We start from the raw sequence: 112877 nt of genomic DNA, 5'->3' as shown, positions 1-112877 counted from the left end.
TTCCAGCCCATAGAGCGCGAGTCCTCCCAGCAGTAGCCACCATCCGCTGCGGGCCGACGGTTGCCACTGCTGCTGTCGCAAGCGGGCCCCCATTGCCACAAACAGCAGGGAGAAGAAGGGGCCGTTGCGGGTGAGCAATAGCCACTCCTCCCCCAGCAATGGCTTGGCATAGGAACCACCGAGCAGTGCCAGCAGGTAGAGCCCGGCACCCAGCAGGAGGGCGAATCCCGGCTTGCCAAGCCACTGGCAAAACGCCAGCAGGGTGACCGCCAGGATCAGTGCCGGCAGAAACCAGAGGTGGATCATGCCGCCGACCAGCCAGCGATTGACCGTATCTCCGAGCTGGAACTGCCACTGTGCGTTGAGGGAGTTCAGATAACCCTGTTCGATGGCATTCAGCGGATTGAAGGGCACCAGCAGGTAGACGAGGCTCCAGACCAGCCAGAGCTGGAACAGGGGGCGGCAGTAACGCCATGCCACGCTCATCGGTGCTCCAGCACTCAGCTTGGGTTGCAGAAAGTAGCCGGCACAGAGAAAAAACAGCGGTACGGCAAAGCGGCAGAGCTGGTTGATGATGCCGCTGAGCCAGAGGTAGCTCTCGCTACCCCACAGCGTGGGGTCGAAGGGGTGAGCGAAAGGGGATACGTGAATGGTCATCACGGCCAATATGGCGATTACCCGCCCACACTCGATACTGGATATGCGCATATTGCTGGCTCGAGGTTACAGGGTTGAGCCAGCACGCTAAAAGTGTGGTGTTTGATTTACAACTCATTGATTCCATTAATGTGAATCACGCTATTGAGCGGTTACATTTCGTAACGGGGTGGTGGAGAGGGTTACTTGGGGTGTGATCTGGCCCCCGTTTGCGGTGGCCATGGCCAGCATGAAAAAAGCGAGGCAGAAGCCTCGCTTTTTGAGTTTGCAGGATCGATTATTCGCGCAACATGGCGCTCTGGTTGGCTGCCAGGGTTGTTCTGCCAGAGCTCTCCAGCCAGGTTTTGATCCGCTTGGCATCGGCCACCCTGTCGTTGGTGGTTTCGGCGTTCAGCAGCACCATGATCACCGGCTCGTTGTTCACCCTGGTACCCAGCACCAGACAACGACCCGCTTCGCGGATATAGCCGGTTTTGGAGAGGGTAAATTCCCACTGACCCTCGCGAACCAGCCGGTTGGAGTTGCGATAGTGAAGCTGGCTCTTGTTGGTTCGCACATAGCTCTGATCGTCGGTGGAGTATTGGCGGATCAGCGGATAGGCAGCGGCGGCTGCCGCAAGTTTGGCCAAATCCTGGGCGGTAGAGACATTGCGCGGGTTGAGACCGGTGCTGTCGGCATAGTGGGTGTTCCACATCCCCAGCATGCGAGCCTTGGCATTCATCGCCTCGACGAAGGCGCGCAGACCGCCCGGGTAGTTGCGTCCCAGCGCTGAGGCGGCACGGTTTTCCGACGACATCAGGGCGATATGGAGCATCTCGGCCCGGCTCAGTTTCGAACCGATGGCCAGACGTGAACCTGTGCCCTTGATACGATCAACGTCCGCATTGGTGACGGTGAGGGTTTCATTGAGGCGCTGGTTGGCGTCCAGTACCACCAGCGCTGTCATCAGCTTGGTGAGAGAGGCGATGGGCATCACCCGATTGCCGTTGTGCTCGGAGAGCACTTCGCCGGTTCTGTGGTTGGCGACAACAAAAGCGGCCGAATTGAGGTTGGGAATATCCCTTCGCTCCAGAAAGCTGTGATTGCTGCTGGCGGAAAAGGGGTTGGCGTGGGCACTGTCCATAGCGGCCGGCAGCATTACTGCGCCAAGCAACAGGGGAAGAAGGGAACGCATCATCATGATCTGCTCTACCGGACAAAAACAGGGATATCTCGGTAAGTTATATGTCGTGAATTGGCGCTTCACAATGATTCTCACCTTGATATTGATAATTTGCTGCGTTGTAACCGTTAAGGCCCTGACTTGAGTATCCAAAAAGGTCTCTTTGAAGTCTTTTAACAGGCCGTTTTAGCTGATGTTAAAGGAAAAAACGGGGCCTGAAGGCCCCGCTGACGATCAGGATGAAATAGCCGATCAGTGGGCATCTTCCTGCTTGATTTTGAACCGCATGGCGATGATGACGAACAGTACCGGGCCTATGATGGTCCAGACGCCGGTCGAGATGTCACCGGAGATAAAGGGGGCGACCACGGTAAAGACGTTGCCGAATGCCACCAGGATCAGGCTGACAATGGTGGCCAGCAGTACCGAACCCGAACTCTTGAAGAAGATCAGATCCTTCTCCAGTGCAGGGTTGTGACGATAGCGATACCAGGCGTAGATGAGGAACATGTAGGGCAGGGTCATGCCGACGTTGGTCATGGTGATGATCAGTTCATAGAGGGCGGCAGCCCCTTCCGGGTTGATCAGAGTGAAGATGGATTTGGCCGCGATGAAGATGCAGACCACCCAGGCCTGAACCTTGAGGGCCTCGACGCGAACGCCATTTTGGTTCTCACGCTGGAAGCGCTCCGGCCAGAAGTAGCTGGGGGTGCCGGTGATAAACTGGCGCAGCGGTGCGTAGGAGAGGGCGATAAAGGCGCCCAGATAGCTCAGGAACATGCCAAGGCCGGCAAAGCGCATGAAGATCTGGCCCAGCCACTCGCCACCCAGATGACGACCCAGCTCCAGCATGATGATGAAGAGGGCTGAGAGGGAGGTGATCCCCTCGGCCGGGAAATCGCTCCAGCGCATGATGGAGCCGACCGCCAGAAAGCCGATGATGTAGCAGAGCACGATGAAGGCGCCGGAGAGGAAGATACCGCGCTTGAGGTCGCGCTCGGGATCTTCCAGTTCGTCAGCCACGCCGGCCATCGCTTCGACGCCGCCGTAGGCGAAGATGGCGAATACCATGAAGCCGAGGAAGGGGATGATGTCGTTGAAGGCGGCATTGGGAGAAGAGGTCAGCGATGCCTCGGTGAAGGGCTCCTGCAGGGTCATGCCGCTCACGGCGAAGGTCAGGACGCCGCCAACCAGCAACAGCACGTTGAGGGCTACGACGGAGAGGCCGCCGATGGCCGCTACCTTGGCAAAACGGGCGCTACCGAAGGTGATGAGTTTGGTCACAATGGCCACCAGTGCGATGGCGACGACGCCCAGAATGAAGGGGCCAAAGTCGATACCGGTGCCCAGGGTGATCGGGATAACGGTGATGTCGCGGCCAAACAGCATGAAGGAGAGGGGCACCCACATGGAGAGCGCCTTGCCGAACATCCAGATGACGTAGGAGGCGAACCACATGGTCAGTCCGATAAAGGCGTAACGGGTCGAGACCGAGTGGCGCATCCAGGTAAAGATGCCGCCAGCCTCTTTGCGAAAACCGGTACCGAACTCAATCATCATCAAGATGAAGGGGATGAAAAAGAACAGACCGCCGACCACGAACATCGGAATGGCGGCATATCCCATGCGGTAGAAACCGATCCCGATATTAGTAACGCCAAATACCGATGTGAGTATCATCAATATAAAGGCACCCAATTTCAGCTTTTTTGCTGACATATAAAACTCCCTGCTGGTGCAGCATTTTAAATAATCAAAAATTAAACATATCAAGCTGGATAGATTAATTATCCGGAGTGCATCAGCCTGTCGCGGTGCGACAGGCACAAACGTTCAGCCACGGATCGTGTGGTGGCCGCAAATCACTGTTTGACGAACCTGCATGGCGAATGCCATGGAGAGAGGGGGTGGTGCTGCCAAGCATTGAATGGGCGCGATTTTACCATTAACGGCATCGAATTGGTAAGTTAGCCATATGGTTCTCAATCAGTTCGAAATAGCAATGCCAGTTAATTCATACGTTGCGGATGTAATCATTTACGATTCTGGCTCATCTATTTTCCGCTCGATATCCGTGAATAGATAAATGCATAGTTTGTCGACAGATTTAAAAGCAAATGAAAATTGATTCCCTTATCCAAGACGAGTCAACAGCACGCCACCGGTAATAATGGCGGCTGCGGTCAGGCGGGCTCTCCCCAGCGGTTCTTTCAGCAGCCAGACCGAGAGCAGCATGGCAAACAACACGCTGCTTTCGCGTAGGGCGGCAACCACGCCGATGGGAGCCTGGGTCATGGCCCAGATGACGATGCCGTAGGCGATCAGGGACATGGCTCCTCCTGTCGCGCCTGCTGCAGCATGCCGGCGGATCTGGCGCCAGGTGTTGCGCTTCTGATGGGCGATCAGTACCAGCAACATCACCAGACCGGTGCAGGCGAACAACCAGAGGGTATAGCGCACCGGCTCGCCGCCAGCCCGGGCGCCGGCCCCATCCGAGAGGGTATAAGTCGCGGTAAACATGGCGGTGATCAGCGCCGCCCTGACCGCCTTGCTGCCAAGGCGTTGCTGCCCCCCTCGCCAGGCCATCAGCAAGACTCCCATGATCAGCACGCAGGCGCCGACGATGCCGCCGTAGCCCGGGTAGTCACCGAGCAGCATGGCACTTAATAGCATGGCGAGCAGCGGGGCGCTGCCGCGGGCGAGCGGATAGATCTGGCCAAAATCGCCCTGATTGTAGGCATGACTGAGAAAGAGGCAGTAACCGGTGTGAAGCAAAATCGAGAGGCCTAGCCAGGGCATTTCAGCCTGTGATGGCAACCCCATTGGCAGCAGGGCGACTGCGGCAATCAACCCGGAGAAGAGGGCGACCAGCGAAATGCCGACCAGTCGCTCCTCACCGATTTTGACAAGGGCATTCCAGCTGGCATGGAGCAGGGCTGCCAGCAGCACGGCAAAGAAGACGGTGGTACTCATGGGAGGCGCCTCGAATCCGGAAGCCGACATCATACCCGACCGGCACTTGCCGCGCCGGGATCTCCATCAAGGGATTGGTTGGGCGGGCTCTGTTATTGCCCGCTTTGGTGCAGTTTGCCGAGGGGACCCAGTACCAGCTTTGGGTTGGCATCGAACTTCAGAGCGATATCCTGCAGCGGGATGCCCTGCTGGTTGAGGTGGATGATGTCGGCGGCCATCTTGCCGAGCAGCTTGTAACTGCTGATGGTACCGACCGTGCAGCCGTGCTGGACGAAGAGCTCGGCGCTGCAGATGGTGGGGATACCCGCGTCGTTCAGGGTGCTCAGCAGACGGGGAGCGATGGAGAGCAGGTAGCTGTCTGCCGCCAGAAAGACGATGTCGTTGCTGGCATCCTGCTGCAATCGCTTCAGCTCGCCATCGAGCCGCTTGGGATCCGGGGCAATCCGCCAGGGGACCACCTGCCAGTCGTAGCGTCTGGCCTCGGAGATAAGCATGTCGGTGACGAGGCGGGTGTTCTGTTCCCGCGGGTTGAAGGGGACGAGGAGCCGCTTACCTGCGGGCAGGTACTTACTGGCATTGGCCAGCTGCAGCGCCATCGGCACCATGTTGCTGGTGCCTGCCACCATCTTGTTCAGGTTTTTATCCTTTGCCAGAAAACCGGCACCTGCCGGATCCGAGACCACGCTGAAGATGAGGGGCTTGCGATCGGCCAGCAGACTCTTTGTCATGGCGGTGGCAGTGGTGCCGAAGGTGTAGATGTAGTCGTAGCTGGCCAGCTTGGGTTCAATTTGCTGGCGCAGCATGGCCGCAAGCGTGGCGCGATCCTGCGCTGCATCGAAGGTAGTGAAGGTGGGTTGATAGCCAAGGCGCAGCAGCTCTTCGCGAAAACCGGCTTCGGCCGCAGTCTCGCCGCGCCAGAGCACCATGGCGATCGAGAGTGCATGTGCCGGCAGAGCCAACAAAAGCAGGAGTGCAGCAAGCTGTTTCAACATCATCCAGCCTCGTGTCGTACAAACATCACCTGTTGAGCCTAGGCCAGTTTGTCGCTACGTGAACAAAGCAAAAAGCGCGATGGCATGCCATCGCGCTTTTGGTATCCATCCTGACCCGATTAGAAGTCGTAACGGGCAGCCAGCTGGAAGTCATCCTTGTTGGCGGTCGCAGTACCGGCCACGCTGTCCAGATTGTTGATGCGGTACTCGCCGATAACGCGCAGGTTCTTGTTGAACTTGTACTGGGCGCCCAGGGTGTAGTAGTCCACGTTGTCCTTCTTGACGCCAGCCTTGTCCTGCTCCTGCTTGTTCCACAGGGCCATCAGGCCGAAGCCATTCTCGAAGTTGTAGCCCAGCGCGGCTTCCCAGCCGGTGTGGTCGGTGCCGGTGGCCAGGAAGTCGCTGCCGTCGGCGTAGCTCAGGGCGGCGTAGGCGGCCTTGTTGTCGTACTTGGCAGAGATGATCCACAGCTTGGCATCACTCTCGCCGCTCTTGTCGCGGATGCCGACGTTGTAGGCGGTACCCAGCGAGAGATTGAACGGGAAGGTATAGGCCACGGCAGCACCGTAGGCGGCATCGCTATCCTTGCTGGTAGTCTGTTCGGTGTCACCGCCGTCGAACTTGTAGCTGGTATCGAGCTGGAAGCCGTTGAACAGACCGGAGTATTTCAGCACGGAGCCAGCACGGTTGGTGGCGAAGGTATCGGTCTTGGCACCCAGCGCATCGTTGCCATAGCCATCGGAGAGGGCGACATCAGTCCAGTCAGCCAGGAAGCCGGGAGCCCCTTTCTGACGGCCGAAGGTGACGCTACCCCAGTCTGCGCCCACACCGGCAAAGGCCAGGCGGGTGCGCAGGTTGTCGGAGTTCTCGCTGATGGTCTTCTCGCTGTCGTTGATATACATCTGCACTTCGTACTGGGCCAGCGCTTTCAGACCGCTTTGGATCTGGGTCTCGGCTTTGGCGCCGAAGCGGACAAACTGGTTGGCACCCTGCTTGGCACTGTAGTCCTGAGTGCCGTTCGGGTGGGTGGCATCGACGTTTTCTTTCTTGTCACCGAAGAATTGACCGGCATAGATGCGGCCATAGAGATCCAGCAAAGAGGTGTCGTTTTTATACACTTCAACGGCTTGAGCCTGGAAGGCGGCAGTCAGCGCCAGTGCCACTACAGTCAGCTTTTTCATCTTAATCCCTTGTGTTGCAAGCTTTTGTTTGGAAGACGGGGCCATCCTAGGGAGGGCGGATGACAGCGGGGTGACAGTTGGATGAAGAGTCGATGGCAGTTGGATTGCAATTGGATGAATTGGCTACATTTATGCGCCTGTCAGCTACTTTTGTGCGCAAAGGTTTGCCCTTGTGGTAGAATGCCGCCCGTTTTCGAGCTCCATAGGTTGGATATGCGATGAGACGTGAACTGGCAATCGAGTTTTCCCGAGTGACGGAAGCGGCTGCACTGGCTGGCTACAAGTGGCTCGGACGTGGTGACAAGAATATCGCCGATGGGGCGGCCGTTGCGGCCATGCGCCACATTCTCAACCAGATCGAGATCGATGGTGAGATTGTGATCGGCGAAGGTGAAATTGATGAAGCGCCGATGCTCTACATCGGCGAGAAGGTCGGTACCGGGCATGGCGACGCGGTGGATATCGCGGTCGATCCCATCGAGGGTACCCGCATGACCGCCATGGGTCAGGCCAATGCGCTGGCCGTGCTGGCGGTGGGCGACAAGGGTTCCTTCCTGAAAGCGCCTGACATGTACATGGAAAAGCTGATCGTCGGGCCCAGAGCCAAAGGCGCCATCGACCTGAATCAAGCTCTCGAGCTGAACCTCAAGGCCGTGGCCAAGGCGCTGGGCAAGCCGCTCTCCCGTCTGACCGTCATTACCCTGGCCAAGCCGCGTCATGACAAGGCGATCAAGGAGATGCAGGGGCTGGGCGTGCGCGTTTTCGCCATTCCCGACGGCGACGTGGCCGCCTCAATACTCACCTGTCTGCCGGACAGCGAAGTGGACATGCTGTATGGCATCGGCGGTGCACCGGAAGGGGTGATCTCGGCGGCGGTGATCCGCGCGCTGGACGGCGACATGCAGGCCCGTCTGGTGCCGCGTCACCGGGTCAAGGGCGACAGCCCCGAGGTGATCGCGCTGGGTGAGCAGGAGATTGCCCGCTGCGAAGCGCTCGGCATCGACGTCAACAAGGTGCTAAAGCTGGAAGACATGGCGAAGAACGACAACGTCATCTTCTCCGCCACCGGCATCACCAAGGGTGATCTGCTGGACGGCATCACCAGCGATGGCGTGATGGCGACCACCGAGACCCTGCTGATCCGTGGCAAGTCGCGCACAATCCGCCGCATCAAGTCGATCCATTATCTGGAACGCAAAGACAGCGTGGTTCGCGACATCATCCTGTGATGATGGCTCTGCCCGCCCTGCGGTAGTGAATCAAGCCCGATCGCCTCGCGGTCGGGCTTTTTGCTGCCTGCCCTCTACGTTTGTCATCTGGCCTGGGCTATGGTGGCAGAAAGTCCGACAGTGCAGGTTGATCCTGTGACAGGAGTGGGTTGTATGGAGTGTCGTTCCGGTTGCGGTGCCTGTTGCATCGCTCCCAGTATCAGCAGTGCCATCCCCGGCATGCCCGATGGCAAACCGGCTGGCGTCCCCTGCATCCAGCTTGATGCGCGCCTTGGCTGCAAGATCTTCGGTCAGCCAGAACGGCCGGCGGTATGTGGCGGCTTTCGTCCGATGGCGGATGTGTGCGGTAGCCACCGCGCCGAGGCCATCTGGCTGATTGGCGAGCTGGAGCGGCTCACCACCTGACGGGAGCAGAACAAAGAGATAAAAAAGAGGCCGCATTGTGCGGCCTCTTCTCTTTTTGCTGTTTGCAGTTTCAGGATTAAATCCCCGCCAGTTCCAGCGCCTGACGGTAGTACTCGTTGGCCTTGTTGGTAAGGCGGCGCTTGTCCATCACCTGACCGAGCGCGTGGTAGACGGCGGCACTGGGCGCCTTCTCCACCTGCTGTTCCAGCAGCTTCTGGGCCTCGTCGAGCTGGCCGGCCAGCAGATAGAGCTGGGCCAGCGCGTTGTCTACCTCCGGCTGCCCCTGCTGTTTTTGCAGCAGCGCCAGCAGCGGCTGGTAGTTGTCGAGTTTCAGCTTGGGCAGACGGCTCAGCAGCTGCGGCATGGCCTGCTTGCGCAGCGCCTCCTGCCAGAGATTGGCCGCTTCGCTGTCGGCACCCAGCCCGCGCAGCAGATCGCCGTAGCTGGCCAGCAGCTCCGGCTCAAGCCGCAGTTTGCGCGGCAGCTCCTGCCACACCGCCTTGAGGGTTTCCAGCTTGCTTGCCGCCTGCTGCAGACGGCCATTCCACGCCTGTTGCAGCAGCTCCTCTTCCTGTTTCGGGGTCAGCTTGCCCACCTTGTGCAGGGTGGGGATAAGGTCGCACAGGGCCGCCCAGTCGTGGCGAGCCAGATGCACCTGACGCAGCTGATCCAGCACCATGGGATGGCGCGGGTTGAGGGCGTAGACCGACTCCAGCATCGCCAGCGCCGTATCGTACTGGCCCTGCTCGATCTGCAGCTGGGTCTGGGTCAGGGTAAGCGCCAGCTCGGCCTTGGGGTTCTCCTCCTGCGCTTTTTGCAGGTATTGATCCCGGCGGACATCGTCACCGCGCGCCTGGGCCGCCTTGGCGGCGCTCAGATAGTTGAGCAGCGGAGTGTCGCTGTTGCTGGCGCCCTTGAGCATCAGCTTTTCAGCTTGGCTGTAGTGGCCTTCGGCCATCGCCAAGGTTGCGGCCACGGTCTGCTGATTGGCCTTGCGGCGGCGACGGGAGCCGTACCAGCCGAGGGTCTTGCGGCGCAGACCGAACACCCGGCCCAGCAGCCACTCGACGATCAGCAGAGCGCCATAGAACAGCACGGCCAGGATCACCGCGCTGGTGACGGAAGATTCGATAGTGTAGTTGCCGAGCGCAATCAGGACATAGCCCTTGTTGCCTGATGCCTGCGGGCCAAAGATCAGCCCTGCGACCATGACGGCAACCAGAATGATAATGCGGATCATGGTGCCCCCTTAGCTGCTGGCCAGAATGCGTTGCAGGCGCTCGGTCAGCACCTGCTCCAGCATCGCCTGGGTCTTGAATTGCTCCGGATAGCTGATCTGGATCTGCTCGCCCTTGAGCTTGTCGAGCTCACCCTGCATGTAGTGGGTGGCGCTGTTGTCGGTATCGAAGTACTGGGTCAGCCAGCGCTGCGCCTTGTCGATGCTGTCCTCATAGAGGGACTGCTGTTCGCGATAGACGGCGAGTTGCGCCTGCAGCAGCTTGGTCTTGAGGTTTTCGCGCAGGAAAAATTCCTGCTGCGGCGAGAGCAGCGCCTCCACGGCGCCATCGCGGCGACGGATGGTGATGAAGTTTTCGGTGAACTTGACCCAGTTCTTCTTCAGGTTGCTCTCCCACTCGTCGGGATTTGTGCTGACTGCCTGATCCTGCTCTTGTTTGGCTTCCGGCATGTTGACGGCGGAGAGCGGGAGCAGCTCGATCTGGTCTTCGAGGGCGGCCAGCTTGAGGGTCAGTCCTTCGCGGTCGATGCGCGGCATCCCTTTGAGCTTGGTGATATCTTCGGCCAGCGCCTTGCGGATCGGCATCAGACTGGGGTCGTTGAGGGCGGCAATGCGCTCGTCGGCGTTGCCGAGCAGGGTGATGGCAGAGACAAGGTCATGCTCCAGCCACAGCTTGCGGCCCGCCATGCGCACCAGATACTCGGATTCCGCCAGCATCCAGTCGTTGGGGCGCTTGTCGTTGAGATCCAGTACCCGGTTCTGCAGCCCCTGCATCTCGCCCTGCAGCCGTTGCTGGGTCTGGCCCAGCGCGGCCAGTTGTTCGGCATCCTTGCTGTTGCTCTGGTCAATCTTGCTCATGGCGCTGGCCAGCTGCTGCTTGAGCTGGGCCAGTTCGGCCTGCTGGGCCATCGCATTCTTGTGACCGTGCAGATAGAGACCACCGGTCAGGCCAAGGGCCAGCAGGATGGCGACCCCTCCCAGAACGGCACTGGAGCGGCTCTTGCTGCCATTGACCACCGCGGTCGGCTGGGGTGTGACCTGGGATTCTTGTTGTGCTGTCATTCCATCTTCCTCAGTTCCAGTGCGGCCATCAGGGCCTGGTTGGATGCACCTTGGGCAATCGTGATATGGATAAAGCCCGCAGCGCTGGCCATCTCGGCCACGCGCGGACTGGGGACCACCAGCAGGCGGTCAAAAAGCCAGGGCTGCTGGCTGGTGGGAACCAGCTCCAGCAGGCGTTGCAACAGTTCACCACTGGTGACAAGCAGGCTGTCGAGCCCGGCTGCCTGCCAGTGGCTGGTCAATGCTTCCCCGTCAAACTCGGGGTAGTGGCGCTCGTAGGCGGCACAATAGTGCACCAGAGCACCGCGTGAGGCCAGCGTGCTGGCGATGAGATCCCGCCCGCCATTGCCGCGCAGGATCACCACCCGCTTGCCGCTCACCAGCTGCAGTTCGGGCAGGGCCAGCAGTCCCTCGCTGCGCGGGTCGTCCGGGCAGATCGCCCGCACGCCCACCTCGGCAAAGGCATCGGCACTCGCCTGACCCACTGCGAAGTACTCAATATGTGGCCAGGTCAGACCAGTTTGCAACAGAAAATCGTGTGCAAAATGAACGGCATGGATGCTGACGGCGATAACGATGTCGGCATCTTGCAGCATGTCGGCCAAGCGGGGGAGGTCGCTGCCCGCGACCGTTTCCAGCAGCGGGCAGCAGAGTGGTGCATGACCGTGCCGGCGCAGCAACTGCGCCAGCTCGGTGGCCGGGGCGGCCGGACGCACCACCAGCGGGATCATGCGCGGTAGACCTCGGCCAGGATTTCGTCGGCGCCAGCTGCCAGCAGGCGCTGTGCCAGCGTCTCTCCCAGCACTTCGCCTTCGCTCACCGGGCCGCGGATTTCGTCGCGGATGACGCGGGTGCCATCCGGGCTGCCCACCAGACCACGTAGCCAGATCTGTTCGCCGTCGACCAGTGCATAGGCACCGATAGGCACCTGACATCCCCCTTGCAGGGCGCGGTTCATGGCTCGCTCGGTCAATACCCGGGCGCGGGTCTCGGCGTGCTCCAGCGGCGCCAGCAGAGAGTGCAGCTCAACATCATCGAGGCGGCATTCGATGCCGACAGCCCCCTGACCGTTGGCCGGCAGGCTCTGCTCCGGCTCGATAAAGGCGGTGATGCGGTGCGCCATCTCCAGTCGTTTCAGACCGGCGGCTGCCAGAATGATGGCGTCATATTCACCGGCATCCAGCTTGGCAAGGCGAGTGTTGACGTTGCCGCGCAGATCCCGGATCACCAGGTCGGGGCGGGCTGCACGCAGCTGGCACTGGCGACGCAGGCTGGAGGTGCCGACCACGGCCCCTTGCGGCAGCTCGGCAATGGCCTTGAAGCGGTTGGAGACGAAGGCATCGCGCGGATCTTCCCGCACGCAGATGGTGTGCAGACCGAGCCCCTCGGGGAACTCCACCGGCACGTCTTTCATGGAGTGGACGGCGATATCGGCGCGTCCTTCCAGCATGGCGGTCTCCAGCTCCTTGACGAACAACCCCTTGCCGCCCACTTTGGCCAGCGGGGTATCGAGGATCTTGTCACCCTGAGTGCTCATCGGTACCAGTTCGACCTGCAACTCTGGATGCAGGGCTTCAAGCTGGTCTTTTACAAAGTTGGCCTGCCACAGGGCCAGCGGGCTCTTGCGAGTGGCAATTTTCAGGGTTCGGGCTGCCATATCAATCAGTTGTTTCATTTTTAGAAGGAAATCGATATTACCACCCTTTGCCCGGGCTTTCATGGCGGAGCCGGCAAAAGCGGGCTCAAGCTCAAAAATGGAGGCTGAAAATGATTTTCATTAAGTCAAGGTGATTGATTAATTCATTGAAATTATTGAAATTTAACCGTTTCCCCTGATACTTGTTGTGGTCGTACCAGAAATAATCCGGTGATTCGCTGTCGGCTTGTTTACCACTGCTGTTTGCATTGTTAACATGATCACACTTTTTTGACGTATCCCGCTTTTGGTGCGTCATTTTCACCTTGGTGATAGGCAGGGCATTGCTGGAAAAACTCGACACGCTGGTTGCGCGTTATGACGGGATTACCCGTCTCAAGACGCAACGGGCGCTGGGCCTCATGAGTCGCTACGGGCAGCAGGTATTTCAACTGCTGCCGGTCATGCTGCACTTCAATCATCCCCTGTTGCCTGGCTATGTTTCCGGTGATGTCCCTCATGGCATCTGGAGTTTCAGCACCACCCCGGAACAGCAAGCCTTCATCGACGACCTCTGCCAGAGTGCCAACTGCCTCAACGGGCTTGCCACCCATGACCGAGCCATTCAAGGGCTCTACTCCATGGGCAGCACCTCCTCCATCGGCCAGTGCTGTCACTCGGATCTCGATATCTGGGTCTGCCACGTGGCCGGCTTGTCGCAGACGCGGCTCGATCTGCTGGAGCAGAAGTGCCAGCAACTCTCCAAGTGGGCGGAACAGCGCGGGGTCGATCTCAACTTCTTCCTGATCCCGGAAGACAAGTTTCGCCAGACCAACGATGCCGAGATGCAGGGGGAGAGCTGTGGCAGCGCCCAGCATCTGCTGCTGCTCGACGAGTTCTACCGCAGCGCCATGCACATCGCCGGCAAGCGGCTCATCTGGTATCTGGTACCCGTCGAATATGACGACCACTACGACGAGTATGTGAACGGGCTGTTCGAGAGCGGTCAGCTCGATCAGGATGACTGGCTCGATCTTGGCAGTTTTAACCGGATCCCGGCCGAGGAGTATTTCGGCTCGGCACTGTGGCAGCTCTACAAGGGGATCGACTCTCCCTATAAAGCCGTGCTCAAGTCGGTACTGATGGAAGCCTACTCCCACGAGTACCCCAATACCCGCCTGCTCTCGATGATTGGTCGTGACTGGTTCCAGCACAACGAGGGGATGCACTACCGGCTCGACAACTACTGCCTGATGCTGGACAAGGTGACCAACTACCTCAAGTCCATCGGTGACATGGCGCGACTCGATCTGGTGCGCCGCTGCTTCTACCTCAAGGTGTGCGATGGCCTCAGCCATCCCAAGGACGATCACTCTCCCGAGTGGCGTCGCGAGCAGATGAGCCAGCTGGTCTCTTACTGGGGCTGGAGTCAGGAGAAGTTGTACCATCTCGATCACCGCCACGAGTGGAAGGTCGAGGAGGTGAAAATCGCCCATGCCGAGTTGCTGGAAGCTCTGATGCAGAGCTACCGCAACCTGATCCAGTTCGCCCGTCGCAACAACATCAGCGAGTCGATCAACCCGGAAGATATCGGTATCTTGTCGCGCAAGCTCTATGCTGCCTTCGAGAGCCTGCCGGGCAAGGTGCAGCGGGTGAACCTCAAGATAGCGCCTGACCTGAGCGAGCCGGATCTCAGCTTCGTGCAGGTGCCGCACGGTCGCCTCAATCGCGCCGGCTGGTATCTCTACAAGCATTCGCTGGAGCCGGTGGACATCATTGGCCGCGCGCCGCTCGAGTTCAATGGTTACATCAGCAAGCTGGTCTCCTGGGCATATTTCAACGATCTGCTGACGCCCCAGTCGCGGGTGCACCTCTTCAATCAGGGGTCGGATCTGCACATCGACAATCTGCACCAGTTCTGTCGCGATCTCTCCGGTTGCTTCCCCGAGAAGTATCCGCTCGCCACCAACCTGGCGCTCAGTCGGCCGTGCGAGATCCGCCAGCTATCCATCTTCCTCAACCTGGAGATGGATCCGACCAGCCACTGGGTCGGTCAGGTAATCGAGTTCGACGCCAATACCGTGGATGTCTTCTCGTTTGGTCGCAATCAGGAGTGTCTGGTCGGTTCGGTGGATCTGGTCTATCGCAACTCCTGGAGCGAAATCCGTACCCTGCACTTCCAGGGGGATGAGGCGGTGGTCGATGCCCTCACCACTATCCTCGGCAAGATGCATCAGGATGCTGCCGCCCCCGAGATGATCGAGGTGTTCTGCTATAGCCAGCACTTCCGCTCTCTGGTGCGCTCCCGCTTCCAGACGCTGGTGGCCGAGTGTATCGATCTGCGCCTGGCCCGTGACAAGCAGCAGCTGGTCAAGACCATGGCGCTCGGTAAGGAGAAGTACGGCATCTTCTTCGAGCGGCGCGGGGTGTCAGTGAAGAAGCTGGAGAACGCCATCGATTTTTACCGCCACATCTCCCACAACAAGCTGGATCACCTGCCGCTGCGGCTCGACAAGACCCACAGCCAGCATCTGCCGAGCATCGTCGATGCCTATGCCAGCGAAGGGTTGGTGCAGTTCTTCTTCGATACCCGGGATGCGGGCACCAACATCTATATCCTCGATGAGGCGAACCGGGTCGAGATCTACCAGCATTTTGCCGGCAACAAGGATGAGCTGGTCTCCGGCGTGAACCGCTTCTATACCTCGAATCACGAGCGCTTCAGCGATGACGGTCAGTTCATCAACTTCAACCTGCCCCAGTACTACGAGATAGTGCAGCACAATGGCGAGCTGGCGGTTATTCCCTACCGCAGCCAGGGGGCGGGGCGTGAACAGGTGCCGCCGACCCGCGATGTGGGTTAGCCGCTGCGGATACGCATCCTGAGAGCACAGCAATAAAAACGGCCTGCAGTTGCAGGCCGTTTGCGTTTGCGGTTGCTCAGGCGCCGAGGCGGGCCAGCAGCCAGCTGCGAATGTCGCCCAGCTGAGGGCGGCAGATCTCGTGGCGCATCGGGTACTCGTGCCACTCCGGGGAGAGCCCTATCTCTTCCAGCCGGTTCTTGGCATCCCAACCGAGCGACAGGCTCACCACATCGTCGTAGATGCCATGCATGTAGCAGATGGGCATGGAGCGAGCGGCCTCGCTCATTTCGTCTGCCAGCTTGTCGGGGGCGGCCAGGTAGGTGGACATGCAGAGCAGGCCCGCCAGCGTTGCCTGAGAGCGCAGCGCGGTGAAGGAGGCAATCACCCCGCCCTGAGAGAAACCGGCCAGCACGATATGCTCGGGGGCAAACCCTTCGGCGACCAGCTGATCCAGCAGGGCGCTGATCTGGCTGGCCGATTCACGGACATGGGACTCCACGGCCCGCTCGGCGGGATCCTCGAAGCTCTTGATGTCGTACCAGCCGCGCATCTTGTAGCCCATGTTGATGGTGATTGGGCGCTCCGGCGCATCCGGCAGCAGGTGACGCACCGGCAAGTCGGCGGGCAGATCCAGCGCATCCACCAGCGGGGCGAGGCCGGCGCCGGAATCACCCAATCCGTGCAGCCAGATCACCGCGTGACGGGCGCCCTGCGGGTGCAGGTCAATCATGGGAACACCACGGGTTCACCAGCCTGAGCGGTGCAGGACTTGCTCAGCAGAGCCTTGAGCTCATGGCCGAAACGGTTGTCGATCCAGGTTTCGCCTTGCAGATCGAAGTGGAAGCCGTTCTCGCGGGTGGCGACCCAAATCTGGTGCAGCGGCTCCTGCTTGTTGATGATGACCTTGGTCTTGTTCTCGAACACGAGGGTCAGGACACCCCCGTTGCGCTCGCAGTCGATATCCGGATACCCCTCGTCGAGCGTGTCCTCCACGTACTGGAAAAAGGCGTCGGTCAGGGCGTGATACTCGTGATCCTTCATCGGTTTATCCTGTTGCTTTTAACAATGTGAGTGCGATTATAGAGGGCCAAAATTTTTTTCGCAGCGAACCATTATGATTACCCAGTTCACCAAGTGTCTGCTTGCTACTCTTCTTTCCCTCGGGTTGGCCGCCTGCGGTCTGAAGGGGCCGCTTTATATGCCGCCTCCCGAGCAACCCCAGAGCCAGAGTACACCGCAAGCGGCACAGCCTGCGACCCCTGCGGCAACCAACGAGGCCGCGCCGCAATAATGCCGCACCCATTCTAGGAAGGAACCGCCCCTTTGGATCACTTTAACTACGATGCCGCTGGCCAGCTTCAGGCCGAGCAAACCTCGCTGCAACAGCTTGCCGAGCAGTACGGTACCCCGCTTTATGTCTACTCCCGTGCCACCCTCGAACGTCACTGGCACGCCTTTGACAAGGCCGCGGGCGATATTCCCCACCTGATCTGCTATGCGGTCAAGGCCAACTCCAACCTGGCGCTGCTCAACCTGCTGGCCCGACTGGGGTCAGGGTTTGACATTGTCTCCGGTGGCGAGTTGTCACGGGTGCTGGCGGCGGGTGGTGATCCGCGCAAAGTGGTCTTCTCCGGGGTGGCCAAGAGCGAGGCCGAGATGCGCCTCGCGCTGGATAAAGAGATCCTCTGCTTCAATCTGGAGTCGGAAGCCGAGCTGGAGCGCCTCAACCGGGTGGCGGGCAGCATGGGCAAGAAGGCACCGGTGTCGGTGCGGGTCAATCCGGATATCGATGCCGGTACCCATCCTTATATTTCCACTGGCCTCAAGCAGAACAAGTTCGGCATCCCCATCGAGCTGGCCCCCGCTATCTATCGCAAGGCGGCTGCGATGGAACATATCGAGATCGTCGGGGTGGATTGCCATATCGGCTCGCAACTCACTGAATTGAATCCCTTTATGGAGGCGGCGGACAAGCTGCTGCGGCTGATCGATGGGTTGGCAGTGGAAGGCATTCATATCCACCATCTGGATGTGGGTGGCGGCCTTGGGGTCAACTACGGTTCCGAGCAGCCACCGCACCCGACCGAGTATGCCGAAGCGCTCAAGCAGAAGCTGGCGGGCCGGGATCTGACCCTGCTGTTCGAACCGGGCCGCGCCATCGTCGCCAATGCCGGCGTGCTGTTGACCCGGGTCGAGTATCTGAAGCCGGGCGAGACCCGCAACTTCGCGCTGATCGATGCCGGCATGAACGACATGCTGCGCCCCTCACTCTATGGCGCCTGGATGAACATTATCGAGGTGGATAGCCGTGCCGGCCATACCCCAGCGCTCTATGACGTGGTGGGGCCGGTGTGCGAGACCGGTGACTTCCTCGGCAAGGAGCGCACCCTGGCCATCGCCGAGGGTTCGCTGCTGGCGGTGCGCTCGGCCGGTGCCTACGGCTTTACCATGTCATCCAACTACAACACCCGTCCCCGTGCCGCCGAAGTGCTGGTGGACGGTACGCAATCGTTCCTCATCAGAGAGCGCGAGCAGTTGACCGATCTCTGGCGCGGTGAGCACTTGCTGCCTTAAGCTGCCTTTAAAAGTGCCTTGAGCGCGCGCCCAAAAACAGGAACGCACGATGTTGATAGATTTTTCCAAGATGCACGGGCTGGGAAACGACTTCATGGTGGTGGACGGTGTCACCCAGAAGATCTTTTTCAGCAACGACGTCATCAAGAAGCTGGCTGATCGCCACTTCGGGGTCGGTTTTGACCAGCTGCTGCTGGTGGAGCCCCCCTATGACCCCGAGCTCGATTTTCACTACCGTATCTTCAATGCCGATGGCAGCGAGGTGGAGCAGTGCGGCAATGGCGCCCGCTGTTTCGCCCGCTTCGTGCGTCTCAAGGGGTTGATCAACCGCGATCGCATCGCGGTCAGCACGGCGCGCGGTCGCATCGTGTTGCAGCTGGAAGGGGAGAATCAGGTCACGGTCAACATGGGAGTGCCCCAGTTCGAGCCGGGCAAGATCCCGTTTCGGGCCCAGAAGGCAGAGAAGACCTATCTGCTGCGGGCGCAGGAACATACCGTGATGTGCGGTGCTGTCTCCATGGGCAACCCCCACTGCGTCATCGAGGTGCCGTCGGTGGCCGATGCGCCGGTGTCTACTCTGGGGCCCATCATGGAGCGTCACGAGCGTTTTCCCGAGCGGGTCAACGTCGGTTTCATGGAGATGGTCAACGCTACCGAGATCAAGCTGCGGGTGTTCGAGCGCGGGGTGGGGGAAACCCTCGCCTGCGGTACCGGCGCCTGCGCGGCGGCAGTCATTGGCATGAGTCAGGGTAAGCTCAAGGAGCGGGTCACTGTCAGCCTGCCGGGCGGCAAACTGACCATCGCCTGGAAAGGGCCGGGCCAGCCGGTCTACATGACCGGGCCGGCCGAGCATGTCTTTGACGGCCAGATCGACGTATAAAGCAGTTATTCCGATTGATAGCGGTTCGGCGGCAGGAGCCATGCTCCCGCAGCCCATGATGTCGGGGCCAGTCCCCTTTCTCTGATGGATCAACCAAGTTATGAGTGAACTCAAACGGCAGGAGCAACTGGTGGACGAAGCCGCCGTGCTGGAGTACCTGGCCCGTTACCCCGAGTTTTTCCAGCGCCACGGTGCCGTGCTGGACAGGATCCGCATTCCTCACGAGCGTAAAGGCTCGGTCTCGTTGGTCGAACGCCAGCTGGATCGCCAGCGCGAGCGGATCGAACAGCTGGAGCAGGAGATCACCGAACTGATGGGGATCGCCAGCGAGAACGAGCGGATCTTCCGGGTCTATGCCGATCTCTATGGCGAGCTCTATGGTTGCCAGACCCTGTTCGAGGTGAGCGCCGTGATGGGCAAGGCCTTCGTGCAGCGGCTGCGGCTGACCGGTCTGCGGCTCTGGCTCAATCCGAAAAAGTTTCAGTTAAGCGGCCCCGAGGCGCGCTTTCTGGCCGAGGGCAAACAGCTGGAGCAACTGCTGGGTCAACGTTTGCCGGGGCAGGATTACTACTTCGGCCGCCTGAACCAGAGCGAGAAGCAGGCGCTGTTCGGGCACGACGTGCTGGTCAACTCGGTTGCCCTGATGCGGCTTGGCGATCTCGGCGTGTTGGCCTTTGCCAGCTCGGATCCCAGCCACTTCACTCCGCACAACGACACCCTGTTGCTGGGCCAGCTGGGCCGACTGCTGCAACTGCGGCTGCCAGAGCTGGCGCATGGCTAGGGCGCCCGCCAAGGCGCCTCCTGTTGCCGAGCCACTGCCGTCCGGATTGGCTGACGATCTGGCGGCATTCATCGAATATCTGAGGGTCGAGCGCCAGCTCAGCCCTCACACCCGCAGCAACTATCAGGCCCATCTGGAGGCGATGACCGCCGCGCTGGTGAAGCTGGGGCTCGAAACGTGGAGCCGGCTTGAGGCGAGTCAGGTTCGGACTCTGGTGACCCGGATGCACAAAGAGGGGCTGGCGCCACGTTCGCTCGCTACCAAGGTATCCGCCCTGCGCAGCTTCTGTGACTGGCAGGTACGGCAGGGGCGGCTGGTGGCCAATCCGGCCCGCGGTATTGTGACCCCCAAGCAGGGGCGGCCGCTGCCAAAGAACCTCGATGTGGACGAGATGCACCAGCTGCTCAACATCACCGACGAGCAGGATCCGCTGGCGGTGCGGGATCGCGCCATCATGGAGCTGATGTACTCCTCAGGGCTGCGTCTGGCTGAGCTGGTGGGGATCAATCTGGTGGATCTGAAGCTCGACGACCGCCAGCTCAAGGTGACCGGCAAGGGCTCGCGGGAGCGGGTGCTGCCCATCGGCCGGATGGCGGTCGAGTGGCTGCAGAAGTGGCTCAAGGTGCGCCCGCTGCTGGCCGGGGACGAGAGCGAGGCGCTGTTTGTCTCCAGCCGCAAGCAGCGGCTGTCGGCGCGCTCGGTGCAGACCCGCCTCGATGGCTGGGGCAACAAGCAGGCGCTCAACGCCCATGTCCATCCCCACAAGCTGCGCCACAGCTTCGCCACCCATATGCTGGAGTCCTCCGGCGATCTGCGGGCGGTACAGGAGCTGCTGGGACATGCCGACCTCTCCACCACCCAGATCTATACCCACCTCGACTTCCAGCATCTGGCCAAGGTTTACGACAGCGCCCACCCAAGGGCCAAGCGTGACCCGGATGCGCAGGACGATGAATAACGGGCCCTGAGCCCCGTTGCAGAGGAGAGTCCATGCACTTCTATCGCCGCTGGCAGCCGGTTGCTGCCATCTCGTTTGACCTCGATGACACCCTCTATGACAACGGCCCTGCCATCGTGCGTGCCGAGCAGTGGATGTTGGGCCATCTGCGCAGCGAATATCTGGCCACCGCCATGCTCGACAAGCCGCGTTGGCTGGAGCTCAAACGCGCTGTGCTGCTGGCCCGGCCAGAGCTGCGCCACGATGTCAGTCTGGCGCGCCAGCAGACTATCTGTGCCGCCATGATGGAGGGTGGGATGCCGGCGGCGCAGGCCGGACGCGAGGCGGAAGAGGTATTTGCCGCCTTTCTGGCCGAGCGCTCGAAAATCGAGGTGAGCGATGCGACTCATGACCTGCTGGCCCGGCTGGCGGCCCGCTATCCGCTGGTGGTCATCACCAACGGCAATCTCGATTTGGTGCAGGCAGGGCTTGAACCCTATTTTACTCTGGTCTGCAAGGCGGGGATGAATGCCAGAATGAAGCCGGCCCCGGATATGTTTGAGCAGACCCGCAGCGCTCTCAAGCTGCCTGCGGAGCGGATCCTCCATGTGGGGGATCATCCCGAGACCGATGTACTGGGGGCTCGCCTCCACGGTTTTCGCGCCGCTTGGCTCAACGAGCGGCAGCAGCCATGGCAGCAGTTGCAGCAACTGCCGGATGTAGAGCTGAGTGCGTTGGGAGAGCTGGCCGAGCTGCTGTTGTGAAGGTTGCCGGGCTGGTGAGGTAATGAAGGGGAAGTAGTATGGCGGAGCTGTAGTAGCAACTCCGCCAGAGGTTGCCTTATCTGCCGCCAAACAGCTTCATCAGCTTGTCGAGCAGATCCAGCTGTTGTGGTGGATGCTTCATGGACTCCGCCTCGCGATCCAGCAGCGCTTGCTGCTCCTGCTGACGATCGCTCAGCACCCGATAAAGGGGCTCGACCAGCGATTCGCGTTGGGCAACCAGCGCCTGAAACATCGCCTGATTGATGCGATAGGTCTCCACCGTAGCGAGCGCCCGTACCGTAAAGGTGCTGGGCTCGCCGGTGAGCAGGCTCAGTTCGCCAAAGAAGTCACCGGCCCCGAGCGTGCCGAGTTTCAACTCTTTTCCATCCGCATTGACCAGCATCTCGGCCTCGCCCTTGACCAGCACGAAGAGCCAGCTTGATACCTCCCCCTGCTCCAGCATGACGTCACCGCTGACGAAGGGGGCGAATTTCACCTGATCGGCCAGCTGAAGCAGCTCGTTCTCCTGCAACATGGCAAACAGCGGCAGCTTGCGCAACGTGTCGGTACGCTCGGCGGTGTGGCGTTTGTGGCGTGCATCCAGATGTTGCTTCTCCTTGGCCATAAAGACGTTGAAGATCGGCGGAGTGAGGCGCCTGTCATTGCGACGCAGGGCGGCATCGATGAGGCTGCGTACCATGGAGTCGGTGGGATCGTCGCGGGCCAGATCGGTCAGCCAGTAGCGCACCGCATAGCGGGCGATCCCCCCTTCGACGTTCATCAGCAGACAGTCCGGTTGCGGGTGCTTGGCGACGCAGGGCAGCTTGGTCTCCCGCAGGGACTTCTCGATCAGAGCGATAATCTGGGTCGGCAGGGTATCCAGCGTCAGATCGAACCAGACCCAGCGTCGCCACTGGAGCGGTTCGCCACGGCGGCGGCCGAGTACAGTGAAACGCTGTTTGAGCAGGTGACTGTTGGGGATGACCACTGTCTCCCAGTTGCGGGTCTCGATGGTAGTGGCGCGCCAGTTGATCTCGACGACACGCCCCTGGGTGGTGTCCACCTGCAGCCAGTCACCGATGGAGATGGAGCTGTCGAGCTGGATCGATACGCCAGCCAGCAGGTTGCCGAGGGTGTCCTGCATGGCAAAGGCGATGACGGCGGTGATCACTGCCGAGGTGGTGACTATCTCCCCGAGCGCCATGCCGGAAGCGTAGAGGCGAAACAGCCCCCAGCCGATGTAGCCGATGGTGATGACGATGTCGGCGATGATCCGCGGGATCTTCACGTGACAGAGCGGCAGCAGGAATTCGAACAGCAGGATCCCCCAGATCTTCACCATCACCAGCCCTGCCAGCAGGGTGGAGATTTCAACCAGCAGATGGTGAGGGAGCGGCAGCTTGAACCAACCTCCTTCCAGCTGGATCAGGACGATGACCACTATGCTCATCATCACGAAACCAAGCTCGGAGAGGAGCTCCCGTCGTTCGCCGGGGCGGCGCCAGAAGTGCACCAGCATCAGCGACAGGGTGAGCAGGGTCCAGAACGGGTGTTCACCGATCCAGAGCAGGGTCGGTAGCGCAGTGAGATTATCGCCAAACATAGCAGCCCCTTGGCATTGTTTACCTCCAGCATAGCTGTTCCACGGCGGAGAAATGGTGCGCCGATGCGCCATTTTATTTATGCTGCACTCAATAGCTTCAGGGAGGGCTTCCAGTGCAATTTTCAAAGAAAATCATCTGCTTGATGGCGCTCTTGCCGTTGGCTGGCTGTGACCTGCTGGTGGATCGCTATCGGGTCGAGTTCAGGGATGGATCCTGGCGCGAGATTGCCATTACCCCCTTCTCCAGCGAGGCACGCTGGCGCGAGGGATGTGCGACTGGCGAGGTGCTGAGCGACATGACGGTACCCATCAAGCGTGGCGACAAGGTGAATGGCCGTGAGCAGCTGTTGATTGGAGGGGAGAAGTTCGAGCTGGATGACAACAATCTCTATCGCAGCAATGGCATGGTCTTCGGCCAGTCGCCGGATCATATCCAGCGCGGCTTGAAAGGACTGGATGCCTGTCGTGGCTTGCGCCTCGAGCGAGGGGGAATGCCCAAGCTCAAGGCGCGCGGGTTTGGTGAGTGATTAGGTCTTGCTGGTGACCGCCTGGCGCTTGCGGCAGGCATCGCCAAAAGCCTGGAAGATCTTGATGGAGTAGGGGTTTTCCCTCGCTTTCCACTCCGGATGCCACTGCACAGCCAGCAGGAAGGGGGAGATGACAGGGGCGTGGATCGCCTCGATCAGGCCATCCTCGGCGTGGGCCAGCGGTTCCAGCCCGCTGCCCAGCGTCTTGATCCCCTGTCCGTGCAACGAGTTGACCGCAATGCTCTCTTCGCCCATCAGGTCGGCAAACCAGCTGCCGGAGACCAGATTAATCTGGTGGCTCTCGCCATACTGCTCGTCTACCGGATCGTCCGAATCCTCCCGATGATCGTCATATCCCGGCTCGTTATAGACCTTCTGGTGGATATCTCCACCCAGCGCCACGTTGATCTCCTGCATGCCGCGGCAGATGCCGAGGATCGGTAGTCCGCGCGCCAGCGCCCCCTTGATGAGCGGCAGATCGAACAGATCGCGATCCCGATCCTGCTGCTTCTCCGGAGTGAGATTTGCCTGACCATAGAGGGCGGGGTCTATGTTGGAGCCCGCCCCGCTCAGGTAGACGCCATCCGCCAGATCCAGATACTGCTCCAGATCGGCGGTGCCACAGCAGGTGGGTACCAAGAGCGGGACGCAGTGGCTGATTTCCACCAGCGGCGTGATGTATTTGTGGGTCATCACCTGATAGGCGTGGCCGTTGCGGGGCTGGGCGCCCATGGTCATCAATACGACGGGTTTACGGTTGGGAGGGAGTGAAGGCGTTGGCATAGGGCACCTGAGTTATCCTTGGCGTTGAATTCGCATCCTGCGCCTTGGGCAGACCCTTGCACATAAACCGGACAAGGGCATGCCTCAAGGCATGGTCAAGGGATCCCGTGTCGGCCCGGGGGGCAGAATCGTCGGTCAGCCTCGGCAACGACAGCCTGGATCCTGCTTCCAGTCTGCCAAGGCCGTTCAATATGTCAAACAAAATGATGCAAAAATGTTAATGGTTGTGACTTTCATCTTCGCCAAACAGCCTGTTTGTGGCCATTCCAAGCCATCGCTTTGCATAAAACTGCTGCTTTGTGGTGGATATATTAAACAAGGTGATGTTGTGATGCGGGCGGGAGTAGCGGGGCGTGCATAAAAAAACGCCTCCCAAGGGGAGGCGCTTTCGGGGATCACAGCAGGTCTTCAATCTCGCCGCGCAGATACTGGTACATCTCGCGATAGGCGACCGGCGGCTTGTTCAGCTCCCGCTCCTTGTTGGCGCTGCGGATCAGCTGGCGCAGCTTCTGGCGATCCAGTTCGTGGAACTGGGACATCAGCTCGTTGAGGGCGCTGTCTCCCTCGCTGATCAGCCGCTCGCGCCACTGCTCCAGCCGGTGCAGGCGAGCATTCACGGTGGAGTGGCGGTTCTTGATGATGGAGAGCGCTTCGGCGATTGGCTCTACATCCCGGCTGCGCATCAGGCGGCCGATGAACTGCAGGTGACGGCGGAAGGACTCATCCTTCTTTGGCTTGAGCTTGCGGCCCAGCTCGACCGCTTCGGCCAGCTCTTCATCCAGCGGGATCTTCTCGAGCTCGCTGTGGCTGAGGGAGACAATCTCTTCCCCCATCTTCTGCAGGGCTTCGGCATCGCGCTTGAGCTGGCTCTTGCTGGGGCCCCAATCTTCCCACTCGTTGTCGTCTTGATGGTGACTCATCGGTCTCTTGATTCCTGTCATTCACATTTGGTGGATATGTTACCAGCTTCTCCCGCTGGGCGCAGGGGTCTGATATGCTTAGCCCCTTTCCTTCCTTCATACAGATGTGAGTTATGGATCAGCAAGACCAAATCCGCCAGGATCAAGCCCATCTCGAGGCCGTGGTTGCCGAGGCTCTGGATATTGCCAAAGGACTGGGCGCTTCGCTGGCCGAAGTCTCCATCAGCAAGCAGACCGGACTGTCGGTCAACACCCGCGGTTGTGAACTGGAAAGCATTGAATTCAACAAGGACGGCGCGCTCGGTATCGCCGTCTATCGCGATGGTTGCAAAGGATCCTCTTCCACTACCGACCTGAGCCGTCCCGCCATCCGTGCCGCCGTTGAAGCGGCGATGGAGATTGCCCGCCACACCTCACCGGATGCCTGTGCCGGTCTGGCGAATGCCGAACTGCTGGCCTGGGATGCGCCCGATCTGCAGCTGTGTCACCCGGTGGCGCTGGATCCCCAATACGGGATCGAGCTGGCTACCGAGTGCGAGCGCCTGGCGCTGGGGCGCGATGCCCGCATCAAGCACTCCGACGGGGCCGGCTTCTCCAGCCACCTCGGCATCAAGGTCTATGGCAACAGCCACGGCTTCGTCAAAGGCTATGCAGCCTCGCGCAACTCCCTCAGCTGCGTGCTGATTGGCGAGCAGGATGGCGACATGCAACGCGATTATGGCTACTCTTCCAGCCGAACTCTTGAAGGGATCTGGAGCCCGCAACGCATCGCCGATGAAGCGGTGGAGCGCACCCTATCTCGCCTTGGCGCCCGCAAGATTGCGACCTGTCAGGCTCCGGTCATGTTCCATCCCGATACCGCCTCCGGTCTGTGGGGTCATCTGGTGATGGCGATCAGCGGGGGCAACCTCTATCGCAAGTCGAGCTTCCTGCTGGACAAGCTGGGCAAGCAGATCCTGCCCGAGTGGCTCACCATCCAGGAGTTCCCCCACCTGCTGGGCGGTCTGGCCAGTACCCCGTTTGATGGCGAAGGGGTGCGTACCCGCGACATGGACATAGTGCGTAACGGCGAGCTGATGAGCTGGCTGCTCACCTCCTACTCCGCCCGCAAGCTGGGGCTGACCAGCACCGGCCACGCCGGTGGCATCCATAACTGGCAGGTCTCCAGCACAGGTCAGGACTTCAATGGCATGCTCAAGGAGATGGGTACCGGCTTGCTGGTGACCGAGCTGATGGGGCAGGGGGTCAACATCGTCAATGGCGACTACTCCCGCGGCGCCGCCGGCTTTTGGGTCGAGAATGGCGAGATCGCCTATCCGGTCGAGGAGATCACCATTGCCGGCAATCTGGCCGAGATGTTCAGCCACATAGTGGCGGTGGGTAGCGATGAAGATGAGCGCTCCAGCCTCAAGACCGGCTCGGTACTGGTAGAGAGCATGAAGCTGGCGGGTCACTGATCCCCCGGCCCTGCCGAGCAGAAAGAATGCAAAAGGCCCCTCGCAGTGCGAGGGGCCTTTTTGTTAGCCAGTGCTCAGGGGTGGCAATCAGCCCTTGATGCGCTCGATGCGGCCACCCAGACCTTGCAGCTTCTGCTCGATGTTCTCGTAGCCACGGTCGATGTGGTAGATGCGATCGACGATGGTGGAGCCTTCAGCGACGAAGCCAGCCAGTACCAGGCTGGCAGAGGCGCGCAGATCGGTCGCCATCACCTGGGCACCCTTGAGCTGAGCGGTGTCACGGCAGATGGCCACGTTGCCCTGCAACTCGATGTCGGCGCCCATCCGAACCAGCTCGGGAACATGCATGAAGCGGTTCTCGAAGATGGTCTCGGTGATCATGCCGGTGCCTTGGGCCACCGCGTTCAGCACGGTGAACTGGGCCTGCATGTCGGTCGGGAATGCCGGGTAGGGGGCAGTCTTGATGGTGACCGGCTTGAGCGTGCGGCCAGTCATGTCGAGGGTGATCCAGTCTTCACCCTTCTCAATCAGGGCACCAGCCTCTTCCAGCTTGACCAGTACCGCTTCCAGCAGGGTCGGGTCGGTGTTGCGGCAGGTGATCTTGCCGCCGGTAACCGCTGCGCCCACCAGGAAGGTACCGGTTTCGATACGGTCAGGCTGGACGCTATAGCTGCCGCCGTGCAGACGCTCGACGCCGTCGATGATCAGGGTGTCGGTGCCTGCGCCCTGGATCTTGGCACCCAGCGCGTTGAGGAAGTGGGCCAGATCGACCACTTCCGGCTCGCGCGCGGCGTTTTCGATCACGGTACGGCCTTCAGCCAGGGTGGCGGCCATCATCAGGTTTTCGGTACCGGTGACGGAGACCATATCCATCAGGATGTGGGCACCCTTCAGGCGACCGTCAACGCGGGCCTTGATGTAGCCATCCTCGATGGTGATCTTGGCGCCCATCAGTTCCAGACCGTGGACGTGCAGGTTGACCGGACGGGCACCGATGGCGCAGCCGCCGGGCAGGGAGACGTCGGCAGCACCGAAACGGGCGGCCAGCGGGCCCAGCGCCAGAATGGAGGCGCGCATGGTCTTCACCAGCTCGTAGGGGGCAACGTGGTTGTTCACGGCACCGGTCAGCACGGTCACATTGCCGTTGACCTTGGTGGTGGCGCCCAGCATCTCCAGCAGCTTGATGGTGGTGCCCACGTCTTTCAGGCGCGGCACGTTGGAGAGGTGAACCTCTTCATCACAGAGCAGGGTTGCGAACAGGATCGGCAGCGCGGCGTTTTTGGCGCCGGAGATGGTCACTTCGCCGTTGAGAGTACAACGACCATCGATTTTGAATTTGTCCATTTTCTACTTGGTTACCAAATCAGGAGGGCATTAGGAATTTACGTTCGCGTTTCCACTCGGCGTCGGTGAACGCCTTGATGGAGAGGGCGTGAATGGCGTTGCTGGCGATCTTGTCCATCAGCGGGGCATAGATGGCCTGTTGTTTCTTGACCCGGCTCATGCCGTCAAACATGTCACCAACGGCGATCACCTGATAGTGACTACCGTCCCCTTTGACATGGACTTCGGACAATGGCAGAGCCTCGAGGAGTATCGCTTCAATTTCAGAGACTTGCATTATGCGTCCTCAGTTGTGAGCGGAGTTGACTGAAACAAACCGGCCACCCCGTAGAGGTTGGCCAGGGTATAGAAATCACTGGAGGCGCCCACCAGTTGCGGTGTGGCGCCTCGTGCGAGTGCGGCTTTAGCCCATTTGACCAGCAGTGCCAGCCCGGCGGAGTCGAGGGTGGCGACCCCGCCCAGCTCGAGCCGGTCATCATGCCACCACTCGTCGCGGCGTTGCCACAGGTCCTTGACCTGTGGCGCTTGCAGATCACCGCTCAGGATCATTTTTTGAGTACCAGCGGCTTGGCATTGTGTTCGTTGAGCTGCTTGATCACGGCATCGATGCCATTCTGGCGGATGAGGCCGCCCAGCTCGCTCTGCTTGGCGGAGAGCAGGCTGATCCCCTCTGCCACCATGTCGAAAGCTTTCCACTCGCCGGTCTTGTTGTTCTTGCGCAGCTTGAACTCGAGGAAGATGTCCGGCTTGCCGGCTTCTTTCACACTGACGTTGACTGCGGTGATGTTGCTGGTGCCCGGCGCCTTGCCCGGCTCGACCTTGACGGTCTGCTTGTCGAAGTGGGCCAGCGCGTCGGCGTAGGAGCTCACCATGTACTCGGTAAAGGCGGCGACGAAGGCGTCACGCTGGGCCGGAGTGGTCTCCTTGATTTGGTTGCCCAGCACCTTGTAGGCAGCGAAGCGGTTGTCCACATAGGGCAGCAGCTCTTCGCGGATGATCACCCGCAGGTGATCCGGATTGCTTTTGACCTCAGCCTGATCGGCTTTCAGGCGGGCAAAGGTCTGTTTGGCCGCCTGATCTACCAGCGCGTAGGGATCGGTGGCATCAACCGCCTGAGCGGGCAGGGAAAAGAACATGCTGGTCACCAGACCCAGCAGCAGGGCAATTTTCTTGAACATGGTTACTCCTTCTTGCTGTCTGACTTGCTGTCGGAGGACTGGCTGCTATAGAGGAACTTGCCAATCAGATCTTCCAGCACGATGGCGGATTTGGTGTCTTCAATCAGGTCGCCATCCTTGAGCATGCTGGTCCCCATCTCCTCGTCGGTAAAGCCGGGGGCCAGACCGATGTACTGCTCGCCGAGCAGACCGGAAGTGAGGATGGAGAGGGTGCTGGTCTCGGAGAACTCGCCGGCACTCTTTTCCATCTGCAGGGTGACCTCGGGAACCTGGGTTTTCGGGTCGAGCACGATGTCGCTGACCCGGCCAACCACCACGCCGCCGACCTTGACCGGCGAACGGACTTTCAGGCCGCCGATATTATCGAAATGCGCGCGCAGGGTATAGGTTTCTCCTTCCGGTTTGAAGCTCAAACCGGCCACTTGCAGTGCCAACGCCAGAATGGCACCGATGCCGGCCAGCATGAAGGTGCCAACCAGGAATTCTACTTTGCTGAACTTCATCTTTACCTTATCCAAACATGACTGCAGTGAGAATAAAATCCAGGCCGAGTACGGCGAGGGACGAGTGAACCACGGTACGAGTCGTGGCCTGACTGATCCCGGCCGAGGTCGGCTTGGCATCATAGCCGTTGAAGAGGGCTATCCAGGTGACCACCAGAGCGAAGATCAGGCTCTTGATGGCACCCTGCATGATATCTTCATGCCAGTCGACCGAGGCCTGCATGGCAGACCAGAAGCCCCCTTCGTCGACGCCAAGCCAGTCAACCCCGACCAGCTTGCCGCCAAAGATACCGATCAGGCTGAACATGAAGGCCAGCAGCGGCATGCTGATGACCCCGGCCCAGAAGCGGGGCGCCACCACCCGGCGCAGCGGATCGACTGCCATCATCTCGAGGCTCGAAAGCTGCTCGGTCGCCTTCATCAGGCCGATCTCGGCAGTGAGAGCCGAACCGGCGCGACCGGCAAACAGCAGCGCGGTTACCACAGGGCCCAGCTCCCGCAACAGCGAGAGAGAGACCAGCGGGCCCAGACTCTGCTCGGCACCAAAATCCTTTAGTACGTTGTAGCCCTGCAGCGACAGCACCATACCGATGAACAGCCCCGACACCAGAATGATGGCGACGGACTGCACCCCGACTACATAGAGCTGCTGCACCAGCAACGGGAAGTGCTTGCGTGGCTCGGGTTTGCCAGCCAGCGCATGGAACAGCATGATGGCTGCCCGACCCAGGGAGGTGATGGCGCGAATGCCGACCCGCCCCAGCTTGCTTATTTGACTTATCAACATCAGAGATCCTGTAGCAGGTCGCCTGCCGGAAAGTGAAACGGAACAGGACCATCGGGCAATCCTTTGAGGAACTGCTCGACTTCGGGGTTGTGTTCCTCGCGCAGCTGTTCCGGCGTACCGTGCGCCACCACCTTGCGGTTGGCGATGATGTAGGCGTAATCGGCGATGCTGAGCACCTCTTTCACGTCGTGGGTGACGATGACGGAGGTGATACCAAGGGCATCGTTCAAATCCTTTATCAGCTTGACCAGCACCGCCATGGTGATGGGATCCTGGCCGACAAACGGCTCGTCATACATGATGAGATCCGGATCCAGCGCGATGGCGCGAGCCAGTGCTGCCCGGCGAGCCATGCCGCCGGAGAGCTCGGAGGGCATCAGTTTTGCCGCGCCGCGCAGACCTACAGCCTGTAGCTTCATCATGACAATGGTGTGGATCAGCTCTTCCGGCAGACCTGAGTGCTCTCGCAACGGGAAGGCCACGTTGTCGTAGACCGTCATGCCGGTAAAGAGGGCACCGCTCTGGAACAGCATGCTCATCCGCTTGCGCACCTCGTAGAGGCGCGAACGGGAAAGGGCGGGGATATCTTCCCCGTCAAACAGGATATGACCGGACTCGGGTTTGAGCTGGCCACCGATCAGCCGCAGCAGGGTCGTTTTGCCGATGCCGCTCGGGCCCATGACGGCGGTGACCTTGCCACGGGGAATGGTCAGGTTGATCCCGTCATACAACAGCCTGTCTCCGTGACTGAAGGTCAGATCGGAGACGGTGATCAGGTCATTGTTCAAACAATTGTCCATTCGGTGTAAATGAGGTGCGAATTTTATGGGCTAGTCTAGGTCTAAGCAACAGCAAGGAACAACTATTGAGCAGCCTTCAGCGCGGTTTGCGCGACAGTTTTATGTAACAAACTGCGTCATACGTTACGGGATTTGCCATCTGATTCGCTTATCAGAGCAGACTTTTTTATAATCCCGCAGCTAAATTCGCCCCGGAGCTGTCTCTTTATGTCTGCAACCCCCGAGAAAGTGTCTGAACTGTTCGATTTCCGTCGCAGTGCCCGTGCGGTGCTGGACACAGAAAAACAAGCGATTGATGGACTCTATCAGTATCTTAACGACGCCTTCGACAAGGCGTGCGAGATGGTGCTCCGTTGTGGTGGCAAGATAGTGGTCACCGGGATGGGCAAGTCGGGCCATATCGGCAGCAAGATTGCCGCCACCCTGGCCAGTACTGGTACGCCAGCCTTTTTCCTCCACCCGGGTGAGGCCAGCCACGGCGATCTGGGGATGATTTCGGCAGGGGATCTCATCATCGCCATCTCCAATTCCGGCGAGAGCGACGAGATCCTGGCCCTGCTGCCGGTGCTCAAGCGTCGCGGTATCCCGCTCATCTGCATGACCGGCAACCCGGCCTCCACCATGGCCAAAGAGGCCAACGTGCATCTGTGCATCAAGGTGGAGAAAGAGGCGTGTCCGCTCGGGTTGGCACCCACCTCCAGCACCACGGCGACCCTGGTGATGGGCGACGCGCTGGCGGTCGCCCTGCTGGAAGCTCGCGGCTTTACCGCCGACGATTTCGCTCTTTCTCACCCGGGTGGTTCGCTCGGCAAGCGGTTGCTGTTGCGAGTGGGCGATTTGATGCACAGTGGCGAGCTGTTGCCCCGGGTGGGGATCGATGCCACCATCAGCGAAGCGCTGCTGGAAGTGAGCCGTAAAGGGCTCGGTATGACCGCAGTGGTTGACCAGCACGGGCTGCTGGCGGGACTCTTCACCGATGGCGACCTGCGCCGCATTCTCGACCAGCAGGTCGATATTCATCGCACCCCCATCAGCCGCGTCATGACGGCCAACTGTGTTACCGTAGGGCCGGAGATGATGGCGGCAGAAGCCGTCAAACTGATGGAAACGAGAAAAATCAATGGATTACTGGTTGTGGATGGCGACAAGCGCCCACTGGGTGCCTTCAACATGCATGACCTGCTGAAAGCCGGAGTTATTTGATGCAAAACGTACCGACCCTCTATGGTCCGGTGACGCGCAACCAGTTCGACAAGGCGGCGCAAATTCGCCTGCTGGTGTGCGATGTGGACGGGGTGCTCTCCAATGGCCTCATCTACATGGGAAACAACGGCGAAGAGCTGAAAACCTTCTGTACCCGTGACGGCGCCGGCATGCGGGCACTGCTCAATGCCGGGATCGAGATCGCCATCATTACCGGGCGCAACTCCCGTATCGTCAGCGATCGGATGAATAGCCTGGGGGTGGCCCATGTGGTGCAGGGGGCTGACAAGAAGTTGCCTCATTTTGAAGCCCTGCTGGCCAAACTGGGGCTGACACCCGAACAGGCCGCTTATATGGGGGATGACACCATCGACCTGCCGGTGATGGAGGCCTGTGGCCTCGGTATTGCGGTTGCCGACGCCCATCCGCTGGTGCTGAGCCGTGCCGATATGGTGACCCGGCTTGGCGGCGGTATGGGGGCTGTGCGCGAAGTGTGCGATCTCATCCTGCAGGCACAGGGCCATGACGATTATCAGCCCGAGGTATCGGCATGAGCAGACAAACCCTGTTGTTTGGCCTGCTGTTTCTGGTCGCTCTGGTGGCCTGGCAGCTTGGCAAGGTGGAGCTGGTGCCCGAGGCCAAGGTAAAAACCGAGCACTATCAGCCGGATTTTGTCGCCAGAGATCTGGTGACCACCCGGTTCGATGTCAACGGCAAGCGTACCGAGCGGCTGGAGTCCCGATATGCTGAGTATTTCCAGATCCTCGAGCAGGCTACCTTCGAAAAACCGGTGGTCTACATGTTTGACGAGCAGGGACAGGCCGAGTGGAAGGTGACGGCCGAGACCGGTGTACTCAATACTGATGACAACGTGATCCTGCGGGACAAGGTGCATCTGGACGGGTTGCTGCCGGACGCCTTTATCTCCAAGCTGGATACGCCCTATATGGAGCTGGATCTGGTGACGCAGGACGTACGCAGCAATCGGCAAGTGAACATTTTGGGTCAGGATTTCCAGACCGAAGGGGTTGGCCTCAAGGGCCATCTGGACCGCAAATATTTTGAGCTACTGGATCAAGGTCATGCCATCTATTTCAATGAAAAACGCTAATCTGGCCCTCGCCGCTCTGATGCTCTGCGGCACAGTCAACGCCAAGGAGTCCGACTTCACCGAGAAGGTCTATGTCGACGCCATCAAGCAGGTGGCCGAGATGCAGGACAACCGCATCACCTTCGAGCAGGATGTGACCATCAATCAGGGCACCATCAGGATTAAGGCTGACAAGGTTGTGGTAACCCGTTCCGGCGAGAAAGGGGCCGAGGTAATGACAGCCTATGGCAAACCCGCCACCTTCTTCCAGATCCTGGATAACGGCAAACCGGTCAACGCTCATGGTGACAGCATTCGTTACGAGCTGAAAAAGCGTCTGGTGACTATCACCGGTAACGGCCAGCTCAAGCAGGAAGATAGCCAGGTCAACGGCGACCTGATCCGTTACGACATCGTCAAACAGAAGATGATTGCCGAGAGCAAGACCCCGAACCAGCGGGTCAAGACGGTGTTCCTGCCCGATCAGGTCGAGAATTTCGACAAGCCCGCCGACCAGAAGAAGCAGGGAAAATAAGCCATGGCAGTATTGAAAGCAGTCGGCCTGCAGAAGAGTTACAAGCGTCGCATGGTGGTTAGCGACGTGAGCCTTGAGGTAGGAACCGGCCAGATCGTCGGCCTGCTTGGTCCCAACGGTGCCGGCAAGACCACGTCGTTTTACATGATCGTCGGGCTGGTACAGCGGGATGCCGGTCTCATCACCATCGATGATCAGGACATCAGCCTGCAGCCCATGCATGTGCGTGCCCGCAACGGCATCGGTTACCTGCCGCAGGAAGCATCAATTTTCCGCCGCCTCACTGTGTATGAAAACCTGATGGGGGTGATGCAGACGCGCAAGGAGCTGAGTCGCGAAGAGCGGGAGGACAAGGTTCAGCAGCTGCTGGAAGAGTTCAACATCACCCATATCCGCGACAACCTGGGGCAAAGCCTCTCCGGTGGTGAGCGGCGCCGGGTCGAGATTGCCCGGGCGCTGGCAGCGGAACCGCGCTTTATCCTGCTGGATGAACCCTTCGCGGGGGTTGACCCGATTTCTGTGATAGACATCAAGAAGATCATCCAGCACCTGAAAGATAGGGGTCTTGGCGTCTTGATTACCGACCACAACGTCAGAGAGACTCTGGACGTATGCGAGAAGGCTTATATCGTCAGCCACGGCCAGATGATTGCCGAGGGTGCCCCGGCCGATATCCTCGCCGATGAACAGGTCAAGCGCGTCTATTTGGGCGATCAATTCAGTCTATAGTAAGGGGGCAGCCTTCATTCTCTGTGACAGTGCCTCGCTGAACATAAGGATATCCCGACGTAGATGAAGCCGACATTACAGTTGCGTCTCGGTCAGTCCCTGACCATGACGCCGCAATTACAACAAGCGATTCGTCTGCTCCAGCTCTCCTCTCTGGAACTCCAGCAGGAAATTCAGCAAGCGCTCGAAAGCAATCCTCTGCTGGAGCAGGAAGAGAGCGAAGTGCAGGAGACTGCTCCGCAAGAGGCTGTCGATGCCAGCCAGCTCGACTCCAGTGATGCCATGGCTCAGGAGCAGATGCCGGATGAGCTGCCAGTGGATACCACTTGGGACGAGGTTTACTCCGCCGGTACCGCCCAGAGCGCAGGCCCGATCCACGACGGTGAAGACAGCGTCTATCAGGGCGAGACCACCGAAAACCTGCAGGACTATCTGCTGTGGCAGATGCGGCTCACTCCGTTTAGCGATGTCGATGCCGCCATCGCGCTCGCTATCATCGATGCCATCGACGAGTCCGGTTATCTGACCGTTGCACTGGAGGATATCCAGGCTGCCGTCAGCAGTGACGAGGTGGAGGTCGAGCTCGACGAGGTGGAGGCAGTTCTCAAGCGGGTGCAGCATTTTGACCCGGTCGGTATCGCCGCCCGCTCGGTGCAGGAGTGTCTGCTTATCCAGTTGGAGCAGTATGCCCCCGAGACCCCCTGGCTCAACGAAGCCAAAGAGGTGATCCTCGAGCACATGGATCTGCTCGGCAACCGCGATTATCGCACTCTGGCCCGCAAAACCCGCCTCAAGGAGAGCGACCTCAAGGAGGTGCTGGATCTGATCCAGTTGCTGGAGCCGCGCCCCGGCAACGGCATCATCCAGAGCGACTCCCAGTATGTGATCCCCGATGTTTCGGTGGTAAAGCGTCAGAACCGCTGGGTGGTGGAGCTCAACCCCGATTCTGCCCCGCGCATCCGGGTCAACGAGACCTATGCCGCCATGGCCCGCAACGCCCGCAGCAGCACGGATACCCAATTCATCCGCTCCCACCTGCAGGAGGCCAAGTGGTTCATCAAGAGCCTTGAGAGCCGCAACGATACCCTGCTGAAAGTAGCCAGCTGTATTGTCGAGCAGCAGCAGGGCTTTTTCGAGTATGGTGAAGAGGCGATGAAACCGATGGTGCTCAACGACATCGCCGAAGCGGTGGAGATGCATGAGTCGACCATCTCCCGGGTGACTACTCAGAAATACATGCATACCCCCCGTGGTATCTTCGAATTGAAGTTTTTTTTCTCCAGCCATGTGAACACCGAAGGAGGAGGAGAGTGCTCATCGACCGCAATTCGCGCGCTCATCAAAAAGCTGGTGACGGCAGAGAATCCTGCCAAACCGTTAAGTGATAGCAAGATCGCGGATTTGCTGGCCGAACAGGGTATTATGGTGGCTAGACGCACGATCGCTAAGTATCGCGAATCCTTGTTTATCCCACCTTCCAATCAGCGCAAACGCCTGGTTTAGGCAAAACAAAAGGATGATGTTATGCAAATTAACCTGACCGGACACCATGTCGAGATCACCGAAGCTCTGCGTGATTATGTGAATAACAAATTTGCCAAACTCGAGCGTCATTTTGACCACATCAACAACGTGCATGTGGTGCTTAGCGTAGAGAAACTGAACCAGATTGCCGAAGCCAAACTGCATGTCAGCGGTGGTGAGGTGTTCGCCAACTCCGAGCATGCCGATATGTATGCCGCGATTGATACCTTGCTCGACAAGCTGGACAGGCAGATCATCAAGCACAAAGATAAGTTAAATAAAAAATAACTATGCAACTTGAACACATACTGAGTCGGGACTGCACCAAGAGTGCAGTCCCATGTACCAGCAAGAAACGCGCCCTTGAAATCATCAGCGAGCTGGCTGCCGAACGCCTCGGCACCTCCCGCCAGGCGCTGTTTGAATGCTTGCTGGCCCGCGAGAAAATGGGTAGTACCGGGATCGGTGCCGGTATTGCGATCCCCCACGGTCGAATTGACGATGAGTTCCCGCCAACCGCGATCCTGATGACCTTTGCCGAACCCATCCCTTTCGACTCCATCGACAATCAACCGGTTGACCTGCTGTTTGCCTTGCTGGTACCGGAGAGCGAGTGCAAACAGCATCTCAAGACCCTTTCCCTGATGGCTTCCAAGCTGGGTGACAAGGCGGTCTGCCGCCAGTTGCGTCAGGCTACCAGTGACGAAGAGCTCTATCAGATCATGACCTCGGCCTGATGTGCAGGCCCTGATGACACACCCGTTTTGGCGTGAGGGAACAAGATGCAGTTAATCGTGGTGAGTGGACGTTCGGGCTCCGGCAAGACGGTAGCCCTGCGGGTGCTGGAAGATCTGGGCTACTACTGTGTAGATAACCTGCCGGTCAACCTGCTGCCCCAGCTGATCGTCGCGGTCGAGAGCCAGTACGACAAGCTGGCGGTCAGCATCGACGTACGCAACCTGCCGAGCGATCCGGAGAAACTGGAAAATCTGTTGGCTCAGGTGCGCAATGAGGGGCGGGTTGAGTTCTCCAGCTTCTTCTTCGACGCCGACAACGGCACCCTGCTCAAGCGCTATGGCGAGAGCCGCCGTCTGCACCCCCTGTCGCGCAACAAGCTGTCGCTGGATGAGGCGATCCGTCAGGAGACCCACCTGCTGGCGCCGCTCTCCTCTACTGCCGACCTGCGCATCGATACCACCAACCTCAGCATTCACGGCCTGAGCGAGCTCATCAAGACCCGGGTGCTCGGCAAGAAAGAGAATGAGCTGGTACTGGTGTTCGAATCTTTCGGCTTCAAGTACGGCATACCCAAGGATGCCGACTTCGTGTTTGATGCCCGCTTCCTGCCCAACCCGCACTGGATCCCGGAACTCAAGCCTTTTACCGGCAAGGATGAACCGGTCGCCGACTACCTCGCGGCGCAAGCGGATGTGATGCTGTTTACCCAGCAGATCGAAAACATGCTGGCGACCTGGTTGCCCCATCTTGAGCGCAACAATCGCAGCTATGTGACGGTCGGCATCGGTTGCACCGGCGGTCAGCACCGTTCGGTCTTTATCGCGGAGCGGCTGGCTGCGGCCTTCAGAGCACTGGGCAAGAACGTGCAGCTCCGCCACCGCACCCTCGACAAGAACCCATCCCACTCCTGATGACGCAATAGGACGGCCCAATGACAGTCTCTGCTTCGGTTGAAGTGAAAAACAAGCTGGGCATTCACGCCAGACCAGCCATGATGTTGTTCGAGCTGGTACAGGGATTCGATGCCCATGTGTTGCTGCGTAATGAAGATGGGGTCGAGGCCGATGCTGACAGCGTTATTGGCCTGCTGATGTTGGACTCCGCTCAGGGCAAGCAGGTGGAAGTGCAGGTTGAGGGCCCCGAAGAGGTTGAGGCCCTTGCCGCCGTAGTTGAGCTGTTCACCTCGGGTTTCAACGAGGAGTAGTAACGACGCTCAGGGCGTGACTCTTGCCAGCGCCTTGAAATCGGCAAAATCGCGACAAGCCAGCAGACTCCTGCTGGCTTTTTCATTCATCAGCGCCAGAAAAAGATCGTAGAGCCCCATCGCCTCCTCATAGTCTGCCTTGCTGATGGCCAGCACGAAGATGAGGGTGGCATTTTCGCCATTGCCCCAGTCGATCCCCTGCGGTGCCAGTACGGTATAGGCCAGCGTCCGGCGAGCCAGCAGGCCGAGGGAGTGGGGCAGGGCGATACCCTCGCCCAGCATGGTGGAAACAATTCGCTCCCGCTCCTGCAGGGAGGCCCTGAAGCCGCTCTCTACCAGATCCTCCGCCTCCAGCTGGCTGCAAATGCGATCAAATAGTTCCGCCTGGGTAAGCGGCTCGTTGACCACCATGAAATGGTCTGCATCGAAGTATTTGTCGAGCATATAGGGTCGGGTGCGGTCGATCAGTACCAGCTTGCCAAGTTGCTCCAGTTGGTACTGGGTCGGGAAGGGGTCGACCTGCACCACCGGCACATCCTTTTCGCTCACCTTGACGCTACTGATGACAAAATCCTGTTTGATCTGCGCCAGTCCTTCGTAATCCCGTACCGATTCCAGCGTGGTCAGCTGCAACTGGGGATACTCTCGCTTGATGCGCGCTTCCAGTACGCGGAAGGTGGCGTTGCCCGCATCGCACAGCAGCAGTGCCTGCGGGCGTCTGGTGTAGCCGATATCGTAGTGGCGCTCCAGCCCGACCCCGATATGGATCACCAGATAACCGATCTCGTGGTGGGTCAGCCGGTAAGGGGTCTGCCTGATCCACTCCGAGATGGCTGCCAGCGTGATGTCGTAGGCGAGGGGGTAGTACTGTTTGATGTGGTCTGCCAGCGGATTGTGGCTGCCGATCTGGTACTTGACCCGCAGTAGCATGGCGCTGATGTGGGTCTGCAGGTCGGCTCGCAGCTGCTGGTCACCCCGCAGATCATAGGGGTAGTGCTGGTGGATGTACGTGAGCAGATGTTCCACCAGCTGTTCGCTCTCGGCCGCCATGGCCGGGCTAAGCTGAGGCGTTTCGGCAATCAGGCGCGCCTGGATCTGGATGGCGAGGCAGGCTATCTCCTCTTCTCCCGGCGGGGTGAGGGTCGGCAGTTCGCCATAGATGTCACGGGCGACTGCCAGCAGGGGGGCAGTGAGATCCTCGCTGGCGAATTGGCGCAGCTCGTGGCCAGCGGCCTGGCGCAGCAGGGCGACGGCACAGTAGATGGCAAGCTGCTGCAAACTCTCGTCGGCCAGACGCAGCTGATGATGGCTCAACTGGTCGTGAATGTGATTGCCCACTACCTCCAGAGTTTTGCTGGGGCAGAGGTTGGGTAGCAGGCTCTGCAGGGGATGGTTGTTGAGCAGCTCCTGACAGAGCAGCTGGGTCAGACAGGCGCGGATTGCCGTCTCGCTCCCCTGTACCCGCATGCCCACCCTTGGTTTGCTCTCGACCGTGAGGCCAAAGTGAGCCAGTTGTTCCCGCACTTCCGCCATATCCCCCTGCAGCGCCGTCCGGCTCAGATACCAGGTGTCTGCCAGCTCATCGAGCTTGATCCCCTGTTCTGCCGTCAGCAGCAGGATCTGCAGATGCAGCACCCGCTCGCGACTGGTACGCGGCAAGGTACTCTCCTGCCCCTGTGCTGCCAGCAATGCCTCAAACAGCGTCTGATTGTAGATCTTCAGCTGGTAGCCGCTGCCACGCTGGTGGATCAGGTGGGCACCGTGCGTGGCAATCAGTTCGTTGAGGGTCGCTACATCGGTGCGTACGGTGCGGGTGGAGACATTGAGGCGGCGAGCCAGCTCCTCCTGCGGCAGTGGTTCGGCATGAAGCTGGGTCAGCAGCTGGTGCAGTCTCGGGTGGGGCAGCTTGATCATGTGGGGATGAACGTCTCCTGTTGCAGGATAAAAGGACCGATGTTAACAAGCATGTCACCAGCAGGCCAGGCACCGGTCAGTGATTAAACCGGTGCCCGTGACTGCCATCACGCCAACAGTCGTTTCACCGTGGCCAGCAGAGTCCGTACATCATCAGGACGGGTCTGACCGCTCGCGCTGTCGATGATGGAACTGTAGACGTGGGGGATCACCTTCTCGACCCCGGCATCCAGCGCGATTCGCACAATCTCTTCAAAGTTGTCCAGATCGATGCCGCCGGTGGGCTCCAGCCAGAAGCCGTGGCGGGCACAGGCCTCGGCCACCGCCTGATACTCGTCGCGGCAGGCCAGCCCGCCCATGGGGAAGAATTTGACCGAGCTGCCACCCATGTCCTTGAGCAGGGCGATGGCGGTGTCGATGGGGACGATGCCGTCCGGCTGCCCGGCGCTGAGCGGGCCGGTGGAGATCTTCACCATCCCCGGCATGCCGGTGGGGGAGATCAGGCCGTTGACCAGTGTTTCCGACTGGCCGAGCAGCGCCCGGCTGGCGCCAACGCCAGTGAACACCTGATTGACGTGCTGGGGCTGCAGCTGGCAGGCCAGCTCGGCCACCATGGCGGATTGGCGTGGATCACCGGCCCCCAGCCCGATGGAGAGGGCGTTATCGATAAGCTTGGCGTACTCCTTCATATCAGCCACCGCGGAGGGAATATCCGGGTAGTTTTTGGAGAGCACACCGACCAGCACGTGGCCTTCGGCTGCGTCGTATACCTCGACGGCATTCTCCTTGGAACCTGCCAGCACGTTGAGACAGACCCGATCTCGGTAGTAGTTGGGGGTAAGGGACATCAGCGATTCTCCTGAACGAGGTTGGCAATGGCGGAGTGGATTTGGTCGAGCTGGGGCACGGTGACGCTGCGCACATCGATCTCGATGTGCCCCTCGTTGGCCTTGTAGCCACGGCAGTAGATGGCAGGTGTGCCCTGTTGCAGACGGCTGACGACCTGCACAGTGGTCATGCCGATCTGCTGGTGGTCGAAGGCGATATCGGTGCGGGCGATGTCGCGCCCTGCGCTGTCCCACACCACTTTGGCGGTGACGCCGGGCAGCTGATTGAGGCGCTCGATGAAGGGGGTCATCTTGGCGACCATGGCGGCGCCGCTCTCTTTCTCTTTGGCCAGATAGCGTTCGATGGCGTGGGTGAGGCCGAGGATCCCCTCCTTGCCCACCTTCATGGCGCGACCGATGCCGTTGGCTTGCTGCTTGACCCACTCCACGTACTGACGCTTGCCAACTACCAGCCCGCTGGTGGGCCCTTCAATGGCCTTGGCGCCGCTGTAGATGACTAGATCTGCACCCTGGCTGTAGTAGAGGCGCAGATCCTCCTCGGCGGCCGCATCAACGATGAGCGGGAGTCCGTGGGCCCTGGCGACCTCGGCGGCTTCGGCAACCGACAGAATGCTCTTCTGCACGCAGTGGTGGGATTTGATGTAGAGGATGGCTGCTGTGTTGGCATTGATGGCGGCGGCCAGCTGAGCCGGGGAACATTCGTTGGCGTAACCGGCCTCTATAACTTTGCCGCCACCCAGATTGACCATGGTGCCGACCGGGGCGCCGAAGTTGACGTTGTGTCCCTTGGGCAGCACGATTTCGCTTGGCACGTCATGGGGGTGGGCATGCAGGTGCTCGAGGCGGTAGGGGTCGCCGCGTACGATCACGGCGGCCACTGACTGGGCGATGCCGGCGCTGGCACACGAAATGACCACTGCATCTTCCACTCCCAGCAAGCCAGCTAGGTAGGCGCCGGTCTTGTTGACCAGATCCTTGACCTCGAAGTAGTGGCCGAGGCCGAAATTGACAGCATCGACCACCTCCTGCTCGGGGGTGGAGACGCCGAGAATGGTCATGCGCCCGGAGGCGTTGATCACCGGTTTGAGCTGATATTTCTCATAAACAGAAGGCATGGTGTGATTTCCCATAGTGAGTCAGAACCAGTTCGCCGCCGACCAGGACGGCGAGAGGCTGCAGTTGTTGGTCACCGCGGCGAGACTGGGCTTCGGTATCCATAAACAGGGTCGGGCCGCTGGCGACCTCGAACAGGGTCAGATCGGCATCGGCACCTACCTCGAGCCGCCCCTTGCCGGAAAGGCGCAGGGCATCGGCGGCCTGATGGGTGACGCAGGCGAGCACCTGCGCCAGCGTCATGCCGATGGCGAGAAACTTCGACATCACGTGGGCCAGACTGTAGACCGGCCCCTTGATGCGGTTCTTGCAGTAGATGTCGGAGCTGATGGTGCGGGGCAGGATCCCCTGCCGGATAGCCAGCTCCGCCACCTCGAAGCTGAAGCTGGCGCCGCCGTGGCCGATGTCGAGCAAGAGGCCCCGCTGCATCGCTTCGCGCACCGCCTGGCGCAGCTCGCCAGCCGGGGTCAGGATGCGGTTGGGCTTGCCGTTGAAGCAGTGGGTCAGCAGATCACCATCCCCCAGCAAGGTCACGATCTCGTCCAGATCCGGTGGCGTGTTGCCCACGTGCACCATCAGCGGCAGCTGGCCGTGGGCCTGTTGCAGCGCCTTGGCCATGCGCAGCGGTTGCAGGCCGTTCTCACCCACCACGCTGCCGCTCATCCGCGCCTTGATGCCGACAATAAAGTCGGGGTGGCGGCGAATGGCTGCCGAGGCGAGATCCATATCCAGATCCTGTCTATCCGCCAGCTCGTTCTGGCGCAGCAGGCCGATACGGGAGATGTTGAGCAGGGCATGCACCCGGGTCTTGCAGTTCGCAGCGATCTGCTGGAAGTCATCCACATCGTCGGCCCCGGTGCTGCCGGCGTCGATCACGGTGGTGACGCCTGATTCGACCCCGACCTTGTCCGGCTCATCGTGATAGATGGGGGAGGCGGGGTAGCAGTGGGTGTGGCCGTCGATCCAGCCGGCGCTCACATGCACCCGGCCGCCGAGATCCAGGATCTGCTGCGCCGTTGCCGTCTCCGGCAGGGAGCCGATGGCGGCGATTTTGCCCTCCCTGATGGCGATATCGACGAGCTGGCCATCTCCTTGGCGCCCCGCTTTGATGATCATGTCGTACATGCAGATGACCTCTGGCGAGCCGCCCCGCAGGGCGGCTGGTACTTACACAAGGGCGACCGGGAAGAAGGTACCCAGCAGCATGGCTCCCAGGATGGCGCCGCCGGTGATGGGCTTGCCCCACACGTAAAACAGCAGCGCACCCAGCAGGGAACCGATACCGATGGGGATCGAGGCACCCATGGCGGAGAGGATGATGAGGGGGCCGAGGAAGCGGCCAGAGCTGTTGCCAGCTCCCATCATGACGTCTGCGCCGTAGGTGGAGTTGCTCTGGTTGATGGTGAACTTGCGCGCCAGAATGATGACGTAGCCGATGGCCAGACCAATCCCCATGCCGGTTGCCAGCGAGGCGCCGAAGTTTTCCACCGGATAGACGATACCGGCCCCCAGCAGCAGGGCGGGCACACCGAGGCCGACTCCGGTCTGGATGGCGCCGCCGATATCCAGGATCCCCACCAGGGATCCCTCGATGATGCGGGCGAACAGGAAGCTGGCACCGAACGCGGCTACCGCGCCATAGGCTCCCGTGTCCATTCCTGCTTTGAGCATGGCGACGAAGGCTACCTCGTTGAAGGCACCGACCCCGTACAGATAGAACATGTGGGTACCGGCAAAGACCCCAGCCGAGAGCAGGCCGACGAAGATGGGGAATGACCAGTCGGCATACCAGAAGTTGTTTTTCAGTTTCTCATCCATGGTGTGACCCCTTATTTGCCGCTCAGCAGGTTATGGACGTTCTCCAGCCACAGGGGGACACCCATATGGAAGGATTCAATCAGTTTCATGTCGAAGCCGCGGAAGAAGCCGCTCAGCACGAACAGCAGGACGATGGCCGCCATCATCACCTTGGTGACGTGGTTCCAGCCGCTCTCTTCCACGCCCTTGCCGATCAGGATGCCGAGCACCAGACCCGGTACCGCGTTGCCCATGATGAGCTGGGCCAGACCGCCGAAGATGGTGGCCCAGAAACCGGACTTCTTGCCCGCCTCAATGGCTGCCAGCCAGAAGATCACCGGCATGACGGTATTGACCAGCAGGTTGGCGGCCGGTACCAGCACCTTGACCGCAGTGACCTGCAGGGCGGCCGGTACGGCGGCGGCCGTGCTGTTGAGGAAGGCGACCACGATGGCGCCTATGATGCCGCCGGCGATGGCCATCTTTTTCGGGTCGTGCAGGGTGGTGGCGAGATCCCGATTTTTGAACAGCAGTGCCGCCGTGGCCCAGTGCGGAATGATGCGGTGATCCACATCCTGGGTGAAGGCGCCTGCCGCCACGGTGGAGGCCCAGGCGTTGAAGAAGAAGCCGAGACCAAACGAGAAGTGGGAAGCGGGATCCCCTTCGCAGGAGTTGAGTTCGCCCAGGGTGCGGAAGGCGCCCATGCCCTGTACGGTCGGGGCGTGGAACATCCGCGCCGCGCCGGCCCCCACCCCGACGCCAACCAGGCCGCCAATGATGAGAGACTTGATAAATATGATTAGAAACATCCAACGTATCCTTCTTGTGGGGTGGTGCCGGTCAGGAGATCACACCCGGGTGAACGTCACCCTGGCGACGTCGAGACTGGTGACCTGAACCGTGATCTCCAGCTGGACGCGGTATTCGCGGCGCTGGCGCGGCAGGAAGAAGAACAGGAACTTCTCCACCCGGACCGACTCCTCGGCTTTGAGCACCTGTACATCGACCGGCTCAATGCGCAGCAGTACCTGCTGGTTGTCCTTGAGCAGTGTGGGTTGCACCTGGCTGAGGGCGGAGGCAAACGCCTGCTGACGGGTGGTTCCCTTGCCGCTGACGGTGACCTTGGTGGTGAAGTTCTCTTTCATCAGGCGTGTCCGTGTTTCTTGGCGAAGGCTTCGACCAGTTTCTGGCCCAGCTCTTCCTTGTCCATGAAGCCAAAGCCCAGCACGACGAAGCCTTCGTTGATGGCGGTGACGCCCTCTTCGATGGAGCGCATGCCGTAACGGCACTTGTAGCCGTACTTGGTCTGGGCGGTGATGGCGCCGGCGCCGCCGCTGCCGCAGAAGGAGATCCCCAGATCCGCCTGCTCCTTGTTCATCACGTCACCGAGCTTCATGTCGGCGGCCATGCCGGGGATGATGGTCACGCTGGCACCGGCTGCTTCCGCGCCTGCCCCCACTTTCTGACCCTTACCGAGACGATCTCCAATCACGAGTTTGATGGCAGTCATTTAGTTATCTCCTGTTACTGAGCTGAGTTCGTTTTCTTTGGCTACTTCAAAATGGACGGACAAGAGGTGTGCCTCTTCGTAGGCGAGTCGCTCCAGCCAGCTGACAACCTGCTCGGCGAGACGCAGGGAGAGGGGAGAGATCTCCTCAAACAGGCTGAGGTCAACTTCCGGCAGCGGTTCACCGCAGTGGGAGCGCCACACCATGGCTTTGACGTGGGAGGCCAGCATCTGCTGCTGTACCTCGTTGGGGCGGATACCCTGATCGCCCAGCAGAATATGAATGCGTGCCAGGATCTGGTCGGTCTGACGCAGCAGCGCCGGGCTTTCCGGGGTCAGGGTCTGGTCATGAGTCTCTGTTTGCAATGTCTGCTCTCCAAGGCTGGCAGAAGGGATGGCTATACCCTAAGCCGGCATGGATGGAGAGAGGAGGCAGCTTTTTTCCGATTCGAAGCGGAAATTCCCGTCGCTCGGGTTCAAAAAGGGCCCTTTATTGGCAAAAGAGAGTGAAAAAGGTCTGAACGAGGCTGGATTAGTGTGAGCAGAGGCGCACTTTTCCGTTTTCAGCTGGCAGCTGAGCCTTGGTGAAAAGTGTGAATCGCCTCACGCAGGCGGGGCGTATTTATGAAACAGCGGGCAAGAAAAAGGGCGGTTGCCCGCCCCTGAACGATGAGATGGGGTCGAGGTTAGCTGGCGCCTGCCGCGCTGGCGGCAGCCCGGTTCTGGTAGCGCAGATCCTCTTCGATGGTCACTACCACCTCGAGCGGCTTGCCATCGCGGAAGACAGAGATGGAGAGCTTGGTGCCGGGGCGGCTCTCGACGATCTTGTCCATGGCGGCACGTACCCCGGTGATCGCTTCACCGTTGATCTTGAGCAGCACGTCACCCCGTTGCAGGCCGCCTTTGGCCGCCGGGCCGACCGGATCCAGACTCTCGACGATGAGGCCGCGCAGTTCGCCCAGGTTCATCATGCGGGCGACGATGGGGTTGATCTCGACGCTGGAGATGCCGAGATAGCCGCGAATGACGCGGCCGTTGGCGATCAGCTCGTCCATGATCCGCTTGGCCAGCCGGTAGGGGATGGCGAAGCTGATGCCGTAGCTCTCCTGATTGCCGTTGAGGTGATAGGTGGCGGTGTTGATGCCCACCAGATCGCCCCGGCCGTTGACCAGAGCGCCGCCCGAGTTGCCGGCATTGATGGCGGCGTCGGTTTGCAGCAGATCCTGCCGGCCATTGCTGTCCGGCCCCATGCTGGAGAGACCGGTGCGACCGGTGGCACTGATGATCCCTTGGGTGATGGTCTGGCCGACGTTGTAGGGGTTGCCGATGGCAAGCACCACGTCGCCCACCTCGGGCTGGTTGTTCTGGTCCTGCGGGATCACCGGCAGGTTATCCGATTCGATGTAGAGCACCGCCAGATCGGTGAGCTGATCGGTGCCGACCAGTTCGGCGCTGAAGACGCGGCCATCCTGGAGGGCGACGATGATCTGATCGGCATCGGCGATGACGTGGTAGTTGGTCAGCACATAACCGCGCTGGTTCATGATGACGCCTGAGCCCAGCCCCTGTGGCTGCAGCTGTCCGCGATTGCCCTGATTGGAGGCAAAGCTGCGGGTATAAATGTTGACGACTGCAGGGCCAGCACGGTGGGCGGCGTAAGAGAAGCTCAGTTCGCGGGCGTTGGTGATCAGGCCGGGCAGCTGAGCCCCGCCACGGAAATTGGGAAAAAGCAGCAACAGCAGTGCGGCGACGGTCAAACCGAAGCCGATAGACTTGCCCAAGTAACTGACTAAAGAGGGGATTTTCATGTCATTCTCATCCGTGCTGGCTGCGGGCAGAGAATAACACTATCAATGGATAAAAATCACCCGCGGCGAGTGCCGCGGGTGATGGGGGGTTAACGGATTACCAGATAGAGGGAAGAGTCGCCGCGCTGGATGTTGAGGGCCAGCACGTCCGGCTTGCTCTTGAGCGCTTTGGTCAGTTCACCCAGGGTGTTGATGCGCACCCGGTTGACCCCGATGATGATATCGCCCTTCTGCAGGCCGGAAGCGGCTGCCGCAGAGCGGGGGTCGATATCGGCCACCGCGACACCGGAGACCGGGTCGGTAGTGGTGCTCAACTTGGCCCCTTCCAGTGCCGGGTGCAGGGCGCTGGCGCGTACTTCGCTGTCATCGGCCTGCTTCAGGGTGACCTTGGCGCTCTGGGCCTTGCCATCACGGATCAGTCCCAGCTCGACCTGCTTGCCGGCGCCCATGGTGGCGATCTTGGCACGCAGCTCGCCGAAGGAGCGAACCGGCTTGCCATCGATGCTGACGATGATATCGCCCGCCTTGATGCCCGCCTTGTCGGCCGCAGAGTCCGGCATCACCTGGTTGACGAAGGCGCCATCCTTCTTGTTGTAACCGAAGGTCTTGGCGATGTCGGAGGTGAGCTCGGTGCCGGTAATACCCAGCTGGCCGCGACGTACTTCACCGTACTTGACGATCTGGTCGGCCAGATCCCGCACCATGTTGGAGGGGATGGCGAAGCCGATGCCGATATTGCCACCGTTGGGGCCCAGAATGGCGGTGTTGATACCGATCAGCTCGCCACGCAGGTTGAGCAGGGCGCCGCCGGAGTTACCGGAGTTGATGGCCGCATCGGTCTGGATGAAGTTCTCCAGATTTTCGATGTTGAGGCCGCTACGGCCCAGCGCACTGACAATACCGGAGGTGACGGTCTGCCCCAGACCAAAGGGGTTGCCGATGGCCAGCGCATAGTCACCGACCCGCAGCTCGTCGGAGTCGGCGAACTTGATCTGCACCAGATCTTCCGCCTTGATTTGCAGCAGAGCGATGTCGGACTGTTTGTCCTCACCGATCTTCTTGGCCGCATACTCGCGACCATCTTTCAGGTTGACCTTGATCTCGTCCGCCTCGTGAACCACGTGGGCGTTGGTGATCACGTAGCCCTTCTTGGCATCGATGATGACGCCGGATCCGAGCGCCTGGAAGGGCTGCTCGCTCACTTGTTCGTCAGGCATGTTGGGGCCAAAGAAGAAGCGGAACTGCTCGGGCAGGCGCTGGCGGGTCACTTTCTTGCCAGAGACAGAAATGTTGACCACGGCCGGAGTGACCTGCTCCAGAACAGGAGCCAGACTCGGCATCTCCTGGTTGGAGCCTAACAGGGAAGGCAGTGCAGCCTGAGCAGGGGCCGCAGACATGGCGATACCGACACTGAGGGCTAGCACACTGAGCATGGAAAGAGGTTTACGCATATGAAAAACAGCTCCCAGAAAAAGTTGCATTGCAATCGTCAAGGTCAGACCACAGACGTTCCCGATTAGTTCCGCAAGGGACTGACCCGCTTACTTGAGCAGACCGGAAGAGGCGCCGGCATAGTCGCGAGGCGGTACGCCCGGCTCGGCTTCGGTCTTGGTCTCTTCTTCTTCCACCAGGACTTCGCGGAACAGCGGCTCCTGAGCCTTGGCCAGGAACTTGCTCTGCTCTGCCATGTGGCGATAGAGGGTTTGATACTGCTCGGCCAACTGCTCCATCAGTGCCGCACTGTCGGCAAAGTGGGTATTGATCTGGCCCTGATAGTTTTCGAGCTCTTTATGGGCCTTTTTCAGCTCCTGTTCCAGACGACCGGCGTCACGGCTGCGAACCGAAAAACGGCCGATGATGATACCGACGATCAAGGCTGCGACAGCCAGCAGGATCCCAATTGACAGACTCATAGATGCTCCTTGTTACAGCTAAAACAGTGTGTGTTCATGCGGCTGGATGAGCCGCCATGCCTTGATGGCACTATACCGTGCGTCCTGAGGGCGTGATACCATTTTGTCCTCTATTCAGGGAGTTGGAGAGGCCTCAAGGATGACACCGCAGCAAAAATACCAGCAGGATCTGCTACGACCCGGCGTGCATGCCGACCCCGCTCAGGGGATGGCCATCAGCAGGCTGGAGCGACTCTATCAGGATTTGCTGCATCGCCCGACTCCGACCAGATCCCGCTGGCTGTTTGGCTGGTTGCAAAAGCCCAGGGCGCAGGAGCCCATCCTGGGGGTCTATATGTGGGGTGGAGTGGGCAGAGGCAAGACCTGGCTGATGGATACTTTTTTCGACAGCCTGCCGGGGACGCGCAAAATGCGCTGTCACTTCCATCGCTTCATGCAGCGGATCCACGATGAACTCAAGGCGTTGAGCGGTCAGGCTGACCCGCTCAAGCTGGTCGCTGCCAAGCTGGCCGGCGAGACGGACATCATCTGTTTCGACGAATTTTTCGTCTCGGACATTACAGATGCCATGTTGTTGGGCACGCTGTTTCAGGAGTTGTTCGGTCACGGCGTCGTGCTGGTGGCAACCTCAAACATTCCGCCAAAGGATCTTTATCGCAACGGGCTGCAGCGAGCCCGTTTTTTGCCAGCCATCGAGCTTATCGAGCACCATTGCGAAATACTTAACGTGGACGGCGGCATCGACTATCGCCTTCGTACGCTGGAGCTGGCCGAGATTTATCACTGCCCGCTGGATCTGCAGGCAAAAACGAATCTCGATCGCTATTTTCAGCAATTAACCGGGGGGCACGAGGCCTCCGGGGGGCGTTTTGAGGTCAATCATCGTCAGCTGACGTCGCTGGGGATGGGAGAAGGGGTGCTCTATATGGATTTCGAGCAACTTTGCTGTACTCCCCGCTCCCAGAACGACTATATCGAGTTGGCCCGGCTGTTCCACACCGTGTTGCTGGCCAATGTTCAACCAATGGGCAGAGGCACGGATGACGCGGCTCGCCGCTTCATCGCCATGGTCGACGAGTTCTATGAACGGCATGTCAAACTCATCATGTCGGCCGCCGTGCCCATGACGGAACTCTATGGTGAAGGGCTGCTGAATTTCGAATTCCAGCGCTGTCTTTCACGGCTTCAGGAAATGCAATCGCACGAATACCTTGCCAGAGTGCACCTTCCTTAGTCACAATACCGCGCCTGCCAGTCGGATGGGCATCTGCGGCAGGTAGGGCCGGGCGACATTTGCTAGCTTCATGGCAGTGAAATTAGCAGGTGATATTTAAGGCAACTTCACTTATAATCGCCCGGCCCACGTTACAGCTGTCGATAAGACAGCAACACTTTAAGCTTTACTTGTATTCGAAGGGGTACAGGTAGGCCATCGTTTGTTGTTTGTGGGAGAGCCCCCATAAACAATTGGGTCTGTAACAGGTAATTGGGTTTAACTTAATGAAAACTTTCGTTGCCAAGCCAGAAACCGTAAAACGTGACTGGTACATTGTGGACGCAGAAGGTAAAACTCTGGGTCGTATCGCAACCGAGATCGCTGCTCGTCTGCGTGGTAAGCACAAAGCTGAATACACTCCGCACGTTGACACCGGTGATTACATCATCGTTGTAAACGCTGAGAAGGTACGTGTTACCGGTAAGAAAACTACCGACAAAATGTACCACGCTCACTCCGGTTTCCCGGGTGGTATCAAGTCCATCAGCTTCGACAAGCTGATTCAGCGTAAACCGGAAATGGTAATCGAAGCTGCTGTTAAAGGCATGCTGCCGAAAGGTCCTCTGGGCCGTGCCATGTTCCGTAAACTGAAAGTTTACGCAGGCGCCGAGCACGCTCACGCTGCTCAGCAACCTCAAGTACTGGATATCTAATCGGGAACTGGCAACATGGCAGAAAATCAATACTACGGTACCGGCCGTCGCAAAAGCTCCACTGCTCGCGTATTTATCAAAGCGGGTAGCGGTAAGATCGTAATCAACCAGCGCTCCCTGGAGCAGTACTTCGGCCGTCCGACTGCCCGCATGGTAGTTCGTCAGCCGCTGGAACTGGTTGAGATGACCGAGAAACTGGATCTGTACATCACCGTTAACGGTGGTGGCATCTCCGGTCAAGCTGGTGCGATCCGCCACGGTATCACTCGTGCTCTGATGCAGTACGACGAAACCCTGCGTTCCGAACTGCGTAAAGCTGGCTTTGTTACTCGCGATGCCCGTAAGGTTGAGCGTAAGAAAGTCGGTCTGCACAAAGCTCGTAAGCGTCCGCAGTACTCCAAGCGTTAATTCGCTTCTGGTACTCACTCTTTCGAGTGTCAAAAAAGCCTGGCAACTGCCAGGCTTTTTTTATTGGTGATCTTTCCTGTCGCAATGCTAACCATACGTCACAAAAGACAAAAAATTGTATATTTATTGTTTTCTGGGACTACCTCTCTTTCTTGTCAAGTTGTTATCTTTTCTTTAAAATTTCCTCGGTTTTTCTGTGGCAATTGTAACTCCAGCTTCCGCCGCTGTTGTCACGGGAAAAGGGGAACAGGGACACAATAAGAATGTGCGGAGTCCACATGGGAGAGTTTTTGGATGAGCAATGCGCCAGTTGATACCGGTCGCCGCAGATTTCTTACCTGGTCAACGGTTGCCGTTGGCGGGGTAGGAGCTGCGTTTACCGCAGTGCCGTTTATAAAATCATGGAACCCGAGTGCCAAGGCCAAAGCCGCTGGCGCCCCGGTTGAAGTCGACATCAGCAAGTTGGAACCGGGTCAGCTCATCCGTGTCGAGTGGCGAGGCAAGCCGGTCTGGGTGGTGAACCGCACCAAGCAGACGCTGGATGCGCTCTCTGCGCATGACGACAAGCTGCGGGACCCCTCATCCGAAGAGCCGCAACAGCCTGACTATGCCCACAACGGATATAGATCCATCAAGCCGGAAATCTTCGTGGCGGTAGGTATTTGCACCCACCTCGGGTGTTCGCCCTCCTATTTGCCGGACAGCTTTGGCGAGCAGGTGCAAGGGGTCACATCCGGCTTCTTCTGCCCGTGCCATGGCTCCAAGTTCGATATGGCTGGCCGGGTATTCCAGGGGGTGCCTGCACCACTGAATCTGGTCATTCCGCCATACAAATTCATCAACGACACCACCATCCTGGTCGGTGCCGACGGCAAGGAGGCCTGATCATGTTGAGCAAACTGATGGGCTGGATCGACTACCGGTTCCCGCTCACTGCCATGTACAACGACCACATGGCCAAGTATCCGGCACCGAAAAACCTGAACTTCTGGTACTTTTTCGGCTCCCTCGCCATGCTGGTGCTGGTCAACCAGATCATCACCGGTATCTGGCTGACCATGAACTACAACCCCTCTGCGGAAGGCGCCTTTGCCTCCGTCGAGTACATCATGCGGGATGTGGATTACGGCTGGCTGCTGCGCTACATGCACTCAACCGGCGCATCCGCGTTCTTCATCGTGGTCTATCTGCACATGTTCCGCGGCATGATCTACGGCTCCTACCAGAAGCCGCGCGAGCTGCTGTGGATCTTCGGCATGCTGATCTTCCTCTGCCTGATGGCGGAAGCCTTCATGGGCTATCTGCTGCCGTGGGGTCAGATGTCCTTCTGGGGGGCTCAGGTCATCATCTCGTTGTTCGGTGCCATCCCGGTTATCGGCGACGATCTGACTCTGTGGATCCGCGGTGACTACGTTATCTCCGGCGCTACCCTGAACCGCTTCTTCGCGCTGCACGTCATCGCGTTGCCGCTGGTGCTGGTGATGCTGGTTGCGATGCACATCTTGGCGCTGCATGAAGTGGGCTCCAACAACCCGGACGGCATCGACATTAAGAAGCACAAGGACGAGAACGGCTGGCCGCTGGATGCGGTGGCATTCCACCCTTACTTCACCGTCAAGGACATGATCGGCGTCGCCGGCTTCCTGTTCATCTTCTGCGCCATCATCTTCTTCAAACCGGACATGTGGGGTTACTTCCTCGAGAAGCCGAACTTTGAAGTGGCCAACGGCCTGAAGACACCGGCTCACATTGCGCCTGTGTGGTACTTCACCCCCTTCTACGCGATTTTGCGTGCCGTACCCGACAAGCTGCTGGGTGTCATCATGATGGGTCTCTCCATCGTGGTGCTGTTCCTGCTGCCCTGGCTGGATCGCTGCAAGGTGCGTTCGGTGCGCTATCGCAGCAAGCTGCACAAGCTGAACATCGCCCAGTTCGTGGTCTGCTTCATCATCCTGGGTGTTCTGGGTGTGCTGCCGTCGACCCCGACCCTGACCCTGATCGCTCAGGTGTGTACCTTGGGTTACTTCGGTTTCTTTGTCCTGCTGTTCTTCTATAGCAAGAACGAAAGCACCAAGCCGCTGCCAGAAAGGGTGACATTTAAATGAAAAAAATAATATTTGCAGTGCTGACCCTGCTGCCATCTCTGGTGTTTGCCAATACCGGAGCCGTGCATCTGGATAAGGCCAACTATGACCTGAGTGACAAGGCGTCACTGCAGCGTGGTGCGGCCACGTTCATGAACTACTGCTTCGGGTGCCACAGCACCCAGTATCAGCGTTACAACCGGGTGGCCGAGGATCTGGGGATCCCGGCTGATCTGATGGCGTCCAATCTCATCGTCAACGGTGCCAAGATCGGTGACCTGATGGAAAACTCGGTGCATGACAAGGATGCAGCCAAGTGGTTTGGTGCGGCGCCTCCCGATCTGACGCTGGTTGCCCGTGTGCGTGGTGCGGACTGGATCTACACCTATCTGCGCTCGTTCTACGTGGATCCGACCCGTCCGTTTGGCGTGAACAACGTGGTGTTCCCGTCCGTGGGTATGCCGCACGTGCTGGAGCCGCTGCAGGGCACTCCGCGCGCCGAGTTCGCCACCCACACGGTCGATGGAGTCGAGACCCAGCAGGTTGTCAGCATCAAATCTGACGGCAATGGTGAAATGAATAACGAAGAGTATGATCAGACGGTGCTGGATCTGGTAAACTTCTTGGTCTACTCGGCTGAACCGGTCAAACAGGAGCGCGAACGCATGGGCTTCTGGGTACTTGGTTTCATCGTGATCTTCTTCATCTTCACTGTGCTGTTGAAGAAGGAATTCTGGCGCGACGTTCACTAAGCGACCAGATCCGGGTAATATAATGCACGGCAATGAAGACCATAGAGGCTTCATTGCCGTTTCTGCTTTTAAATGACGGGAGGGTTCAATGGCTGTAGCTGCCAATAAGCGTTCGGTAATGACGCTGTTTTCCGGTGCCAACGATATGTTCAGCCATCAGGTGCGTATTGTCCTGGCGGAGAAGGGTGTTAGCGTGGATATTTGCCAGGTTGACCCTGCCAACTTGCCGGATGAACTGGCTGAGCTGAACCCCTACAACTCTGTACCGACCCTGGTTGATCGCGAGCTGGCACTCTACACCTCGCGCATCATCATGGAGTATCTGGACGAGCGTTTCCCGCATCCGCCCCTGATGCCTGTCTACCCGGTAGCCCGTGGTAACAGCCGTCTGATGATGCACCGTATCGAGCTGGACTGGTACTCGCTGGCCGACAAGATCATGGCTGGCACCGATGCTGATGCTGCGCGCAACGAGCTGCGGGACAACCTGCTGGCCATCGCCCCGATCTTCGGTGAGATGCCCTACTTCATGAGCGAAGAGTTTGGTCTGGTGGATTGCTACATGGCTCCGCTGTTGTGGCGTCTGCCGAGCCTTGGCATCGACCTGACCGGTCGTGGTGCCAAAGAGCTGAAGGCCTACATGGTTCGCCTGTTCGAGCGTGAGTCCTTCCAGGCTTCCCTGACCGAGGCCGAGCGCGAGATCCGTGCCGGCGTATGAGCATGGAACCGACAATGACCCCGAGCCGCCCGTACTTGTTACGGGCGTTTTATGACTGGTTGCTGGACAATGACCTGACCCCCCATCTGGTGGTCAACGTCAATATCCCCCATGTGATGGTGCCGATGCAGTTCGCTCAGGATGGGCAGATTGTGCTGAATATAGCGCCACGTGCCGTGGTGCAGTATCACATGGATAACGAAGCGATCAGCTTCAGTGCCCGCTTTGGCGGTGTCTCCCAGCAGGTTTACATCCCGATGGCGGCCGTGCTGGCCATTCATGCCAGGGAAAACGGTGTGGGCACCATGTTCCCGCCCGAGCCTGGTTATGACATCTGGCTGGAGCAGGCCGAGGCGCCGGTGGAGCCAGAGCCGGAACCGCCGCGTCCAAGCGGTCGTCCGACCCTGAAAGTGATCAAATAAAAAAACGCAGCCGGTTGGCTGCGTTTTTTTATATCCGCTTCGCATCATCAGTTCTGAGCGTACTCGAAGGCTTTGATTACGCGCTTCACGCCGTTGACGTGGCGAGCGATCTCGACGGCTTGTTCCCCCTCCTGGCGCGTAACCAGACCGATCAGGAATACCTCGCTATCTTCGGTCACGACCTTCACCTTGGTGCTGTCGAAGTTCTTGGTGCCGAACATATCGGCTTTCACCTTGGAGGTGATCCAGGAGTCATTGCTGCGGGTGGTGAAGCTGGCTGGTTGACCAAGGCGCAACTCGTTATAGACGTGGCGAACCCCTTCGATGCGGCCGACGATTTTGCCTGCCTCCAGTTTGTACACGTCAGAAGGTGTCTGGCCGACCAGCAACACGCGGCCATTGTTGCTGTAGACGCTGATCTTGCTGGCCGCGCTGAGTGGTTTGTTGTCGGCCAGCAGGTTGGCTGCTTTGAGCTCGATGGCCTGATCGTCCCACTGGGCGCCCAGGGTGCGGCGATCGCCTGAGGCCTTGGCAGTACCGGCTGCGCCGCCAACTACTACAGCCGCACAGCCTTGCAGCAGCAGGGAACCGGCCAGCAGGCCAAGAATGAGGATCTGCTTGTTCATGGTTTCAATCTTCCTGTTGCGGGAAAAGAGTCTGGTCGATGAGATCACACAGGCAGTGCAGGGTCAACAGGTTCACTTCCAGAATGCGAGGCCGACGGGCGGATGGTACGCGGATCTCCACATCGTTCGGTCCCAGCAGGCCAGCCATCTCGCCACCGTCACCACCGCTGAGTACCACTATGGTCATGTCGCGGGAGAGGGCAGCTTCCGCCGCCTTGATCAGGCTGCGGCTGTGACCCGAGGTGGTGATGACTACCAGAATGTCACCCGGTTGACCCAGCGCCCGGATCTGCTTGGCGTAGACCTCTTCGAAGCCGTGATCGGTGGCGATGGCGCTGATGGTCGCCATGTCGGGGGTCAGCGCCATGCCGGGCAGGGAGGGGCGCTGGGTTTCGTAGCAGTTGACCAGCTCGGAGATGAACAGCTGCGCCAGTGCGGCAGAAGGACCGTTACCGCATGCCAGCACCTTGTGGCCATTGAGCAGGCAGATGGTGATCATCTGGGCTGCAGTATGGATGGCATCCGGCAGCGCCTCGGCGGCTGCAATCTTGGTCTGGATGCTTTCGGTGTAGTTCTCTTTGATGCGGTCTGTCATAGGGTCCTCTTAAAATGCGTTCCGGATCCAGTCTGGCTGGTCCCCCTCGAACGCGATCACATCGAATCGGCAGGCCTGGCTGGCCTCGTTGATGGCATGTTGCTTCAAATAGTGGCGCGCTGCCAGCATGATCTTGCGCTGTTTTGCCCGGGTGACCGAACTGGCCGCTCCACCATGGCTGGCAGAGGCCCGGTACCTCACCTCAACAAACACCAGGGTCTGGCCCTGGTGCATGATGAGATCGATTTCGCCGCCCCGGCAGCGGTAGTTGCGGGTCACCGGCTGCAGACCCTGGGCCTGCAGCCAGCGTTCAGCCACTAGCTCAAAGTGCTGTCCCTTGCTCGACGGGAGCGGGAACAGGTTCTGCAATTGCTGGCGCATCCGTGCTAACAGCTCCTTCATTGGCTGGCTCCTCCAGCTGCTGGACCGCATTCTCGTCGACCAGCTTGCCGTTCTGGTAGGTGGCCCAGCTCAGCATCCGCACGATATTGCCCTGGGCATCGACGCTCAGCTGGCCACTCATGCCGGACTGCTGCATGCCGCCCACCTTGCGCATCTGTTGCAGATTTTCCGCCAGTGCAACGGCGTCATAGCCCATGGCAAACAGGCGCAGGAGATCGCCCTGGGTCTGCGGCCAGAGCAGGGCAATTTGCTCGCGCTGCTTCTCGTAACCACCGAGCAGCAGCGGCATGTCGGCGATACGCATGCCGTTGAGTTCGGAGGTCACTTCGGTTGCCGCGCTGTCATAGCCGCGCGGGCCGGTGAAGATTGGCAGACTGCCCATCGGATTGACGGAGACATCCACGTAGGGCTTGATCATCCGGGTTTCCAGCGGGTTGGCCACGATGTAGACCACATCGATGCTGCGCGGTGCGGCGTCGGAAAGCTGGACAACCTGGCCGGCACGGGCAGTAGAGCGGCCGCTCAGGGCGTTTTTGACCATGCCCTGCACTTCGTTGCGACCGCCGAAGGTGGCGACTACCGGCTTATCCTGGCTCACGGTTGCCCAGGCCTGTTCAAAGGCCTTGATGCTGCTGTAGCCGATCCGCCCCTGGGCGGCGATCAGCAGTGGCTTGCGATAGCCCTGGGTGTAGAGGTACTGCGCAGCCTGCGCAGCATCTGCTGCGGCAGAGAGGGAGAAGTAGTAGGTGCTGTCGTTGACGATCGGCTTGTCCAGCTCGTTGAGCGCCAGAACCGGCACCGTCGGGTTGGCCTTGAGCAGCTCCTCGACCCGATCTTTGAGCAGCGGGCCGATGATCATGTCCGCCCCTTCCTGAATCGCCTGCTTGTAGAGGTCGATGGTCGGTTTGCTCTGGGTGTCGTAGAAGTTCAGGGTAAATTGACCCTGATTCTCCTTGTAGGACATCAGCATACCGTTGCGGATGGCGGCGCCCTGCGGCTCCAGATTACCGGAGAGGGGGAGCAACACCGCAATCTGCTGCACCGAGGTGCTGGCAGCAGTGGCAGTCAGATCGCCAAGACCCGCCGGCATGTCTTTCTGGGCCGGGTGGTTGGGGAAGTCGCGCTTCCAGCCTGCCAGCTGGCGTGCCAGCAGGTTGGGCTGGGCACCGAACTCGTTGACCAGTGCCGCCAGACGCAGCCAGCCGGTGGTTACGTCAGGAGCCGGTGCCTCTTCCAGCGCCTGCAGGGTGGAAGGGGTCATGCTCTTGAGCAGCGACCAGATCTGCTGATGGTTGGTGGCCTGCTCGCTCTGGTTGAGGTAGGGCTCCAGCGCAATCAGGGACTTGGCTGCACCAAACTTGTTGTTGATGTCGAGCTGCAGTACCACGCGCTGACGATACCAATCCTTCTGGGTATCGGCATCCAGCGCAACCTCAGGCTTGCCTTCCAGCAGGATCAGCGCCTGATTGGCATGGCCTTGAGCCAGCAGCAGGTGGGCTTGCAGCAGCTGCAACTGCGCCTTCTGGGCTGGCGCCTTGGCCTGCTTTTGCAACTGCTGGAACAGTGCCGAGGCCGGTTTGGCCTGACCGAGCGCCAGATAGCTGCGCGCTGCCAGCATCTGCCAAGTAAAGGCTTCAGCCGGTTTAGCGGGATCGACCTGCTCCAGATACCACTGGGCGTTCTTGGTCAAATCCGAGAAGGCTGACGGCATGCCAGACTGCCCCGAAGGTTGATTGGGCTCCGACGCACAGGCGGCCAGCAGGATTGCCGCGAGTAGGATGCCGAAGAGTCGTGATACACTTAGCTGCTTTGTAACCCGGTTCAAGTTCATTCCCCGACCAGTGTTGAAATTCCCCATAGTGTAAACGGGGCAATATGGCGACACAATTGTCGGGGCACTCGGAGATCCCATGAGTGACATCCCAACCCTGTATATAGTGCCCACTCCGATCGGTAATCTGGCTGATATCACCCAGCGAGCGCTGGATACTCTGCGCAGCGTCGACCTGGTCGCTGCCGAAGATACCCGCCACACCGGCATTCTGCTCAGCCACTACCAAATCTCGGTGCCGACCTTCGCGCTGCACGATCACAACGAGCAGCAGAAAGCCGATGTGCTGATCGGCCGGATCAAAGAGGGCAAGAGTGTCGCTCTGGTCTCCGATGCGGGTACCCCGCTCATCAGCGACCCCGGTTATCATTTGGTCACCCGCTGTCGCGAAGCCGGGGTCAAGGTGGTGCCACTGCCCGGCCCCTGCGCCGCCATCACGGCGCTCAGCGCTGCTGGTTTGCCCACCGACCGGTTTGCTTTCGAAGGTTTCCTGCCAGCCAAGAGCAAAGGGCGTGACGATCGCCTGCAAGCCGTTATCGAAGATACCCGTTCGCTGGTGTTCTACGAATCCCCGCGCCGGGTGCAGGATACGGTAGAAGCGATCGCTCGCATCCTTGGCGAGCGTCAGGTGGTTGTGTGTCGTGAACTGACCAAAACGTTCGAATCCATCCACGGTTTGCCCGCCTCCGAGATGCTGACTTGGCTTGGCGAAGATGAAAACCGCTGCCGCGGCGAGATCGTGCTGGTGGTTGCCGGCGCCAGTAAAGAGGAAGAGGAGCTGCCGGCCGAGGCAATCCGTACTTTGGGTCTGCTGGTTGCCGAGCTGCCGCTCAAAAAAGCAGCCGCACTGACCGCCGAGATCCACGGCGTGAAGAAGAATGCCCTCTACAAGTACGGCCTCGAGCACTATTAATTGCCGTAAACGGGAATTGCCGGTTTACCCCGCCCGCATCACGAGGCTATAATCCGCGCCTCGGAGTTGGCTGGGCAATCGCTGCTTCGTCGTTGTGTCCCTCGGGACAGACGGGCGGAGGGGAGGAAAGTCCGGGCTTCACAGGGCAGGGTGCCAGGTAACGCCTGGGGGGCGCGAGCCTACGACCAGTGCAACAGAGAGCAGACCGCCGATGGCCCGCAAGGGATCAGGTAAGGGTGAAAGGGTGCGGTAAGAGCGCACCGCGCGACTGGCAACAGTTCGTGGCACGGTAAACTCCACCCGAAGCAAGACCAAATAGGCCCCTATTGGCGCGGCCCGCGTTGGGGGCGGGTAGGTTGCTTGAGCCAGCGAGCGATTGCTGGCCTAGAGGAATGATTGCTACCCGGGGCAACCCGGTACAGAACCCGGCTTACAGGCCGACTCCGACCCAATTTAAAAAGCCTCGCGAATTATCGCGGGGCTTTTTTCATTCATCGCGGAAAATATCTCATATGTGGTGAGATGATATTTATATGGGCGAATTATGCCTTGTCCTTCCCTCTTTAAATTAAGAAAATAGTCATTTGCATAAATCATTGATTTTTCGTTATTAATTGACCTTGGTTATCGATGGGCATGTATTGCTTCTTTTTATTGCTGATGTTTGGATGATTCGGGCCCTGCAATTAATCACCGTGATTGTGCAACAAATAACTCGTGGAAAATCAACCCACTTAATCCGTAACCCGCAAATGCTGCGTCAATATGTTCCCTCTGGCCGATCTCCTTGCTTGAAAAGCCCCCTCCACGTCCTTAAACTTCAAGGTGGGGAAAAGTGGATCAAAGTGGTTTTAAAAGGGGCGATTCGCCCGCTTACTCACCTTCAGGGACAGAAATTTGTTGCGTGGCGCTCACGCCATCAGCCTGGACAGCAAAGGGCGACTGGCGATTCCGACCAAGTTTCGTGACTGGCTGCGCGATGAAAGCGACGGCCAGCTGGTCTGCACCATCGATATTGCCCACCCCTGTCTGCTGCTTTACCCCCTGAACGAGTGGGAAGAGGTCGAACGCAAGCTCAAGACTCTTTCCAGCATGAATCCCGCCGAACGCCGCTTGCAGCGGCTGTTGCTCGGGCATGCGACCGAATGCGAGCTGGATGGCAATGGCCGTCTGCTGCTCAGCCAGCCACTGCGCAACCATGCGGGGCTGGACAAGAAGATCATGCTGGTGGGCCAGCTCAACAAGTTTGAGCTGTGGGATGAAGCCCGCTGGCAGCAACAGGTCAATGACGACATCTTGGGTCTGCCCGGGGACGATTGGGCAAGCTCACCACGACTACAGGATTTCTCTTTATAAATGACCCAAGCCGCTGAACACATCACAGTGCTGCTGCACGAAGCCGTCGAAGGTCTGGCCATCAAGCCGGACGGTATCTATGTCGACGGCACTTTTGGCCGTGGTGGTCATTCTCGTCTGATCCTGCAACACCTTGGCCCTAACGGCTGCTTGATCGCCATCGATCGCGATCCGCAGGCGATCGCCGAGGCTGCCAAGATCCAGGATCCGCGTTTCGAGATTGTCCATGGCCCCTTCTCCGGTATCACCAGTTATCTGAGCGAGCGCGGTTTGCTGGGCAAGGTGGATGGTTTTCTGCTCGATCTGGGGGTTTCATCTCCCCAGCTGGATGATGCCGAACGTGGCTTCAGCTTTATGAAAGATGGTCCGCTCGATATGCGGATGGACCCCACTTCCGGTCAGAGCGCAGCCGAGTGGCTGGCCAAGGCTGATGTAGACGATATCGCCTGGGTATTGAAGACCTTCGGTGAGGAGCGTTTTGCCAAGAAGATTGCCCGCGCCATCGTGCACGACCGGGTTACCGAGCCTTACGTGCGCACCCGCCAGCTGGCCGAGATGATTGCCCGGGTCAACCCGAGCAAGGAGAAGGGCAAGCATGCGGCGACCCGCAGCTTCCAAGCTATTCGCATCTACATCAACAGTGAGCTGGATGAGATCGAGACCGCGCTCAACGGCGCGCTGGAGGTGCTGGCTCCCCACGGTCGTCTGTCGGTGATCAGCTTCCATTCGCTGGAAGACCGCTTGGTGAAGCATTTTATTCGCAAGCACGAGAAGGGACCGGAAGTACCGTACGGCATTCCGTTGACCGAGGCCCAGCTGGCTGGCGGTCGCAAATTGAAGTCGGTCGGCAAGGCTCTCAAGCCTTCTGATCATGAAGTGTCGGAAAACACCCGGTCGCGCAGCTCTGTGCTGCGGGTCGCCGAGCGTCTGGCGGAGTAAGCGATGAGCGAAGTGCGTGTCCACCTTGCCAAGGAGATCGTTGCAGATCTCTGGCGGCACAAGCTGCAGATCCTGTTGTCAGTCGCCGTGCTGGTGACTGCATTTGCCGTGATCCTGGTGACCAACATGACGCGCGGCCTGACAGCCAAACAGAACGACCTGATGGCCGAAGAGGATCGCCTCAATATTGAATGGCGTCACCTCCTGCTGGAGCAGGGCACCCTGGCGGAACACTCCCGGGTGGCCACTCTGGCGATGGACAAGTTACAAATGGGTCGCCCTCTGGTGACCACCGAGAAGGTAATTACCCTGCCATGAAACGCAAGGCTACAGCCAAAGCTGCCAAAGCGAACGTCAAAGCGCCCTCGATCTATCCGTGGCGCTTTCGCACGCTGGTCGTATTCATCGGCATCGCATTTGTTGGGCTGATCCTGCGCTTGGCCTGGATCCAGGTGATCAACCCTGACCGCCTGCGCCAGGAGGGAGACATGCGCTCCCTGCGTACCACCTCCACTCAGGCGGTGCGCGGCATGATCACCGATCGCAACGGTGAACAGCTGGCGGTATCCGTGCCGGTCGAAGCGGTCTGGGCAGACCCCAAGACGGTGCACGAGTCTGGCGCGATTCACAACGAGCGAGCTTGGATGGCGCTCTCTGCCGTTCTCAAGATCGACATCAATACCCTCAAACAACGGATCGCCAATCCCAGCAAGCGTTTTGTCTATCTGCAGCGTCAGGTAACCCCTGCCGTTTCGGAATATATCAAGGGGCTCAAGCTGGGCGGTGTCTATCTGCGTCCCGAGTCGCGCCGTTTCTATCCGACCGGCGAGATCAGTGCCCATCTGGTTGGGGTGACCAACATCGATGGCCACGGTATCGAAGGTATCGAGCGTAGCTATGACGAGTGGCTGACCGCAACACCGGGCGAGATGCGGGTGCGCAAGGATCGTCAGGGGCGGGTCATCGAACGTCTTGGCATCGTCAAGGAGGGCAAGAACGCCAACGATCTGCAGCTCAGTATCGATCAACGGGTACAGGCGCTGGCTTATCGTGCGCTCAAGCGGGCCACCGACGAGAACAAGGCGACATCCGGCTCCATGGTGATGCTGGATATCAAGACCGGCGAAGTGCTCGCCATGGTCAACACCCCCTCCTACAACCCGAATAACCGCGGTCAGTATCAGAGCTTCCGGGTGCGTAACCGGGTGGTCACCGATACCTACGAGCCTGGCTCTACCGTCAAGCCATTGATTTTGCTCAGTGCCTTGCAAGCCGGTGTAACCAGCTGGAAAGATTTCATTCAGGGCGGGCCGCTCTTTATCGGTGCCAAGCAGATCAAGGACGTCAGTATCCACCGGGCGACCAACCTCTACGACATTCTGCGCTACTCCTCCAACATCGGTATGTCGCGCATCGCACTGCGGATGCCGGCGCAGGAGATGATCAACACCCTCAGCATGTTCGGCTTCGGCATGGATACCGGTAGCGGCCTGATGGGCGAGAGCAGCGGCATGCTGCCCCAGCGTCGCCGCTGGTCCGATATCGAGCGGGCGACCCTCTCGTTTGGTTATGGTCTGCGGGTTACCCCGCTGCAACTGGCTTCCGCTTACGCCACCCTGGCCAACAAGGGCAAGCGGGTGCCCATCTCCATCGTCAAGGTCACCACGCCGCCCAAGGGTGAACAGGTGATAGACCACAACAACGCCTCTGCCATGCTGCAGGCGCTGGAGTACGTAGTCGACAACGCAATTCCCAAGGCCAAGATCCCGGGCTACCGGGTAGGCGGCAAGAGTGGTACCGCCAAGGTCGCCGTCGCGGGTGGCTATGGCAAGGATTACATGGCCTGGTTTGCCGGCTTCGCCCCGGCCAGTGATCCCCGTTTCGTCATGGTGGTGGTAATCAACGAGCCAAAAGGCAGCGCCTACTATGGTGGCGCCGTGGCGACCCCGCCGTTTGCAGAGGCCATGGGCGGGGTGCTGCAACTCTTCAATATTCGTCCGGATGCGGTACCCCCTTCGGTACCCACCAAACTCGCCAGTACGGAGGCTCCTGTTGCACCGCGCACTTGATTCATTACTGCGCCCCTTCGGCATTACTGCGCCGGCGCTTGTCCTGACCGATATCCAGCTGGATAGTCGGCGGGTTGGCCCTGGCTCTCTCTTTGTGGCCATTCGCGGCCATCAGGTGGACGGCAGACGGTTTATCGAACAGGCGGTGGCTCAGGGAGCGACCGCTGTTGTGTTTGAGGAGTATGGTGAATTTATCGCGCCAGCAGTTTCTGTTCCCTGCATCGGAATGCGCGATTTGCCTGCTCATCTCTCCGCCCTCGCAGGCTATTTCTACGATCAGCCAGCCCAAAAACTGGAGCTGGTGGGGATCACGGGGACCAACGGCAAGAGCACCACTGCGCTGCTGGTCGCCAACTGGCGCACCCTGCTGGGTGGCAAGGCTGGCGTGATGGGCACCATAGGTAACGGTCTGTTTGGCAACCTGATCGAAGCGGAAAACACCACTGGCAGCGCCGTTCAGGTGCAAGCCAATCTGGCCGCTCTGCAAGAGCAGGGGGCGGATCTGGTGGCGATGGAGGTTTCCAGTCACGGTCTGGTGCAACATCGGGTTGCCGCCCTGCCGTTTACTGCCGCGGTCTTCACCAATCTGAGTCGGGATCACCTCGACTACCACGGCACCATGGAGGCCTATGGTGCCGCCAAGGAGCAACTGTTGCAGCTGGTCGACGAAGTGAACGCAGTGATCAACCGCGATGACGAGCTGGGTGCCAAGTGGCTCGAAAAATATTCCTCAGCGGTGGCGTTCAGCGTTAATGGCCCGATTGAACACCATTCCGGCCGTCAGTTAACGGCGCAGCAACTCGATTTTCACCAGCAAGGTTTTCGCGCGCAGATTAACTCCAGCTGGGGGAATGGTGTATTATCCGCCCCCTTGCTCGGGCGCTTCAACGTCAGCAATGTGCTGGCGGCGATGGGTGTCATGCTGGTACTCGGCTATGACTTCGACGAGCTGCTGGCAACTGCCCCGAAATTGCAGCCGGTGACCGGTCGCATGGAGTGCTTTGGCGGCGGTGATGCGCCCCTTGCCGTGGTCGATTATGCCCACACCCCGGACGCGCTGGACAAGGCGCTGCAAGCACTGCGCGTGCATTGCAAAGGCCAGCTCTGGTGTCTGGTCGGTTGTGGTGGTGATCGGGATCGCGGCAAGCGCCCCATGATGGCAGCCATGGCTGAACAGTATGCGGATCGCGTGATCCTGACCGACGACAATCCCCGTACCGAGGAGCCGGCCCGGATCATGGCCGACATGGTGGCGGGCCTTCGCGATCCTGCTGCGGTGCAGGTCGAGCACGATCGGGTCAAGGCGATCAACCTGGCTATCCGTCAGGCGAGCAAACAGGACATCATTCTGGTGGCCGGCAAAGGCCACGAGGATTATCAAATCATTGGAACCGACAAGCGGCACTATAGCGACCGGGAAACCGTCGCGGCTGCTTTGCACACATTAATGGAGTCATTCAAATGATGACCCTCAGGCTTGCCGACCTGGCGCTGGTGCTTGATGCCCGTCTGATTGGTGAAGATGGCGAGATTACTGCAGTCAGCACCGATACCCGTACTCTGGGTGCTGGCGCCCTGTTTGTTGCACTGCGCGGCGAGCGCTTCGATGCCCACGATTTTTGCGATCAGGCGCTGGCTGCAGGGGCCTCTGCCCTGCTGGTCGAGCGCGAACTGCCGCTGGCCATCCCCCAACTGGTGGTAACCGATACCCTCAAGGGGCTGGGCCATCTCGGCAAACTGGTGCGTGAACGCATCAACCCGAAAGTGCTGGCTATCACTGGCAGCTGCGGCAAGACCACGGTGAAGGAGATGGCGACCGCCATCCTGCGTCATGAAGGAGAGGTGCTGGCCACCGCCGGCAACTTCAACAATGAGGTGGGGGTGCCGCTCACCCTGCTGCGTCTCGAGCCGCAACACAAGTTTGCGGTGATGGAGCTGGGTGCCAACCATCCGGGCGAGATCGCCTGGACTACTTCACTGGCCAAACCCGATGCCGCCATCATCAACAACGTGGCGGCGGCCCATCTGGAGGGCTTTGGCTCGCTGGAAGGGGTGTTCCACGCCAAGAGCGAAATCTTTGAGGGGCTGAGCGAAGGCGGAACCGCCATCGTCAATGCCGACAACGAATTCTGGCCGAAGTGGCGGGAACGCGGCATTCGCTGCGCCTTCTCCATCGAAGATCAGAGCCAGCCGTTCCATGCTCGCGATGTGGTTCTCAACGCTCAGGGTTGTGCCGAGTTCGTTATGGTGACCCCGCAGGGCGAGGTGAGCCTGACTCTGGCGATCCCCGGCCGCCATAACGTGGCCAATGCGCTGGCTGCTGCTGCCGGTACCTTGGCGCTCGGTGCTTCTCTGGCCTCGGTCAAAGCCGGTCTGGAGCAGATGGCTCCGGTCAAGGGACGCTTCTGCGTTCAGCGCTGGGGCGGTCTGACCCTGGTGGACGATACCTACAACGCCAGCGTGGAGTCCGTGCTGGCGGGCATCGATGCCCTGACCGCCATGAGCGGCTTCAAGGTGCTGGTGTTTGGTGACATGCGGGAACTGGGTGACGAGTCTGCCGAGCAACATGCCCGGGTTGGCCATCATGCCCGCGAGTGCGGTCTGGATGCCGTGCTGACAGTGGGGGAAGAGAGTCGCCATACCGCAGATGCCGCGGCTGGTCGACATTTCGATAACAAGGCGTCGTTGTTTGAAGTGCTTGCGCAAATGATTAATACACATCAGGAAATTTCGATTCTGGTCAAAGGGGCCCGTGGCTCCCGCATGGAAGATATCGTCAAGATGGTCGTCGACCATCAGGAGTCAGCTGCATGCTAGTCTGGCTGGCTGAACTGCTCACCCCGCACTTCACCTTCTTCAACGTCTTCTCCTACCTGACGTTTCGCGCCATCCTGTCGATCATTACCGGTCTGGGTGTCGCGCTCTGGATGGGGCCGCGCCTCATTCGTCGCCTGCAGATCCTGAAGTTCGGTCAGGTGATCCGCAACGATGGCCCCGAGTCTCACCTCAGCAAGCGGGGTACCCCGACCATGGGGGGGCTGATGATCATTGCCGCCATCTTCACTTCCGTGTTGCTCTGGTGCCGCCTCGACAACCCCTATGTCTGGCTGGTGCTGTTTGTGCTGGGGGCCTACGGTGCCATCGGCTTTGCCGACGACTACCTCAAGGTGGTGCGCAAGAACACTGACGGTCTGATCGCCCGCTGGAAGTACTTCTGGCAATCCGCCGTTGCGCTGGGAGTGGCGGTATTCCTCTATGCTACTGCCACCCACGATGGTCAGACCCAGCTGGTGGTGCCCTTCCTCAAGGATGTGATGCCGCAGCTTGGCCTGATGTTTATCCTGCTGACCTACTTTGTCATCGTCGGTACCTCCAACGCGGTCAACCTGACCGATGGTCTGGATGGCTTGGCCATCATGCCGACCGTGATGGTGGCGGGCGGCTTTGCGTTTATCGCCTGGGCAACCGGCAACGTCAACTTCGCCAGCTACCTGCATATTCCCTATGTTCCCTATACTTCCGAGCTGGTGATCGTCTGTACCGCCATCGTCGGTGCGGGTCTGGGCTTCCTCTGGTTCAACACCTATCCGGCTCAGGTCTTCATGGGTGACGTCGGCTCGCTGGCGCTGGGCGGCGCGCTCGGTACCATCGCCGTACTGGTGCGTCAGGAGTTTCTGCTGGTGATCATGGGCGGGGTATTCGTGATGGAGACTGTCTCGGTGATCCTGCAAGTGGGTTCATACAAGCTGCGCGGCGTGCGGATCTTCCGCATGGCGCCGATCCATCACCACTACGAGAAGAAGGGCTGGCCGGAGCCGCGCGTTATCGTGCGCTTCTGGATCATCACCCTCGTGCTGGTGCTGCTGGGTCTTGCCACCCTGAAGGTGAGGTAAGGCCATGGTCATCATCATCGGATTGGGTAAAACCGGACTCTCCTGCGTCGACTACTTCCTCGGCCGTGGCGTCACGCCGCTGGTGATGGATACCCGTGCCAACCCGCCCGGCAAGGATCAGCTGCCGCCAGAAGTGGAGCTTATCCACGGGCTGGATGAAGAGCTGCTCAAGCAGGCACACATGATCGTAGCGAGCCCGGGCATTGCCCTGGCGACCCCCGAATTGAAAGCGGCTGCCGAGCGTGGTGTGCAGATAATCGGGGATATCGAGCTGTTTGTGCGCGAGACCCAGACGCCGGTCATCGCCATTACCGGCTCCAACGGCAAGAGCACAGTGACCACGCTGGTGGGCGAGATGATTGCCGAAGCCGGACTCAATGTCGGTGTGGGTGGCAACATAGGGACGCCGGCGCTCGATCTGCTCAAGCAGCCGATGGATCTCTGCGTGCTGGAGCTCTCCAGCTTCCAGCTCGAGACCACCTACAGCCTGCGCGCTGCCGCCTCCGTGGTATTGAACCTCTCCGAAGATCATATGGATCGCTATCAGGGCATGGCCGATTATCGCGCTGCCAAGATGGAGATCCATCAGAACTCCAAACACATTCTGGTCAATCGCGACGATGCCCAGACCCTGCCCGATGTGGGTCAGGTGTGGCAGAGCTTTGGTCTCGACTGCAATGGTTACGGCCGTTGCCTGCTGGATGGTCGCTACTGGCTGACCCTGCATGGCGAGCCCATGATCGCGGTGGACGAGATGAAGATCGTCGGCGCCCACAATCAGGCCAACGCCCTTGCTGCCATGGCGCTGTGCGATTCGGTTGGCATTCCCCGCGCGGCGCAACTCACCGTGCTGCGCCGGTTTGAAGGTCTGCCGCACCGTGCCCGCTTCGTGCGCGAGGTAAACGGGGTGCGCTGGATCAACGACTCCAAGGCGACCAACGTGGGTGCGACTCTTGCTGCCGTGGCCGGTGTGCGCGAGTCGGTCAGGGGTCGTCTGTTGCTGCTGGCCGGTGGTCAGGGCAAGGGGCAGGATTTTGGCCCCATTCAAGCGCTGCTGGGCAACCAGATCGATCATATGTACTGCTTCGGCCAAGATGCTGAGGTGCTGCTGGCGCTGGGTGAGCAGACCGAACAGGTTGCCGACCTTGCTGCCGCGGTTGCCAAGGCGGCTGCCGATGCCAGGCCCGGTGACTGGGTGCTGCTGGCGCCAGCCTGCGCCAGCCTGGATCAGTTCAAGTCGTTCGAGGTGCGCGGCGATCGCTTCACCGAGATGGTGATGGCGCTATGAACGCCCTTCGCGCAGCAGCAGGTCTTTTCCAGCGCTGGTTGTTACCGGCGCGTCCGGCCGGTCTTTATGATCGGCAGCTGGTCGTGCTGGCGCTTGCGCTGATGGCGCTCGGGGTGGTGATCGTGGCATCAGCCTCGATCCCCGAGGGGATCTCTCTGGGTGACGATCCCTTCATGTTCGTGAAACGTCACGCCATGTTTCTGGTGATGGCGCTCGGCATCTCCTGGTTCGTACTGCAGGTGCCGATGGCACGTTGGCAGGAACACAATGGCCCCATGCTGCTGCTGGCCATTCTGATGCTGGTGCTGGTGCTGCTGGTGGGGCGCAACGTCAACGGTGCGGTGCGCTGGTTGCCGCTCGGCCCGTTCAACCTGCAGCCTGCCGAATTCGGCAAGCTGGCGCTCTTTGTCTATCTGGCCGGTTATCTGGTGCGGCGCCAGAACGAGGTGCGTGAAGCCTGGATTGGCTTCCTGAAACCACTGGCGGTATTCGGGGTGCTGGCCGTCCTGTTGCTGCTGCAGCCTGACTTGGGTTCCACCGTGGTGATGTTCGTTACCTCGTTCGGCATGCTGTTTCTCGCGGGGGCCCGACTCGGCCAGTTCCTGACCCTGATCGGTGCCGGGGTCGGTGCCGTGGTAATGCTGATCATCGTCGAGCCTTACCGGATGCGGCGGGTTACCTCCTTTATGGATCCCTGGGCTGATCCGTTTGGCAGCGGCTACCAGTTGACCCAGTCGCTGATGGCGTTTGGCCGCGGCAGCTGGTTCGGCGAAGGGCTGGGCAACTCGATCCAGAAGATGGAGTACCTGCCGGAAGCGCATACCGACTTCGTCTTTGCGATCCTCGGTGAAGAGCTCGGCTATGCCGGTGTGCTGGGTGCCCTGTTCCTGATCTTCGCACTAGCGGTCAAGGCGTTGAAGCTGGGCCACAAGGCTCTTGCTGCCGATCGCCTCTATGACGGTTATCTGGCCATCGGTATCGGGATCTGGTTCAGTTTCCAGACCTTCGTTAACGTTGGCGCGGCCAGCGGCATGATGCCGACCAAAGGGTTGACCTTGCCGCTCGTGAGTTACGGTGGCTCCAGTCTCATCATCATGACGGTGGCAGTGAGCATGTTGATTCGAATCGATTTTGAGTTGCGTCAGGCGACAGCCCAGGCGCGGGTGCGGGAGGTTTAGTGAGCAAGACGCTGTTGGTGATGGCAGGTGGTACCGGGGGACATGTCTTCCCGGGTCTGGCCGTAGCCGATCGATTGAAGGAGCAGGGCTGGACTGTCCACTGGCTGGGCACCGCCGACCGGATGGAAGCCGAGCTGGTGCCTGCCCATGGCTATCCCATCTCCTTTATCGATATTCAGGGGGTGCGTGGCAACGGCATCAAGCGGCTGCTGGCAGCGCCCTATCGCATCGTTAAATCCGTGCTGCAGGCGCGTCAGGTGCTCAAGACCATTCGCCCGGATGTAGTGCTCGGCATGGGCGGCTTTGCCTCCGGCCCGGGTGGCGTGGCGGCCTGGTTCTCCGGCATCCCGTTGCTGCTGCACGAACAGAATGCCGCTGCCGGTATGACCAACAAGCTGCTGGCGCGTATCGCCAAGCGGGTGTTAATGGCATTCCCGGGGGCGTTTGCGCCGAGCCGCCGCACTGCCGTGGTGGGTAACCCGGTTCGCCCCGAAGTGGTCGCACTGCCGGATCCGCAACTGCGAAGCAGCAGTGAGCCGTTGCATCTGCTGATTGTGGGTGGAAGTCTGGGGGCTCGCGTGCTCAACGAGCAGGTGCCCGCAGCGGTCGCTGCGGCTGGTGTGCCTATCGAGGTGCGTCACCAGTGTGGCAAGGGCAATGGCGACACTGTCAGCGCGGCCTATGCCCAGCAAGGTATCAATGCCGAGGTAAGCGAATTTATCAAGGATATGGCGGGAGCCTATGCCTGGGCCGACCTGGTGGTCTGCCGGGCAGGAGCCTTGACCGTCTCCGAAGTGGCTGCTGCCGGTGTGGCCGCCATCTTCGTGCCGCTGCCCCATGCAGTGGATGATCACCAGACCCGCAACGCCTTGACCCTGGTCGATGGCGGTGCGGCCGAGTTCCTGCCCCAGTCCGAGTTGACCACAGCCTCGCTGGCTGCGCGTCTCTCCTGGCTCGCCGGGCGCAGGGAGACGCTGTTTAACATGGCCAAGGCCGCCCGTCGCGTCGCTATTACCGATGCGGCAGAGCGGGTTGCTGACGAGTGCAAACGACTCGCCGCAGGGCAGACAAATAAAGAGTAAGGATGAGATTGCACTGGCCACGCCGTGCAGACTCACCCCTTTGTAGATTGATGCCGTGAGATGAGGCCGTTTGAGAGCAAACGGCTTGCGGCAGACTAAAGAGACGATTATGACCAAGGTTGAACTGGCAAAACTGCGTACTGTGATCCCCGAAATGCGCCGCGTGCGTCGCATCCATTTTATCGGCATCGGTGGTGCCGGTATGGGCGGGATCGCCGAAGTGCTTGCCAACGAAGGGTATCAGGTAACGGGTTCTGATCTGGCTCGCAATGCGGTGACCGAGCGGCTTGAAGCTCTGGGGGCCCATATCTTTACCGGCCACAGCGCCGAGCACGTCAACGGCGCTAGCGTGGTGGTGGTTTCTACTGCCATCAAGCAGGACAACCCGGAGCTGCTGGCTGCCCGCGAACTGCGGATCCCGGTAGTGCGCCGTGCCGAGATGCTGGCCGAGCTGATGCGTTTCCGGCACGGTATCGCCATCGCCGGTACTCACGGCAAGACTACCACCACCAGTCTGGTGGCGAGCATCTATGCCGAAGCCGACCGTGATCCGACCTTCGTTATCGGTGGCTTGCTCAACAGCGCTGGCACCAATGCCCGTCTGGGCAGCAGCCGTTATCTGATCGCCGAGGCGGACGAGAGCGATGCTTCCTTCCTGCATCTGCAGCCGATGGTCTCTATCGTGACCAACATCGAAGCGGATCACATGGACACCTACGGCGGTGATTTCTCCAAGCTGAAGGCCACCTTTATCGAGTTTCTGCACAACCTGCCTTTCTACGGTCTGGCGGTGGTCTGCATCGATGATCCGGTGATTCGTGGCATGTTGCCAGAGATTGCGCGCCCGACCCTGACTTACGGTCTCTCTGACGATGCGGATGTGCAGGTGCTGGATTTTGTCCAGACCACCAACCACAGCTGCTTCCGGGTGCGCCGCAAAGATGCGGGTGAGCTGCAGGTAACCCTGAACTTGCCGGGGATCCACAACGCCTTGAACGCTGCCGCGGCGATTGCTGTCGCGACGGAAGACGGAGTCAGCGACGATGCCATCATCCGTGCGTTGGCCAAGTTTGAAGGGGTAGGCCGCCGCTTCCAGCAGTATGGCGAGTTCGAAACCGGTCGCGGCAAGGCGATGCTGGTGGACGATTATGGCCACCATCCGAGCGAAGTGAAGGTGACCATCAATGCCGCTCGGGCCGGCTGGCCGGAGAAGCGTCTGGTCATGGTGTTCCAGCCGCATCGCTACACCCGCACTCGCGACCTTTACGAAGACTTCGCTGACGTGCTCTCCAAGGTAGATGTACTGGTAATGCTGGAGGTTTATGCTGCCGGCGAGGATCCGATCCCGGGAGCAGATGGCCGAGCTTTGTGCCGCTCCATCCGTTCGCGCGGTAATCTGGAACCCATCTTTGTGGCCACGCCAGAGGACGTGCCGGCCGTGCTGGCCGACCTGGTTGGCGAAGGGGATCTGGTGCTGACTCAGGGTGCGGGGAACGTCGGAGCGCTGGCCCGCCGTCTCGGCGAGATGAAATTGAGCATAGATAGCATGAAATCTGGTGCCTGAGGGCCCAATGAGTATTTTGACCGCCAAGCCGGGGCCTATATAATGGCGAACCGGTCTGTCAAAAGGCCGGTTTAGCGCGTTACACGGGGATCGAGCGGGTGGAGGCAAGGGCACAGGGGCGCACCAAGGGCGGCTTCATCGCAGGCGTGATGTTTTTCCTGCTGGTGATATGGGGCTGCTACCGGACTGCGCTGGATGTTAAAGGTTGGCTGACGGATGCCAACCGGTTGCCCATGAGCGAGCTGTTGCTGCAGGGGCAACACCAGTATCTGGAAACCGAAGAGCTGCGGCTGGCCGTGCTGGATGGCGCAGAGTCACGCAACTTCTTCGAGTTGGATGTTAACGAATTGCAGGCACGGCTTAATGCCTTGCCATGGGTAGCCTCGGTATCGGTACGCAAGAAGTGGCCGAACAAGATCAAGGTCTACCTGACAGAACAGGACGTGGCGGCGCGCTGGAACGGCAACCGCTTCGTCAACACCAAAGGCAAGGTGTTCAGTGCACCGGATCGGGTCAAGACACCGCTGTTGCAGTTGTCGGGGCCGGATGACCAGGCCGCCATGGTGTTGAAAGAGAGTCGGCAGTATGAAGCGCAACTGGCTGCCAAGGGATACAAGTTGCTGGGGGTGAATTTGACCCCCCGCCATGCCTGGGAACTGACCCTGGATGGCAATATCAAGCTGTTTCTGGGGCGCAACGACATAGCACTCCGGTTGCAGCGGTTTATCGATGCCTTCCCGGCTATCGAACCCCGTGCGCAGGTTGCGTACGTGGATCTTCGATACGATACCGGAGTGGCAGTTGGCTGGAAGAAGAGCGAAGAGAAAGTGCATGACCAACACCGCAGATAGGAATTTGATTGTCGGACTGGATATCGGCACAACCAAAGTGGCGGTTCTGGTCGGTGAAGTATTGCCGGACGGTGAACTGAACGTCATCGGTATGGGCAGTCACGCTTCCCGCGGGATGGAGAAGGGCGGGGTCAACGACCTCGACTCCGTGGTCAAGTCACTGCGCCGTGCGGTGGAAGAGGCCGAGATGATGGCGGATTGCCAGATCAGCTCGGTTTACCTCGGCTTGTCCGGCAAGCATATCGACTGCCGCAACGAGACCGGCATGGTACCCATCTCTGATGAAGAGGTGACTCAGGAAGACGTGGACAACGTGATCCACACCGCGAAGTCGGTTCGCCTCTCGGATGAACTGCGGGTGCTGCACGTGCTGCCGCAGGAGTTTGCCATCGACTATCAGGAAGGGATCAAGAATCCGGTTGGTCTTTCTGGTGTACGGATGGCGGCCAAGGTGCATCTCATCACCTGCCATAACGACATGGCTCGCAACATCGAGAAGTGTGTCGAGAAAGTGGGTCTGCGAGTCGATCAGCTGATCTTCTCCGCGCTGGCCTCCAGCTATGCCGTGCTGACCGAAGACGAGAAAGAGCTGGGTGTCTGCGTGGTAGACATCGGTGGTGGCACCATGGATATGTCGCTGTTTACCGGCGGCGCCCTGCGCCACACCAAGGTGATCCCGTACGCTGGCAGCACTGTAACCAGCGACATCGCCTACGCCTTCGGCACGCCGCCGCTCGACGCAGAAGCGATCAAGGTGCGCTACGGCTGCGCCCTCGGTCGTCTGGTCAGCAAGGAAGACAATATTGAAGTGCCCAGTGTCGGCGGTCGCCCGGCGCGCAGCCTGCAGCGGCAGACACTGGCTGAAGTAATCGAGCCCCGCTACACCGAGTTGCTCTCCATGGTGAATGATGAGCTGGTGCGGGTACAAAGCGAATTGAAAGCGCAGGGGGTCAAGCATCAGCTGGCAGCCGGTGTGGTCTTGACCGGCGGCGCTGCCCAGATCGAAGGCATTGTGGAGTGTGCAGAGCAGATCTTCCAGAGCCAGGTTCGGGTAGGGGAGCCCATGAATATTCGTGGCTTGAGTGATTATGTGCAGGCGCCGGTGTACTCGACTGCGGTCGGGTTGCTGCAGTACGGCCGTACACATCAGGCAACAGGTAGCAACAAAGAATATGCCGCCAAGGCAAGCGTCGGTGGTCTGGTCAAACGGGTCAGCAACTGGCTGCGTGGCGAGTTTTAAGAATTTTGCTGAGTCAGGCAAATAAAGCGGAGAGACAACATGTTTGAATTTATGGATAGCCACACTGACGAAGCCGTCATTAAAGTGATCGGTGTAGGTGGCGGCGGCGGCAACGCTGTCGAACACATGGTTCGTCAAAATATCGAAGGTGTCGAGTTCATTACCGTCAACACCGACGCTCAGGCACTGCGCAACTCCAGTGCCAACACCACTCTGCAGATCGGTGGTGGCATCACCAAAGGTCTGGGTGCTGGCGCCAACCCGGAAGTGGGTCGTGATGCGGCCATGGAAGATCGCGAAGCGCTGCGTGAGCTGCTGACCGGCTCCGACATGGTGTTCATCGCTGCCGGTATGGGCGGTGGTACTGGTACCGGTGCTGCGCCGATCGTGGCCGAAGTGGCCCGCGAGATGGGCATCCTGACCGTTGCTGTGGTCACCAAGCCGTTCTCCTTCGAAGGGAAGAAGCGGATGGGCTTCGCTGCGCACGGTATCGAAGAGCTCTCCAAGAACGTCGACTCCCTGATCACCATCCCCAACGACAAGTTGTTGAAGGTGCTGGGTCGTGGCATCTCCCTGCTGGACGCCTTCAAGGCGGCCAACGATGTGCTGCTTGGCGCGGTACAGGGCATTGCCGAGCTGATCACCCGTCCGGGCCTGATCAACGTCGACTTCGCTGACGTGCGTACCGTTATGCGCGAAATGGGTACCGCCATGATGGGTACCGGTTCCGCTTCCGGTGATGACCGTGCCGAAGAAGCTGCCGAGAAGGCTATCTCCAGCCCGCTGCTGGAAGACGTAGATCTGGCCGGTGCCCGCGGCATCCTGGTTAACATCACTGCCGGCATGGACATGACCATCGAAGAGTTCGAAACCGTGGGTAATGCGGTCAAGGCCTTTGCTTCCGAGAACGCCACTGTAGTAGTGGGTACCGTAATCGATCCGGAAATGCACGACGAACTGCGCGTGACAGTGGTTGCTACCGGTATCGGTGCCGAGCGCAAGCCGGACATCACTCTGGTCAAGAGCAGCCAGGTGCAAGAGCGCCCGGTACGTCAGCCGCTGGTCAGCGACATGATGCAGGGCCGCGTGATGGACGAAGCCCCGGCCAAGGTGGTTAACGCCGAGCCGCAAGCCCGTCGTGAACCGGATTATCTGGATATTCCGGCGTTCCTGCGCAAGCAGGCAGACTAAGTCTCTTATGAGGCGTGTTTGTCTGTTGCTTAAGGAATGTGCTAAGATGGCCTGCCAACGACCATCTGGTCCGGATTTTAAGCTGTTTAGGGTACACCCATGATTAGACAAAGAACCTTGAAAACGAGTGTTCAGGCGACTGGCGTCGGCCTGCATTCGGGCCGGAAAGTCACCATGACATTCCGTCCGGCTCCTGTGAATACAGGGATCGTTTACTTGCGTACCGACCTGAATCCTGTGGTGGAGCTGCCAGCCAATGCCGATCAGGTGCGTGATACCGTGCTCTGTACCGCTCTGGTCAACGAAGCCGGCGTGCGTGTCTCTACCATTGAGCACCTCTCCGCCGCGTTGGCCGGGATGGGGATCGACAACCTCTACGTCGAGGTTGACGCGCCCGAGATCCCGGTAATGGACGGCAGTGCGCATCCCTTTATCTACCTGCTGCAGGAAGTCGGGATCCGTGAGCAAAATGCTGCCAAGCAGTTTGTGCGGATCAAGAAGAGCATCCGGGTTGAAGATGGCGACAAGTGGGCAGAATTCCACCCCTATCGCAACGGCTTCAAAATGGATCTCGAGATCGATTTCCAGCATCCGGTCTTTGAAGGGCGCAACCAGCGTTGTGTGCTGGATTTCTCCGGTGCCTCCTTCGTGAAAGAGATCAGCCGCGCCCGTACTTTCGGGTTCATGCGTGATATCGAGTACCTGCGTTCCCAGAATCTGGCGCTGGGCGGAAGCCTGGAAAACGCCGTGGTACTGGATGACTACCGGGTACTGAACGAAGATGGTCTGCGTTACGAGGACGAGTTCGTCAAGCACAAGATGCTGGACGCAATCGGTGACCTCTATATGTGCAACCGCAGCATTATCGGTGAGTTCCGCGCTTACAAGACAGGGCATGCCCTGAACAACAAACTGCTGCGTGCCTTGCTGGCCGAGCAGGAGGCTTGGGAACTGGTGACCTTCGAGGGTGAGGGCGACAAAGCGCCTATCGCTTACTACGATAACGGTCTGGTTCTGGCCTGATAGCTGTGCAACGGAACGTCGGTCCCCTCTCCGCACCGACGTTCCGTCATTTGTTTACTCCATCCTTTAATACCGACTATCTCCCGGTTTTATTTCCCGTGCAGGCCCATGGCCGCACCTGACCGAGCAGACTGATTTCTATGAGCATTACCCTGATCCTCCACGGCAAGCAGCGACGCAGGTTGCACTTACCAAAACAACGTCTGGCATGGGTCGGCGGTATTGTTTTCTCCCTGTTGGCCCTTGGTTGCGGCTGGCTCTGGCAGAGCTGGCAGCAGAAGATGGATGCGCTTGAAGTGGCGCTGGCCATGGCCGAACAGCGTTCCGTAGACCAGAGTGGCGATGAGGCCCGCGAGCAGCTGGCGATGCTGGCAGCCCAGGTGGGCACCATGCAGGGCCAGCTTGGCCGCCTGAATGCCCTTGGCGAACGGCTGACCGAGCAGGCCGATCTCGATCCCGAAGAGTTCAATTTCAAAGAGCTGCCTCCGATGGGCGGCCCATCTTACGATGAAGATCTGGAAGTGAGCCTGAATGAGCTGCAAGCCTCCATGAAACATCTCAGCCAACAGCTCAGCAGTCGTGAAGAGCAGCTGTCGGTACTTGAATCTTTCATCATGAATCACCATATCACCGATGCCGGTTTTATTTCCGGCACGCCGATCAAGCAGGAGCGAGTCTGGGTCTCGTCCGGCTTTGGCGGACGGGTCGATCCGTTCAACGGGCGTGCCAAGATGCACAAAGGGGTGGATTACCGTGGCAAACCCGGGACCCCCATTCTGGCCACAGGGCCTGGCATTGTCAGCTGGGCCGGCCGTCATCCGGAATTTGGCAACATGGTGGAGATTAATCACGGCAATGGTCTGGTCACCCGCTATGCCCACAACTCCAAGTTGCTGGTCGAGGTGGGCACCCTGGTTGATCAGGGGCAGAAGATTGCCTTGATGGGACGCACCGGTCGCGCGACCGGGGTCCATTTGCATTACGAAGTGTTGAAAGATGGTCGTCAGGTAAACCCCGCACGCTTTCTCAGTGCCAGCCGGGGTTAGGTTTTTTCTTCAGGTTCCAGTGACGGAACGCTTTATATAACCAGAAATAGTTGGTACCCATGATTAGCACACTGCTCACCAAGATTATCGGCAGCCGGAACGACAGAACGCTCAAGGCTTTGCGCAAAATTGTAAAACAGATCAATGCCATGGAGCCGCAGTTCGAGGCTCTCTCGGATGCCGAGCTGCAGGCCAAGACGGCCGAGTACCGTCAGCGTCTGGAGCAGGGCGAGACCCTGGAGCAGCTGCTGCCGGAAGCGTTCGCCACTGTGCGCGAAGCCTCCAAGCGGGTATTTGGCATGCGTCACTTCGACGTGCAGCTGATCGGCGGCATGGTGTTGAACTCCAACCGCATCGCGGAAATGAAGACCGGTGAGGGTAAGACCCTGACCGCGACCCTGCCGGCTTACCTGAATGCCTTGAGCGGCCGCGGCGTCCACGTCGTGACCGTGAACGACTATCTGGCCAAGCGTGACGCCGAGGCAAACCGCCCGCTGTTCTCTTTCCTCGGCATGACCGTTGCGTGCAACGTGCCGGGCATGGATGCATCCCAGAAGCGTGACGCCTATGCGGCCGATATCACCTACGGTACCAACAACGAATTCGGTTTCGACTACCTGCGCGACAACATGGCGTTCTCGCCCGAGCAGCGCGTCCAGCGTCCGCTCAACTACGCGCTGGTGGATGAGGTGGACTCGGTGCTCATCGACGAAGCCCGTACCCCGCTCATCATCTCCGGCCCGGCGGAAGACAGCTCCGAGCTCTATATTCGCGTCAACAAGCTGATCCCGCTGCTGGTCAAGCAGGACAAGGAAGATACCGAGGAGTACACCGGCGACGGTCACTACACGGTAGACGAGAAGAACCGTCAGGCGCTGCTGACCGAAAACGGCCAGATCTTCGTGGAAGAGCTGCTCAAGAAAGAGGGGCTGCTCGATGAGAACGACTCTCTGTTCTCCGCCACCAACATCAGCCTGCTGCACCATGTCAACGCCGGTCTGCGCGCCCATACCCTGTTTGAGCGCAACGTCGACTACATCGTGCAGAAGGACGAGATCGTCATCGTCGACGAGCATACCGGCCGTACCATGCCGGGCCGTCGCTGGTCTGATGGTCTGCATCAGGCGGTCGAGGCGAAGGAAGGGGTCAAGATCCAGAACGAGAACCAGACTCTGGCTTCCATCACCTTCCAGAACTACTTCCGTCTCTATAACAAGCTGGCGGGCATGACCGGTACTGCTGATACCGAAGCTTTTGAATTCCAGCAGATTTATGGCCTGGATACCGTGGTTATCCCGACCAACAAGCCGATGGTGCGCAAAGACATGGGCGATCTGGTCTACCTGACCGCCAACGAGAAGTATGCCGCCATCGTCAAGGACATTCGCGAGTGCGTGGAGCGTGGCCAGCCAGTACTAGTAGGTACCGTTTCCATCGAAAACTCCGAGCTGCTCTCCGGCATTCTCAACAAGGAGAAGATCCCGCACCAAGTGCTGAACGCCAAGTTCCACGCCATGGAAGCGGAGATCGTCGCCCAGGCTGGCCAGACTGGCGCGGTCACCATCGCCACCAACATGGCGGGTCGCGGTACCGACATAGTGCTGGGCGGTAACTGGCAGGCGGAGATCGCCAAGCTGGAGAATCCGACCGAGGCACAGGTTGCCGAGCTGAAAGCGGCATGGCAGGTGCGTCACGATGCGGTGCTGGCTGCCGGCGGTCTGCATATCATAGGTACCGAGCGTCACGAGTCCCGTCGTATCGACAACCAGCTGCGCGGTCGTTCCGGTCGTCAGGGTGACCCGGGCTCCTCCCGTTTCTATCTCTCCATGGAAGATACCCTGATGCGGATCTTCGCCTCCGATCGCGTGACCGGCATGATGAAGAAGCTGGGCATGGAAGAGGGTGAGGCCATCGAGCACCCGTGGGTGACCAAGGCGATCGAAAACGCCCAGCGCAAGGTGGAAGGTCGCAACTTCGACATCCGCAAGAGCCTGCTGGAGTTTGATGATGTTGCCAACGACCAGCGCAAGGTGGTTTACGAGCAGCGCAACGAGCTGCTGGACACCAACGACATCTCCGAGACCATTCACGTTATCCGCGATGACGTTTATGGCGCCATCATCGATGAGTACATTCCGCCCCAGTCTCTGGAGGAGATGTGGGATGTGCCGGGTCTGGAAGCTCGCCTGAAGTCCGACTTCGCCCTCGACCTGCCGCTGCAGCAGTGGCTGGCGGAAGATGACAAGCTGTACGAAGAGAAGCTGCGCGAGCGCATTCTGGACGAAGCCACCAAGCTCTATGCCCACAAGGAGGAGCTGGTCGGCAAAGAGGTGCTGCGCAACTTCGAGAAAGCGGTAATGCTGCAGACTCTGGATGGCCTCTGGAAAGAGCATCTGGCAGCCATGGATCACCTGCGTCAGGGCATCCATCTGCGCGGCTACGCCCAGAAGAACCCCAAGCAGGAGTACAAGCGCGAGTCCTTCGATTTGTTCACCCAGATGCTGGAAACCCTCAAGCGCGACGTGGTCAGCATCCTGAGCCGGGTTCAGGTGCAGGAGCGCGATGTAGAGGCGATGGAAGAGCAGCAGCGCCAGCAGGCCGAGTCTGCCCCCCGTACCTACACCCACGCGGCTGCCGAGAACCAGCTGGCGGACGAAGAGGAAAGTGCTGCCGAGGGTCACACCACCTTCGTGCGTGACGAGCAGAAGATCGGCCGCAACGATCCCTGCCCGTGCGGCTCCGGCAAGAAGTACAAGCATTGCCACGGTCAGTTGACCTGATCGACCCGATGCCATAAAAGGCGGGCCCAGTGCCCGCCTTGTTATTGGTGGCAACAAGCGAACAGAGGTTATTGATGGAACAGAAAAAACGGATCTGGGTGGCCGTTGGCGTCATCGAGAACGAACGGGGTGATATCTTCATTGCCAAGCGCTCTTCCAACCGTCATCAGGGCGATCGCTGGGAGTTTCCCGGCGGCAAGGTGGAGTCCGGTGAGGATCTGCTGACAGCGCTGGATCGGGAGCTGTGGGAAGAGATCGGGATCCGGGTGCAGGATTGTGCCCCCTTCATGGAGCTGCATCACGACTACCCGGAGAAGCAGGTACTGCTCGATATCTGGAAAGTGACCCGTTTCAGCGGTGAACCCTTTGGCAAAGAGGGTCAGGAGTGTTTGTGGGTGCCGGTCGCCGAACTGCACAACTACCACTTCCCCGATGCCAACGGTCCGATTGTGGCGCGCCTGCAGGCGGCTCAAGCATAACCTGCCGTTATCCAGCTATGAAAAAAGGGCCGTATGGCCCTTTTTACTTTGCAGAATCGAACGACCTCTGGCTTATAGCCACTGGTCACCCTCTTCCGGCTCTGGCAGCAGGTCAGGGTTGAGTTCCCCGGGGATCCGCTTCTCCTCATCTGCCCACTCGCCGAGATCGATCAGCTGGCAGCGCTTGCTGCAGAAGGGGCGAAACGGGCTCTGCGGGCCCCATTCCACTTCGCTCTGGCAGGTCGGGCACTTTACCTTGGTGACCATAAGCACTCCTTAGCAGCAGGCGAGCTGAAACGGCACATCGCCAATTTGCTGCTCGCCGGTTGGCAGGAAGCGCAGTGCAAAGCGGTTCTTGTGGCCGCTCAGGGTGGGGTAGCAGCAGAGGTTGCCCGGCAGCTTGATGCGGATAAGCTCGGCGCTCTCGGCGGTGTCCTGAAAGAAACCATTGGTTGCTACCTGCTCGCTGAAACTGCCTGATTCGCGCCACAGGCGCAGCAACAGGGTGATGGCATTCATCAGCAGGGTGATGTCGCTAAGCCACAGCTGCATTTGCTGATGGCGGGTAATGGCTGGCGTACCGAGCCAGTGGTGCAACTGCGGTACGTCGAAGGCACACAGGCCACCCGGGATGGAGAAGCGCTGACGGATTGAGCCGAGCAGGCGATCCTCTTTCAGGCGCGCGCCGGGACGCGGGGAGTTGAGCAGGCTGCGGGAGAGCTGACTGCTCTCGTGCTGCATCTGCTTGATCTGCTCCAGATCGACGTCGGGCAGGCTGGCCCAGTGGCTCAGGCGCTGGCCGAGACGCTCGAGATCCTTGATCAGGTCGGCACGCAGGTCACCACGCTCCAGCAACTCCTGCAGATCGAACAACCCTTTGAAGAAGGCGATATGAGCCCAGGGCTGGTCGTTCTCCAGATTGTCGCGGATCTGGGAAAACAGGGATTCCAGACGAAGATAGGTCCGGCTTTTTTCATTGAGGGGGAAATCGTAAATCATGCCTAATCCTAGCCAGCCATAAATCCGGCCTAGTGTACTCACTGTTAACCAGCTTGTTGAGAGGCAAATGCCAGATATGTTTCGTGCAGCGTTAAAATCCGCGCTTTTATCGCCATTTCGCTGCCATTGGCGTTCTCGATGACATCATCTGCCGCTGCCAGGCGCTCCGACCGGCTCGCCTGTGCCGCGATAATGGCCTTGGCCTGTTCGGCGGTAACGCCATCCCGGCGGCAGGTGCGCTCGATTTGGGTCGCCTCGTCCACATCGACTACCAGTACCCTATTGGCCAGACCGGTGAGCTTGTTTTCCACCAGTAGCGGCACGACCAGCAGACAGTAGGGGGAGCGGGCTGCGGCACACTGGCGCTGCATCTCGCTGCGAATGAGTGGGTGGAGCAGGGCATTGAGCCATGCTTTGGCTGATGGGTTACTGAAGACCTGTTCGCGCAGGCGACGGCGATCCAGCTGACCGTCGGGGGTAATGACATCAGGGCCAAAGTGGTCGGCGATGGCAGCGAGAGCCGGGGTGCCGGGCTCAACGACCTCGCGGGCAATCACATCGGCATCCACGACGTCGATACCCAGCTTGGCAAACTGGTTGGCAATTGTCGTCTTGCCGCTGCCGATGCCGCCGGTTATTGCAACTACATACATGAGTCAGAGCGCCTGTTTCAGAGGATGGTGGTGAGATACCAGCGGGTGATGGTATCGCCCCATAGCAGCGCAATCCAGCCCGCGATGGCGAGGTAGGGACCAAAGGGGATGGGGTTACCCTGATGGTGTTTGCGCAGGGCAATGAGCGAGATGCCGATGATGGCACCAACCAAAGATGAGAGCAGCAGGATGATCGGCAGTGCCTGCCAGCCGAGCCAGGCCCCCAGTGCCGCCAGCAACTTGAAGTCGCCATAGCCCATCCCTTCCTTGCCGGTCAGCAGTTTGAAAGCCCAGTAGAGGCTCCAGAGCACCAGATAGCCTGCCATGGCGCCGATCACAGCATCAGCAAGCGGTGCAAAACCACCGATCAGGTTGAACAGCAAACCGCCCCACAGCAACGGCAGGGTCAGCTGGTCTGGCAGCAACATCTTGTCGAGATCGATAAAGGTGAGGGCCACCAATACCCAAGTCAGCAGCAGGGCTGCAAGGGTGCCCCAACCCGGTGAGATCACCATGGCTACGGCCACCGAGAGCAGTGCTGTCAGCAGTTCAACCAGCGGATAGCGGGCCGAAATAGGGGCTTGGCACTCACCACAGCGCCCCTTGAGCCAGAGCCAGCTCAACAGCGGGATATTTTCCAGTACTGTGATGGCATGGCCGCAATGGGGGCATGCCGAGCGCGGCACCATCAGGTTGTAGCGCGGTTCGGTTGATTGCTCTTCATCGGGGGTGAAGTAGCCTCGATATTCAGCCTGCCATTCTCGTTCCAACATGATAGGCAACCGATGGATCACCACGTTGAGAAAGCTGCCGATCATCAGGGAGAAGATAAAAACCAGCGAGAAGTAGAGCCAGGGCAATCCGTGAGCCAGCTCGAGAAGAAGTGTCATAACCAACCGTCAGTCATCAAATGAGGGGGAGGGCATGGTTGTGGTGCCATGCCCTGATAAATCAGCCTACCACGTCGCCAAGCTTGAAGATGGGCAGGTACATAGCGATAACCATACCGCCGACCAGCACCCCGAGCACCACCATGATGAGGGGTTCCAGCAGGCTGGTGAGGCCATCGACCAGATCATCCACCTCCTGTTCGAAGATGGTGGCGACCTTGGAGAGCATATCATCGATGGCGCCGGACTCCTCGCCGATCATCACCATCTGGATCACCATGTCGGGGAAAAGATCGACGGTCCTCATCGCCACGTTGATCTGCATGCCGGCTACCACCTCGTTGCGAATGGCCATCACGGCGGTGCGATAGACATAGTTACCCGAGGCTCCAGCAGCTGAAATAAGCGCATCTACCAGAGGGATACCGGCCGAGAAGGTGGTCGAAAGGGTGCGGGCAAAACGGGCCATGGCGGCTTTGTGCAGGATCATCCCGACTACCGGAATAGTGAGCACAAACTTGTCGGTATTGTCTTTTACCTTCTGGGAGGCTCGCCAGGCACGGACATAGAGAAAGATGGCCAGCGCGATTCCGCCGAAGAAAACGTACCACCAGTTCTGCATAAAGCGGGAGATGCCGATAACAAACTGCGTAAATGCAGGCAGCTCGGCACCGAAGCTTTTGAAGATATCTTCGAATTGCGGGATGACGAACAGCAACAGGATGGAGGTAACGACAATCGCAACCAGGATAACCATGGTTGGGTAGAACATCGCCTTCTTGATCTTCGACTTGAGAGCTTCCGATTTTTCCCGATAGGTGGCGATGCGGTCATAGATGGTTTCCAGTGCGCCGGACTGCTCGCCAGCTTCCACCAGATCGCAATAGAGGTCATCGAAATAGAGAGGATGACGGCGCAGCGCTTCCGACATGGGGGTGCCGGTTTCTACATCAGCGGCTATTTCTCCCATCAGTTCGCGCATGGATGCTTTTTCGTGGCTGCGGGCGATGATTTGCAGGCTTTGTACCAGAGGAACGCCGGCGGAGAGCATGGTAGTGATCTGGCGCGATACGATGGCAATATCCATCGGTTTGATCTTGGCGCCGCCCTTGGAGAAGAGCCCCTGACTCTTCTTGGCAACCTTGGTGACATTGACGCCCTGCTTGCGCAGCTCGGCCTTCACTGTGGCTATGTTCTCTGCTTGAAGCTCGCCAGAGACTTTTTGTCCTTTGCGGTTTACCCCTTGCCAGCGAAAGGCGAAGACTTTTTTCGGGGCATTGGTTTTCTTGGTCAGCGTTGCCATCGATGCATCCTGCAAATGGACTGAAGGGAAGAGGATAACCCCTGAACCGTCGGATTTGATGCCTTGCCTCAGCGGCTGACAGCTACCCGGTCAATATCTTTTACCCGTGTTTATGCACTCTGATGCCTGCTATCGGGATGAGCAATCAATTTGTCGTCACCCGGTTGACCTCTGCCAGACTGGTGACGCCAAGGCGAGCCTTTTCCAATCCTGACATACGCAAGGTTCGCATCCCCTCTTTATGGGCTATAGCCGCTATTTGTAGCGAGTTGGCCCCCTGCATGATCAGCTTTGCGATGTTTTCCGACATCAGCATGATCTCGTAGATACCGACCCGCCCCTTGTACCCACCAGAGCACTCCTTGCAGCCGACCGGTTTGAACAGTCGCAGCCCCGCCGCCAGTTGCTGCTGAGTGAAGCCCAGCTCCAGTAATTCTGCTTCCGGCACTATTTCGGGAGCCTTGCAGTGGTCACACAGTTTGCGTGCCAGCCGCTGGGCCATGATCAGGGTCACCGAGGAGGCGATATTAAAGGCTGGCACCCCCATGTTCATCATCCGGGTGAGGGTTTCGGCGGCGGAGTTGGTGTGCAAGGTGGAGAGCACCAGGTGACCGGTCTGGGCGGCCTTGATGGCGATTTCGGCGGTTTCGAGATCGCGGATCTCCCCCACCATCACCACATCCGGGTCTTGCCGCAAGAAGGATCGCAGTGCGCTGGCAAAGGTCAGCCCAGCCTTGGGGTTGACCTGCACCTGATTGACGCCGGGCAAGTTGATCTCCACAGGATCTTCGGCGGTGGAGATGTTCACCTCGGTAGTGTTGAGAATATTGAGGCCGGTATAGAGCGAGACTGTTTTGCCCGAGCCGGTCGGGCCGGTGACCAAGATCATGCCTTGAGGTTTCGAAAGTGCACGAAGATATTGCGCTTTTTGCCGGTCATCAAAGCCGAGCTGCTCGATATTGAGGCGGGCAGCTGATGAGTCGAGCAGACGGATAACAATTTTCTCTCCCCACATGGTGGGCAGGGTATTGACCCGCATATCCATCGACTTGTTGCGCGACAGCTTCAGCTTGATACGGCCATCCTGCGGCAGCCGCCGTTCGGCGATATCGAGGCGCGCCATTACTTTTAGGCGTGCAGAGAAACGGTTGGCCAGATTGACTGGCGGGGTGGCCACTTCATGCAGTATGCCATCGATGCGAAAGCGAATGCGATATTTCTGCTCGTAGGGTTCAAAGTGCAGGTCAGAGGCGCCGCGCTTGATGGCATCCATCATGATTTTGTTGATGTATTTGACGATGGGAGCATCATCATCAGCGGTGTTGACGCTCTCATCGAGCCTGCTGCTCTCATCGGATACTTCGAGGTCGGAAATTTCAGATTCATCGATATCCTCCATTCCGAGAGCATCGTTCTCACTTTCCAGCAATTTTCCTATTGCCGCAGTGAGTTTGTTCTCCTCGACCAGCAGCGCTTCGGTATGCAGGCCAAAGCTGAAGCCGAAGTCTTCCAGTGCCGACACATTGGTCGGGTCAGACATGGCGATATAGAGGGTATGCCCCTGAGTGTAGATAGGCAGTACATGGTGTTTTTCAATCAGCTTTTGATTGAGGTACTTCTGCGGGATCTCGGCCAAATCGAAGGCGGCAAGATCCAGCAGAGGTACCCCATACTCCAGTTCGCAAAAATCGGCGAGAGCCTTGCTCTCAAGGATCTCGTTCTCGATCAGGAAGGTTACAAACGGTTTACGCTGGGCCTTGGCCTGGCTCAGATAGCGCTGGGAGTCCTCCTCACTTATCAGTGAAGAGGCGGCCAGGCTTAACGCCAGGCCGCTATTGGGGCTAGAAGTCATAGATTACTGACAAACAGCACCGGATACTGCGGACCATTTTATTTGTCCATTAGTAATTGTGCCGTTTAGCACGCAACTTTCTCCACTAAGGTCCCCGGTACCTGTAGCCGTAATGGTGGCTGCAGCGGAAGTAAAGGTTGTGGCTGAAACACTCGCAACGTACTGAGTGGCTGTAAAAGTGGGGGGCGTACAGGTGGTAAAGTTTTGTGCTGCAGCACAAACTTCTAATGTAGTTTTTAATGAGGACATAGAGGAGCTTAGCTCTGTTCCTTTAGCCTTCTTGACGTAGTTTTGATATGCCGGCAGTGCGATGGCGGCGAGAATTGCAACGATCGCGACTACGATCATCAGTTCGATAAGGGTAAAGCCTGATTGTTTCTTCATTTCAAATATCCTTTTGTCCTTGGTTCCTGGGAAGTGCCGATGGAAAATCATCCACACGTCAGTATCTTATCCGAGCTATCAAGGGTGGCAACAGAGATCGCTGCCTTTGTTAACCACTTTTCTATCATCTGCTAAAAACATGATGAAAATCATATAGCAAGCAGCTTCTATCGACTCTTTTTGCTGGTTGTAAAGGGCCCGCCATCACACTCCTTATGCTGAGGGTTCCTGCCATAAAGAAAAGGCGCCTGAGGCGCCTTTTGCAAGTCCATGATCTGTTATCTATCTTCCCGTTTTACGAGGGAGTTACATGCATCTTCCTATCAGATAAAGCGCATCGAGAGATCGAGCGCCCGCACATGCTTGGTCAGGGCTCCCACAGAGATAAAATCGACGCCGGTGGCGGCAAATTCGGCCAGGGTATCGAGGGTGACATTACCGGATACTTCCAGCTTGGCCCGTCCCTGATTGATGCCGACTGCCTCACGCATCATGGCAACATCGAAGTTGTCCAGCATCACGATATCTGCGTTTGCTGCCAGCGCCTGCTCCAGCTCGGCCAGCGATTCGACCTCTACCTCTACCGGTTTGCCCGGATTGAGATGACGAGCCTCATTAATCGCTTCGGCAATGCCGCCGCAGGCAAGGATATGATTCTCTTTGATGAGATAGGCGTCGTAGAGGCCGATGCGGTGGTTCTTGCCGCCGCCACAGGTGACGGCGTACTTCTGGGCCGTGCGCAGGCCCGGGATAGTCTTGCGGGTGTCGAGCAGCCGGCAGTCGGTCTCCTCCAGTTCAGCCACATAGCGAGCGGTGAGAGTGGCAACGCCGGAGAGGGTCTGGACGAAGTTGAGCGCATTGCGCTCGCCGGTCAGCAGCAAGCGGGCTGGGCCGTGGAGGCGGAACAGCTCCTGATTGGGGGAGAGCACCTCGCCATCCTGCACCTTCCACTCCACCTTTACCTCGCCGCCGAGTTGTACGAACACCTCGTCAACCCATGGCTGGCCGCAGAATACACCAGCCTCACGGGTGATTACCCGGGCACTGGCCATCCGGTCGGCCGGGATCAGCTGGGCCGTGATATCGGCGCTGGCGTCCGGTTGGTCCAATGCGGTGAGGGCATCGCCCAGATCTTCGAGTAGTGCGGCGCGAACGGCGCGGCTGACATCCTGTTGAAACATGCCTTATTCCTGCAAGGGTCTGAGCAGCAGTTGCCGCTCTTTTTGAACCAGCTCCAGCCGGCCCAGGGCGTTCATGCCAACCAGCACCTCGTCGCCCTCAGCCGCCGGATTGATAAAGATGGCCAAATCGTACAAGGTCAATGGTCCCATCGCCAGCGTTTCGATGGTACCGTTGCCGACCCGGATCTGACCCGCAGCCGTGTTGACCTGGCTGCTGCCGCGGGCTGTCAGACCCAGCCGCTTGGCAACCTGCTGTGGGATGGTGACACGAGTGGCGCCGGTATCGAGCAGCAGTTGCACCGGGTGGCCGTTGATGGCACCCTCCAGACGATAGTGGCCGCTCTGGTCGGCTTGCAGCAACAGTTCGCCGCTGGCGGTGACGCTGGGTTGGCTGCGGGAGTGAAAATAGAGGGTCAGCAGACCCATCAGAGAGAGCCAGGCCAGTAACCACATCCAGCGTGCCGTGTGCTGCATATCCCATCCATTGCGAGCGGAAGATGACTCAGCCTAACACACAATTTTCCACTGATTCAGCGGCTTGGTGACGAGATGCCTGCCCGGATCGCGCTTTTCTGTTCAACTCGTATCGAGTAGCCGATGACTCATTCTGACCCTATTTTTTCCATCGATGATGCCGGCTGGTGCCAGCAGGCTCGCCGGGCTCCTTCTCCCCACCACAATGAGCGGGCAGCGCCGGAAGATATCTCCCTGCTGGTGGTGCATGGCATCAGCCTGCCGCCGGGGGAGTTTGGCGGCCCCTTTATCGACGATCTCTTTATGGGACGCCTTGATCCCGAGGCTCACCCCTATTTTGCCGGTATCCATCAGCTGCGGGTCTCGGCCCACTGCCTGATCCGCCGCGATGGCGAGCTGGTGCAGTATGTGCCGTTTGGCGCGCGCGCCTGGCACGCCGGGGTATCGAGTTGGCAGGGGAGGGAGGCGTGCAATGATTTCTCCATCGGCATCGAGCTGGAGGGGACGGACGAAACCCCCTATACAGATGCGCAATATTTCGCACTGGCGGGGCTCACCCGAGCCATCTCCGCCCGTTACCCGGCGGTCACCATGGAAAAAATTGTCGGCCATTGCGATATCGCACCTGGGCGTAAAACGGATCCGGGTGCGAGTTTTCAGTGGTCACGCTTCCGCGAGATGCTCAATAGTTAAAGTAAATATTCAAATTTAGTTTGGGTTTTAAAATCAATGGCTTGCCTCTATGGCAGGCCATTTTTGTTTGTGGTTGCACAAATGTTATTTGTGAGCTTGCTCAAGAATATTGGTAAGACCAATTTCTATGAGCCAAATCATGTTTACCCCGCTTTACCTCTTATTGGGTGGTGGTGATTCTTGATTCAGATCATCTTTTGAGTGGACTTTTGACAAGGCCTCTGCTAATTTTCGCCCCATTCATGAAATTGGTAATACCAATTTAACAAAGTAGCCTCATGCCCTATCGCAAGATTACGCAACCCAAGTTGGCCGACTCCATTGTCGCCGAGCTGGAACAGATGATTCTGGAAGGAAGTTTGCAGCCGGGGCAGAAATTGCCTCCCGAACGCGAACTCGCCATCCAGTTTCAGGTATCGCGCCCATCCCTGCGCGAAGCCATCCAGCGACTTGAAGCTCGCGGGTTGCTCTATCGCCGTCAGGGCGGTGGCACTTATGTGCAGAATGCCCTGAGCAAGGGGATCGCCGATCCTCTGTTCGAACTGCTCAGCACTCACCCGGAAGCCCAGTATGACCTGCTGGAGTTTCGTCACGCACTGGAAGGCATCTGCGCCTACTATGCTGCGTTGCGGGGTACCGGTGCTGATTTCGAACGCATTCGTCAGGTGCAGACCACCATCGAAGAGGCGGGCCAGTTAGGTTCGCTGGTGGCTGAATCGGCAGCCGTTACCCAGTTCTATCTGGCGGTGGCCGAGGCGTCCCACAACGTGGTGCTGCTGCATTTGCTGCGGGCCATGAGCCCGATGCTTGAGCAGAACATTCTGAGAAATAACGAGATTTTGAATCGCCGCCCGGGAGTGGTAGCCAAGATCCGACGCCATCGTGCGAATCTGATCGAAGCCATCCTGTCGGGGGCTCCGGAGCGGGCCAGAACAGCTTGTCATGAGCATCTGGCCTTTATCGAGGACACCTTGTTGGATATGCAGAGGGAAGACAGCCGGATCCAGCGATCCATGCGTCGGATCCGTCAGCAGGAAAACTAATCCCACAAGGCTTTATTGTCGAATGCTTGCGCCCTTCGCCGTGCAATGCCGTGCAATCACAACAAAATAGGAACCAGCCATGTCTGATATCCTGAAGAACGATGTGGACCCGATAGAAACGCTGGAGTGGCTTGCCTCTCTGGAATCCCTGCTGCGTGAAGAGGGTCCCCAACGCGCTCAGTTCATCCTTGAACAGTTGGCCGAGAAAGCCCGCGCAAGCGGTGTGGACGTGGCTGCCAAGGCAAACCGCGATTACATCAACACCATCCCGTCCAGCGAAGAGCCGGACTACCCGGGCGACCTGGAGATGGAGCGCCGCATTCGCGCCATCATCCGCTGGAACGCCATGATGATCGTGCTGCGCGCCTCCAAGAAAGACCTGGACCTGGGCGGTCACATGTCTTCCTTCGCTTCTTCTGCGACCATCTATGATGTCTGCTTCAACCACTTCTTCCGTGCTCGCAACGAGAAGGATGGTGGTGACCTGGTTTACTTCCAGGGTCACATCTCCCCGGGTATCTATGCCCGTGCCTTCGCCGAAGGTCGTCTGACCGAAGAGCAGCTGGACAACTTCCGTCAGGAAGTGGATGGCAAGGGTATCCCTTCCTACCCGCACCCGAAACTGATGCCGGACTTCTGGCAGTTCCCGACCGTATCCATGGGTCTGGGCCCCATCGCCGCCATCTATCAGGCTCGCTTCCTGAAGTATCTGACCGACCGTGGCATCAAGGATTGCTCCGAGCAGACCGTTTACGCCTTCCTGGGGGACGGCGAGATGGACGAGCCGGAAGCCAAAGGTGCTCTGACTGTTGCCGTGCGTGAAAAGCTCGACAACCTGGTGTTCGTGGTCAACTGCAACCTGCAGCGTCTGGATGGCCCGGTTGTTGGTAACGGCAAGGTTATCAACGAGCTGGAAGGCCTGTTCGCCGGCGCTGGCTGGGACGTGACCAAGGTTATCTGGGGTCGCAAGTGGGATGAGCTGCTGCGCAAGGATACCTCTGGCAAGCTGATCCAGCTGATGAACGAGACTGTGGACGGTGACTACCAGACCATGAAGTCCCGCGACGGTGCCTACATCCGCGAGAACTTCTTCAACCGTTACCCGGAAACTGCCGCGCTGGTCAAAGACATGACCGACGAGGAGATCTTCGCCCTGAACCGCGGTGGTCACGATCCTCGCAAACTGTTCGCTGCATTCAACAAGGCGACCCAGACCAAGGGCAAGCCGACTGTTATCCTGGCCAAGACCATCAAGGGTTACGGCATGGGCGAAGCGGCCGAAGGCAAGAACATCGCTCACCAGGTCAAGAAGATGGAGCTGGACTCCGTGCGTCACCTGCGTGACCGCTTCAACCTGCCGGTGGCCGACGAGCAGCTGGCCGACCTGCCTTACCTGAAGATCGAAGCGGGCAGCGAAGAGCACAAATACCTGCACGCTCGTCGTGCGGCCCTGAAAGGCTACCTGCCGACCCGTCTGCGCGAGAGCACCGACAAGCTGGAAATCCCGGCGCTGGATGCCTTCGCTCCGCTGCTGGGTGAACAGGCGCGCGAAATCTCCACCACCATGGCGTTCGTGCGTTCCCTGAACGTGATGCTGAAAGACAAGTCCATCGGCAAGCGCATCGTTCCGATCCTGGCTGACGAAGCCCGTACCTTCGGTATGGAAGGTCTGTTCCGCCAGATCGGTATCTACAGCCCGCACGGTCAGCAGTACACCCCGCAAGACCGCGACATCGTCTCCTACTACAAGGAAGACAAGCAGGGTCAGGTTCTGCAAGACGGTATCAACGAGCTGGGCGCCATGTCCTCCTGGCTGGCTGCTGCGACCTCTTACAGCACCAACGACTGCCCGATGATCCCGTTCTACATCTACTACTCCATGTTCGGCTTCCAGCGGATCGGCGACATGGCGTGGGCAGCCGGTGACCAGCAAGCCCGTGGTTTCCTGCTGGGTGCAACTTCCGGTCGTACTACCCTGAACGGCGAAGGTCTGCAGCACGAAGATGGTCACAGTCACATCCTGGCCGGCACCATCCCGAACTGCATCTCCTACGACCCGTCCTACGCCTATGAAGTGGCGGTGATCGTACAGGACGGCCTGCGCCGCATGTACGGTGAGAACCCGGAGAACGTGTTCTACTACATCACCACCCTGAACGAGAACTACGCCATGCCGGCCATGCCGGAAGGCGCCGAGGAAGGCATCCGCAAGGGTATCTACAAGCTGGAATCCGTCGCCGGTGCCAAGGCGAAAGTGCAGCTGCTGGGTTGTGGTTCCATCCTGGGTCACGTGCGCACTGCTGCCCAGATCCTGGCAAGCGAATATGGCGTGGGCTCCGACGTGTTCAGCGTTACCTCCTTCAACGAGCTGGCTCGTGACGGTCAGGACGCGGATCGCTGGAACATGCTGCACCCGACCGCCGACGCTCGTGTACCGTACATCGCTCAGGTGCTGGGTTCCGAAGCCACCATCGCTGCGACCGACTACATGAAGTCCTTCGCCGATCAGGTTCGCGCCTTCGTTCCGACCGAGAACTACCGCGTGCTGGGTACCGACGGTTACGGCCGTTCCGACAGCCGCGCCAACCTGCGTCGTCACTTCGAAGTGAACGAGTTCTACGTGGTGGTTGCTGCCCTGACCGAGCTGGCCAAGCGCGGCGAGATCGACAAGCAGGTTGTGGCCGATGCTATCGCCAAGTACGGCATCGATGCCGACAAGATCAACCCGCTGTACGCGTAAGTGGATCAAGGGTCGCGCCAACATGCGGCGCGACCTTGTCAGGGTTTAAAACGGTTAACGCGAGATGTGCGTGGCGGTATCAGCCAGTCATGCGGATCGACGCAAGAGGATAAAGCACAATGTCCAAACAGATTATGGTGCCGGATATCGGCGCCGATGAAGTTGAAGTCACCGAGATCATGGTGGCCGTGGGTGACAAGGTCGAGCTGGACCAGTCCATCATCGCGGTAGAAGGCGACAAGGCCTCCATGGAAGTACCGGCTCCGTCTGCCGGTATCGTCAAAGAGATCCTGATCAAGGTGGGCGACAAGGTTGCCACCGGTTCCCAGATCATGATCTTCGAAGCCGAAGGCGCTGCTGCTCCTGCAGAAGTGGCCGCTCCTGTTGCTGCAGCTCCGGCCGCCGCACCGGTCGCTGCCGCTCGCAAAGATGTCAATGTACCGGACATCGGTGGTGACGAAGTTGAAGTCACCGAGATCATGGTTGCCGTGGGCGACATGGTTGAAGCCGACCAATCCATCATCGCCGTGGAAGGTGACAAGGCCTCCATGGAAGTGCCGGCACCGTTCGCCGGTCGCGTGGTCGAGATCAAGGTTGCCGCTGGCGCCAAGGTTTCTACCGGCTCTCTGGTGATGGTATTCGAAGTGGCTGGCGCGGCTCCTGCCGTTGCTGCTGCACCGGCTCAGGCTGCCGCTCCTGCCGCCGCCCCGGTTGCTGCTGGCGCGAAAGACGTCAACGTACCGGATATCGGTGGCGATGAAGTTGAAGTCACCGAGATCATGGTTGCCGTGGGTGACAAGGTTGAAGCCGACCAGTCCCTGATCGCTGTGGAAGGTGACAAGGCCTCCATGGAAGTGCCTGCGCCGTTCGCCGGTGTGGTCAAAGAGATCAAGGTGAAGGCGGGTGACAAGGTCTCCACCGGTTCCCTGATCATGGTATTCGAAGTGGCTGGCGCTGCTCCTGCCGCCGCGCCGGTTGCTCAAGCTGCCGCTCCGGTCGCAGCTGCCCCCGTTGCTGCTGCTCCGGCTCCGGTTACTCAGGCTGCTGCCTCTTCCGATTTCGTTGCCAACGACGCTTACGTACACGCCTCTCCGGCGGTACGCCGTCTGGCGCGCGAGTTCGGCGTCAACCTGGCCAAGGTGAAAGCCTCCGGTCGCAAGGGCCGTATCGTCAAAGAAGACGTACAAGCCTATGTGAAGGATGCCATCAAGCGTGCCGAGTCCGCTCCTGCCTCTGCTGGCGTAGCCGGTGGCAACGGTCTGGGCGTACTGCCGTGGCCGAAAGTAGACTTCAGCAAGTTCGGTGATGTGGAAGAGGTCGAGCTGACCCGCATCCAGAAGATCTCCGGTCCGAACCTGCACCGCAACTGGGTCATGATCCCTCATGTCACCCAGTTCGACGAAGCCGATACCACCGAGCTGGAAGCGTTCCGCAAAGAGCAGAACGCGATGCTCGAGAAGCAGAAGGCAGACGTGAAGATCACCCCGCTGGTGTTCATCCTGAAAGCCGCCGCCAAGGCGCTGGAAGCTCACCCGCGCTTCTGCAGCTCTCTGTCCGAAGATGGCAGCAAGCTGATCATGAAGAAGTACATTCACATCGGTGTGGCGGTTGATACCCCCAACGGTCTGGTTGTGCCTGTGGTGCGCGATGTTAACAAGAAGGGCATCATGGAGCTGTCTCGCGATCTGGCCGAGATCTCCAAGAAGGCCCGTGCCGGCAAGCTGACCGCTTCCGACATGCAGGGCGGTTGCTTCACCATCTCCAGCCTGGGTGGCATCGGCGGTACCAGCTTTACCCCGATCGTCAACGCGCCGGAAGTGGCCATCCTCGGTGTATCCAAGTCCGAGATGAAGCCGAAGTGGAACGGCAAAGAGTTCGCTCCGCGCCTGATGCTGCCGCTGGCTCTGAGCTACGACCACCGCGTGATCGATGGTGCCGATGGAGCTCGCTTCATCACCACCATGAATGGCGTGCTGTCCGACATTCGTCGACTGGTCCTGTAAGTGAGAGGGCGGGCCCAGAGCCTGCCCTTTTTACTTCTCATTTCATTAACATGATCGTAAACTTGCCCCGTTTTTTTCACGGCTGCAGCGGCCTCTTGTTTTGCAAGGAAAAGAAGGCATAAGACTGCGCTGTCCGGGGATACAAGAACGACAAAGAGGTCATGATGAGTAAAGAAATCAAAACCCAGGTCGTAGTACTGGGTGCTGGCCCTGCCGGTTATTCCGCTGCTTTCCGTGCGGCCGATTTGGGTCTGGATACCATTATCGTCGAGCGTTACTCCACCCTGGGTGGCGTCTGCCTGAACGTGGGTTGCATTCCCTCCAAGGCCCTGCTGCACGTAGCCAAAGTGATTGAAGAAGCCAAGGCGCTGGCCGAGCACGGCATCGTCTTCGGTGCACCGCAGACCGACATCGACAAGATCCGTCTGTGGAAAGAGAAGGTTATCAACCAGCTGACCGGCGGTCTGGCTGGCATGGCCAAGATGCGTAAAGTTCAGGTTGTGAACGGCTTCGGCAAGTTCACCGGCCCGAACACCATCGAAGTTGAAGGCGCTGATGGCAAGACCACTGTGACCTTCGACAACGCCATCATCGCGGCCGGTTCCCGTCCGGTGAAGCTGCCGTTCATTCCGCACGATGATCCCCGCGTATGGGACTCTACCGATGCGCTGGAGCTGAAAACCGTTCCTGGCAAACTGCTGGTTATCGGTGGCGGCATCATCGGTCTGGAGATGGGTACCGTTTACTCCTCTCTGGGTTCCGAGATCGACGTGGTGGAATTTGCCGACCAGCTGGTTCCGGCTGCCGACAAAGATATCGTCAAGATCTACACCAAGCGCGTTGCCAAGAAGTTCAACATCATGCTGGAGACCAAGGTCACCGCAGTTGAAGCCCGTGAAGACGGCCTGTACGTCTCCTACGAAGGCAAGCACGCTCCGGCCGAGCCGGTTCGCTACGACAACGTGCTGGTTGCCGTAGGCCGTGTGCCGAACGGCAAGATGCTGGATGCCGAGAAGGCAGGCGTTGCCGTCAACGAGCGCGGTTTCATCGAGGTGGACAAGCAGCTGCGTACCAACGTGGCGCACATCCACGCCATCGGTGACATCGTTGGTCAGCCGATGCTGGCCCACAAAGGTGTGCACGAAGGTCACGTTGCCGCTGAAGTGATCGCCGGCAAGAAGCACTACTTCGACCCGAAAGTGATTCCGTCTATCGCCTACACCGAGCCAGAGATGGCATGGGTTGGTCTGACCGAGAAGGAAGCCAAGCAACAGGGCCTGAACTTCGAAGTGGCCACCTTCCCGTGGGCTGCTTCCGGTCGCGCCATTGCGTCCGACTGCTCCGACGGCATGACCAAGCTGATCTTCGACAAGGAGAGCGGCCGCGTCATCGGTGGTGCCATCGTGGGTACCAACGGTGGTGAACTGCTGGGTGAAATCGGTCTGGCCATCGAGATGGGTGCCGACGCCGAAGACATCGCACTGACCATCCACGCTCACCCGACTCTGCACGAGTCCGTGGGTCTGGCAGCCGAAGTGTTCGAAGGCTCCATCACTGACCTGCCGAACGCCAAGGCCAAGAAGAAAAAGTAATCTTCTGTCCGCTTCATGAAAAAGCCGCTCAATCGAGCGGCTTTTTGTTTTTGGTCATTAGATATCAAAGACATCCCTGTCCTGTTTTTTCCTGCTTGAGTTTGCACATGAGAAAGGGCGCCGCAGCGCCCTTTTTATCGTGCCTGATGGCCCCGTTTATAGCCGGAAGTTGCCAACCAGTTTATCCAGCTGGGCAGAGAGCTGCTGCAGGCTGCGGCTCGATTCGGTGAGCTGGTGGGCGATATCGGCCGTCTCCATGGTGAGCTGGTTGATATCTTCCACGTTGCGGTTGATCTCGCCGACCACGCTCGACTGCTCCTCGGTAGCGGTGGCGACCTGGATGTTCATGTCGTTGATCTGGGTGATGTGGGCGGTGATATGGCCGAGCGCGGCGTTGGCTTCATCGGCCTGTGCCACCACTTCCAGACTCTGGTTGCGGCCCTGGGCCATGGCGCTGACGGCGCGGGAGCTCTGATCCTGCAGCCGGTTGATCATCTCCTGGATCTCGGCGGTAGAGGCGGCGGAGCGGTTGGCGAGGTTGCGCACCTCGTCGGCCACCACAGCGAAGCCGCGGCCCTGTTCGCCAGCACGAGCTGCTTCAATGGCTGCGTTGAGCGCCAGCAGGTTGGTCTGCTCCGAGATGCTGCGGATGGTCTCGAGGATGCTGCCGATGGAGTCGGTCTGGCTGGCCAGCGACTCGATCACGCCGGCGACCTGCTCGATCTCCCCGGAGAGGCCGACGATGCCGTGGCGGGCCTGTGCCACGATGTGGGCACCGGCATCCGCCTGATCATTGGCCTGCTTGGCTACATCGGCCGCCAGCGAGGCGTTGCCGGCAATCTCGCCCACGGTGGCTCCCATCTCGTGGATGGCGGTAGCCACCTGTACGGTACGGTCACGCTGGGCGGTACAGTTGTGCTGGGTCAGCTGGGCCTTGCTGGCCACCTCGTTGGCCGTCGTGGCCAGCTGACGGGAGTTGCTGGCCACCTGCTCGATGGAGCCGTGGATCTTGGCGACGAAGTTGTTGAAGCCGGTCGCAACCTGGCTCAGCTCGTCACGGCCCTCCACCTTGAGGCGCTGGGTCAGATCGCCATCACCGCTGCCCAGCTCCTTGAACAGACGTGCCAGTTCGTTGAGCGGGCGGCTGACAGATCCCGCCAGCAGCATACCCATGGCCCCCATGGCGAGTGCGATGACCAGCGAGATCATCAGGATCTGGTTGCGGTTCTGATCCAGCTCGGCGTAGATCTCCGCTTCCGGCACCTGGACGACCAGATACCAGTCGAGCAGCGGGATATAGCTGCTGGCCAGCACCATGGGCTCGCCATTCACTTCGGCGCTGATCACGGCAAAGGGGCGCTTGGCCAGCAGGCTGCCACTGTCGCTGCCTGCCAGCTGGCTCAGGTTGTCACGCTCTATTCGGCTGGCATCGGGGTGCAATTTCACCTTGCCGCTGCCATCGACCATAAAGACGATGCCGCTATCTTCCAGCCGGAAGTTGGAGACCATGGCAACCATAGAGTCGAGGGATTTGGCAAAGCCGGCCAGTCCGCGACCATTGAGCTGCTGGAAGTTGACGAACAGCTTCATCTCGCCGGTGCTCTCGCGGAAGATGCTGAGAGTCATCTCCTTCTGGCTCTTGGTGTAGTCATAGAACCAGGCATCCTGAGCCGGAGTGAGGTTGCGCAGAAAGCCATCCTGGTTGTAGTAGGCCGCGGTCTGGCGATCGGCAAAGGAGGCGGTGACCAGCCCGTACTGGTTGGCTACATCCTTGAGCTGGTTGATGAGCAGTGGCTCCTGCTCCTTGGGCATGCCCCGATCCACCCAGTCGAGAATAAAGCGGTCGGTGGCCAGCTGCTGTGCCGCACGGGCGATACCGTTGAGATCCTGTTCGATCTCCTTGCTGATACGTTGGGTCAGGTTGGGCAGCTCCTGTTCGAACATCCGTTTTTCGATCAGCTGTTGCGCCGCGCGTTGGCTGAAGTAGCCCACCAGCAGGCAGGAGATAACGACGGCCAGGGTGACGGTGGCCAGAATTTTCTGTTTGAGGGTCAGGGTTGCCAGCATATAAGTGCCCGAAAGATAGAGATTGACGACTCTCATATTAGCGGCAGAGAGGGGGCGCCCATGAGCCTTTCGACCCTTTATTTATGGATTGCGTTTGCGCTCACAAGGGGCTGGCGGACAAATAGATCCGGAAGAGGCTGAATTGGCCGGAATGTCGGTTGCGCTTGTGCTCCGGCCCCTTATAGTAGAGGCCATCCTTGGTGACCGGCTTCCTGAAGAAGATGGAAAATATGATGCGCAGCGTTCGTGCGGGATGGACCCGACTGCTTTTGATTATGCTGGCGGCCATGCCGCTGCTGGTGCAGGCCGCAGATGGTGGCCGCCCCAAGGTGGCACTGGTGCTCAGTGGCGGCGGTGCCAAAGGCTCGGCCCATATCGGTATCCTCAAGGTGCTGGAGCAGAAGCGCATCCCGGTCGACATCATAGTGGGCACCAGCATGGGCTCTTATGTGGCGGGCATGTACGCCATGGGGCTTAGCGCCGAGGAGGTGGAGCGTACGACGCTGGCCATCGACTGGAACAAGGGTTATCAGGACAAAGTGGGCCGTGATGAGCTCTCCCTGCGCAAGAAGCAGCAGACCGAGAAGTATCAGCTGCGCACCGATATCGGCGTCAATGGCGACACCATTCAGCTGCCGGATGGTTTCTTTCAGGGCCAATCCATGGCCAGCCTGCTGCGGACTGCCACCTCCAACCTGCCGGCGCTGAAGAGCTTCGATGATCTGCCGATTCCTTATCGTGCCATGGCAACCGATATGGAGACGGTCACCCCTTACGTGCTCGATCGCGGCAGTCTGGCCAAGGCGATGCAGGCTTCCATGTCCATTCCGGGGGCGCTCAAGCCGGTGGAGTGGGATGGCCGGATTCTGGCCGATGGGGGTGCGGTCAACAACATGCCAGTGGACGTGGCCAAGGCGATGGGAGCCGATGTGGTGATCGCGGTGGATATCAGTGCCAAGCTGCGCACCCGCGAGTCCCTCAAGTCCGGCCTTGCCATGATCGACCAGCTCACTACCTACATGACCCAGGTCGGCACCGACAAGCAGAAGGCGCTGCTGGGGCCCAAGGATATCCTGCTCACTCCCGAGTTTGGCGACATGGGGATCGCTGATTTCGCCCGGATGCCGGAGGGGATCAAGATAGGCGAGGCGGCGGCCGAGAAGGTGTCGCTGGAACTTGACAAGCTCTCCCTGAGCAAGGAGCGCTACAACGAGTACCGCAACCGCAAGCTGAGTCGCCGTGCCGAACGCAGCGGCCTGCCCGCCTACTACATCGACAAGGTGGAGATCATCAACAAGTCGCGCCTCTCTGACGAGACGGTGCGCGCCATGCTGGATGTGCGACCGGACAAGATCCAGACCAACGAGAGTCTGGAGGCGGGCATTCGCCGCCTCTACGCACTGGAGTCGTTCGATCGCATTACTTACGAGGTGGATGAGCGCGATGGCGAGAACGTGCTGGTGGTCGATGCCAGCGAGAAGAACTGGGGGCCGGGTTACCTCAACTTCCAGTTCGGCTTCTCCGACGATTTCGAGAACACCTCCAACTACAACGTCGGCATGTCCTACACCCTCACCAACGTCAACAACTGGGGCGGGGAGTGGCTGACCGAGGCTTCTCTTGGCACGGCCAAACATATCAAGACCGACTTCTATACCCCGCTGGAGCCCTCCCAGACTTTCTTTGGCGAGGCAAGCCTGGCCTATGACAAGACCCAGCGCCGTATCTTCAGCTCCGAGCCGGATACATTCAACTACCTCGACAGCGACTACTCCTTCTTCAGTTCCGATCTGGCCGTTGGCTGGAACAGCCAGCCATGGAGCCGCATCTATACCGGGGTGGAGGGGCGGGTGGGCAATGTCGATCTGAAAAACTTCAAGAATACCAGTGTGGATGCCACCGCCTGGGGGCCCTTCATCCGTTTTGAGCACGATACCCTGGACAGCCTCTATTTCCCCTACTCGGGCGAGAAGTGGGATATGAAGCTGGGTTACTCCCACGTCAATCTCTCCGGCGGAGAGCTGGATCAAAGTAGCCGCGACGAGGGGTGGAACTACAACTTCTCCATGATCAAACCCTGGTCATGGGGTCGTCACAGCCTCAACCTGATGCTGGAGGGCGGTGGTTCCAGCAGTCAGGAGGCGCTACCGCTCTATATCCAGGATCTGGGTGGGCTGTTCCGTCTCTCCGGCTTCCAGCGCTATCAGCTGAGTGGTCGCTACAGCCTGTTTGGCGGGTTGCGCTACATCTACCGGGTGGCGGACAACGACTTCGGTGCCCTCAAGATGCCGCTCTATCTGGGCGGCTCCCTCGAGCAGGGCGGAGTATGGGACAAGGGTGAAGATATCAGCTTTGACAGCTCCTTCACCGCCGGCTCCGTCTATGTGGGGGTCGAGAGCTTCCTTGGCCCGGTGTTCCTCGGCTACGGCATGGCGGAGGAGGGGAATGGCGTCTTCTATCTGCAATTGGGCACTACGTTCCAATAATGGATAAATGATGCGTATTTGTTAACTCTGCATCCGGGCTGGCATTTAATTTTCAAAAAATACCAGCCTGTTTAATTGGTTACGGTTTTGTGTTGAATTGGTTAACAGGGTTTGGATTTTAATTGGTCGTTAAAACTTATATAGTGGGGAGCACCCTACGGGGTGTCCCGCAAGGACGATCGCCGCGAGCGTGGGCGAACCCCAAAAAAAGACCAAAGAGGAATTAGTCGTGCTTGAAACATACCGTAAACACGTCGCAGAACGTGCTGCCGAGGGCGTGGTTGCCAAACCTCTGGACGCAGAGCAGGTCGCCGCCCTGGTCGAGCTGCTCAAGAACCCGCCCGCCGGCGAACAAGACTTTCTGAAAGAGCTGTTGTCCTCCCGAATTCCCCCCGGTGTTGATGAAGCGGCCTATGTCAAAGCCGGTTTCCTCACCGCCGTCGCCAAGGGCGAAGCCCACTCTCCCATCCTGACTGCCGCCGAAGCCGTTGAACTGCTGGGCACCATGCAGGGTGGTTACAACATTCAGCCGCTGATCGACCTGCTGGACGATGCGACCCTGGCTCCTCTTGCTGCCAAGGGCCTCTCCCACACCCTGTTGATGTTTGACTCCTTCCACGACGTGGAGGAGAAGGCCAAGGCGGGCAATGCCCACGCCAAGCAGGTGATGCAATCCTGGGCTGATGCCGAGTGGTTTCTCTCCCGCCCGGAGCTGGCCGAGAAGATCACCGTCACCGTGTTCAAGGTGACCGGCGAAACTAACACTGACGACCTATCTCCTGCGCCGGACGCCTGGTCCCGCCCCGATATTCCGCTGCACGCGCTGGCGATGCTGAAAAACGCCCGTCCCGGCATCACCCCCGACAAGGATGGCGCCATTGGCCCGATCAAGACCATCGATGCCCTGAAAGAGAAGGGTTTCCCGCTGGCTTACGTGGGTGACGTGGTTGGTACCGGCTCTTCCCGTAAATCTGCCACCAACTCGGTGCTCTGGTTTATGGGCGACGACATTCCGTTCGTGCCGAACAAGCGCGCCGGTGGCGTGGTGCTGGGTGGCAAGATTGCCCCGATCTTCTTCAACACCATGGAAGATGCCGGCGCCCTGCCCATCGAGGTGGACGTCTCCGGGCTTGCGATGGGCGATGTGATCGACATCTACCCGTTTGCCGGCAAGATCTGCAAGCACGGCACCGACCAGGTGCTGGCACAGTTTGAACTGAAAACCGACGTACTGATCGACGAAGTACGCGCCGGTGGCCGTATCCCGCTGATCATCGGTCGCGGCCTGACTGACAAGGCCCGCGAGGCGCTGGGTCTGCCGTTCTCCACCGTATTCCGTCGCCCGCAGCCGGTGGCCGATACCGGCAAAGGCTTCACCCTGGCCCAGAAGATGGTGGGCAAGGCGTGTGGCGTGAAAGGCATCCGCCCCGGCACCTACTGCGAGCCCAAGATGACCACGGTCGGCTCTCAGGACACCACGGGCCCGATGACCCGCGACGAGCTAAAAGATCTGGCCTGCCTCGGCTTCTCTGCTGATCTGACCATGCAGTCCTTCTGCCACACTGCAGCCTATCCCAAGCCCATCGACGTACAGACCCACCACACCCTGCCGGACTTCATCATGAACCGCGGCGGTGTCTCTCTGCGTCCGGGTGACGGCGTCATCCACTCCTGGCTGAACCGCATGCTGCTGCCGGATACCGTAGGTACCGGCGGTGACTCCCACACCCGTTTCCCCATCGGCATCTCCTTCCCGGCGGGCTCTGGCCTCGTGGCCTTCGCCGCCGCCACCGGCGTGATGCCGCTGGACATGCCGGAATCCGTTCTGGTGCGCTTCAAGGGCGAGCTGCAACCGGGCATCACCTTGCGTGATCTGGTTCATGCCATCCCCTACGCCGCCATCCAGAAAGGGCTGCTGACCGTCGAGAAAGCGGGCAAGAAGAACATCTTCTCCGGTCGCATCCTCGAGATCGAAGGTCTGCCGACCCTGAAGGTAGAGCAGGCGTTTGAACTGGCTGATGCCAGCGCCGAGCGTTCCGCTGCCGGTTGCACCATCAAGCTGGATAAAGAGCCGATCATCGAGTATCTGAAGTCCAACATCGTGATGCTGAAATGGATGCTCTCCGAAGGCTACGGTGACCCGCGCACCATCACCCGCCGCATCAAGGGGATGGAAGAGTGGCTGGCCAACCCGACCCTGATGGAAGCGGACAAGGATGCCGAGTACGCCGAAATCATCGAGATCGATCTGGCCACCATCAAGGAGCCAATCCTGTGTGCGCCGAACGATCCGGACGATGCCCGTCTGCTGAGCGACGTGGCTGGCGACAAGATCGACGAGGTGTTCATCGGTTCCTGCATGACCAACATCGGCCACTTCCGCGCCGCCGGCAAACTGCTCGAGAAGTATCAGGGCGAGCTGCCTACCCGCATGTGGATCGCGCCGCCCACCAAAATGGACAAGGATCAGCTGACTGAAGAGGGCTACTACGGCATCTTTGGTCGCGTCGGTGCCCGCATCGAGATCCCGGGCTGCTCCCTGTGCATGGGCAACCAGGCGCGGGTAGCGGAGGGTGCCTCGGTGGTCTCCACCTCCACCCGTAACTTCCCGAACCGTCTGGGCAAGGGTGCCAACGTCTATCTGGCCTCTGCGGAGCTGGCAGCCGTTGCCGCCATCCTCGGCAAGATCCCGACCGTGGCGGAGTACCTGCAATACGCCAAGGCGCTCGATGCCACGGCGGCTGACACCTACCGCTACCTCAACTTCAACGAGATCGCCTCCTACACCAAGAAGGCCGATGCGGTGATCCTGCAGCAGGCGGTCTAACGCCTCACTGCACAGCTGTAACGAGAAATGCCGCGTAATACGCGGCATTTCTATTTTGCGGCTTTCTATTCTTGAGCCTCTTTCGAGGCTTGTTGCTGCGGGCTGTGATCCAACCACAGTTTTCGCTGTTCGTTTTATAAGTGCTTTGCGTTATGTTGTTTGGTTATGACCAGTCGGGAGATCCCTGCGTTGGTCGGTATGATATGGATGTCTGCCTGCGGGCGGCTCTGACCAACTGTGGCGTGGCTCTCTATGTTTCTATTCCGGATCGATCTCTCCCGAACCAGGCTGCGTGTTGGCAGTGCTCTGTTGGTATTTTCCCTGCCGCTGCTGGTGGGTAGCTGGATCATTCACAGTATCTATGTTCAGGATCTGAGGTCTGACTCTCGCGATTCGGCGCACAAGGCGAAGCTGCTGCTGGAGGAGATGCTGGACAGGGCCGAGGAGGCCAACCGGGAGGTGTTGCCGTTGGTCAATGCTCCCTGTGCCAAGAACCTGTTGATCCTGAGAAAGACGGTTGCGCTCGAACCGTTTCTGCGTTCGGTCAATCTGGTGCGCGACGGGGTGATCAACTGTACCTCCCTGTTTGGCGAGGCCAATGATGCAGATGACAGCACTATCTACACCGGGCGCAAGCTGCTTTTGATGAGCGGCAACCGGGTACGCAAGAATCACCCGCTGCTGGTGGTGCGTCTCGAACAGGGTTCTGATGCGGCCCTGAGTGCCATCGACAGTACCCAGCTCAGCTTCATGCTCTCCCTGAGTGGCAAGCCGAGCGAGCTGTTCCTGCAGGTCGGTTCGGCCTGGCTCAGCGAATCGGGTCGCTATCTTGAACGCCTGCCCAGACTGCACCACAGCACCAGTCTTGAACTCTCTTCCCAGCGTTACCCCTTCACCATCTATGCCGGCTATACCATGCCACTCTACTGGCGTTCGCTGTGGGAAGCTCGCCAGACGGCGCTGTTGTCGCTGGTTGGCGCATCCCTGTTGCTCTCCCTGCTGGTGTGGTGGGTGCTGGGGCGACCTGGCTCTCCGACAGATGAGCTGCGCCGGGCACTGCGGGCGAAGGAGTTTGTCCCCTATCTGCAGCCGCTGGTGGCCAGCGATACCCGGCGGATGATGGGAGCCGAGGTGCTGATGCGCTGGAATCATGCCACCGAAGGGGTGATCCGCCCCGATCTCTTTATTCCACAGGCGGAGGAGTCGGGGCTGATCGTCCCCATGACCAGCCAGATGATGCGCAATGTGGCGGCTCAGCTGAGCTGGGTGCAACGCTCTTTGCCCGATGGTTTTCATATCAGTTTCAATATCAGCGCCGCTCACTGTCACGACTTTGCCCTGCTACAGGAGTGCCGGCTCTTCCTCGATCACTTTGCCCCCGGCAAGGTGGTACTGGTGCTGGAGCTGACCGAGCGTGAGCTGCTGGTGGCGGATCCCAAGACCCTCTCCCTGTTCCGTCAGCTGGACGAGATGGGGGTCAAGCTGGCCATCGACGATTTCGGGACTGGCCACTCCAGCCTGATCTATCTGCAGCAGTTCCATGTCGACTACCTCAAGATCGACCAGTCCTTTATCGCCCGTATCGGCACCGAGTCGCTCTCGGAGCATATCGTGGACAACGTGATCGATCTGGCGACTCGCCTCGGGTTGGCGCTGGTGGCGGAAGGGGTAGAAACCAGCAGGCAGGCTGACTACCTCAGAAGCAAGGGGGTCGACTATCTGCAGGGCTTCCTGTTTGCCCGCCCCATGCCGCTGCGCCAGTTCTGCGACGAGCTGTTGCCAAAGGAGCAGGAAGAGTCGGCCACCGCGCTTGCGGGCGATGTCCCGGGTACTGTCTGAGAGACTCGCCGACCAGTACCAAATGATTCTGACAATGTGGTGATAGCGTGATGGATGCCAATTCCACCAGATTGGCAGGGTCTTGTTTTCCATGCCTTGGCGCCCGCTTTTCGGTAGAATCGTCGCTCATTTTGACGTCAGCAAGAGATGAGGCGCGGTATGACGGTTCAGTTCCAGGCATTTCACAGCATCAAGGCGATTGGTAATCGGGAGGTGCTGTTCAACTGGTCGAGAACCAACCCACTCGGTGCGCTGGATCAGGTATGGCGCCCGAAAACCCGCGATGAGCTACAGGCGCTGCTGCGGGAACACCCCGAGCGCAAGCTGCGTCTTATCGGCTCCGGCCTCTCTTTCGAGCCCATTCACAGCGTCTATGCCGAGGGCAGTCAGGCGCTGCTGGTGGACTTGCACCACCTGCGCGGTCAGCTGGCGAAAACCGCCGATACCGTGACTTATCAGTCGGGGACGCCCCTCGATATCGTCTACGGCGATCTTATCGCTATGGAGCGGATGTTGCCGGCTTCCCCCGGGGTTATCGGTATCCAGACTCTGGGCGGCGCCCTCAGCACCGGCACCCACGGTCAGGGACTGCACCAGTCTGCCCTCTGCGATGCGGTGGAGGCGATGACGGTGATGCTGGCCAATGGCGAGATCATTCGGGTTGATCGATCCGACCCGCGTTTCGGCGCCTTCGTGATGGGGATGGGGATGCTTGGCATCCTGCTCGACGTTACCATGCGTACCGTACCGAACCGCATCATGCGCTGCACCAAGTTCACCACCGATTACCCCTTCCTGTTGGAGCACAACGAGCGGCTCAATCGCGAGCACGGCTTCGTGAAGAGCTGGTGGTTTGCCTGGACTGGCGAGAGCCACATCTGGCTGGTGGATCCCGCCTCCGATGACGAGGTGGCCCGCTACCGCGCCGGTGGCAGCGAGCCGCTGCTGCTGGATGGCGATATCGACGCCCGCATGAACGCCACCATAGATGCCACCCTGCAGAAGATGGCGAAAGATACCAAGGATGAGGCGCTGGCCGGTGAGCACTTCGAGACGGTGCGCCGCTTCAAGGATGCCTCCGATCTGGTGGGCAACGTCTATCAGATCCTCTGCAAGGGGATTCCGGCACCTCAGATCAACTGTGAAGTGGCGGTGCCGCTCCATCGCATGAACGAGGCGCTGGAGACTCTGCAAGCGTGGCAGCAGGCCAATCCGGGCGTGTTGCACTACCCCTTTATCCTGCGCTGCACCGGCCCTTCCGAGGCGTGGCTCAGTGCCGCTTACGGCCAGCCGGTCTGCTGGATCGGTTTTCTGGTCTATCTGGCGGCGGACGGCACCTTCGTTAATGGCTCCATGGAGCAGATGCGCGAGCTGCAGCAACTGCTGGTGCCGCTCGGCGGCATCCCCCATTTCGGCAAGCATCTGGCGATGGATCTCTACGACTTCCCGGCTCTGCTGCCGCGCTGGAACGACTTCGTGGCCTTGCAGCGTGAGCTAGACCCGCACGGCCGCTTTGAAAACCGCTGGCTCAGCGACCTGTTTGCCAACCGGTAAGGATCTGACATGACCGATATGCAAGATACCCGTATCCCAGTGACCCTGCTGACCGGCTTTCTCGGTAGCGGCAAGACCACCTTGCTCAACCACTGGGTCAAGCAGCCGGAGCTCGGCGAGTGTGCCGTGCTGATCAACGAGTTCGGCTCGGTAGGGCTGGATCACCATCTGGTGCAGCAGGTCGATGAGCAGGTGATGCTGCTCGACTCCGGCTGCATCTGCTGCTCGGTGCAGGGTTCTCTGGTGGAGGCGCTGCAGGGGCTCTTTATGAAGGCCATCCAGCGCAAGATCAAACCGTTCAAGCGACTCATCATCGAGACCACTGGCCTCGCCGATCCGGCCCCCGTGCTCTTCACGTTGAGGGAAGAGGGCTTTATCGCCCAGCGTTACCGCTTCGACGGCACCGTCACCGTGGTGGATGCCGGTCATATCGAGCAGCAGTTGGCGGCCCAGTATGAGGCGGTGAAACAGGTGGCTCTGGCGGATCTGCTGGTGGTGAGCAAAGGCGATCTGGTGGATGGCGAGCAGCTGGCGCGGGTCGAAACCCAACTGGCGGCCCTCAATCCGGCGGCGCCGATCCAGCTGGTGACCAATGGCGAACTCTCGCCCAAGGTGCTGGATAAGCTGGGTGCCTACAACGAAGCGGCGGGGCGCGATGTGCGCCAGCTGCTGGCCTGGCTGCGCACCGAATCCCCCAAGCAGGGGCTGGCGTCACCCATGCAACCCAAGATGCAGCCGTTCGCCGCCAAGGTGGGTACAGCTGCGCCCACCCACTTCGAGCACGGCAACATCGAGAGTTTCTCTTTGCGCATCGGCGAGCCGCTCAAGCCCTCTCGCCTGCTGGCTGCCATCGACGCGGTGCAGGCCCAATACGGCGATGCTTTGTTGCGCCTCAAGGGGATCTTGCAGCTGGAAGGGGAGAGCCAACCGGTGGTGATCCACGGCGTCCACGGTCAGCTCTATCCGCTGCAGGCACTGGGTGAGTGGCCGGAGGGCAAGGCCCAGTCCCGACTGGTGTTTATCGTGAAAACTCAGGACAAGGCGGGGATAGAGCGGCTGTTCCTTGATACGCTCAAGGCTCCCGAGCCCAGCCTCGAAGAGCAGCTCAAGGCCATGCTTGGCCAGCCGGATGCCTGATGTCTGACATGACCCGCCCGTAACAACGAGAGCGGGTCTTTTTATTCCTGAAGTGGAGGTGGTCTGTTATGGCGGAAGTTTCACTCGGGGTGACCCCGGCCCAGCGCAAGTGGCTGCCCATGCTGGCGGCTGTCGGCTTTTTCATGCAGTCGCTGGATGGCACCATTCTCAATACCGCTCTGCCCAGCATGGCCGAGACGCTGGGGGAGAGCCCGCTGCAGATGCAGTCGGTGGTGATCGCCTACATGCTGACGGTGGCCCTGCTCATCCCGGCCTCCGGCTGGCTGGCGGACAGGTTCGGTACCCGTCGCATCTATCTGGCGGCAATCTCGCTGTTCACCCTCGGTTCGCTGGCTTGTGCCGCCTCCGGTTCGCTCTCGATGCTGGTGGCTGCCCGGGTGCTGCAGGGGATTGGCGGCGCGCTGCTGATGCCGGTCGGGCGATTGGCGGTACTGCGGGTCTATGACAAGCGGGAGCTGCTGCGGGTGATGTCGTTCGTCACCATTCCGGGGTTGCTTGGTCCGCTGATGGGGCCGGCGCTCGGTGGCTGGCTGGTCGAGGTGGCGAGCTGGCACTGGGTCTTTCTGATTAACCTGCCGGTGGGAGTGATCGGCTTTATGGCGAGCTGGTACTTCATGCCCGATCTGCGTCAGGCGACCGCCCGTTTTGACTGGCAGGGCTTCGTGCTGTTCAGCCTCGGCATGGTGCTGGTATCGGTCGGTTTGCAGGGGCTGGGGGAGCACAGTATCTCCACCGGCTGGGCGCTGTTTGCGTTGATCTTCGGGCTGGCGGCGATGGCGAGCTACTGGCTCTACGCTGCCAATGCGGAGCAGCCGCTCTTCAGCCTGAATCTGTTCAAGACCGCCACCTTCGCCATCGGTGTCTGGGGCAACCTGTTTGCCCGCCTCGGCAGCGGTGCCATGCCGTTCCTCACCCCGCTCTTTCTGCAACTGGGGCTCGGCTTTTCACCGAGCAAGGCGGGGATGACCATGATCCCGACGGTGCTGGGCGCCATGCTGACCAAGACGCTGGTGAACAAACTCATCCCCAGGGTGGGCTATCGCCGCATCCTGATCGGCAACACCCTGTTGCTCGGCGCCATGATCGCCAGCTTCTACTTTATCGACAACCAGCTTCCCTATGGCGTGCTGCTGGGCTGGCTGGCGATCTTCGGCGCCATCAACTCGCTGCAGTTCTCCGCCATGAACACTCTCACGCTGCAAGATCTCAGCCCGACCCTGGCCAGTAGCGGCAATGGCCTGCTCTCGGTGGTGATGCAGCTCTCCATGAGTTTGGGGGTAGCGATTGCCGCCAGCTTGCTGGGGCTCTTCTCGGCGGGCACCTCAGCCGCCAACGGCCAGTGGCTGGCAGGGTTCCACCTTACCTACCTCTGTGTCGGCCTGCTTTCCATGCTGGCGGCGCTGATCTTCGCCCAACTGGCGCGAGACGGGGGAACGACTTCGGCTCAGGCCAGAGGATAAGAAAGAACAGGATAAGAAGTCACATCAACGACAAGGGCACCGCGAGGTGCCCTTGTCGATCAGTGGTGCTGCAGCTCCCGCGCTTCCCAGTGAAAGGGAATGGGGCACAGTTGCTGGGAGGCCTTGTCGTAGCACTCCCACAGCTCGTCCATGGTGCGGCCATCGATGGGGTGGCGCAGTCCGGGGGCCAGCTCGGCCAGCGGCCAGAGCACGAAGGCGTTGGTGAGGATCTCGCCGCGCGGCAGCACCAGCGGCGTCTCGCAGACCAGATCGCCGTAGAGCAGCAGGTCGAGATCCAGCGTGCGCGGGGCGAACTTCTTGGCATCCGGCTCGCGACCGTGGGCGAACTCCATCTCGCGCAGCTGCTGGCAGATGGTAACCAGCGGCAGGTCGGTCTCGGCAGCGGCAACAAGGTTGTAGAAGGGGCGGCCATTGAAGCCCACCGCCTCACTCTCGAACACCCGGGAGACCCGCAGCTCGCCGAAGGCTGCATGCAACGCATCGAGCCCGGCACGGATATGGTGTTCTCGCTCGATGTTGGAACCGAGGCTGATATAGATAGTGGTCATCAGTTGCTGCTCGCCGCCGGGGTGCGGTGGCGCAGGATCTCGACGCCGACACCGGCGGCATTGGGCACGGCGCCCGGCTTGGTGAGGGTGACCTTGACCCACTGCACCCGCTCGTCGGCGAGTACCAGCATGGCGACCTGCTCGGCCATGGTCTCGACCAGCTCGACTACCTTGCCGCTGACATGCTCGCAGATCTTGTTGGAGAGGTCGGCATAATCCAGTGCCAGATTGATGTCGTCGGTTGCGGCGGCGGGGCGGTTGTCGAACCCCATTTCGAGGTCAAAACGGAGCTTCTGGCGAATGCCTTTCTCCCACTCATATACACCTATGGTGGTCAAAACCTCGAGTCCGCGAATAAACACCTTGTCCATGACTGTACTTCTTCTTTACTCTTGATGGGCTGTGATGACAGCGCAGGGATGCTGGCCGGGCAACAGGCTTGCCGAGGCGCTCTGGGTGGGCATGGGCCCATGCCAGCGTTGTGGCCCGCATCATACCCCATTCATATCGTGGTAAAAACGACCAAGATGACGGCCCTGACGATTTTGATGATTATTCTGGCCTACCTGGGTGGTTCACTATCCAGTGCTGTGCTGGTCTCCCGCTGCAGCGGTCTGCCCGACCCGCGGGATCATGGTTCCCACAACCCCGGCGCCACCAATGTGCTGCGCCTCGGTGGCCGGCTGGCGGCGCTGGTGGTGCTGCTGCTCGATGTGCTCAAGGGAACGGCGCCTGTCTATTTCGCCTGGTATCTGCAGATAAAGCCGGTCTACCTCGGCTTTATCGGGGTGGCCGCCTGTCTTGGCCACATGTATCCCATCTTCTTTCATTTTCGCGGTGGCAAGGGGGTGGCGACGGCGCTGGGCACCATGATGCCGCTCGGCTTCACCATGGGGGGCGCTGTCATCGGCACCTGGCTGCTGGTATTGCTGGCAAGCGGCTACTCTTCGCTGGCCTCCATCATTACCGTGCTGCTGACGCCACTCTTCACCTACCTGCTCAAACCCGAATACACCCTCCCTGTCTCGTTGCTCTCCTGCCTTATCCTGATCCGCCATCACGAGAACATCTCCCGTCTGCTCAAGGGGGAAGAACCCAGAGTCTGGCGGCGAAAAGGGTGTGCCTGTGGCGAGGAAGTGGGAAAAACGGGTGATGTTGAGCAAAAAAGAGACGAACGAGACAAAAAGTAAAATTTCCCGTTGACCATCCGCCTTAAAATCCGTTTAATAGCGCCCACGCCCAGATAGCTCAGTCGGTAGAGCAGGGGATTGAAAATCCCCGTGTCGGCGGTT

110 protein-coding genes and 1 other RNA gene (1 of these 111 running past the window's edge) are annotated in these 112877 nt (G+C 59.5%); 61 read left to right on the top strand and 50 right to left on the bottom strand.

From position 1 onward, the window contains the following. From AAHA39_RS13030 to AAHA39_RS13005, 6 genes are all read right to left on the bottom strand, one after another. Positions 1-708 carry the 5' portion of an acyltransferase gene (locus AAHA39_RS13030; RefSeq protein WP_320655623.1) on the bottom strand. Its footprint begins 330 nt before the window's first position, so the window shows 708 of its 1038 coding nt (coding positions 1-708); its start codon is at positions 706-708; its stop codon lies beyond the left edge, outside the window. A gap of 226 nt (positions 709-934) precedes the next feature. Further along, positions 935-1837 (bottom strand): serine hydrolase, encoded by a 903-nt coding sequence (locus AAHA39_RS13025; protein WP_041210094.1) that lies wholly within the window; start codon positions 1835-1837, stop codon positions 935-937. A 234-nt stretch (positions 1838-2071) separates the two neighbouring features. Beyond that, positions 2072-3538, bottom strand: a complete 1467-nt coding sequence (yjeM, locus tag AAHA39_RS13020; RefSeq protein WP_320655621.1) for a glutamate/gamma-aminobutyrate family transporter YjeM — start codon at positions 3536-3538, stop codon at positions 2072-2074. 414 nt (positions 3539-3952) lie between these two features. Beyond that, positions 3953-4792, bottom strand: coding sequence for a DMT family transporter (locus AAHA39_RS13015; RefSeq protein WP_320655619.1), 840 nt, complete (start codon positions 4790-4792; stop codon positions 3953-3955). A 92-nt stretch (positions 4793-4884) separates the two neighbouring features. Continuing rightward, on the bottom strand, positions 4885-5787 hold the full coding sequence (locus AAHA39_RS13010) for an ABC transporter substrate-binding protein (RefSeq protein WP_320655617.1): 903 nt from the start codon (positions 5785-5787) through the stop codon (positions 4885-4887). Between the two features lie 116 nt (positions 5788-5903). Beyond that, entirely contained in the window at positions 5904-6965 is a 1062-nt protein-coding gene (locus AAHA39_RS13005; protein ID WP_219271475.1) for a porin, read from the bottom strand. A 218-nt stretch (positions 6966-7183) separates the two neighbouring features. Between AAHA39_RS13005 and glpX the strand changes: the two genes are divergently transcribed. Both glpX and AAHA39_RS12995 read left to right on the top strand, forming a co-directional pair. Further along, positions 7184-8194 carry a class II fructose-bisphosphatase gene (gene glpX, locus AAHA39_RS13000; protein WP_041210099.1) on the top strand — a complete coding sequence of 337 codons (1011 nt, stop codon included), beginning with the start codon at positions 7184-7186 and terminating at the stop codon, positions 8192-8194. Positions 8195-8347: 153 nt separating this feature from the next. Then, positions 8348-8599, top strand: coding sequence for a YkgJ family cysteine cluster protein (locus tag AAHA39_RS12995; RefSeq protein ID WP_033115487.1), 252 nt, complete (start codon positions 8348-8350; stop codon positions 8597-8599). A 76-nt stretch (positions 8600-8675) separates the two neighbouring features. Here the strand turns inward: AAHA39_RS12995 and AAHA39_RS12990 are convergent, their stop codons facing one another. The 4 genes from AAHA39_RS12990 to hemC are packed head-to-tail and all read right to left on the bottom strand — an operon-like array spanning position 8676 to position 12555. After that, positions 8676-9839 carry a heme biosynthesis HemY N-terminal domain-containing protein gene (locus AAHA39_RS12990; protein WP_320655609.1) on the bottom strand — a complete coding sequence of 388 codons (1164 nt, stop codon included), beginning with the start codon at positions 9837-9839 and terminating at the stop codon, positions 8676-8678. Positions 9840-9848: 9 nt separating this feature from the next. Further along, on the bottom strand, positions 9849-10898 hold the full coding sequence (locus AAHA39_RS12985; RefSeq protein WP_320655607.1) for a uroporphyrinogen-III C-methyltransferase: 1050 nt from the start codon (positions 10896-10898) through the stop codon (positions 9849-9851). Next, positions 10895-11629, bottom strand: a complete 735-nt coding sequence (locus AAHA39_RS12980; protein ID WP_320655605.1) for a uroporphyrinogen-III synthase — start codon at positions 11627-11629, stop codon at positions 10895-10897. Before AAHA39_RS12980 ends, AAHA39_RS12985 begins: the two co-directional genes overlap by 4 nt. Further along, positions 11626-12555, bottom strand: a complete 930-nt coding sequence (gene hemC, locus AAHA39_RS12975; protein WP_320655689.1) for a hydroxymethylbilane synthase — start codon at positions 12553-12555, stop codon at positions 11626-11628. The genes AAHA39_RS12980 and hemC overlap by 4 nt, the downstream gene beginning before the upstream one ends. 323 nt (positions 12556-12878) lie before the next feature. Here hemC and AAHA39_RS12970 point away from each other — a divergent pair, with 323 nt between their 5' ends. Further along, positions 12879-15398, top strand: coding sequence for a class I adenylate cyclase (locus AAHA39_RS12970; protein WP_139393908.1), 2520 nt, complete (start codon positions 12879-12881; stop codon positions 15396-15398). Positions 15399-15474: 76 nt separating this feature from the next. Here the strand turns inward: AAHA39_RS12970 and AAHA39_RS12965 are convergent, their stop codons facing one another. Together AAHA39_RS12965 and cyaY are read right to left on the bottom strand one after the other, a co-directional pair. Next, a complete protein-coding gene (locus tag AAHA39_RS12965; protein WP_320655600.1) occupies positions 15475-16128 on the bottom strand; it encodes an alpha/beta hydrolase in 654 nt (217 codons plus the stop codon). After that, positions 16125-16439, bottom strand: a complete 315-nt coding sequence (cyaY, locus tag AAHA39_RS12960; protein WP_043850951.1) for an iron donor protein CyaY — start codon at positions 16437-16439, stop codon at positions 16125-16127. Before cyaY ends, AAHA39_RS12965 begins: the two co-directional genes overlap by 4 nt. Before the next feature lie 73 nt (positions 16440-16512). Between cyaY and lptM the strand changes: the two genes are divergently transcribed. From lptM to AAHA39_RS12930, 6 genes are all read left to right on the top strand, one after another. Continuing rightward, positions 16513-16689, top strand: a complete 177-nt coding sequence (gene lptM, locus AAHA39_RS12955) for an LPS translocon maturation chaperone LptM (protein ID WP_082035419.1) — start codon at positions 16513-16515, stop codon at positions 16687-16689. A gap of 32 nt (positions 16690-16721) precedes the next feature. Continuing rightward, positions 16722-17972 (top strand): diaminopimelate decarboxylase, encoded by a 1251-nt coding sequence (gene lysA, locus AAHA39_RS12950; RefSeq protein ID WP_320655596.1) that lies wholly within the window; start codon positions 16722-16724, stop codon positions 17970-17972. A gap of 49 nt (positions 17973-18021) precedes the next feature. After that, positions 18022-18852 (top strand): diaminopimelate epimerase, encoded by an 831-nt coding sequence (gene dapF, locus AAHA39_RS12945; RefSeq protein ID WP_041210108.1) that lies wholly within the window; start codon positions 18022-18024, stop codon positions 18850-18852. A gap of 100 nt (positions 18853-18952) precedes the next feature. Next, on the top strand, positions 18953-19633 hold the full coding sequence (locus AAHA39_RS12940; protein ID WP_033115477.1) for a DUF484 family protein: 681 nt from the start codon (positions 18953-18955) through the stop codon (positions 19631-19633). Further along, complete coding sequence (gene xerC / locus AAHA39_RS12935) at positions 19626-20591, top strand: tyrosine recombinase XerC (protein ID WP_320655592.1); 966 nt, start codon at positions 19626-19628, stop codon at positions 20589-20591. The genes AAHA39_RS12940 and xerC overlap by 8 nt, the downstream gene beginning before the upstream one ends. Before the next feature lie 32 nt (positions 20592-20623). Then, entirely contained in the window at positions 20624-21334 is a 711-nt protein-coding gene (locus AAHA39_RS12930) for an HAD-IA family hydrolase (protein WP_320655590.1), read from the top strand. A 76-nt stretch (positions 21335-21410) separates the two neighbouring features. Here the strand turns inward: AAHA39_RS12930 and AAHA39_RS12925 are convergent, their stop codons facing one another. Continuing rightward, the gene (locus AAHA39_RS12925; RefSeq protein ID WP_041210112.1) at positions 21411-22937 is read right to left on the bottom strand and encodes a cyclic nucleotide-binding domain-containing protein; all 1527 of its coding nucleotides are present in this window, start codon (positions 22935-22937) and stop codon (positions 21411-21413) included. A 143-nt stretch (positions 22938-23080) separates the two neighbouring features. On the opposite strand from AAHA39_RS12925, the gene AAHA39_RS12920 reads away from it, so the two are divergent. Beyond that, positions 23081-23464: a hypothetical protein gene (locus tag AAHA39_RS12920; RefSeq protein WP_041210163.1), complete on the top strand. Its 384-nt coding sequence runs from the start codon at positions 23081-23083 to the stop codon at positions 23462-23464. Here AAHA39_RS12920 and AAHA39_RS12915 read toward each other — a convergent pair whose 3' ends face one another. Both AAHA39_RS12915 and yjgA read right to left on the bottom strand, forming a co-directional pair. Next, positions 23465-24247 carry a gamma-glutamyl-gamma-aminobutyrate hydrolase family protein gene (locus tag AAHA39_RS12915; protein WP_320655587.1) on the bottom strand — a complete coding sequence of 261 codons (783 nt, stop codon included), beginning with the start codon at positions 24245-24247 and terminating at the stop codon, positions 23465-23467. Between the two features lie 395 nt (positions 24248-24642). Beyond that, positions 24643-25167, bottom strand: a complete 525-nt coding sequence (gene yjgA, locus AAHA39_RS12910) for a ribosome biogenesis factor YjgA (RefSeq protein WP_041210114.1) — start codon at positions 25165-25167, stop codon at positions 24643-24645. A gap of 113 nt (positions 25168-25280) precedes the next feature. Here yjgA and pmbA point away from each other — a divergent pair, with 113 nt between their 5' ends. Continuing rightward, positions 25281-26624 (top strand): metalloprotease PmbA, encoded by a 1344-nt coding sequence (gene pmbA, locus AAHA39_RS12905; RefSeq protein ID WP_320655585.1) that lies wholly within the window; start codon positions 25281-25283, stop codon positions 26622-26624. A gap of 87 nt (positions 26625-26711) precedes the next feature. Here the strand turns inward: pmbA and murA are convergent, their stop codons facing one another. Genes murA through mlaF form a run of 7 tightly spaced genes read right to left on the bottom strand, consistent with a single transcriptional unit; the run spans position 26712 to position 31236 of the window. Then, complete coding sequence (gene murA / locus AAHA39_RS12900; RefSeq protein ID WP_041210116.1) at positions 26712-27968, bottom strand: UDP-N-acetylglucosamine 1-carboxyvinyltransferase; 1257 nt, start codon at positions 27966-27968, stop codon at positions 26712-26714. Positions 27969-27987: 19 nt separating this feature from the next. Beyond that, positions 27988-28245, bottom strand: a complete 258-nt coding sequence (gene ibaG, locus AAHA39_RS12895) for a BolA family iron metabolism protein IbaG (protein WP_033115468.1) — start codon at positions 28243-28245, stop codon at positions 27988-27990. Then, complete coding sequence (locus AAHA39_RS12890) at positions 28245-28517, bottom strand: STAS domain-containing protein (protein WP_320655580.1); 273 nt, start codon at positions 28515-28517, stop codon at positions 28245-28247. Before AAHA39_RS12890 ends, ibaG begins: the two co-directional genes overlap by 1 nt. Then, the gene (gene mlaC / locus AAHA39_RS12885) at positions 28514-29146 is read right to left on the bottom strand and encodes a phospholipid-binding protein MlaC (protein WP_320655578.1); all 633 of its coding nucleotides are present in this window, start codon (positions 29144-29146) and stop codon (positions 28514-28516) included. Before mlaC ends, AAHA39_RS12890 begins: the two co-directional genes overlap by 4 nt. A 2-nt stretch (positions 29147-29148) precedes the next feature. After that, the gene (mlaD, locus tag AAHA39_RS12880; RefSeq protein WP_033115465.1) at positions 29149-29649 is read right to left on the bottom strand and encodes an outer membrane lipid asymmetry maintenance protein MlaD; all 501 of its coding nucleotides are present in this window, start codon (positions 29647-29649) and stop codon (positions 29149-29151) included. Positions 29650-29656: 7 nt separating this feature from the next. Continuing rightward, on the bottom strand, positions 29657-30436 hold the full coding sequence (gene mlaE / locus AAHA39_RS12875) for a lipid asymmetry maintenance ABC transporter permease subunit MlaE (protein ID WP_033115464.1): 780 nt from the start codon (positions 30434-30436) through the stop codon (positions 29657-29659). Beyond that, positions 30436-31236, bottom strand: a complete 801-nt coding sequence (gene mlaF, locus AAHA39_RS12870) for a phospholipid ABC transporter ATP-binding protein MlaF (protein WP_042030127.1) — start codon at positions 31234-31236, stop codon at positions 30436-30438. The genes mlaE and mlaF overlap by 1 nt, the downstream gene beginning before the upstream one ends. A 207-nt stretch (positions 31237-31443) precedes the next feature. Here mlaF and AAHA39_RS12865 point away from each other — a divergent pair, with 207 nt between their 5' ends. From AAHA39_RS12865 to npr, 10 genes are all read left to right on the top strand, one after another. Further along, on the top strand, positions 31444-32439 hold the full coding sequence (locus AAHA39_RS12865) for a KpsF/GutQ family sugar-phosphate isomerase (protein WP_041210120.1): 996 nt from the start codon (positions 31444-31446) through the stop codon (positions 32437-32439). Next, the gene (gene kdsC / locus AAHA39_RS12860; protein ID WP_320655573.1) at positions 32439-32993 is read left to right on the top strand and encodes a 3-deoxy-manno-octulosonate-8-phosphatase KdsC; all 555 of its coding nucleotides are present in this window, start codon (positions 32439-32441) and stop codon (positions 32991-32993) included. Before AAHA39_RS12865 ends, kdsC begins: the two co-directional genes overlap by 1 nt. After that, the gene (gene lptC, locus AAHA39_RS12855) at positions 32990-33550 is read left to right on the top strand and encodes an LPS export ABC transporter periplasmic protein LptC (RefSeq protein ID WP_201912934.1); all 561 of its coding nucleotides are present in this window, start codon (positions 32990-32992) and stop codon (positions 33548-33550) included. Before kdsC ends, lptC begins: the two co-directional genes overlap by 4 nt. Next, positions 33537-34064: a lipopolysaccharide transport periplasmic protein LptA gene (lptA, locus tag AAHA39_RS12850; RefSeq protein ID WP_041210123.1), complete on the top strand. Its 528-nt coding sequence runs from the start codon at positions 33537-33539 to the stop codon at positions 34062-34064. Before lptC ends, lptA begins: the two co-directional genes overlap by 14 nt. A 3-nt stretch (positions 34065-34067) precedes the next feature. After that, positions 34068-34793, top strand: coding sequence for an LPS export ABC transporter ATP-binding protein (lptB, locus tag AAHA39_RS12845; RefSeq protein WP_033115458.1), 726 nt, complete (start codon positions 34068-34070; stop codon positions 34791-34793). Between the two features lie 63 nt (positions 34794-34856). After that, positions 34857-36296, top strand: coding sequence for an RNA polymerase factor sigma-54 (locus tag AAHA39_RS12840; RefSeq protein ID WP_108570885.1), 1440 nt, complete (start codon positions 34857-34859; stop codon positions 36294-36296). A gap of 21 nt (positions 36297-36317) precedes the next feature. After that, entirely contained in the window at positions 36318-36605 is a 288-nt protein-coding gene (hpf, locus tag AAHA39_RS12835) for a ribosome hibernation promoting factor (RefSeq protein ID WP_005336323.1), read from the top strand. A gap of 2 nt (positions 36606-36607) precedes the next feature. Then, positions 36608-37054 (top strand): PTS IIA-like nitrogen regulatory protein PtsN, encoded by a 447-nt coding sequence (gene ptsN, locus AAHA39_RS12830; RefSeq protein ID WP_042030121.1) that lies wholly within the window; start codon positions 36608-36610, stop codon positions 37052-37054. A gap of 45 nt (positions 37055-37099) precedes the next feature. Next, positions 37100-37966, top strand: a complete 867-nt coding sequence (gene rapZ / locus AAHA39_RS12825) for an RNase adapter RapZ (RefSeq protein WP_320655566.1) — start codon at positions 37100-37102, stop codon at positions 37964-37966. Between the two features lie 20 nt (positions 37967-37986). Continuing rightward, positions 37987-38259 (top strand): PTS phosphocarrier protein NPr, encoded by a 273-nt coding sequence (npr, locus tag AAHA39_RS12820; protein ID WP_033115454.1) that lies wholly within the window; start codon positions 37987-37989, stop codon positions 38257-38259. Between the two features lie 9 nt (positions 38260-38268). Here npr and AAHA39_RS12815 read toward each other — a convergent pair whose 3' ends face one another. From AAHA39_RS12815 to AAHA39_RS12760, 12 genes are all read right to left on the bottom strand, one after another. Beyond that, a complete protein-coding gene (locus tag AAHA39_RS12815) occupies positions 38269-40173 on the bottom strand; it encodes a BglG family transcription antiterminator (protein ID WP_320655563.1) in 1905 nt (634 codons plus the stop codon). A 107-nt stretch (positions 40174-40280) separates the two neighbouring features. After that, on the bottom strand, positions 40281-41021 hold the full coding sequence (dagF, locus tag AAHA39_RS12810) for a 2-dehydro-3-deoxy-phosphogluconate aldolase (RefSeq protein WP_043850965.1): 741 nt from the start codon (positions 41019-41021) through the stop codon (positions 40281-40283). Next, positions 41021-42136, bottom strand: coding sequence for a DgaE family pyridoxal phosphate-dependent ammonia lyase (locus AAHA39_RS12805; protein WP_320655561.1), 1116 nt, complete (start codon positions 42134-42136; stop codon positions 41021-41023). Before AAHA39_RS12805 ends, dagF begins: the two co-directional genes overlap by 1 nt. Beyond that, positions 42120-43259 (bottom strand): amidohydrolase/deacetylase family metallohydrolase, encoded by a 1140-nt coding sequence (locus tag AAHA39_RS12800; protein ID WP_320655558.1) that lies wholly within the window; start codon positions 43257-43259, stop codon positions 42120-42122. The genes AAHA39_RS12805 and AAHA39_RS12800 overlap by 17 nt, the downstream gene beginning before the upstream one ends. 42 nt (positions 43260-43301) lie before the next feature. After that, the gene (locus AAHA39_RS12795) at positions 43302-43952 is read right to left on the bottom strand and encodes a DUF4310 family protein (RefSeq protein ID WP_005355144.1); all 651 of its coding nucleotides are present in this window, start codon (positions 43950-43952) and stop codon (positions 43302-43304) included. A gap of 11 nt (positions 43953-43963) precedes the next feature. After that, on the bottom strand, positions 43964-44740 hold the full coding sequence (locus AAHA39_RS12790; protein ID WP_005341754.1) for a DUF4311 domain-containing protein: 777 nt from the start codon (positions 44738-44740) through the stop codon (positions 43964-43966). Positions 44741-44779: 39 nt separating this feature from the next. After that, positions 44780-45076, bottom strand: a complete 297-nt coding sequence (locus AAHA39_RS12785; RefSeq protein WP_320655556.1) for a DUF4312 family protein — start codon at positions 45074-45076, stop codon at positions 44780-44782. Next, a complete protein-coding gene (locus tag AAHA39_RS12780; RefSeq protein WP_320655554.1) occupies positions 45076-45441 on the bottom strand; it encodes an SFCGS family glycine-rich protein in 366 nt (121 codons plus the stop codon). Before AAHA39_RS12780 ends, AAHA39_RS12785 begins: the two co-directional genes overlap by 1 nt. Then, positions 45442-45804 carry a transcriptional regulator gene (locus AAHA39_RS12775; protein WP_320655553.1) on the bottom strand — a complete coding sequence of 121 codons (363 nt, stop codon included), beginning with the start codon at positions 45802-45804 and terminating at the stop codon, positions 45442-45444. A 320-nt stretch (positions 45805-46124) separates the two neighbouring features. Beyond that, a complete protein-coding gene (gene degS, locus AAHA39_RS12770) occupies positions 46125-47246 on the bottom strand; it encodes an outer membrane-stress sensor serine endopeptidase DegS (protein WP_041210132.1) in 1122 nt (373 codons plus the stop codon). Positions 47247-47335: 89 nt separating this feature from the next. Then, positions 47336-48697 carry a Do family serine endopeptidase gene (locus tag AAHA39_RS12765; protein WP_041210133.1) on the bottom strand — a complete coding sequence of 454 codons (1362 nt, stop codon included), beginning with the start codon at positions 48695-48697 and terminating at the stop codon, positions 47336-47338. A gap of 90 nt (positions 48698-48787) precedes the next feature. Beyond that, entirely contained in the window at positions 48788-49159 is a 372-nt protein-coding gene (locus tag AAHA39_RS12760; RefSeq protein ID WP_042030111.1) for a YhcB family protein, read from the bottom strand. A gap of 139 nt (positions 49160-49298) precedes the next feature. Between AAHA39_RS12760 and zapE the strand changes: the two genes are divergently transcribed. The 8 genes from zapE (at position 49299) to AAHA39_RS12720 (ending at position 55472) form a co-directional block, all read left to right on the top strand. Next, positions 49299-50393 (top strand): cell division protein ZapE, encoded by a 1095-nt coding sequence (zapE, locus tag AAHA39_RS12755; protein WP_320655549.1) that lies wholly within the window; start codon positions 49299-49301, stop codon positions 50391-50393. A gap of 266 nt (positions 50394-50659) precedes the next feature. Continuing rightward, positions 50660-51088, top strand: a complete 429-nt coding sequence (rplM, locus tag AAHA39_RS12750; RefSeq protein ID WP_005341737.1) for a 50S ribosomal protein L13 — start codon at positions 50660-50662, stop codon at positions 51086-51088. A gap of 15 nt (positions 51089-51103) precedes the next feature. Next, the gene (gene rpsI, locus AAHA39_RS12745) at positions 51104-51496 is read left to right on the top strand and encodes a 30S ribosomal protein S9 (RefSeq protein ID WP_005336286.1); all 393 of its coding nucleotides are present in this window, start codon (positions 51104-51106) and stop codon (positions 51494-51496) included. Between the two features lie 294 nt (positions 51497-51790). Further along, positions 51791-52381: a ubiquinol-cytochrome c reductase iron-sulfur subunit gene (gene petA, locus AAHA39_RS12740; RefSeq protein WP_041210136.1), complete on the top strand. Its 591-nt coding sequence runs from the start codon at positions 51791-51793 to the stop codon at positions 52379-52381. A 2-nt stretch (positions 52382-52383) separates the two neighbouring features. Beyond that, on the top strand, positions 52384-53601 hold the full coding sequence (locus AAHA39_RS12735) for a cytochrome b (RefSeq protein WP_043850970.1): 1218 nt from the start codon (positions 52384-52386) through the stop codon (positions 53599-53601). Continuing rightward, positions 53598-54332, top strand: coding sequence for a cytochrome c1 (locus AAHA39_RS12730; protein WP_033115439.1), 735 nt, complete (start codon positions 53598-53600; stop codon positions 54330-54332). The genes AAHA39_RS12735 and AAHA39_RS12730 overlap by 4 nt, the downstream gene beginning before the upstream one ends. Positions 54333-54420: 88 nt before the next feature. Then, positions 54421-55050, top strand: coding sequence for a stringent starvation protein SspA (gene sspA, locus AAHA39_RS12725; protein ID WP_033115438.1), 630 nt, complete (start codon positions 54421-54423; stop codon positions 55048-55050). Then, positions 55047-55472 carry a ClpXP protease specificity-enhancing factor gene (locus tag AAHA39_RS12720; RefSeq protein ID WP_033115437.1) on the top strand — a complete coding sequence of 142 codons (426 nt, stop codon included), beginning with the start codon at positions 55047-55049 and terminating at the stop codon, positions 55470-55472. Before sspA ends, AAHA39_RS12720 begins: the two co-directional genes overlap by 4 nt. 47 nt (positions 55473-55519) lie before the next feature. Here AAHA39_RS12720 and dolP read toward each other — a convergent pair whose 3' ends face one another. The 4 genes from dolP to AAHA39_RS12700 are packed head-to-tail and all read right to left on the bottom strand — an operon-like array spanning position 55520 to position 58806. Further along, the gene (dolP, locus tag AAHA39_RS12715) at positions 55520-56098 is read right to left on the bottom strand and encodes a division/outer membrane stress-associated lipid-binding lipoprotein (RefSeq protein WP_033115436.1); all 579 of its coding nucleotides are present in this window, start codon (positions 56096-56098) and stop codon (positions 55520-55522) included. A gap of 4 nt (positions 56099-56102) precedes the next feature. Continuing rightward, complete coding sequence (locus AAHA39_RS12710; protein ID WP_005336275.1) at positions 56103-56693, bottom strand: D-sedoheptulose-7-phosphate isomerase; 591 nt, start codon at positions 56691-56693, stop codon at positions 56103-56105. A 9-nt stretch (positions 56694-56702) separates the two neighbouring features. Further along, complete coding sequence (locus tag AAHA39_RS12705; protein WP_033115435.1) at positions 56703-57074, bottom strand: YraN family protein; 372 nt, start codon at positions 57072-57074, stop codon at positions 56703-56705. Beyond that, positions 57016-58806, bottom strand: a complete 1791-nt coding sequence (locus AAHA39_RS12700) for a penicillin-binding protein activator (RefSeq protein ID WP_320655540.1) — start codon at positions 58804-58806, stop codon at positions 57016-57018. Before AAHA39_RS12700 ends, AAHA39_RS12705 begins: the two co-directional genes overlap by 59 nt. A gap of 199 nt (positions 58807-59005) precedes the next feature. Between AAHA39_RS12700 and rsmI the strand changes: the two genes are divergently transcribed. The 20 genes from rsmI (at position 59006) to mutT (ending at position 81818) form a co-directional block, all read left to right on the top strand. Next, positions 59006-59839 (top strand): 16S rRNA (cytidine(1402)-2'-O)-methyltransferase, encoded by an 834-nt coding sequence (gene rsmI, locus AAHA39_RS12695; protein WP_033115433.1) that lies wholly within the window; start codon positions 59006-59008, stop codon positions 59837-59839. 62 nt (positions 59840-59901) lie between these two features. Next, an RNA gene (gene rnpB / locus AAHA39_RS12690) (RNase P RNA component class A) lies at positions 59902-60288 on the top strand. Between the two features lie 448 nt (positions 60289-60736). Further along, a complete protein-coding gene (gene mraZ, locus AAHA39_RS12685; protein WP_033115394.1) occupies positions 60737-61195 on the top strand; it encodes a division/cell wall cluster transcriptional repressor MraZ in 459 nt (152 codons plus the stop codon). Next, a complete protein-coding gene (gene rsmH, locus AAHA39_RS12680; protein WP_320655537.1) occupies positions 61196-62134 on the top strand; it encodes a 16S rRNA (cytosine(1402)-N(4))-methyltransferase RsmH in 939 nt (312 codons plus the stop codon). A 3-nt stretch (positions 62135-62137) separates the two neighbouring features. Next, the gene (gene ftsL / locus AAHA39_RS12675; RefSeq protein WP_005341708.1) at positions 62138-62452 is read left to right on the top strand and encodes a cell division protein FtsL; all 315 of its coding nucleotides are present in this window, start codon (positions 62138-62140) and stop codon (positions 62450-62452) included. Next, positions 62449-64203: a penicillin-binding transpeptidase domain-containing protein gene (locus AAHA39_RS12670; protein ID WP_033115391.1), complete on the top strand. Its 1755-nt coding sequence runs from the start codon at positions 62449-62451 to the stop codon at positions 64201-64203. Before ftsL ends, AAHA39_RS12670 begins: the two co-directional genes overlap by 4 nt. Continuing rightward, on the top strand, positions 64184-65668 hold the full coding sequence (gene murE / locus AAHA39_RS12665) for a UDP-N-acetylmuramoyl-L-alanyl-D-glutamate--2,6-diaminopimelate ligase (RefSeq protein WP_320655688.1): 1485 nt from the start codon (positions 64184-64186) through the stop codon (positions 65666-65668). Before AAHA39_RS12670 ends, murE begins: the two co-directional genes overlap by 20 nt. Further along, on the top strand, positions 65665-67020 hold the full coding sequence (locus AAHA39_RS12660) for a UDP-N-acetylmuramoyl-tripeptide--D-alanyl-D-alanine ligase (protein ID WP_320655533.1): 1356 nt from the start codon (positions 65665-65667) through the stop codon (positions 67018-67020). Before murE ends, AAHA39_RS12660 begins: the two co-directional genes overlap by 4 nt. After that, positions 67014-68096: a phospho-N-acetylmuramoyl-pentapeptide-transferase gene (gene mraY, locus AAHA39_RS12655; protein WP_005341701.1), complete on the top strand. Its 1083-nt coding sequence runs from the start codon at positions 67014-67016 to the stop codon at positions 68094-68096. The genes AAHA39_RS12660 and mraY overlap by 7 nt, the downstream gene beginning before the upstream one ends. A 4-nt stretch (positions 68097-68100) precedes the next feature. Next, on the top strand, positions 68101-69384 hold the full coding sequence (gene murD / locus AAHA39_RS12650; protein WP_320655530.1) for a UDP-N-acetylmuramoyl-L-alanine--D-glutamate ligase: 1284 nt from the start codon (positions 68101-68103) through the stop codon (positions 69382-69384). Then, positions 69381-70562: a cell division protein FtsW gene (ftsW, locus tag AAHA39_RS12645; RefSeq protein WP_041210684.1), complete on the top strand. Its 1182-nt coding sequence runs from the start codon at positions 69381-69383 to the stop codon at positions 70560-70562. Before murD ends, ftsW begins: the two co-directional genes overlap by 4 nt. Continuing rightward, complete coding sequence (gene murG, locus AAHA39_RS12640; RefSeq protein WP_185227863.1) at positions 70562-71644, top strand: undecaprenyldiphospho-muramoylpentapeptide beta-N-acetylglucosaminyltransferase; 1083 nt, start codon at positions 70562-70564, stop codon at positions 71642-71644. Before ftsW ends, murG begins: the two co-directional genes overlap by 1 nt. A gap of 109 nt (positions 71645-71753) precedes the next feature. Then, entirely contained in the window at positions 71754-73208 is a 1455-nt protein-coding gene (gene murC / locus AAHA39_RS12635) for a UDP-N-acetylmuramate--L-alanine ligase (RefSeq protein ID WP_041210682.1), read from the top strand. Between the two features lie 98 nt (positions 73209-73306). Further along, positions 73307-74059, top strand: a complete 753-nt coding sequence (locus AAHA39_RS12630) for a cell division protein FtsQ/DivIB (RefSeq protein ID WP_033115385.1) — start codon at positions 73307-73309, stop codon at positions 74057-74059. Then, a complete protein-coding gene (gene ftsA, locus AAHA39_RS12625; RefSeq protein WP_005336148.1) occupies positions 74040-75299 on the top strand; it encodes a cell division protein FtsA in 1260 nt (419 codons plus the stop codon). The genes AAHA39_RS12630 and ftsA overlap by 20 nt, the downstream gene beginning before the upstream one ends. 39 nt (positions 75300-75338) lie before the next feature. After that, entirely contained in the window at positions 75339-76490 is a 1152-nt protein-coding gene (gene ftsZ, locus AAHA39_RS12620; RefSeq protein WP_005336147.1) for a cell division protein FtsZ, read from the top strand. Positions 76491-76589: 99 nt separating this feature from the next. Beyond that, a complete protein-coding gene (gene lpxC, locus AAHA39_RS12615; RefSeq protein ID WP_005336146.1) occupies positions 76590-77513 on the top strand; it encodes a UDP-3-O-acyl-N-acetylglucosamine deacetylase in 924 nt (307 codons plus the stop codon). A 140-nt stretch (positions 77514-77653) separates the two neighbouring features. Beyond that, positions 77654-78559, top strand: coding sequence for a peptidoglycan DD-metalloendopeptidase family protein (locus tag AAHA39_RS12610; protein ID WP_320655521.1), 906 nt, complete (start codon positions 77654-77656; stop codon positions 78557-78559). A 59-nt stretch (positions 78560-78618) separates the two neighbouring features. Next, positions 78619-81339 (top strand): preprotein translocase subunit SecA, encoded by a 2721-nt coding sequence (gene secA / locus AAHA39_RS12605; RefSeq protein WP_071913397.1) that lies wholly within the window; start codon positions 78619-78621, stop codon positions 81337-81339. Between the two features lie 74 nt (positions 81340-81413). After that, entirely contained in the window at positions 81414-81818 is a 405-nt protein-coding gene (gene mutT / locus AAHA39_RS12600; RefSeq protein ID WP_320655518.1) for an 8-oxo-dGTP diphosphatase MutT, read from the top strand. 72 nt (positions 81819-81890) lie between these two features. Here mutT and yacG read toward each other — a convergent pair whose 3' ends face one another. The 9 genes from yacG to AAHA39_RS12555 all read right to left on the bottom strand — a co-directional run bounded on the left by yacG (position 81891) and on the right by AAHA39_RS12555 (position 89554). Further along, positions 81891-82085: a DNA gyrase inhibitor YacG gene (yacG, locus tag AAHA39_RS12595; RefSeq protein ID WP_320655517.1), complete on the bottom strand. Its 195-nt coding sequence runs from the start codon at positions 82083-82085 to the stop codon at positions 81891-81893. A 9-nt stretch (positions 82086-82094) separates the two neighbouring features. Next, positions 82095-82817 (bottom strand): cell division protein ZapD, encoded by a 723-nt coding sequence (zapD, locus tag AAHA39_RS12590; protein ID WP_071913402.1) that lies wholly within the window; start codon positions 82815-82817, stop codon positions 82095-82097. 44 nt (positions 82818-82861) lie between these two features. After that, positions 82862-83470, bottom strand: coding sequence for a dephospho-CoA kinase (gene coaE / locus AAHA39_RS12585; protein WP_320655513.1), 609 nt, complete (start codon positions 83468-83470; stop codon positions 82862-82864). A gap of 17 nt (positions 83471-83487) precedes the next feature. Further along, the gene (locus AAHA39_RS12580) at positions 83488-84360 is read right to left on the bottom strand and encodes a prepilin peptidase (protein WP_320655511.1); all 873 of its coding nucleotides are present in this window, start codon (positions 84358-84360) and stop codon (positions 83488-83490) included. A gap of 61 nt (positions 84361-84421) precedes the next feature. Continuing rightward, a complete protein-coding gene (locus AAHA39_RS12575; RefSeq protein ID WP_320655509.1) occupies positions 84422-85663 on the bottom strand; it encodes a type II secretion system F family protein in 1242 nt (413 codons plus the stop codon). 145 nt (positions 85664-85808) lie between these two features. Continuing rightward, positions 85809-87515 carry a PilB family type IVa pilus assembly ATPase TapB gene (gene tapB / locus AAHA39_RS12570; RefSeq protein ID WP_320655507.1) on the bottom strand — a complete coding sequence of 569 codons (1707 nt, stop codon included), beginning with the start codon at positions 87513-87515 and terminating at the stop codon, positions 85809-85811. A 3-nt stretch (positions 87516-87518) separates the two neighbouring features. Next, positions 87519-87899: a pilin gene (locus AAHA39_RS12565; RefSeq protein WP_203131836.1), complete on the bottom strand. Its 381-nt coding sequence runs from the start codon at positions 87897-87899 to the stop codon at positions 87519-87521. 323 nt (positions 87900-88222) lie between these two features. Further along, positions 88223-89080: a carboxylating nicotinate-nucleotide diphosphorylase gene (nadC, locus tag AAHA39_RS12560; RefSeq protein ID WP_320655503.1), complete on the bottom strand. Its 858-nt coding sequence runs from the start codon at positions 89078-89080 to the stop codon at positions 88223-88225. Positions 89081-89083: 3 nt separating this feature from the next. Further along, complete coding sequence (locus AAHA39_RS12555) at positions 89084-89554, bottom strand: retropepsin-like aspartic protease family protein (RefSeq protein ID WP_033115375.1); 471 nt, start codon at positions 89552-89554, stop codon at positions 89084-89086. A 123-nt stretch (positions 89555-89677) separates the two neighbouring features. On the opposite strand from AAHA39_RS12555, the gene ampD reads away from it, so the two are divergent. From ampD to lpdA, 5 genes are all read left to right on the top strand, one after another. Further along, positions 89678-90247, top strand: a complete 570-nt coding sequence (gene ampD / locus AAHA39_RS12550) for a 1,6-anhydro-N-acetylmuramyl-L-alanine amidase AmpD (RefSeq protein ID WP_320655500.1) — start codon at positions 89678-89680, stop codon at positions 90245-90247. Between the two features lie 278 nt (positions 90248-90525). Beyond that, positions 90526-91290, top strand: coding sequence for a pyruvate dehydrogenase complex transcriptional repressor PdhR (gene pdhR, locus AAHA39_RS12545; protein WP_033115373.1), 765 nt, complete (start codon positions 90526-90528; stop codon positions 91288-91290). Between the two features lie 79 nt (positions 91291-91369). Beyond that, the gene (gene aceE, locus AAHA39_RS12540) at positions 91370-94030 is read left to right on the top strand and encodes a pyruvate dehydrogenase (acetyl-transferring), homodimeric type (protein ID WP_043851592.1); all 2661 of its coding nucleotides are present in this window, start codon (positions 91370-91372) and stop codon (positions 94028-94030) included. 119 nt (positions 94031-94149) lie between these two features. After that, positions 94150-96033 carry a pyruvate dehydrogenase complex dihydrolipoyllysine-residue acetyltransferase gene (gene aceF, locus AAHA39_RS12535; protein WP_320655496.1) on the top strand — a complete coding sequence of 628 codons (1884 nt, stop codon included), beginning with the start codon at positions 94150-94152 and terminating at the stop codon, positions 96031-96033. 164 nt (positions 96034-96197) lie between these two features. Next, on the top strand, positions 96198-97625 hold the full coding sequence (gene lpdA, locus AAHA39_RS12530; protein ID WP_033115370.1) for a dihydrolipoyl dehydrogenase: 1428 nt from the start codon (positions 96198-96200) through the stop codon (positions 97623-97625). Between the two features lie 156 nt (positions 97626-97781). On the opposite strand, the gene AAHA39_RS12525 is transcribed toward lpdA, so the two are convergent. Beyond that, positions 97782-99692: a methyl-accepting chemotaxis protein gene (locus AAHA39_RS12525; protein ID WP_320655494.1), complete on the bottom strand. Its 1911-nt coding sequence runs from the start codon at positions 99690-99692 to the stop codon at positions 97782-97784. 233 nt (positions 99693-99925) lie between these two features. Here AAHA39_RS12525 and AAHA39_RS12520 point away from each other — a divergent pair, with 233 nt between their 5' ends. The 6 genes from AAHA39_RS12520 (at position 99926) to mdtD (ending at position 111016) form a co-directional block, all read left to right on the top strand. Beyond that, positions 99926-102178, top strand: a complete 2253-nt coding sequence (locus tag AAHA39_RS12520) for a patatin-like phospholipase family protein (RefSeq protein WP_320655687.1) — start codon at positions 99926-99928, stop codon at positions 102176-102178. 229 nt (positions 102179-102407) lie between these two features. Beyond that, the gene (gene acnB / locus AAHA39_RS12515) at positions 102408-105005 is read left to right on the top strand and encodes a bifunctional aconitate hydratase 2/2-methylisocitrate dehydratase (RefSeq protein WP_320655492.1); all 2598 of its coding nucleotides are present in this window, start codon (positions 102408-102410) and stop codon (positions 105003-105005) included. A gap of 252 nt (positions 105006-105257) precedes the next feature. Next, positions 105258-106844, top strand: a complete 1587-nt coding sequence (locus AAHA39_RS12510) for an EAL domain-containing protein (RefSeq protein ID WP_320655489.1) — start codon at positions 105258-105260, stop codon at positions 106842-106844. A 159-nt stretch (positions 106845-107003) separates the two neighbouring features. Next, positions 107004-108398, top strand: coding sequence for a D-arabinono-1,4-lactone oxidase (locus AAHA39_RS12505; RefSeq protein ID WP_320655487.1), 1395 nt, complete (start codon positions 107004-107006; stop codon positions 108396-108398). A gap of 9 nt (positions 108399-108407) precedes the next feature. Further along, on the top strand, positions 108408-109535 hold the full coding sequence (locus AAHA39_RS12500; RefSeq protein WP_071913431.1) for a CobW family GTP-binding protein: 1128 nt from the start codon (positions 108408-108410) through the stop codon (positions 109533-109535). A 68-nt stretch (positions 109536-109603) separates the two neighbouring features. Next, positions 109604-111016: a multidrug transporter subunit MdtD gene (gene mdtD, locus AAHA39_RS12495; protein ID WP_216995050.1), complete on the top strand. Its 1413-nt coding sequence runs from the start codon at positions 109604-109606 to the stop codon at positions 111014-111016. Positions 111017-111075: 59 nt separating this feature from the next. On the opposite strand, the gene folK is transcribed toward mdtD, so the two are convergent. Together folK and folB are read right to left on the bottom strand one after the other, a co-directional pair. Continuing rightward, positions 111076-111585 (bottom strand): 2-amino-4-hydroxy-6-hydroxymethyldihydropteridine diphosphokinase, encoded by a 510-nt coding sequence (gene folK / locus AAHA39_RS12490; protein ID WP_320655482.1) that lies wholly within the window; start codon positions 111583-111585, stop codon positions 111076-111078. Further along, positions 111585-111956 (bottom strand): dihydroneopterin aldolase, encoded by a 372-nt coding sequence (folB, locus tag AAHA39_RS12485; protein ID WP_005355064.1) that lies wholly within the window; start codon positions 111954-111956, stop codon positions 111585-111587. The genes folK and folB overlap by 1 nt, the downstream gene beginning before the upstream one ends. Before the next feature lie 156 nt (positions 111957-112112). Between folB and plsY the strand changes: the two genes are divergently transcribed. Continuing rightward, a complete protein-coding gene (plsY, locus tag AAHA39_RS12480) occupies positions 112113-112775 on the top strand; it encodes a glycerol-3-phosphate 1-O-acyltransferase PlsY (RefSeq protein WP_320655480.1) in 663 nt (220 codons plus the stop codon). The last annotated feature ends 102 nt before the right edge of the window (positions 112776-112877 follow it).

The sequence above is a fragment of the Aeromonas sp. SE22 genome, from assembly GCF_038739755.1.
In the GTDB taxonomy this organism is placed as follows: domain Bacteria; phylum Pseudomonadota; class Gammaproteobacteria; order Enterobacterales; family Aeromonadaceae; genus Aeromonas; species Aeromonas jandaei.
Note: the sequence above shows the minus strand (reverse complement) of the source record. Positions and strands in the feature narration are given on the sequence as shown.

Bases quoted from the DNA above. Each gene is read 5' to 3' on its own strand.
- coaE (WP_320655513.1), bottom strand. From the start codon at position 83,470: ATGTATGTAGTTGCAATAACCGGCGGCATCGGCAGCGGCAAGACGACA.
- lptA (WP_041210123.1), top strand. From the start codon at position 33,537: ATGAAAAACGCTAATCTGGCCCTCGCCGCTCTGATGCTCTGCGGCACA.
- mdtD (WP_216995050.1), top strand. From the start codon at position 109,604: ATGGCGGAAGTTTCACTCGGGGTGACCCCGGCCCAGCGCAAGTGGCTG.
- AAHA39_RS12995 (WP_033115487.1), top strand. From the start codon at position 8,348: ATGGAGTGTCGTTCCGGTTGCGGTGCCTGTTGCATCGCTCCCAGTATC.
- AAHA39_RS12920 (WP_041210163.1), top strand. From the start codon at position 23,081: ATGGCGCTCTTGCCGTTGGCTGGCTGTGACCTGCTGGTGGATCGCTAT.
- AAHA39_RS12700 (WP_320655540.1), bottom strand. From the start codon at position 58,806: ATGCCGTCAGCCTTCTCGGATTTGACCAAGAACGCCCAGTGGTATCTG.
- xerC (WP_320655592.1), top strand. From the start codon at position 19,626: ATGGCTAGGGCGCCCGCCAAGGCGCCTCCTGTTGCCGAGCCACTGCCG.
- AAHA39_RS12505 (WP_320655487.1), top strand. From the start codon at position 107,004: ATGACGGTTCAGTTCCAGGCATTTCACAGCATCAAGGCGATTGGTAAT.
- dapF (WP_041210108.1), top strand. From the start codon at position 18,022: ATGTTGATAGATTTTTCCAAGATGCACGGGCTGGGAAACGACTTCATG.
- ftsW (WP_041210684.1), top strand. From the start codon at position 69,381: ATGAACGCCCTTCGCGCAGCAGCAGGTCTTTTCCAGCGCTGGTTGTTA.
- lptB (WP_033115458.1), top strand. From the start codon at position 34,068: ATGGCAGTATTGAAAGCAGTCGGCCTGCAGAAGAGTTACAAGCGTCGC.
- AAHA39_RS12525 (WP_320655494.1), bottom strand. From the start codon at position 99,692: ATGCTGGCAACCCTGACCCTCAAACAGAAAATTCTGGCCACCGTCACC.
- lpxC (WP_005336146.1), top strand. From the start codon at position 76,590: ATGATTAGACAAAGAACCTTGAAAACGAGTGTTCAGGCGACTGGCGTC.
- ampD (WP_320655500.1), top strand. From the start codon at position 89,678: ATGACTCATTCTGACCCTATTTTTTCCATCGATGATGCCGGCTGGTGC.
- AAHA39_RS12840 (WP_108570885.1), top strand. From the start codon at position 34,857: ATGAAGCCGACATTACAGTTGCGTCTCGGTCAGTCCCTGACCATGACG.
- AAHA39_RS12730 (WP_033115439.1), top strand. From the start codon at position 53,598: ATGAAAAAAATAATATTTGCAGTGCTGACCCTGCTGCCATCTCTGGTG.
- rsmI (WP_033115433.1), top strand. From the start codon at position 59,006: ATGAGTGACATCCCAACCCTGTATATAGTGCCCACTCCGATCGGTAAT.
- AAHA39_RS12930 (WP_320655590.1), top strand. From the start codon at position 20,624: ATGCACTTCTATCGCCGCTGGCAGCCGGTTGCTGCCATCTCGTTTGAC.
- zapE (WP_320655549.1), top strand. From the start codon at position 49,299: ATGACACCGCAGCAAAAATACCAGCAGGATCTGCTACGACCCGGCGTG.
- AAHA39_RS12610 (WP_320655521.1), top strand. From the start codon at position 77,654: ATGAGCATTACCCTGATCCTCCACGGCAAGCAGCGACGCAGGTTGCAC.
- nadC (WP_320655503.1), bottom strand. From the start codon at position 89,080: ATGTTTCAACAGGATGTCAGCCGCGCCGTTCGCGCCGCACTACTCGAA.
- glpX (WP_041210099.1), top strand. From the start codon at position 7,184: ATGAGACGTGAACTGGCAATCGAGTTTTCCCGAGTGACGGAAGCGGCT.
- mlaF (WP_042030127.1), bottom strand. From the start codon at position 31,236: ATGGACAATTGTTTGAACAATGACCTGATCACCGTCTCCGATCTGACC.
- murA (WP_041210116.1), bottom strand. From the start codon at position 27,968: ATGGACAAATTCAAAATCGATGGTCGTTGTACTCTCAACGGCGAAGTG.
- dagF (WP_043850965.1), bottom strand. From the start codon at position 41,021: ATGTCCCTTACCCCCAACTACTACCGAGATCGGGTCTGTCTCAACGTG.
- folB (WP_005355064.1), bottom strand. From the start codon at position 111,956: ATGGACAAGGTGTTTATTCGCGGACTCGAGGTTTTGACCACCATAGGT.
- AAHA39_RS12815 (WP_320655563.1), bottom strand. From the start codon at position 40,173: ATGATCAAGCTGCCCCACCCGAGACTGCACCAGCTGCTGACCCAGCTT.
- AAHA39_RS13005 (WP_219271475.1), bottom strand. From the start codon at position 6,965: ATGAAAAAGCTGACTGTAGTGGCACTGGCGCTGACTGCCGCCTTCCAG.
- AAHA39_RS12965 (WP_320655600.1), bottom strand. From the start codon at position 16,128: ATGATTGACCTGCACCCGCAGGGCGCCCGTCACGCGGTGATCTGGCTG.
- mraY (WP_005341701.1), top strand. From the start codon at position 67,014: ATGCTAGTCTGGCTGGCTGAACTGCTCACCCCGCACTTCACCTTCTTC.
- AAHA39_RS13015 (WP_320655619.1), bottom strand. From the start codon at position 4,792: ATGAGTACCACCGTCTTCTTTGCCGTGCTGCTGGCAGCCCTGCTCCAT.
- AAHA39_RS12915 (WP_320655587.1), bottom strand. From the start codon at position 24,247: ATGCCAACGCCTTCACTCCCTCCCAACCGTAAACCCGTCGTATTGATG.
- AAHA39_RS12500 (WP_071913431.1), top strand. From the start codon at position 108,408: ATGACCGATATGCAAGATACCCGTATCCCAGTGACCCTGCTGACCGGC.
- petA (WP_041210136.1), top strand. From the start codon at position 51,791: ATGAGCAATGCGCCAGTTGATACCGGTCGCCGCAGATTTCTTACCTGG.
- secA (WP_071913397.1), top strand. From the start codon at position 78,619: ATGATTAGCACACTGCTCACCAAGATTATCGGCAGCCGGAACGACAGA.
- AAHA39_RS12765 (WP_041210133.1), bottom strand. From the start codon at position 48,697: ATGCGTAAACCTCTTTCCATGCTCAGTGTGCTAGCCCTCAGTGTCGGT.
- lptC (WP_201912934.1), top strand. From the start codon at position 32,990: ATGAGCAGACAAACCCTGTTGTTTGGCCTGCTGTTTCTGGTCGCTCTG.
- lptM (WP_082035419.1), top strand. From the start codon at position 16,513: ATGATTACCCAGTTCACCAAGTGTCTGCTTGCTACTCTTCTTTCCCTC.
- yjeM (WP_320655621.1), bottom strand. From the start codon at position 3,538: ATGTCAGCAAAAAAGCTGAAATTGGGTGCCTTTATATTGATGATACTC.
- AAHA39_RS12735 (WP_043850970.1), top strand. From the start codon at position 52,384: ATGTTGAGCAAACTGATGGGCTGGATCGACTACCGGTTCCCGCTCACT.
- AAHA39_RS12980 (WP_320655605.1), bottom strand. From the start codon at position 11,629: ATGATCCCGCTGGTGGTGCGTCCGGCCGCCCCGGCCACCGAGCTGGCG.
- rapZ (WP_320655566.1), top strand. From the start codon at position 37,100: ATGCAGTTAATCGTGGTGAGTGGACGTTCGGGCTCCGGCAAGACGGTA.
- AAHA39_RS12760 (WP_042030111.1), bottom strand. From the start codon at position 49,159: ATGAGTCTGTCAATTGGGATCCTGCTGGCTGTCGCAGCCTTGATCGTC.
- hemC (WP_320655689.1), bottom strand. From the start codon at position 12,555: ATGGCAGCCCGAACCCTGAAAATTGCCACTCGCAAGAGCCCGCTGGCC.
- hpf (WP_005336323.1), top strand. From the start codon at position 36,318: ATGCAAATTAACCTGACCGGACACCATGTCGAGATCACCGAAGCTCTG.
- AAHA39_RS12800 (WP_320655558.1), bottom strand. From the start codon at position 43,259: ATGTACGACATGATCATCAAAGCGGGGCGCCAAGGAGATGGCCAGCTC.
- pmbA (WP_320655585.1), top strand. From the start codon at position 25,281: ATGGATCAGCAAGACCAAATCCGCCAGGATCAAGCCCATCTCGAGGCC.
- AAHA39_RS12705 (WP_033115435.1), bottom strand. From the start codon at position 57,074: ATGCGCCAGCAATTGCAGAACCTGTTCCCGCTCCCGTCGAGCAAGGGA.
- tapB (WP_320655507.1), bottom strand. From the start codon at position 87,515: ATGACTTCTAGCCCCAATAGCGGCCTGGCGTTAAGCCTGGCCGCCTCT.
- AAHA39_RS12805 (WP_320655561.1), bottom strand. From the start codon at position 42,136: ATGCCTTCTGTTTATGAGAAATATCAGCTCAAACCGGTGATCAACGCC.
- plsY (WP_320655480.1), top strand. From the start codon at position 112,113: ATGACGGCCCTGACGATTTTGATGATTATTCTGGCCTACCTGGGTGGT.
- kdsC (WP_320655573.1), top strand. From the start codon at position 32,439: ATGCAAAACGTACCGACCCTCTATGGTCCGGTGACGCGCAACCAGTTC.
- AAHA39_RS12710 (WP_005336275.1), bottom strand. From the start codon at position 56,693: ATGACAGACCGCATCAAAGAGAACTACACCGAAAGCATCCAGACCAAG.
- mlaE (WP_033115464.1), bottom strand. From the start codon at position 30,436: ATGTTGATAAGTCAAATAAGCAAGCTGGGGCGGGTCGGCATTCGCGCC.
- AAHA39_RS12785 (WP_320655556.1), bottom strand. From the start codon at position 45,076: ATGAAAGAGAACTTCACCACCAAGGTCACCGTCAGCGGCAAGGGAACC.
- yacG (WP_320655517.1), bottom strand. From the start codon at position 82,085: ATGGTCACCAAGGTAAAGTGCCCGACCTGCCAGAGCGAAGTGGAATGG.
- aceF (WP_320655496.1), top strand. From the start codon at position 94,150: ATGTCCAAACAGATTATGGTGCCGGATATCGGCGCCGATGAAGTTGAA.
- rsmH (WP_320655537.1), top strand. From the start codon at position 61,196: ATGACCCAAGCCGCTGAACACATCACAGTGCTGCTGCACGAAGCCGTC.
- AAHA39_RS12510 (WP_320655489.1), top strand. From the start codon at position 105,258: ATGTTTCTATTCCGGATCGATCTCTCCCGAACCAGGCTGCGTGTTGGC.
- yjgA (WP_041210114.1), bottom strand. From the start codon at position 25,167: ATGAGTCACCATCAAGACGACAACGAGTGGGAAGATTGGGGCCCCAGC.
- cyaY (WP_043850951.1), bottom strand. From the start codon at position 16,439: ATGAAGGATCACGAGTATCACGCCCTGACCGACGCCTTTTTCCAGTAC.
- AAHA39_RS12670 (WP_033115391.1), top strand. From the start codon at position 62,449: ATGAAACGCAAGGCTACAGCCAAAGCTGCCAAAGCGAACGTCAAAGCG.
- dolP (WP_033115436.1), bottom strand. From the start codon at position 56,098: ATGAACAAGCAGATCCTCATTCTTGGCCTGCTGGCCGGTTCCCTGCTG.
- npr (WP_033115454.1), top strand. From the start codon at position 37,987: ATGACAGTCTCTGCTTCGGTTGAAGTGAAAAACAAGCTGGGCATTCAC.
- ptsN (WP_042030121.1), top strand. From the start codon at position 36,608: ATGCAACTTGAACACATACTGAGTCGGGACTGCACCAAGAGTGCAGTC.
- AAHA39_RS12720 (WP_033115437.1), top strand. From the start codon at position 55,047: ATGAGCATGGAACCGACAATGACCCCGAGCCGCCCGTACTTGTTACGG.
- AAHA39_RS12925 (WP_041210112.1), bottom strand. From the start codon at position 22,937: ATGTTTGGCGATAATCTCACTGCGCTACCGACCCTGCTCTGGATCGGT.
- AAHA39_RS12580 (WP_320655511.1), bottom strand. From the start codon at position 84,360: ATGACACTTCTTCTCGAGCTGGCTCACGGATTGCCCTGGCTCTACTTC.
- AAHA39_RS12985 (WP_320655607.1), bottom strand. From the start codon at position 10,898: ATGACAGCACAACAAGAATCCCAGGTCACACCCCAGCCGACCGCGGTG.
- AAHA39_RS13010 (WP_320655617.1), bottom strand. From the start codon at position 5,787: ATGATGTTGAAACAGCTTGCTGCACTCCTGCTTTTGTTGGCTCTGCCG.
- rplM (WP_005341737.1), top strand. From the start codon at position 50,660: ATGAAAACTTTCGTTGCCAAGCCAGAAACCGTAAAACGTGACTGGTAC.
- aceE (WP_043851592.1), top strand. From the start codon at position 91,370: ATGTCTGATATCCTGAAGAACGATGTGGACCCGATAGAAACGCTGGAG.
- AAHA39_RS12565 (WP_203131836.1), bottom strand. From the start codon at position 87,899: ATGAAGAAACAATCAGGCTTTACCCTTATCGAACTGATGATCGTAGTC.
- AAHA39_RS12795 (WP_005355144.1), bottom strand. From the start codon at position 43,952: ATGGATGAGAAACTGAAAAACAACTTCTGGTATGCCGACTGGTCATTC.
- zapD (WP_071913402.1), bottom strand. From the start codon at position 82,817: ATGATTTACGATTTCCCCCTCAATGAAAAAAGCCGGACCTATCTTCGT.
- folK (WP_320655482.1), bottom strand. From the start codon at position 111,585: ATGACCACTATCTATATCAGCCTCGGTTCCAACATCGAGCGAGAACAC.
- degS (WP_041210132.1), bottom strand. From the start codon at position 47,246: ATGAAAATCCCCTCTTTAGTCAGTTACTTGGGCAAGTCTATCGGCTTC.
- murC (WP_041210682.1), top strand. From the start codon at position 71,754: ATGACCAAGGTTGAACTGGCAAAACTGCGTACTGTGATCCCCGAAATG.
- rpsI (WP_005336286.1), top strand. From the start codon at position 51,104: ATGGCAGAAAATCAATACTACGGTACCGGCCGTCGCAAAAGCTCCACT.
- AAHA39_RS12890 (WP_320655580.1), bottom strand. From the start codon at position 28,517: ATGATCCTGAGCGGTGATCTGCAAGCGCCACAGGTCAAGGACCTGTGG.
- murD (WP_320655530.1), top strand. From the start codon at position 68,101: ATGGTCATCATCATCGGATTGGGTAAAACCGGACTCTCCTGCGTCGAC.
- AAHA39_RS12555 (WP_033115375.1), bottom strand. From the start codon at position 89,554: ATGCAGCACACGGCACGCTGGATGTGGTTACTGGCCTGGCTCTCTCTG.
- AAHA39_RS12940 (WP_033115477.1), top strand. From the start codon at position 18,953: ATGAGTGAACTCAAACGGCAGGAGCAACTGGTGGACGAAGCCGCCGTG.
- lpdA (WP_033115370.1), top strand. From the start codon at position 96,198: ATGAGTAAAGAAATCAAAACCCAGGTCGTAGTACTGGGTGCTGGCCCT.
- mlaC (WP_320655578.1), bottom strand. From the start codon at position 29,146: ATGTTCAAGAAAATTGCCCTGCTGCTGGGTCTGGTGACCAGCATGTTC.
- AAHA39_RS12520 (WP_320655687.1), top strand. From the start codon at position 99,926: ATGCGCAGCGTTCGTGCGGGATGGACCCGACTGCTTTTGATTATGCTG.
- pdhR (WP_033115373.1), top strand. From the start codon at position 90,526: ATGCCCTATCGCAAGATTACGCAACCCAAGTTGGCCGACTCCATTGTC.
- ftsA (WP_005336148.1), top strand. From the start codon at position 74,040: ATGACCAACACCGCAGATAGGAATTTGATTGTCGGACTGGATATCGGC.
- ftsZ (WP_005336147.1), top strand. From the start codon at position 75,339: ATGTTTGAATTTATGGATAGCCACACTGACGAAGCCGTCATTAAAGTG.
- AAHA39_RS12780 (WP_320655554.1), bottom strand. From the start codon at position 45,441: ATGACTGCCATCAAACTCGTGATTGGAGATCGTCTCGGTAAGGGTCAG.
- sspA (WP_033115438.1), top strand. From the start codon at position 54,421: ATGGCTGTAGCTGCCAATAAGCGTTCGGTAATGACGCTGTTTTCCGGT.
- mlaD (WP_033115465.1), bottom strand. From the start codon at position 29,649: ATGAAGTTCAGCAAAGTAGAATTCCTGGTTGGCACCTTCATGCTGGCC.
- mutT (WP_320655518.1), top strand. From the start codon at position 81,414: ATGGAACAGAAAAAACGGATCTGGGTGGCCGTTGGCGTCATCGAGAAC.
- ftsL (WP_005341708.1), top strand. From the start codon at position 62,138: ATGAGCGAAGTGCGTGTCCACCTTGCCAAGGAGATCGTTGCAGATCTC.
- AAHA39_RS12660 (WP_320655533.1), top strand. From the start codon at position 65,665: ATGATGACCCTCAGGCTTGCCGACCTGGCGCTGGTGCTTGATGCCCGT.
- AAHA39_RS12865 (WP_041210120.1), top strand. From the start codon at position 31,444: ATGTCTGCAACCCCCGAGAAAGTGTCTGAACTGTTCGATTTCCGTCGC.
- AAHA39_RS13025 (WP_041210094.1), bottom strand. From the start codon at position 1,837: ATGATGATGCGTTCCCTTCTTCCCCTGTTGCTTGGCGCAGTAATGCTG.
- ibaG (WP_033115468.1), bottom strand. From the start codon at position 28,245: ATGCAAGTCTCTGAAATTGAAGCGATACTCCTCGAGGCTCTGCCATTG.
- AAHA39_RS12990 (WP_320655609.1), bottom strand. From the start codon at position 9,839: ATGATCCGCATTATCATTCTGGTTGCCGTCATGGTCGCAGGGCTGATC.
- AAHA39_RS12575 (WP_320655509.1), bottom strand. From the start codon at position 85,663: ATGGCAACGCTGACCAAGAAAACCAATGCCCCGAAAAAAGTCTTCGCC.
- AAHA39_RS12790 (WP_005341754.1), bottom strand. From the start codon at position 44,740: ATGTTTCTAATCATATTTATCAAGTCTCTCATCATTGGCGGCCTGGTT.